This window comes from Halomonas sp. Cn5-12, assembly GCF_021532545.1.
In the GTDB taxonomy this organism is placed as follows: Bacteria; Pseudomonadota; Gammaproteobacteria; order Pseudomonadales; family Halomonadaceae; genus Vreelandella; species Vreelandella aquamarina.
This window is the reverse complement of the sequence record NZ_JAKGAY010000001.1, coordinates 170,313-275,548: the sequence shown is the minus strand read 5'-3', so window position 1 is coordinate 275,548 and position 105,236 is coordinate 170,313. Positions and strand designations below refer to the sequence as shown.

The following is a 105,236-nucleotide window of genomic DNA, read 5'->3' as shown; positions in this document are numbered from 1 at the left end:
GACAGCCCGGCGTGGCTGGTGAGGGTGCGGCGACTGGCGCGGAACTTTATGTTGGGCATGGCACTGTCTGGGTGAATGGCGATAATGGCTATATTGCCATGCAGGTCAGTGGGTTAGAAGTGCTTCCGGGGGCCGGTCTCACGGATTCAGGGCTACTATAAGGTCAATAGAGTAAAGAATCCGTTGGGGAGGAGGCTGATGCGCATTGGTCAGTTGGCGCAGTTGGTAGGGGTCGAAACACAGACGATCCGCTTCTATGAACAGCAGGGCTTGTTGCCGCCGCCTGATCGGCAGGACAACGGTTACCGTGTCTATACCGAGAAGCATGGTGAGGGGCTGGCCTTCATCCGTCGCTGCAGAATCCTGGGCCTGTCACTGGCTGAGATTCACGAACTACAGAGCTATCAGGACGACCCTCATCAGCCTTGTACCGCCGTCAACGCCTTGCTCGATGATCACATCTCTCATGTGCGGTCGCAGATAACCGCTCTGCAAGCGCTTGAGAAACAACTCGTTTCACTGAGAGCGAGTTGCAACGATGACCGGGAAGTTGAGGCGTGTGGGGTTCTTGCTGGAATTAGCGAAGGAAACATGCACCAGCAGTAGGTGAAGCATCAACCAGATAATCCGATGAGATGCCGGTCTGTCTCACTCTCATGCAAAGGTAAGATCAACCATTTAATCCGCTTACCCGATTTTTTATCACTCAGCGAGCCTGGCCCATGATGGAACTCAATCTTATTGATGCGCAGTTTATCCCTTTCGTTGTGGCAATTACGCTGCTATCGATAAGCCCAGGGGTAGACACGCTCTTGGTGATCCGTAATACAGCGCGAGGCGGGATTCGGGACGGGGTGGCCACTAGCGTAGCGATTTGCTGCGGCTTGTTTGTGCATGCCACCGTTTCTGCGTTAGGGATTTCATTCATTCTGCTGCAGTCGGCTTGGGCGTTTAATATGCTGAAGCTGGCAGGGGCGGCATATCTGATTTGGCTGGGTATCACTAGTCTGCTGGCAGCTCGCCAGGGAACACCGCTGCCGGTGAAAGGTGTTATGAAGGAGTCCATGCCAGTGCCGCTTTGGCAGCCGATCAAAGAGGGGCTTCTTTCGAATGTGCTGAATCCTAAAACCGTGATTTTCTATATGGCGTTTTTGCCGCAATTTATCGCACCCACCGACCCTGCGCTGCTGAAATCACTCTGGCTGGCAGGCGTACATTTTGTCATTGCTAATATCTGGCAGATCAGCGTGGTGCTGATGGTGGGAGGCGCCAGCAAATGGCTGGCCAGCGCGCGCTTTGCACAAACCCTGAATGCGGCCACGGGGGCGGTGCTGGTCATGTTCGGGCTGCGGCTGGCGCTGGAGCAGCGCCCGGTGTGACCGGGCGCGGGAGGGGAGCGGAGACAGGCTTAGCGTTGAACCAGCGCGCGGTCGTAGCGAACGCTCTGCTCGCTGTCGTTCAATAGCGAAACGCCTTCACTGCTACCGCCGTTGGCCAGGCTCTCGAAGATGACCCGATAGCTCAGTACGGCCTGCACGTAATCGCGGGTTTCGCGGAAGGGGATGCTCTCCACGAACAGGTCGAACGACTCCATGCTGTTGCTGCCCAGCCACTGGTCTACGCGACCAGGGCCAGCGTTATAAGCGGCAGTCGCCGCTAAGCGGTTGCCCTGATAGCGTTCTAACTTGTCGCGAAGGTAAGTGCTACCCAGGCGAATATTCAGCTCAGGCTCCAGTACGCCATAAGGCCCGGGGTCGTTAAGCCCCAACTGGCGGCTCACCTGCGCGGCAGTGCCCGGCATTAACTGCATTAAGCCACGTGCACCTGCAGGAGAGAGGGCAACCGGGTTATAGGCGCTTTCTCGGCGAGTGATTGCCATCAGCAGATAAGGGTCAACGCCGGTTTGATGACCCCAAGCCAAAAAGTCATCGCGGTAAGCGGGTGGAAAGCGCCACTCCAACGCATCCCACATCTCGCCAGCAATAGTGGTTTGTACTAGCCGGGCGTGCCACTGCTGATGGGCAGCGTAGTCGGCGAGGGCACGAGCCTGGTAAGGCGACGCTTCGCGCACGGCATGCAGCCACTCGCTGTTGGCCAGGCCCTCTTCGCCAATACGCAGCAGCGCTTGCGTGCGCTGTACGGCGGGCAGTCGCGCGATATCCTCGCGGGTGGCTTCGTCGAAGTGGTGGCGCTCGTGGTTGAGTCGGTACGGCTGGCCGATTTTCTCAGCGGCGGCAAAGCCATAGAAACTACGGTCCTGGGCAGCCTGCTGGTAGCGCGCCTGAGCAGCTTCCTGATTACCCAGCTGTTCGTTGGCACGCCCCAGCCAGTACTGCCAGCGGCTGCTCTCTTGCTGGCTGGAAGGCATTTCAGCAATCCAGTGCATCACCTCTGTCCACTGGCGGTCTGCCAAGGCGCGACGTACGCGCAGCTCCAGCACGCGTTCGCTCTCTAGAGAGGGCAGCACACTATCGACCCAGCCCAGAGTGCCAGGTACATTGCGTACAAGGGCATAGAACGCCAGTTCCTCATCGATCACTTGGCGCTCTAGCGACGTTAAGTTCAAGCGCGGCGAGAGCTGCTGCCAAGCGGCGAAAGCGGTAGGCGTGTCGTCTCGGGTCAGGCGCTGCATGGCGGCTTGGTAGAAAGCCGCCGTGGCTCTGCACTCCGGGCCTAGGCAGGTGGGGGCGCTGGTGATAGCCCTGGTGTTGTTGCTGACCGCGTCCACTGTGTCGAGGGCCGTTTGCCACTCGCTGCTCAGTAGTCCGCCTAGGTAGTTACTCAGGCGCGATTCGCCCGCTTGCCAAGCTAGCATCTTGCGTTCCCAGATGGCGGTCGCATCGATAGTGCCATCGGCCCGTAGGCGGTTGAAAAGGGGGTCACAGGCATCGGGCTGTGAGCTGCCTACTCGCCAAAGCGCCAAGCCCGCGCGGCGCGACTCTTCTGGGGCACGGTCGATGAGCGCCATGTAGTAGTAACACTGACGTGCCGTTCCAGCAGGCTCGCCATCGGCGACGGTGAGTAGATCGCCGTAACGTCCTGCATGACCATATTTGGCAATGGCTTGGCCGCGCATCCATTCCGATAGCGGAGAGTCGGCATGCTGTTCGATGAACTGCAGCACTTGACTGGCGGCCACGTTGGGCAACTGGTTGCGTAAGCGGTGATAGGTGACATAACCGCTGAGTATGTGTCCTTCGATGGCGCGCTCATCGATGTGTTGCCACTGCTGCTGGCGTGCGGCGTTGAGCGCATCACGCATAGCGTCATCAGTGGCTGCCCAACTCCCCGTCGGTAGGCCGATGATGGCTGCTGCGCATAGAGTGCGAAGGGTAGAACGTAATGGCGTAGCCGGCATGGCACTCCCTCTTGCTCGCTGGTAGGGTCAAAGGCGCAATAGTGAACTATACGGACAAGTGAACTATACGCACAGATAAGGTTCTGACAATCGTGACACTAAGAGGATTCGATAACGATGGCACGATTATCCGTTTGGGGATTGTTTCGTCGATTGAAAACACGCGTATGGGCCGTTAAACGTATCGCCCGTGCGCTCAAGCTATTTTTACCCATGACCCGCGATGTGCTGAAAGGAGATTTCAGGCCGATTCCCTGGTCTGCGTTTGGCACCATGGCGCTGGCGTTGGCCTACCTGGTCATGCCATTCGACCTGATCCCCGACTTTTTGGTGCTGCTAGGAGTGGTCGATGACGTATTGATCGTAGGCTGGTTACTAAACCGCGTCGATACGCAGTTGGCCGACTATCGCGCTTGGAAATCGGCTACTGAGGCAGCCACCGCTTCTTCACGCACACCTTCTTGAAATCCCTTCGCTTATCCCCATATTGAGTTCACTACCTTTTCCGCCTCTGCCTATGGGCAGAGGCGTCAAGCAACACGTGATCAATGAGGGCTAAGCGCATGACGACTGCGACCCATGAAGAAACTCTTGGCTTTCAGACGGAAGTCAAACAGCTCCTGAATCTAATGATCCACTCCCTGTACTCGAATCGGGAGATTTTTCTACGCGAGCTGATTTCCAACGCCGCTGATGCCTGTGACAAGTTACGCTATGCCGCACTCGATAACGACGCTCTATACGAAGGCGATAGCGAGCTGCGTATCGAGATCGAGCACGACCGCGACGCCAACACCATCACGCTGCGCGATAATGGTATCGGCATGAACCGCGAAGATGTGATTGCCAACTTGGGCACCATCGCGCGTTCCGGTACGGCAGAGTTTTTGAAGCAGCTCTCCGGCGAGCAGCAAAAAGACGCCAAGCTGATCGGTCAGTTCGGGGTTGGTTTCTATTCGGCCTTCATCGTGGCCGACGAAGTGGTCGTACGTACTCGTAAAGCGGGCACCGCCGCATCTGAAGGCGTCGAGTGGCGCTCCAAAGGCGAAGGCGAGTTTACTGTTGCCGACATCGATCGTGACGCTCACGGCACGGAAATCACCCTGCATTTAAAAGACGATGCAAAAGAGTTCGCCGACGACTACCGCCTGCAAAGCTTGGTGCGCAAGTACTCTGACCACATCGAAGTGCCGGTGCGTATGCCCAAGGTCGAAACCGCCAAGGATGACGACGGTAACGAGATCGAAGGTAGCGAAGTGACGACGTGGGAAACCGTCAACGAAGCTACCGCGCTGTGGGCGCGCCCGAAGAGCGAGATCAGCGACGACGAGTATAAGGCGTTCTACAAGCACGTTGCCCACGACTTCAGTGATCCGCTTACCTGGAGTCACAACAAAGTCGAGGGTAAGCTCGAGTACACCAGCCTGCTCTACGTGCCGGGCCGCGCACCGTTCGACATGTTCGACCGTGATGGCTCGCGCGGTGTGAAGCTTTACGTGCAACGTGTCTTCATCATGGATGATGCCGAGCAGTTCCTGCCCCTCTACCTGCGTTTCATCAAGGGTGTGCTGGATACGCGCGATTTGTCGCTGAACGTCTCTCGTGAGCTGCTGCAGCAGGACCCCAAGGTCGACAAGATCAAGGGTGCCTTGACCAAGCGTGCCCTGGACATGCTCAAGAAACTGTCCAAAGATAGCGAGCAGTATCAAACGTTCTGGAACACCTTTGGCAGTGTGCTGAAAGAGGGCCCAGGTGAAGACTTCGCTAACCGCGAAAAAATCGCCGGTCTGCTGCGCTTTGCTTCCACGCATACCGACACGTCCGCCCAGGAGCATTCTCTGGCCGAATACGTCGAGCGCATGAAGGAAGGTCAGAAGAAGATCTACTACGTGGTGGCGGATAGCTTCAATGCCGCGAAGAACAGCCCGCACCTGGAGATTTTCCGCAAGAAAGGTATCGAGGTGCTGCTGCTCTCCGATCGTATCGATGAGTGGCTGATGAGCCACCTGACCGAGTTCGATGGCAAGTCGTTTGCCGACGTGGCGAAAGGCGAGCTGGACCTGGGCGATGTCGAAGACGAAGCCGAGAAAAAAGCCCAGGAAGAGACTGCCAAGGCGAAAGAGGATCTCGTCAAGCGCGTCAAAGAGGCGCTGAGCGACGGTGTTCAAGAGGTGAAAATCACCCACCGCCTGACCGATTCACCCGCCTGTGTGGTACTGCCCGAGCACGAGATGGGCTACCAAATGCGCCGCATTATGGAAGCCGCAGGCCAGAAGCTGCCGGAGGTGAAGCCCATTCTGGAGCTCAACCCCAACCATGCCCTAGTGGCCCGTTTGGAAAATGCAGAGGGTGATCTATTTGGCCAGTTAGCCCACATCCTTCTGGATCAGGCGATCATTGCCGAGGGCGGCCATCTGGACGACCCGGCTGCCTACGTGAAGCGCCTCAATAGTGTGTTGACGGCTTAATGCCCTAAGCTCGCTAGTCGCGGCCCGCTTGGTCAACCAAGCGGGCCGCTTGTTTTGTTAAGATAGTGCTTATCAAAATGGGGGTTGAGGCCCACCGTTACGTAAAAGAACTCAGGACATGGCTATGGCAGAGCAGCAAAGTAACGTCGCGGTGCTGGGGGGCGGGAGTTTTGGTACCGCGCTGGCCAGTATCGCCGCCGACAATGGCGCTAACGTGCGTCAATGGTTGCGCGACGAGGCGCTGGTCGCGCAGATCAACCGAGAGCACCGCAACGGCCGCTATCTTCCCGACTATGCGATCAACCCTGCCGTCACCGCATCGACCGACTTGAAATCGGTGCTGACGGGTGCCGAACTGGTGCTGATTGCCATCCCGTCGAAAGCGTTTCGCAGCGTGGTGCAAGCGGCCAAGCCCTGGCTCTCGCCCGAACAAATCCTGGTCAGCACCACCAAAGGGATTGAGCAAGATGGCTTTTTACTGATGAGCCAAGTGCTGGAGCAGGAGACCGGCTTCCCCCATATTGGCGTCATTGCAGGGCCTAATTTGGCCTCCGAGATTGCTGACAAGCAGTTGACCGCTACGGTGATCGCCAGTGCGGATGCGCTAACGCGCACTCGAGTACAGCAAGTGCTGGGTTGTCGCTATTTCCGCGTATACGCCAGTAATGATCGTCACGGCGTGGAGCTGGGGGGCGCATTAAAGAATATTTACGCCATTGCAGCGGGCATGGCCGCGGCGCTGGGGATGGGGGAGAACACCCGCAGCATGCTGATGACCCGAGCGCTGGCCGAGATGAGCCGTTTCGCCGTTGCCCAGGGGGCCAACCCCATGACGTTTCTTGGTTTGGCAGGCGTGGGCGACCTGATCGTCACTTGCTCGTCTAACTTGTCGCGCAATTACCGCGTGGGCCATGCACTGGGTACGGGGCTGTCGTTAGAGGAAGCGGTGGCTGCGCTTGGCCAAGTGGCGGAAGGCGTCAATACCGTCAAGCTGGTCTGCGCAAAAGCGCGCGAGATGGGCGTTTATATGCCGTTGGCCGAAGGATTGAATCGTGTGCTCTTCGATGGGGTGCCGGCACAAGAAATGGCGAGTACGCTCATGATGGGAGAGCAGAGCAGCGATGTGGAATTTATCCTGCCCCGGGAAGCGGTTCAGCAGGCGCATCGCGAGCAGGCTCATCAGGATCAGCAAGGCAGCGGAGGTTCCCATGAATAGCCACCGACAGCAAGGTAGTTGCAGCGTATTGATTATGCGCCATGGCGAAGCCGCCCCAGGCTTTCCTGACCACGCCCGACCACTCACGCCCCGCGGCGAGCGCGAGGCCGAGACCATGGCTCGCTGGCTGGCATCGCGCGTTGAGCAGGGCGAGCTGACGCTGCCAATGCTCTACGCAAGCCCCTATGTGCGCGCTCAGCAAACCGCCCAGCGGATTAGCGATGCCTTGGGCGTGCCGCTTAACACGCTGTCGTTTATTACCCCGGAAGACCCGCCGAGCGATGTGAGCGAGTGGTTGCTCACTCATCGTGATGACGCGCCGATTATGCTGGTCAGCCACATGCCCTTGGTGGGCGACTTGGCTGGGTTATTGGTCGAAGGCGCGCCAAGCCAGGGCGTTGGCTTCCCCACGGCGGCCATTGCCGAGCTAGAGGCTGACGTCTGGGCGGCGGGCTGCGCGCAGCTTAAGCGCTTTACCCAGCCTAGCCAGCTGTCCTAATCATAAAACTGAGTCATAAAAATCAGCCATAAAAAAGCGGCTGCCGAAGCAGCCGCTTGTGGTCTATCACCGCACCTATGCGCGTTTTCTATAGCAGCGCATCCAGCTTCTCTTTCAGCAAGCCGTTGACCTGTTGCGGGTTAGCCGTGCCGCGTGATGCCTTCATCACCTGACCCACAAAGTAGCCAATCATCTTGCCACGCTTCTCGGGCTCGGAATCACGGTACTGCGCCACCTGGGCCGGACTTTCGGCAATGACTTGATCGATCATCGCTTCAATCGCGCCGGTGTCGGTCACCTGCTTTAAGCCTTTTGCCTCGATGACGGCATCCGCGCTCTCGCCCTGGCCATTCCATAGCGCTTGGAACACTTGCTTAGCGGCTTTACCGTTAATGGTGTCATCCAGCACACGTCTGATGAGTTCGCCAAGCTGTTGGGCTGACACTGGGCTATTTTGGATGCTCAGATTCTCGCGGTTCAGCGCGCCGGAAAGTTCGCCCTGTACCCAGTTGGCCGCCTGCTTGGCGTCGCCACATACCCGGTGTACTTCCTCGAAAAACTCCGCCATTTCACGACTGGCTGATAGCACGTTAGCGTCGTAAGCCGACAGGCCTAGCTCATTCTGGAAGCGGGCACGCTTATCGGCGGGCAGCTCCGGTAGTTGGCTGCGCAGGTGATCCAGGTAGGCTTGATCCAGCACCACCGGCAGCAGGTCGGGGCAGGGGAAGTAGCGGTAGTCGTTCGCCTCTTCCTTGGTGCGCATGCTGCGGGTTTCGTCGCGCTCTGGATCAAACAGGCGGGTCTCTTGCACTACTTTGCCGCCGTCTTCAATCAGTTCAATCTGACGTTCGACTTCAAACGCAATGGCGCGCTCCACAAAGCGGAACGAGTTAACGTTTTTAATTTCTGCGCGAGTGCCAAATGCCTCTTGTCCTTTAGGGCGCACCGACACGTTAACGTCGCAACGCATCGAGCCTTCGGCCATATTGCCGTCGGAAATGCCCAGATAGGTGACGATGGAGTGAATCGCTTTGAGATAGGCGGCCGCTTCTTTCGCACTGCGCATATCTGGCTCTGAAACGATCTCTAACAGCGGCGTGCCTGCCCGGTTCAAGTCGATGCCGGTCATACCGTGGAAGTCTTCGTGCAGCGACTTGCCGGCGTCCTCTTCCAGGTGGGCGTGGTGAATACGAATCCGTTTGGTGGTGTCGTCATCCAGCGTGATCTCGACTTCACCCGCGCCCACGATGGGGTGGTACATCTGACTGGTTTGGTAGCCCTTCGGCAAATCTGGATAGAAGTAATTCTTACGGTCGAACACCGAGACTTCAGGGATCTCGGCGTGGACGGCGAGGCCAAACTGCACGGCCATGGCGACGGCCTGCTCATTCAGTACTGGCAGGACGCCCGGCAGGCCCAAATCAACGGCGCAGGCCTGGGTGTTCGGCTCGGCACCAAACGCGGTGGAGGCACCGGAAAAAATCTTAGAGCGCGTTGCGAGCTGAACGTGAACTTCCAGCCCAATCACGGTTTCCCATTGCATTAGGCGTTCTCCTCGGCAAAGGCGGGCAGTTGAAGGTGCCAGTCGGTCGCTTGTTGGAACTGGTGGGCCACGTTGAGCAGCTGCGCTTCGGCAAAGTGGGTGCCCAATATCTGTAAGCCTACCGGGCGACCGCCCGCAAAGCCTGCGGGAACGCTGATGCCAGGAATACCCGCCAGGTTAACGGCGATGGTGTAGATATCTTGCAGGTACATGGAGACCGGGTCTTTCTTCGCGCCCAGGTCGAAGGCAGGCGTGGGGGAGGCTGGGCCCATCAGTACATCGACATCTTCAAAGGCGTCGAGGAAGTCCTGGCGAATCAGGCGGCGAACCTTCTGCGCTTTGGTGTAGTAGGCGTCGAAGAAGCCTTCCGATAGCGTGTGGGTGCCGATCAGAATGCGGCGCTTCACCTCTTCACCGAAGCCTTCCGCCCGCGAGCGGGTATAGAGATCAATCAGGTCCGTAGGAGCATCGCAGCGATGGCCAAAACGCACGCCGTCAAAGCGCGACAGGTTCGAGGAAGCCTCGGCGGGGGCGATGACGTAATAAGCGGGAATCGCGTAGTGGGTATGCGGCAGGCTCACCTCGCGTACCGTGGCACCTAGCGACTCATATACTTTCACCGCTTCACGAACGGCTTTCTCTACCTCGGGGTCCAAGCCGTCGCCAAAGTACTCTTTAGGTAGGCCGATTTTGAGGCCAGAGAGCGGAGCATTCAGGGTCTCGGTGTAGTCCGGTACGCCACGGGCGACGCTGGTGGAGTCGCGCACATCATGACCGGCAATCACGTTCAGCAGGTGCGCGCAGTCTTCAGCGGTGCGCGCCATGGGGCCTGCCTGGTCGAGACTGGAGGCGTAGGCGATCATGCCGTAACGGGAAACCCGCCCGTAGGTGGGCTTCAGGCCGGTAATGCCGCAGAACGCCGCTGGCTGGCGAATAGAGCCACCGGTATCGGTACCCATGGCTGCAGGCACAAGCCCTGCTGCCACTGCCGCTGCGCTGCCGCCGGAGCTGCCGCCGGGAACGGCAGCGAGGTCCCACGGGTTTTTGACCGCGCCGTAGTGGCTGTTTTCGTTGGAGGAGCCCATGGCGAACTCGTCCATATTGGTTTTACCCAGGCTAATGGTGCCCGCAGCGCTGAGTTTCTCTACCACGGTGGCGTCGTAAGGCGCGAGAAAGTTATCGAGCATTTTGGAGCCGCAGCTGGTTTTGACGCCTTGCGTACAAAAAATATCTTTTAGCGCTAGCGGAATGCCAGTGAGTTTGCCTGCTTTGCCGTCAGCACGCGCTTTATCGGCGGCTTCGGCCTGGCTTAGCGCCTGTTCGGCGGTCACGGTAATAAAGCTATTGAGCTGACCGTCGGCTTTCTCAATGCGCTGCAAAAAGTGGGAAGTCAGCTCTCGGCTGGAGAGTTCGCCGCTGGCTAGGGCGGCGGCGAGCTGCGTTACGGTTTTATCATGCATGACCCGGAAGCTCCGTTCAGGGGCGAATAGAATAAGCGGAAACGAGCGGTGGGCGTGGGTTACTCGACCACACGCGGCACCAGATAAAGACCGTTTTCCACTGCCGGGGCACAGCGCTGGAACGTGTCGCGCTGGTTGGTTTCCGTGACTTCATCGGCGCGCAGGCGCTGGGTAGCGTCTAGCGGATGCGACAGCGGCGCGACGCCTTCGGTATCCAGGCTCTGGAGCTGGTCGACCATGTCCAGAATGCGGCTGAGATCGTCGACAAAGCCACTGGCTTGGTCATCGCTAACGGCGAGTCGGGCCAAGTGTGCGGCCCGGCGCACATGAGATTCTTCAAGCGCCATGATCGAGGTTTCCTCGCAATCGTGATGGAACATATTTCGCTTTAAGCGGTATACATACGGTCATCTTAAATTCGTCTGACGGAGCAGACGTGGAAAATAGCCGCAAAAGGTACCACATAATGGCCCTGACGGGCAGTGTTCGGCACGACTCGTGCTTGCTGCCAAGGGGTTGCGGTGATACCGTTTGCATCCGCACAGGGTTCCCGGTCTGCACTAGGTAACAACATCCATGTTCAAACGTTTGAGGGGGCTGTTTTCCAGCGATCTATCGATCGACTTGGGTACGGCCAACACACTGATTTATGTACGCGGTCGTGGCATCGTGCTCGATGAACCGTCCGTAGTCGCCATCCGCCAGTCTGGCAATATGCGCAGCGTAGCCTCGGTAGGTGCTGACGCTAAACGCATGCTCGGCCGCACGCCTGGCAACATTACGGCTATTCGCCCGATGAAAGACGGCGTTATCGCCGATTTCACCGTTACCGAGCAGATGCTTCAGCACTTTATTCGTAAAGTGCACCAGAGCACTTTCCTCACGCCAAGCCCTAGGGTTCTGGTGTGCGTACCCTGTATGTCGACTCAGGTCGAGCGTCGGGCAATTCGCGAGTCAGCAGAAGGCGCGGGTGCCCGAGAAGTATTCCTGATCGAAGAGCCGATGGCAGCCGCGATTGGTGCTGGGCTACCGGTAGAAGAAGCGCAGGGCTCGATGGTCGTGGATATCGGTGGTGGTACTACTGAAATTGCGATTATTTCGCTGAATGGCGTAGTGTACTCAGAATCGATTCGCGTAGGCGGTGACCGTTTTGATGAGGCGATCACCGCGTACGTGCGCCGCCATTACGGTAGCCTGATCGGCGAAGCCACGGCCGAGCGCATCAAGGAAGAGATCGGGTGTGCCTACCCGGGTGGCGAGCTGCGCGAGATCGACGTGCGCGGCCGTAACCTGGCGGAGGGCATCCCGCGAAGCTTCACGCTCAACTCCCACGAGATTCTCGAGGCGCTCCAGGAAACGCTGGGCTCTATCGTATCTGCCGTCAAGAGCGCGCTGGAGCAGTCGCCCCCCGAGCTTGCGTCCGACATCGCCGAACGCGGCCTGGTGCTGACCGGCGGTGGCGCGCTGCTGCGTGACCTCGACAAGCTGATCGCCGAAGAAACTGGCCTGCCGGTCATCGTGGCCGAAGATCCGCTGACCTGCGTGGCGCGTGGCGGTGGCAAGGCGCTGGAGATGATTGACCAGCATACCTTTGAGTTGCTGTCGAGCGACTGATCGCAGCGGTTTAACGCGGGGGATTGCCTATTAAACCGCTGTTCTCACACGGGCCGCTACCCGGTTACCGGCTATTCTTCTGTGTGCTGGCGGCAAGCGCGTTGATGTTTGTCGACCATCGTTTTACTCGCATGGAAGATGTGCGCGCCCAAATGACCACGATTGTCGCTCCCATCCAGTGGGTAGTCAGTGTGCCTAGTGATCTGCTGAATTGGGGCGCGCTAGCACTCGCCGACCAGCAGGCGCTGGTGGATGAAAACCGCCACTTGCGTGAGCAAATCTTGACGCTCTCTCACCGCGGGCAGCGCTTGGCTAACCTGACGGCTGAGAACGCCGAGCTACGCAACTTGCTTGGCGCTGCCGAGCGGCGCGATATTCCCTATATCACGGCGGAGCTACTCTCGCTGGATAATGACCCGTTTAGCCATCAAATGGTGGTGGATCGTGGGCACCGCAACGGTGCCTATGTCGGTCAGCCGGTGATTGATGCATCGGGTTTGGTTGGTCAGGTGGCTGCTGTTTCAGCCTACTCTAGCCGTGTGTTGCTGTTAGCCGATGCAAGCCATGCTCTACCAGTGCAGGTTAACCGCAATGGGCTGCGTTTTATTGTTCAGGGTACTGGCCGTTACGGCAGTGTGAACGTTCTCCATGTGCCGGATACGGCGGATATTCGCGAAGGTGACTTACTGACCACCTCTGGTTTGGCAGGGCGTTTTCCGCCGGGCTACCCCGTTGCGCGAGTGACCGAGGTGTATCACGACCCTGGCCAGCCATTTGCCCGGGTTGTTGCTGAACCTTCGGCTCAGCTTCAGCGTTCACGCCACTTCCTGCTGCTCTTTCCACCACCCCGCGAAGAGTTGGATGCTTCTATTTGGGATGAGTCCATGGATATTTCAGCCGATGCGCTCCATGCCGCCCAGCGGCTTGGGCAGCCAGCTTCCCCGGCCATGCAGGAGGAACGCTAATGGCGCGTGCGCCGGTAGTGCCACTGGTGGTGGTCTGGCTGAGCCTTATTTTTGCGCTCTGCTTACAGGTAATGCCCCTGGCCGATGGTTGGCAGGTTTTTCGCCCGGAGTGGATTGGGCTAATGTTGATTTATTGGTGTATGCAAGCGCCGGATCGAGTTGGGGTTTTTCACGGCTTTGTATTTGGCCTCTTGATGGATCTTATTGAGGGGACAGCGCTTGGACAGCATGCACTGATTTTTTCGATTCTTACGTTTTTAGCCGCGCTAGTGTATCCCCGTTTTCGTGCTTATTCGCTGGTACAACAGTCGGTATTGGTGCTGGTGCTGTTAGGGTTGGCTCAGCTGATAGAGCAGTGGCTAAGAACGCTGACGGGTGTTTTTTCCATACATCTCTCTTTCTTGATCCCATCGCTGGTCAGCGCATTCCTCTGGCCGTGGCTCTCCACAATGTTTAAAGCGATTGAGCGGCGAATGGCCAATGCGTGACGATAACCACACCCCCGTGCTCTGTTTGGCCTCGGCATCACCACGCCGCCAGGCACTGTTGGCCTCTATCGGTGTGCCGGTCAGTGTCTTGCCAAGCGATATTGATGAAACGCCGCTTGAGGCAGAGTCTCCCACGGCCTATGTAGAACGGCTGGCGGTGGCAAAAGCGCAGGCGGCGGTGGGCAAAACCGCGCTGCCCGTGCTGGGGTCGGATACCGCGGTGGTTATTGATAGCACCATTTTAGGTAAGCCTAATAATCAACAGCACGCGGCTGAGATGTTGAGAATGCTCTCTGGGCGCACGCATCAGGTACTCACGGCAGTAGCGGTAAGCGGGCCGCTAGGTATACTCTCCTGTTGTGTGGCCACGGACGTCACCATGCGCGAGTTAACAGCAAAAGAGATCGCCTGCTACTGGCTGACGGGCGAACCCGCCGATAAAGCGGGTGGGTATGCTATTCAAGGCTTAGCCGCCATTTTTATTGAACAAATTCAGGGCAGTCACTCTGCTGTGGTGGGGCTGCCACTATTTGAAACAACGCGCTTGCTACGCCAGCAAGGGGTTCCCGTTTGGGCGGGCCGTTATCCCTCGTAACCACCGACTCATCGCCCGCTGCGCTGGCAAGGAATAGGACATCCAATAAGGAATTTTGCATGAGCGGTGAAGTCCTCATAAATTTAACGCCAATGGAGACCCGCGTTGCGCTGGTGGAAAACGGCGTATTGCAAGAGGCGCTAATAGAGCGCTCTCGCAGGCGCGGTATCGTAGGCAATATCTACAAAGGCAAAGTGGTGCGCGTACTGCCTGGCATGCAGGCTGCCTTTGTTGATATTGGCTTAGAGCGCGCAGCGTTTATTCATGCCCATGAGGTCATGCCACCCGGTACGCCCAATGACGAGCAGCAGACCATCGGGCAGCTTCTACACGAAGGTCAGGCGCTGGTGGTGCAAGTCACCAAAGATCCTATCGGTACCAAAGGGGCGCGGCTGACTACCCATCTTTCGATTCCCTCTCGCTATCTGGTCTATATGCCTGACTCGCCTCATCACGGGGTATCGCAGCGCATTGAAGATGAGCGCGAGCGGGAGCGCTTGAAAGCGCTGCTGGATAAAAGTATCGAAGAGCAAACCATTGAGGTCACGGGTGGCTTTATCGTGCGTACGGCGGCCGAAGGCGTAGGCGATGAAGAGCTGGCCAGCGACATGTACTTCTTGCTACGTATTTGGCGCAAGGTCAGCGAGCGCAAAATCACCGCCGCCCCTCCCAACGTCATCTACGATGACTTGCCGCTGTTTATGCGCACCCTGCGGGATGTGATGCGGGATGATATCGAGAAAGTACGCATTGATTCCCGGGAGAACTTCGTCAAGCTGGTCGAGTTTGCTGAAGAGTTTATGCCCGATGCTGTTGATCGCATCGAGTACTACCCCGGCGAACGCCCCATCTTCGACCTTTATAGTGTCGAAGACGAGATTCAAAAAGCGCTAGGTCGCAAGGTGCAGCTCAAGTCCGGAGGATACTTGGTAATTGACCCCACCGAGGCCATGACTACCATCGATGTGAATACCGGTGGGTATGTGGGGCATCGTAACCTTGAAGAGACTATTTTCAAGACGAATCTGGAAGCCGCCACTGCCATTGCCCGCCAGCTTAGGCTGCGTAATTTAGGTGGCATCATCATTATCGACTTTATCGATATGGTGGATGTAGAGCACCAGCGGCAAGTGCTGCGCGTGCTGGAAAAAGCGCTTGAGCGGGACCATGCTAAAACCAAATGTACCGGGGTCACCGAACTTGGTTTAGTGCAGCTTACCCGTAAACGCACGCGGGAAAGCCTTGAACAAACACTATGCGAAGCGTGTCCCACCTGTGGTGGTCGCGGCACGTTGAAAACCCCTGAAACGGTCTGCTACGAAATCTTCCGTGAGATCCTGCGTGAAGAGCGGGCTTATAGTGCGGAAACGTATATGGTGCTGGCATCCCAGCCAGTAGTGGACAGGCTGCTTGATGAGGAGTCTGCCGCGGTCGCTGACCTGGAAACGTTTATTAATAAAACGATCCGTTTTCAGGTTGAGCAGCACTACTCCCAAGAGCAGTACGACATCGTACTGATGTAATGATGGCACCACGCTCTTTTTTTCGTGGCTGTCTAGTAGGGGTGGCCGTTGTGCTGGGTACGCTGGCGGTACTGCTGTTAGCGCTGCGTCTCTTTGCTAGCCAAGTTGATGCATTGTCCCCCCGCTTGGAGGCGCTTTTAGAGGCACGTATTGGCGTGCCGGTGAGCATCGACCATCTAGCGCTCTCTCTGGAGCGCAACGTCCTGCACCTGGAGCTTGAAGACCTTCATGCGCAAACGCCGGATGGTCAGGCCCTGATAGGGCTTGATCGCTTGTCGCTGCGTTTGGATGCCTGGGCCACGTTGCGCCACTTAGCGCCTATCTTCAGCGATGCGCGTATGTCTGGGCTCGAATTCCATCTCTACCAGCAGCCTGACATCGCCTGGGGCTGGCCTTCACCGGCCAAGCTGCCGCTGGGGGTAGCACCACAACCAGAGGTGGACCTTGAATCCTTGGATGCCTGGGCTGGACTGCTGCTGCGCCAGCGCCTTTGGGTGGATAACAGCCGCATCATGCTGCATGGCCAGCAGCAGACTGTGATGCTTCATGCACCTTCGCTGCTTCTGAATGGCGATCATCGCCGCACACGATTAGAGGGCTCCCTGAATATTGTCGAGGCGCCTGATGTGCTGGCATCAGAGCTGCCCGCCATTACCATGCGTGCCGAAATGCAGCCCGGTCAGCAAGGCTTTAGGGACTTTTCTGCTGCGCTTCAGCTCGATATGCAGTTGGATCATCTGGTGGTGCTGGCGGCACTGTTTCGGCCAGATCGCATGCCTTTTCTCGAACAGGTGGGCGGTCATGTGCAGCTATGGGGGCGTTGGCAAGAAGGCGCGCTAGCTGATGCGCGGCTTGCACTAGATGTGCCCGAGCTGACGCTACGTAAAGATGTGGAGTACGCTGTGCTGCGAAACATTCAGGCCAGTGGGCAGTGGCTGCGCGACAGCGAAGGCGGTGAGGCGTGGCTAAGTGGCAATGCAGAAACCGTAGAGTGGGCCCAGCCTGAAGGCGTTGGTGATGGCCCCGCGCTGCCACACCACTGGTATCTGTCACACCAGCCGGGGCAGTGGGAGTTGCGAACCAGTGCGTTTGAGCTCGCCTCGCTAGCGGCTTGGCGGGAGTATGCGCTGTTGCCTGAGTCACTCACCCGGGTATTGCAAACGCTCTCGCCCCGAGGGCAGGTGCAGGGGCTGAGCCTGGGGCAGCGTGAGGGGCGATGGGGCGTGGATGCTGCACTTACTAATGTGGCTGTACTCCCCTGGCAGCAAGCGCCAGGAGGCGGTCCGCTGGACGCTTGGGTGCAGGCTCGCGACCTGCGTGGCCGCGTGACCTTTAACAGCGCAGGCGATAGTACGCTCTATTTTCCAGAACTCTTCGATGTACCTATGCAGCTAAGTCACGCCGAAGGGGTGGTGGAGTGGGTGTATGATGGTCCTAACACCATGATTAGCGGCCGTGACCTCAATGTGGACTGGGATGGCGCCCAGGTAAGTGGTGGGTTCGGCTTGATCGCGGGGCAGCAAAGCGGTCAATTTGGGTTGGATATTGCATTTGCCGATGTAGATGCGATCTCCCGCCCGCTCTCCCAGTGGCTGCCCATGAAAGCATTTGAGCCGAAGCTGAGGGAGTGGTTGGAGAACGATATTGGTGGCTTAGTGCCGCAAGGTTCGCTGAAGCTTAGTCAGCCCCTGGGACCTGCGGCTTCATCAGATCAACTCTCGGCAACGCTCGCGCTGGAGGTCACTCAAGGCCACTTGCCGATTGCGCCGGAGTGGCCGCGTTTGGAAGATGTCGAGGGGCGCTTGCTGTGGCAAGGAGGAGTGCTTCAAGCCCAGGTAGAGCACGCCCAAAGCCACGGCGTTGAAGTATCCCAAGGCACGATACGTATGGAGAAAGAGCAGCCGCTTCAGCTATCAGGCAGTCTTCAGAGTGATGGTGCATCCTTGCTGAACTTTGTTCAGGCCATGCCGGATATGGACACGCTACCACGTAGCGATATTACCGTTGATGGTATCATCGAAGGGGATATCGCCCTTGTACTGCCGCTGGATAACGAGGAGGCGCTCCAGCTAGAGATTAATGCACGGCCAGCGCTATCGGCTGTGCGCTACGCGTCACTACCAATAACCCTGCGTGATCTGGATGGTGGGCTCAGCTGGCAGCAGGTGGGTGAGGCGCATGCGCTGTTAGGAGAGCTAAGCAGCCAGTGGCAGGGCGGTGATATTCGCGCAGAGCTGATGGCTGATCAGCGTGTTGCCTTGCAGGGCAGCGTGGAGTCGTCTGCGCTGTGGTCGTTGGCAGGGCTGCCTGCCGAGCAGGCTCGCCAAATGATGAGTGGCCGCACCCAGTGGCAGGGTGAGGTCTCTCTTGCGGCTCGTCCAGTGTTAACCTTAGAGAGCCGCCTGCTTGGCATCACCAGCGCGCTACCCGAGCCGTTTGCCAAGACTAGCGATCAACCGTGGCCATGGCAGCTACGCGCGGAGTTTGAAAGCGGGCGAGTATCGACGCAATTGGCCGATAAGGCAGCTGCGAGATTCCAAACGTTGAATAGTGGTGCACTAGCGGCCGAAGTGGTGCTCGGCAATGCAGTGCAGCGACCGAATTGGCCCAGCCAGCCTGGCTGGCGCCTTGAAGCAGGGCTCGATACGTTAGACCCCATGGCATGGCACGCTGTTCTGTCGCCGATATTGTCGGGAGGCGCCTTGGCATCTGCTTCTAGTGGCGAGAGCACGCCGCTTGAAGTACTGCTACGTGCTGGCTGTTTACGCTTTCGTGACAAGTGCTTTGGCGCTTTTAACGCCTCAGGGACACTCACCGGCCAGCGCGCAGCACTTCAGCTTAGCGGCGATATGTTGTCTGGGCGCCTAGATTACCAACCCGCCAGCGAGCGGCCGCTTGATGTTGCAATTAGCATGCTAGTCCTAGATCGTTTACTGGACCTGCCCGCCAAAGAGCATGATGCCACTGTCGCAGCCCCCGACTCTTGGGTTGATGCAATTGAAACACAGCATGTAGCCCCCGTTGCTATTCCCGACTGGCTAGCTGAACTGCCCAACGGCAGGCTACGGCTAGCGGATATTAGCGTTGGTGGCACTCGCTTTGGCCCATTAACCGCCTACTGGCAAACCGATGATCGTCGTTTTTCGCTCTCACCAGTTGGTTTAACCCTCGGACAGCTTTCTGCACGCGGCGAGTTGGTTTGGGAAGGCAATGCGGTGAATAGCCGTACACGAGCGGATATCTCCATACAGGGTGGCGATGTGGGGACGGCGCTGGAGCAGCTTAACCAACCGGTAGCCATGCGTAGCCGCACCACCGACCTTGCTGCTGAGCTTACTTGGTCGGGAGCCCCCTGGCAGCTTGATTTAAGCCGGGCTGGTGGTGAAATGAGTGCTGATATACGCGACGGCCGTTTTGTGACGCTTGAATCGACGCCTGCCCGCTTAGTGGGGTTGCTCAACTTTGATAACATTCTGCGCCGTCTACGGTTCGATTTTTCTGACCTAACCGGTCAGGGAACGGCCTTTGACCGTGTGCATGGCACTGCCGATGTAGCTGAAGGGCAGCTGTTGCTTCGTGGCCCCCTGCAAATTGATGCACCCGCCACCACGCTGACGCTAACAGGAAGTGTTAACCTCTTACAGCGTGAACTTGACCAGCGCCTAGGCGTCACACTGCCGGTTAGCCAAAGTTTACCCATCGCCGCCATTGCTGTCGGAGCGCCCATTGTGGGCGGTGCACTGTTTCTTGCCGACCAAATTTTTGGCGATGCGCTGGATCAAGCAACCACTATTTATTATCGCGTGCGAGGCCCTTGGACCTCGCCGCAAGTGACTTTAGAAGGCCCCCAATGACCGCACATAAAAGCGATATAGAGTCCGCTGTTTCCATTTTGCTAACGCCAGGTGGCCTCGATTTGAACGCTCTGGATGCTGGCCTTGGCTACGCCATGGGAGCGGGGATTGATTACGCCGACCTCTATTTTCAGCGCACCTGGCAAGAGGGTTGGGTGCTGGAAGATGGCGAAGTTAAAGAGGCCAGCTATAACATTGATGGCGGCGTTGGCGTGCGCTCGTTGGCAGGTGAGAAAACCGGGTTTGCGTACTCCAACCAAATTACCGCTGATGCACTAATGGATACAGGCCGTACCGCCTCTGGCATTGTCCGCAGCGGCAAGCAGTTGCCAGGGCAGAAAGTAATGCCAGTCAGCGCGGCGTCGTACTATGCAGGTATCGACCCACTGGCGGGCCTTTCGGCAGAAGACAAAGTGGCCATGCTGAAAGAGGCAGACCGCGTGGCCAGAGCGGCCGACCCGAGCATTAGCCAGGTCAGTGCGTCGCTGTCGGGCACCTATGAGGTGGTTTTAGTACGCGCCAGTGACGGCACCCTAGCGGCGGATATTCGCCCACTGGTGCGTTTTAACGTCAGTGTTATTGCGGCGAAAGATGGCCGCCGTGAGCGCGGCAGCGCTGGCGGCGGTGGTCGTTACTCCATGTCGCGTCTGCGGGATGAGGGCGTTGCCGAACGCTATGCCAAAGAGGCGGTGCGCCAAGCGCTGGTCAATCTTGAAGCCATTGATGCGCCAGCGGGGCAGATGCCAGTGGTGTTAGGTGCCGGTTGGCCGGGCATTCTGCTGCACGAAGCGGTAGGCCATGGCTTGGAAGGTGACTTTAACCGTAAAGGCAGTTCTGCCTTTGCAGGGCGAATGGGGCAGCGGGTTGCCGCCAAGGGAGTCACAGTGGTTGACGATGCCACTGTTGCTGATAGTCGCGGCGCGTTGAGCGTGGATGACGAAGGCACACCCGGCCAATATACGCCGCTGATTGAAGATGGCATTTTAACTGGCTATATGCAGGATAAGTTAAACGCGCGATTGATGAAGATGGCGCCTACCGGCAACGCCCGCCGCGAGTCGTTCGCTCATCTGCCGATGCCTCGTATGACCAATACGGTGATGTTGGCTGGTCAAGATGACCCTGCCGATATCATTAAAAGCGTTAAGCGGGGAATCTACGCCGTGAGTTTTGGCGGAGGGCAGGTGGATATTACCTCGGGAAAATTCGTGTTTTCGGCGAGCGAAGCCTACATGATTGAAGACGGTAAAATTACCGCGCCGGTGAAAGGTGCAACGCTGATTGGTAACGGGCCTGAGGCCATGGGCCGGGTATCGATGATTGGCCACGACATGGCGATGGATACCGGGATTGGCGTTTGCGGTAAAGAGGGCCAGGGTGTGCCGGTGGGGGTTGGCCAACCCACCCTGAAACTGGATGAGCTGACCGTGGGCGGCACGCAGTCTTCTTGAGACTCTGGTTTACAGCGCTAGCGTATCGCGCAGGTGTTTGAAAAGCTTGCGTGAGCTGGTGGGGGGCTTGCCCTGTTCGCGCTCTTTGCGGGCGTTGCGCACTAGCTGGCGCAGCGCCTGACGATCGGCGTTAGGGTAGTCTGCCATAAACAGGTCAACGGCGTCGTCGCCCTCATCCACTAGCCGGTCACGCCATTTTTCCAGGCGATGAAACGCATGATCGCGCTGCTCTTTCTCTTGTTCGATGGCATCGAAAACGCCCTGAATGGCCGTTAGATCCTCTTTGCGGATAAGTTTGCCAACGTATTGCATATGGCGACGGCGGCCTTCATGAGAGCGAATGCGAGAAGTCTCTTCAATCGCTCTCAGCATATCGTCTGATAAAGGAAAGCGCGCCCGCTCGGCAGGCTTCATGGCAATTAATGTTTCGCCAAGCGCTTGCAGAGCATGCATTTCACGCTTTAGCTGAGATTTACTCGGGCGCTCTTCTTGTTCATCGATATCGATAGGCTCGGGGCGTTGCTTCGGCATATAAGAACTCACAGATTAGATTCGTTTGCAGCATTATATCAGGCTGCGACCACAACATTGATTCGCCAATGCGATTCAGGTGAAAAGGAGGCCATATGGCACAGGCATTTGATGCAACGGCGCAGCAGGCGCAGTTGACGGAGCGCGCCACAGAGGCGCTTGCCCTGGCAAAACAGCTAGGGGCGGATGCCGCCGAAGTCGGCGCGAGCGTTGACCAAGGGTTGGGCGTTAGTGTGCGACTTGGTGAAGTGGAGACCGTTGAGCTATCTCGTGATCAGGGTATTGCGGTCACGCTCTATGTGGGAAAACGTAAAGGTAGCGCTTCCTCAACGGATGCAAGTAGTGCCTCCATTCGTGCCACGGTTGAAAAGGCGCTGGCTATTGCACGTTATACCGGGGAGGATCCCGCTGCAGGCCTCGCTGAAGCAGAGCTGATGGCGACCTATTTGCCAGACTTGAAGGTGCACTATCCGTGGGCGCTCTCAACCGATGAAGCGATTGACCTTGCCCTGCGCTGCGAACAGGCTGGCCGCGAGGTGGCAGGTATTCACCAGTCAGAAGGTGCCTCGCTCTCAAGCGGTGAGGGCGTGCGAGTATACGCCAATAGCCACGGCTTTTTGGGGACTCAAAAGGGTAGCAGTCACTCACTCTCCTGCATGCTGATTGCCCAAGATGAGCAAGGCATGCAGCGGGATTATGACTATACGTCGGCGCGTAACCCGCAGCAGCTTCGCCACCCAGAGGAGGTGGGGCGTGAGGCAGCAGCGCGAACGTTGCGGCGTCTAGGAGCACGACGCCCCCCGACGGGAACGTTTCCTGTGCTGTTCGATCCCTCCCTTGCTAGCGGCCTTATCGGCCACCTTATGGGTGCTCTGGCGGGCGGCGCGCTTTATCGAGAAGCCTCGTTTTTATGTGATCGCTTGGGTAGCCCGCTATTCCCCGATTGGTTTGGGTTAGAAGAGCGCCCGATGGAAGTGGGAGCAACGGCTAGTTCACCGTTTGATGCGGAGGGTGTACAAACCCGTAGCAACCGGTTTATTGATCAGGGGAGGGTGGCGAGTTACATGCTCTCTGCCTACAGTGCGCGTCGTTTAGGGATGCAGTCCACGGGCAATGCAGGCGGCGCGCGCAACATGCGCTTGTTAGCGCCGTTAACGCCGCGGGAAGAGCTGTTAACACAGATGGGGCGTGGTATTTGGGTGACCGAGCTCATGGGGCAGGGCGTTAACGGCGTCACTGGCGACTATTCCCGGGGAGCAGCGGGTTTCTGGATTGAGAATGGCGAAGTACAGTACCCCATTGAGGAGTTCACTATTGCTAGTAACCTCAACAAGATGTTCGCGGGGCTAAGCGGTGTGGGAAGTGATACGGATACCCGTGGCAGTATTCACACGGGTAGCTGGCTGATTGATGCGATGACAGTGGCAGGAAGCTAGTCGACAAGTGCTGACTTGGTAAACTAGCTACTGGTCTTCGTCAAACCGTGCGTCGAACAGAGCTTCAATGGCATCTAGCGCCTGTTCGGCGTCGTTTCCTTCAGCGGCGACAGTGAGCTCGGTGCCGCAGGGGGCGGCCAGCATTAGCAGCGACATAATATTGGCGGCATCGGCTTTCTGCTGCTGCTTATAAACCACGATATTCGCGGAAAACTGCTGGCCACATTTCACCAGTTTGGTGGCCGCGCGGGCATGAAGACCACGCTGGTTGGTAAGTGTTAAGGTTCTTTTGGGCACTCTGGTTCCTTTTTGCCGAGTGGGTCTTGAAACTTAGGTCTTGAAAAACTTAGGTCTTGAAAAACTTAGGTCTTGAGAAGCTTAGGCCTTAAAAGTTAGGTCCTGAAACTCAGGGCGTGCTGGCAGCGGCGGGTGTGGTAACGCATGGCACCGCAGGCTCTTCGCTCAGCGTGTATTGTAACCCCAGCTCACGGTGTCTCAACTGTACTTCTCCGGTCTGTTTAACCAGCTTTTTAGCAAGCTGTTCGACCATATAAACAGAGCGGTGTTGCCCGCCGGTGCAGCCAATAGCCACGGTTATATAACTTCGCTGGCTATTTTGGTAAGCCGGAAGCCACTTTTCCAACCAAGCCTGAATATCATTGGTCATTGCCTCGACCATTGGGTAGCTACTTAAAAACGCCACTATATCAGCATCACGCCCTGTAAATTGGCGCAGGGTAGGGTCCCAATAAGGGTTGGGCAGGCAGCGAACATCGAAGACTAAGTCGGCATCCATGGGTACGCCGCGTTTGTAGCCAAACGACTCAAACGTCAGTGTTAGCTGATCTTTTCGCTGGTGGGCGACTTGATCAGTAATGCGGCGTCTCAGGTCATGCACGGATAAGCGCGACGTATCGATCAACAAGTCAGCGAGATCGCGAATTTCAAGCAGCGTCTCTTCTTCTTTATTGATGGCCTCTTCCAACGTCATTTCGCTATCCCGGGTAAGCGGGTGGCGACGGCGGGTGGCTGAGTAACGCTCCAAAAGAATGCGCGCATCCGTGGTCAGATAGATGACCTGAAAACGAATTTCTCGCTGGCGTAGTTCTTCCAGTAAAGCTGGGAGGCGTTCAAGCGCCGTAGGAAGGTTGCGCGCGTCAATGCTCACTGCTAAGTGAGTGCGCTCGCCTTGCTCACGTAGTTCATCAACTAATGAGCCCAGCAGCATGGCGGGTAAATTGTCGATAGCGTAGTAGCCAAGATCCTCTAGCGCTTGTAAGGCGATAGATTTACCGGACCCTGAACGGCCGCTAATGATCACCAGTTGCATAGCGTCTCTCTTGGCTTGCATGGGAGGAAATTATCGCTGCGTGCAGTGGCCACCGCCCATAAAGCCTAGGCGGCTTGTTCGCGAATCTTGGCGGTAATAAGTGCTAAGAGTTCGCGCTGACTATCGGCTTTACGTAACTGCTGACGCGTATGGGCGTCGTTCATAATAGTAGCCACTTGGCCAAGCAGTGCTAGGTGGGTGTCATCTGCCTCTTCTGGTACCAGCAGCACAAACACAAGATCCACCGGGTCGCCATCAATGGCGTCGAAGTCTACTGGCTCAGCAAGCTTTAAAAAGCCAGCAATGGGTGCGCTACAGTGAGGACTGCGAGCGTGGGGGATGGCAACCCCGTTGCCTATCCCCGTACTGCCTAGTCGCTCGCGGCCAATGAGTCGGCTAAACACCTCTTGGCTATCTAGGCTGGGTGTATTTTGGGCGATAAAGGTGCTGAAAAACTCCAGCACCCGTTTTTTGCTGCCCCCGGGAACGTCATAAAGCACGCGCTCCGGGGGGAGGATGGTTTCCAACGTCATTGAGTTAACGCACACCAGCGCCCTGGGCGCGAGCTTGTGCTTTTTCCTTATGTTTAACGAGTTGACGATCGATTTTGTCTGCTAGCGCATCAATAGCGGCATACATGTCGTTATCAAGCGCTTCGGCGTGAAGGTCTGCACCGGCAGCGTGCAGTGTGCAGGCTGCTTGCTGGCGCTCCTTCTCAACAGATAAGGTCACTTGCACCGTGGTAATGTTGTCGTAGTGGCGTTCAACGCGCTCTAGCTTTTCGTTAACGTAGTCGCGCAAGGCGTCAGTCAGTTCAACGTGATGACCAGTGATGTTTACTTGCATTGACGTGCTCCTTATCCATCGGACTGTACTTCGATTGTAACCCTTTTTACGCTATTGCAAAGCCCTTGCGTTGAGTTTGTTCATACGTACCGCTTAACTAGCGTAAACGGCGGCGCTCACTTGACGAGGGAATGCCCATTGACTCCCGATATTTTGCGACAGTACGCCGTGCAACGCTAATGCCCCCCTCTTCAAGCAGAGTCACCAAGCGGCTATCGGAGAGCGGTTTTCCTGAGGGCTCATCCTGAATCAGCTTTTTGATGCGGGCGCGAATGGCTGTGCTGGAGTGGCTGTCGCCGCCGTCTTGGCCGCTTACCTGGCTTGAGAAGAAGTACTTAAGCTCGAAAACGCCCCGTGGCGTGTGAATAAATTTCTGCGTGGTCACACGAGATATGGTGGATTCGTGCATCTCTACCGCTTCAGCAATATCCGCTAAAATCAGCGGTTTCATTGCTTCTTCGCCATGCTCCAGAAAGCCAATTTGGCGTGCAATAATTTCACGCCCAACTCGTAGCAGCGTGTCATTGCGACTCGATAAGCTTTTGATCAGCCAGCGGGCTTCTTGGAGGTGCTCTTTGAGGAACTGGTTGTCTTGGCTTTTGTCTGCGCGTTTGATCAAGCTGGCGTAGTCGGGCTGTATACGCAAGCGTGGTAGTGCTTCTGGATTGAGCTCTAAATGCCAACCTTCATTGTCGTGCCGAACGACTAGGTCGGGGGTGATGTAGCTGTCGTCGGTAACGCCATAGGTGCTCCCAGGGCGTGGGTCAAGGCTGCGAATTAAACGGATGACATCGTCAAGCTGCTCGTCATCAAGGCTTAAACGGCGCTTGAGAAGCCGCATATCGTCTTTGCCTAATGCTTCCAAAAACTGGCGAACCAGCCGTTTGGCGGGCATTAGCAGAGGGGTGTCCTCAGGTAGTGAGGCGAGTTGCAGCATCAGGCATTCACGCAGGTCTCGGGCAAAGACGCCGGTGGGCTCAAATTGCTGCAAGCGCAGCAGGGTATTTTCCACTTCCCGCTGGCTTAAGCTGTCATGGCCTTGGGCTTTTAATCCTTCCCGAATGTCATTAAGCGGCTGGGTGAGATAGCCGTTGGCATCCAGCGCATCAATCAGGCTTTCCGCGATGGCGTATTCTCGCGGGCTAAAGTCTGTCATGGCCAGTTGCCATAGCAGGTGGCCATGTAGGCTTTGTCCAGCGGCTTGGCGCTCGAAGTCGGGGCCTTCACTGCTGCCACCCAGGCTGCCTATGTCTTGATAGGTATCTGACCAGTCACTGTCGACGGAGAGTTCGTTGGGGATGCTCTCGGACCACTCAGCCTCTTGAGGCTCACTGACAGCCTGCTCGCCAAACTCATCTTCTTGCTCAAGCATGGGATTGGCATCTAGCGCTTGCTGAATTTCTTGACGAAGGTCCAGCGTCGATAGCTGAAGCAGGGCGATAGCCTGCTGCAGCTGAGGTGTCATGGTCAGCTGTGTGCCGATACGCAATTGGAGAGAAGCTTTCATGACCATCTGAGAACCACTCGTTAATCAGAAAGCTCCACCCTAGAGCGAGTTATGGCTTGGTGCAAGTGCAATAAGCATGCCACTAAAAGAAATGCTTCTGCAGGTCACTGTTTAAAGGCGGAAATCAGCGCCTAAATAGACATCTCGAACCTTCTGGTTGTTGAGGATTTCCTGGGCGTTTCCACTGGCAATGATGTGACCGTCGCCAACAATGTAGGCAATATCACAAATATCCAGCGTTTCACGAACGTTATGGTCGGTGATCAATACGCCAATGTGGCGTTTCTTTAACGCTCGAATGATAGCTTTAATTTCCCCAACGGAAATCGGGTCAACCCCGGCAAAAGGTTCATCCAGCAGGATAAAGGCCGGTTCGGTGGCCAATGAGCGGGCGATTTCAACACGGCGGCGTTCGCCCCCAGAAAGACTCATGCCTAAGTTGTCGCGTATATGAGTGATGTGAAAATCTTCAAGTAGTAACTCAAGTTGTGCTTCCCGGGCGCTTCGATCAAGCTCTTTGCGTGTCTCTAAAATGGCCATAATGTTGTCAGCCACGGAGAGCTTGCGGAAGATGGAAGCTTCCTGGGGTAGATAACCAATCCCTGCCATGGCGCGTTCATGCATAGGAGCATGAGTGAGGTCAAGGTCGTCAATGCCTACTTTGCCCGCATCCAATTTGACCAACCCCACAATCATATAAAACGAGGTGGTTTTACCTGCACCATTAGGGCCAAGTAGCCCAACCACGCTACCTTGAGTGATTTCCAGATTAATATCTTTAACCACACGGCGGCGCTTATAGCTCTTCGCTAAATGATGGGCGTAGAGCGTTTTTACTGGTGTGGGGACTGGGGATGTTGATGCTGCCACGTGGCCACTTCCTATTGTTCGGGCTGAAGGGTCATACGAATACGCTGATTTTCACTGCCGCTAACGTCAGAGCGTGCTTGTACTACTTCTTGATCGATAAAGTACTCTAAACGTCCACCTTGGAAGTGATCTCCTTGCTGGGTCAGCTCAGCTTGGTCAATCAGCTCAACCCGGCGTTCGGAAACGTGATAAATAATCCGACGCGCCCAGCCTTCTATAGGGGTTTCTTGGTCTTCAATTTGGTTACGCAAGTAAGCACGCTCGCCCGTAGCGATGGCGCGAGACAACTCGCCAGCATTGTTACGCTGAATTTCGACACGCTCTCCGCGTAGCTGCATATTGCCTTGGCGAATGTCAACGTTACCGGTGTACACGGCTGTCCCTGCTCGTTGGTCAAGGTCTAACCGGTCGGCCTCCACATGAATAGGCGCTTGGTTTTGTGCCGCTACAGGCAGTGCAATTGTGACAAGCGGCACGGCTAGGGCAAGAAGTGCAGTGCGGATTAGAGCATTCATCAGATTTTGCGCGAGAAACCCGGTGCTTTAGCGCCGGGAGGGATAGCGCGTCGCCCGCAGGGCGACTGGGTTACGCCACCGCCTGTCCCGCTCCTCCTGTTAGGTGGGTGAAGGGTGTAAAGTGATAGCCGTAGCCATCACCGCGTTGGATGAGGGTGCAGTATTTGTGCGAGATGCCTTGCACGGCCCCCTGTTCGGTCTGGATGTTAAAACTGCCGGTTTTGCGTACCGCGACACGCCCCGTATGGGTACCTGCTTTCTTGCCAGTCGGTACCATCGCACGCACCATGTCGCCGGTTTGAAAGCCGTGCACCTGCTTCTGCCGCATCAGATAGCCACGCGGAAACCCGTGTTTCGTTAAGCGGGTGCGCTGATAGCTACCACGCCCCATCGCCTTGATGGTTAATGTGGGCACCTGCCAAGCATGTAGTGCGTCGAACGCACCGACACAGGCCGCGTCTAGAGCATGGGTTTTAGGAATGCCCAGTCGCTGGCGGTTGTACTTGGTGCGACCGCCGGTGCCGACAGCCACCGGCAAGCTAGTCGCTTTGAGCGCATTAAACAGCGCCCAGCGCGTGGCATTGATCGCGCTGGCATCGCGCAGCGGTTGCTTGAGCTGGCGCTGCACACGCTCAAGCCGAGCGTTAGCGGTGTGGCCGTTGGCTTTCAGGCGCTTTTTCAGGCCTTTGTCAGTGGCGAAAAAATCCACCAGTGACAGCGCATCCTTGCTCTGGTTGCAGGGGTGGCAGCTTAGGGTCAAATTACTGACGCGGTTCGAGCCGCCCCGCGAGCGCGGTATCACATGCTCGATCTCCAGCGGCGTATCGGCGGTGCCGCAATAGGCACATTCACGGCCCCATTTTTCCAGCAGGTACTCGCGTACTTCGTAGCCCAGCAGCGTGCCTTGCTGGTACTCCACGCCGTTGATCTCGGGGTTATCCAGCTTCTGCGTATCAAAGCGCACCAACTCTTGGCTGATGGCGGTTACAGGCGCTAAACGATTCAACCGGTTCACCCAGGCCGTGACGGTATCGACGCGATGCTGCAGCGACGGTGCCAGCCAGCCCTTGGGTTTGGTGCGATTATTGAAGCGCGGGGCGCGGTAACGCAGGTTGGCACTGCGGCGGCGACGCCGAAAGGCGGCGCGTTGTTGTAATGCCTTTTTGATCTGATAACCGCGATGGATTAGTTCAAACAGGCACAGCACATGCCGCTGCTGACTGTCCGGTTCGCGTATCAGCGCCAGCCCGGTCGTTTTGCTGCCAGGGTCGATGCCCAGGCTTAGTGGCTGCGTGCTACCGCCCACTCGATCTTTCAGCCGGATCGTGAACGGATAGCGCTTATGCACCACGGCACGCCCGCGCTGTAGCAGCAACCGAGCCCGTTTTTCACTGCACGGCATCAGCGGCTGCTTCTTTTTGTCCAGTACGAAAATCGCCATGCGATTTCCTCCTAATCAATGCCCTTACGGACCTTGTGTCGCGGGGCTTGCGCCCCGTCTCCCCTCGGGAATGTCGATAACCGGCTCCTGCCTTGTGGCAGCGATCAAGATCTTCGGCGTTTTACCTTGCGCCAGCATGATCTTGACCTTTCAGAGCCACGGACTGAGGAAGCATCCGTGGGTGAGTCTTGGCGACCTGTTATCAACGTAGCGGGTTGGCTACCGCTCTCCCTGGTCAACCGGGCTTGTTGTCACAAGCTCCCGCCTTCAGGCGGGGGTAGTTGACCGCGACTCCTAAGGGGAACGGGTGGCCGGCGGATGAACGCCGCGCACGTTGTTGGTTAAACGGACTTGGCTGTCATCCAGCCATACATCCATTCGGGAGGCTTCCATACGCTGAGGGGGCTGCTGCAACACTACGTGGGTGTCGCTCCAGGCATGCCGGGTGGTCCCGTCGTAGTTTAATAGTTCGCTATCAAGCTGCCACCCCTCTTCAGGCGCTAGTAGCCGCGCGGAGCCTGCCAATGTTAATGCTTGGGTTTCAGTATTGAGGGTGCCAGTGTTCGCCGTGGCGAGCCACTCACGTTGTTCGCTATCAAACAGCGTGGCACGGGGTGACAACACGTCAGTCATTGCCGTTTGCGGAGTATGCACCAGCCGTGGGGTTACCAGAGATTGCTGAATAGTGCCTGTTTCGCCAAATAGGGTAATTTCGGCATTCTCTAATACGTGCCCAGGTTCCTGGGCACGAGCTTCAGAGTCAATCTCAGTCTCCTGGGGGCCGCGAGGGTCTAGCCAAACCAGCACGCCGCCTAGGGCGATGACCATTGCCGTGATCCAGACCCGTTTTCTTACCCTAAAGCGCATTATGGCTGTCCGTGCAGATACGTATCGAGTACGGCATCCCAGTGCCCTTGGGACGTTAGGAGCGTATCGCAAATTTCACGCACAGCCCCGTGTCCGCCAAGGCGTTCAGTGATCCAGTCGGCATGGGGGTGCATGTAGTCCGGAGCATTGGGGACCGTAATACCGACACCGGAGCGCTTGATCGGAGCAAGATCAGGTAGGTCATCTCCACAGTAGGCGACCTGTTCTAAGGTGATATCAAGCCGCTGACAAAGCGCTCTCAGGGTAGTGAGTTTGTCTTCACAGCCCTGGTATACGTGAGTGATTCCTAAGGCAGCAGCGCGCTGGCTCACCATAGGTGAATCACGGCCGGTAATCAGCGCCACATGGATGCCGACACGCTTGAGTAACTTCAGGCCATGACCGTCCTGGGTGTGAAACGCTTTGATTTCGATACCGTCAGCCTGAAAATAGAGACGGCCGTCAGTAAGTACACCGTCTACATCAATCGCAAGCAGTTTTACGCGGCGAAGTCGGTCGAGTAGTGCATCAGGTAGGGCCATAAAGCCTCCATCATCCATTGCCAAAAAAGCAGTATAAAGTCGTTAAATAACGCCGCTGGCAAGCAGGTCATGCATATGCAGCGCGCCGATGGGGCGCTGCTGTTCATCAACAACAGCCAGTGCAGTGATACGGTTATCTTCCATAATGCGCACCGCTTCGGCAGCTAGTATGTCTGGACCAATGCGCTTGCCGGGGCGCGTCATTACGTCATCTACCTGAACATCGCGCAGGTCGTGGTGTTGGTCTAGCGTGCGACGCAAGTCGCCGTCGGTATAGACCCCGGCAAGACGGCCTTCGCTATCCACCACGCAGGTAAAGCCCAGCCCTTGGCGTGTTATCTCAAGTAGTGCATCGCGCAGCGGGCTGCCCAGCGCTACTTGAGGGAGCCGTGAGCCATCGTGCATTAAGTCGCTAACACGCAGTAGTAAGCGCTTACCGAGGCTGCCGCCAGGGTGAGAGAGGGCAAAGTCTTCAGCGGTAAAGCCCCGTGCTTCCAATAGAGCAACAGCAAGGGCGTCGCCTAGGGCAAGGGCGGCGGTGGTGGAGCTGGTGGGTGCTAGGTCAAGCGGGCAGGCTTCTCGTTCTACACCGCTATCCAGGTGGGCGTCTGAGTGCTGTGCAAGAGTGGAGCCTGGGCGGCCAGTCATACTGACCAGCGGTGTGCCAAGGCGCTTGAGTAGCGGGAGTAGGGCCGTTACTTCAGCGGTTTCACCGGAGTTAGAGAGTGCCAAAACCACATCGGCGCGGGTAATCATGCCCAAGTCGCCATGGCTGGCTTCACCTGGGTGAACAAAAAAGGCTGGAGTGCCTGTGCTGGCTAGGGTAGCTGCGATTTTGCCGGCGATATGACCTGACTTTCCCATGCCGGTGACTACCACGCGTCCCTGACAGGCAAGCATAAGCTGACAGGCGTGGTCAAAGCTTTCATCTAGCTTGGCTTGCAAGCCGCCAATAGCCGCTTGCTCGATTTGCAAGGTGCGCAGTGCACTTTCACGCAGTTGGCTGGGTGTGGAGAGTGGCTGACGCATGGCGTGTCTCGTTTCATCGATGTGAATAGGTGCCTAGTAAGAATAACATCTTGCAGCAGTGTTTAGCTAAAGCATGCAGCAAGTACCCGCGGTATTAGTGAGTTCTATTGACGAATGGTTTGTGCGGCAATGATTTGCGCGACTGTTGCTAAGAGTAGCGTTAGGTTACGATGTTCGATAATATTTCGAAAACACTGTTTTCTAAACTGCCCCGCGCCCAGTAGGTTTATACTGACGCGTTCTGGCATCAACGATGAAGGTCAATCAGCATATGACGGATGTTCCCTTCATACAGGTCGAAGACGTCTACTTTTCTCGTGGTGAGAGCGAGATTTTTCGCGGCGTAAGCATGACCATTCCGCGCGGTAAAGTGACTGCGATCATGGGGCCAAGCGGCACGGGTAAAACAACGCTATTGAAGCTCATCGGTGGCCAGCTAACGCCCGACCGAGGGCGTATTCTCATTGATGGGCAGGATGTGCATCGTCTTTCTCGTAAGGCTTTGTTCTCACTGCGTAAGCGCATGGGCATGCTGTTTCAGAGTGGCGCGCTGTTTTCGGACTTAGATGTTTTCGAGAATGTGGCCTTCCCGCTGCGGGTGCATACTGACTTGCCCGACACCATGATTCGCGACTTAGTGTTGCTAAAGTTGCAGGCAGTAGGGTTGCGGGGGGCAAGGCATTTAACTCCCGCTGAGCTATCAGGGGGTATGGCGCGGCGGGTGGCATTAGCGCGGGCAGTCGCACTTGACCCTGAGTTAATCCTTTATGATGAGCCATTTGTAGGCCAGGATCCTATCTCTATGGGTGTGCTGGTGCAATTGATTAAGCGGCTCAATCAGGCGCTGTCGCTGACCTCGGTAGTGGTCTCCCATGATATCAAGGAAACGCTGAGTATTGCCGACTATCTCTACCTGATTGCGGATGGGCAGGTGGTGGCGCACGGCACTCCGAGCTCGCTAGAGGTGAATCAAGACCCTCGTGTCAGCCAATTTATGCACGGCGAGCCAGATGGTCCGGTGCCGTTTCACTATCCCGCAGAGACGCTCTACCGGGATATTCTCGGTCACGATTTAGCACTTAAGGCAGGGTAGATGCAGTCTAAATTTTCTCACTACACGGCGCGGGTTACCCGCCTAGGGCGTAAAGGGTGCGACGTGGTCGAGGCTTTAGGGCGCGCCACGGTGTTTCTTGCTCAGTCGGCCGTGGGAGTGCCGTCACGAGAGGGGTGGTCGCTTTGGCTGCGCCAAATGCACTTCGTGGGTGTGCTGTCTCTGGCCATCGTGCTGGTGTCGGGGCTTTTTATCGGCATGGTGCTGGCGCTACAGGGATATACCATTTTAGTAGATTTTGGTGCCGAGCAGGCATTAGGCCAAATGGTCGCGCTTTCTCTGTTGCGAGAGCTGGCACCGGTAGTTGCCGCGCTGCTGTTTGCCGGGCGGGCGGGGTCTGCTTTGACTGCTGAAATTGGCCTGATGAAAGCCACCGAACAGCTCACTAGCATGGAAATGATAGGTGTGGATCCGCTGCGTCGCGTGGTGGCTCCTAGACTTTGGGCGGGCTTCGTAGCGCTGCCTATTCTTACCGTTGGCTTTAGCGTGGTGGGTATCTGGGGCGGCTACTTAGTTGGCGTCGAGTGGCTGGGCGTGTTTGAGGGCTCTTATTGGAGCAATATGCAGGCCAGCGTGTCGTTCATCGATGATATCGGCAATGGCATGATCAAAAGCGTGGTGTTCGCGCTGGTGGTGACCTGGATTGCTGTGTTTCAGGGTTATGACCTAGTGCCAACCTCTGAGGGGATTTCGCGAGCTACCACCCGTACGGTGGTCTACTCCTCGTTAGCGGTGCTAGGGCTGGATTTCGTTTTAACCGCCGTTATGTTCGGCGGCCTTTAAGGGTGGAGTAATGTCATGAAGCGCAGCAAAACCATGGAGTTTGGCGTTGGCCTGTTTATGTTGGCTGGCATCATAGGGCTGGTATTCCTCGGCCTGAGAGTCAGCGGTTTAACGCTCTCAGCACCTTCAGATACGTTCCGCTTGGAGGCCAACTTCGCCAATATCGGTGGGTTGAAGCCGCGTGCCCGCGTCACTATGGCAGGGGTTACCGTGGGCCGGGTGGAGTCAATCGAGCTGGATACGGAGTGGTACGACGCTCGTGTCACTTTAAGCTTGGATAGTGAGCTTGAAGGCCAGCTTTCCCAGGATACCACCGCAGCCATATTAACGGCTGGCCTATTGGGCGAGCAGTACATTGGGCTAAGTGTTGGTGGGGCACCAGATGTGCTTGAGGAGGGTGACGTGATTCGTGATACGCAGTCCGCTCTGGTGCTTGAAGAACTTATTCAGCAATTTGTATCCAATATGGTCAGCAACTAGCTGCCTTTAGCTATCTTCATTTGAGAGGTTGATATGATGCATAAGGTTTTTCCTGTTTTCGTTCAGCGGCTCGCGTTGGCTGCCATGCTGTTGCTGGCACCGCTGCTGGCCCAAGCACAAACACAGTCTCCAGAAGAGATGATTCGCGACAACATCGAAGGGTTCATGGCGCAAATCGAAGGGCGTGAAGACTACTATGCCAACAATCTCGATGAGCTGAAGGCGCTGGTCAACGATAGCCTGGATGACATTGCCGATTTCCGTTATATCGGTGCCAGCGTCATGGGCAGCTATTTCCGTAATGCCACGCCAGAGCAGCGCAGCCGTTTTGCGGATGTCTTCCGCCAGACGCTGATCGATACCTACACGCGTGGTCTGGTGACCTTCGACTACGACGAGCTGCGTGTGTTGGGCCAACAGCGTGCCCAGCGTCACGAAGATCAAGCCAGCGTCGATATGGAAGTCGTGGCGAGCAATGGTCAAGTCTACCCGGTGAGCTATAGTCTGCGTCTTTCTGACGGCCAATGGCGTGTCGTGAACGTAATTGTCAACGGCATTAACCTGGGCTTGACCTTCCGTAATCAGTTCGACCAAGCCATGCGTGACAATAACCGCGATTATGATGCGGTCATCCGTGGTTGGGCGCCAGAAATAGGTGTGGACGAGCTAGAGCAGGGAGGCGACGCGTGACATCGCTGTTGTCTCGTTCAGAGGTGTCCCTAACGATTCAGGGTGATGCGCTCATGGTTGCTGGCGACCTGACAATGAATGTAGCGACTGAGGTGGCCGCTGCAGGTGTGAAATGGTTACGCAGTGCCAAGTGTTTAGAGGTCTGCTTTGACTTTGAGCAAGTCAGTAAGGCCAGCAGCGTTGCTATTAGTGTCTTATTTGAATGGCTGCGTGCTTGCCAAGCGCTGCAGATCACGGTTCGTTCGATTGTCTTGTCGGCCCCGCTCAAGCGGCTGGCCTCTTTGGCGGAGTTGGATGCGCTTACTTCCTCATCCGTTTCAGCTTGAACTGAGCGATCTTTAGAGCAGCCCACGGGCTGCTCTATTTATTGGTGGCTTGCACGGCATCGCCAAGCGTGTCGCTTTTCTTTATCATGTTCGCCTATTGGTTACTATTTCAACGACCCCAAAGGAGTTTCCTGTCTCATGCAACCCAACGAGGTAAAAGCACTGCTTGAATCCCGCATCGATGGGTGTGAGTTTCACATCCAGGGTGAAGGCTGCAATTTTCAGGTGATTGCAGTTGGTGAAGCCTTTGAAGGTCTTTCTCCAGTGAAGCGTCAACAGCTTGTATACGCAGCGCTTAGCGAGGAAATCGCTTCGGGTGCACTGCACGCTATCAGCATTAAAACGTTTACTCCGACGCAGTGGCAAACTGCGGCGGAAAACGCTCAGTAACGGCCGCTCCATGGATAAACTCATTATTACGGGCAATGGCTCGGTGGATGGCGAAGTATGGGCAAGCGGTGCGAAAAATGCCGCGCTGCCTATTCTATGCGCGAGCCTATTGGCAGATGGCCCAGTGGTTATCGGTAACCTGCCGCATTTGCAGGATATTACCACCACGCTTGAGCTGTTGGGACGAATGGGCGTTGAGCCTGTGATGGGTGAAAAACTGAGTATTCAACTGGATGGCTCTCAGGTCACTCAATGCCATGCGCCTTACGAGCTGGTGAAAAAGATGCGCGCCTCTATTCTGGTGCTGGGGCCGCTGCTGGCGCACTTTGGTAAGGCGGATGTCTCACTGCCTGGTGGTTGCGCCATTGGCTCACGCCCGGTGGATTTGCACCTGCGTGGTCTGGAAGCCATGGGGGCGGAGATCCACGTTGAAGCGGGCTATATTCGTGCCCGTGTCGACGGTCGTTTAAAAGGTGCAACGATCTTTTTTGATACCGTGACGGTGACAGGCACAGAAAATCTGCTCATGGCGGCTACGCTCGCCGACGGCAGAACGGTTCTTGAAAACGCCGCCCGTGAGCCTGAGGTGGTGGATCTGGCCGAGTGCTTGATCAAAATGGGCGCGAAGATTCATGGTCACGGCACGGACACCATCATCATCGATGGCGTTGCCTCGCTGCACGGCTGCGAGCACGATGTCATGCCCGACCGTATCGAGACGGGCACCTTCCTGGTCGCGGCGGCAATGACCGGCGGGCGGGTAAAAGTGAAGCGTACCCGGGCCGATATTCTTGAAGCGGTACTCGCTAAGTTGGAAGAGGCGGGTGCGGAGGTCGACAGCGGTGAAGATTGGATTTCGCTGGATATGCATGGCAAGCGCCCGAAGGCGGTTAATATCCGAACGGCGCCTTATCCCGCATTCCCCACCGATATGCAGGCTCAGTTCGTCGCTATGAATGCCGTTGCAGACGGGCATTCACGGGTAGTAGAGACAATCTTCGAAAACCGCTTTATGCACGTTCAAGAGCTTAACCGGATGGGCGCGAATATCGTACTGGAGGGTAACGCCGCGTTAATTAAGGGCGTTGATAAGCTTTCTGGAGCCCCGGTGATGGCAACAGACCTTCGTGCTTCGGCATCTCTGGTTATTGCGGCCATGATGGCCGAAGGAGAGACCCTGGTCGATCGCATCTACCATATTGATCGTGGCTACGAGTGTATCGAGGAAAAATTACAGCTGCTGGGGGCGAAAATTCGCCGTATCCCCGGCTAAGCCACGCGGACAACACTGGCCTTAGACCATGAGTAAGCAACTGATTTTAGCCCTTTCAAAAGGGCGTATTTTGGATGAAACGCTGCCTCTGCTGGCAGATGCGGGCATTACGCCCGCTGAAGACTTAAGTAAAAGCCGCAAGCTGCTGTTTGATACTAACTTGCCGGACGTCAAGCTGGTGATCATCCGCGCCACCGATGTGCCCACCTACGTACAATTAGGTGCCGCCGATGTGGGCATTGCAGGTAAAGACGTGCTGCTTGAGCATGGCGCGGAAGGCCTTTATGAGCCGCTAGATCTAGAGATTGCTCGCTGCAAGCTGATGACTGCGGGTGTTACCGGGCAGCCCCCTGCCAAAGCACGCCGCCGCGTGGCGACCAAGTTCGTCAACGTAGCGCGTCGCTACTACGCCGAGCAGGGGATCCAGGCAGAGGTCATCAAGCTCTACGGGGCGATGGAGCTGGCTCCGCTCATGAACTTGGCCGATGAGATCGTCGATATCGTCGACACTGGCAATACGCTTCGCGCTAACGGTATGGAACCCCGTGAGCTCATTGCCCATATCAGCACGCGTTTGGTGGTCAACAAAGCGGCCATGACCATGAAGCACGACCGTATTAAGCCGCTGCTAGCGCGCCTGGAAAGTGCCGTAAAAAAGCGTCAGACGCAGCCTATCGAATGACACGAGGTTCATCATGAGCGATACAACCACAGCCACTATTGCCCGCCTCTCGACCAGTGAAACGGCTTTCCATCAGCGCCTCGATGCGCTGTTGGATTGGGAGGGCGTGTCTGATAAAGCGGTCCAGGCTCGTGTTGAGGAAATCTTGGCAGACGTTAAGCAACGCGGTGATCAGGCGGTCATTGAGGCAACCAACCGCTTTGACCGTTTATCGGTCGAATCGATGGCGCAATTGCGCCTAATGCCAGAGCAATTAAAGAAGGCGTATGATGGTTTGCCTGCCGAGCAGCGTGATGCCCTGGCAATGGCTGCCGAGCGTATTAAGCGCTACCACGAGCGGCAAAAACCGACCTCTTGGCAGTATGAAGAAGCCGATGGCACGGTGTTAGGCCAAAAAGTGACACCGCTTGATCGTGCAGGCATCTATGTTCCAGGCGGTAAGGCGGCTTATCCGTCGTCCGTACTGATGAATGCCATTCCTGCCCACGTGGCAGGTGTGCGTGAAATCGTCATGGTGGTACCTACCCCTGATGGTGTGTTGAATGATCTGGTATTGGCGGCGGCGCACCTAGCGGGCGTGGACTACGTCTTCACTATTGGTGGCGCCCAGGCCGTTGCCGCGCTTGCCTACGGTACGCAAAGCGTTCCTCGGGTCGATAAAATTGTGGGACCCGGCAACATCTACGTGGCCACTGCCAAGCGGGCCGTGTTCGGCCAGGTCGGCATCGATATGATTGCCGGGCCCTCCGAGATTATGGTGGTGTCGGATGGGCAAACCGACCCGGATTGGATCGCCATGGACCTCTTCTCTCAGGCGGAGCATGACGAAGATGCCCAGGCGATTTTGGTGAGCTGGGATGCCGCGCATTTGGACGCCGTGGCGGCTTCCATCGAGCGGTTGCTGCCAACGCTAGAGCGCGAAAAGATTGCCCGCGCATCCCTGAACCGTCGCGGCGCACTGATTCTGTGTACAGATCAGGCCGAAGCGGTTGAGATGATTAACCGTATCGCTCCTGAGCATCTTGAATTGTCGGTTGCTGAGCCTGAGGCATGGCTAGACGATATCCGCCATGCGGGCGCTATCTTTATGGGGCGCCACACGTCGGAAGCGCTGGGGGATTACTGCGCGGGGCCGAACCATGTGCTGCCGACATCCGGCACGGCGCGATTCTCATCACCGCTCGGGGTGTACGACTTCCAGAAACGTTCTTCCATTATCCACTGTTCCCCTGAAGGGGCGTCTGAGCTGGGTAAAGTCGCTTCGGTGTTGGCCCGTGGGGAGTACCTCACTGCCCATGCTCGCTCTGCCGAGTACCGGATTCGCGATTAACGGGCAGTGTGTTTAGTGCAGCAGGGCGGCTTTAAGAGCCGCTCTGCCTGTCGGCTGATGTTGCGTTGGTCGGCACCGGGCGCTCGCCTACCTCCAGCGTCATCTCCATGCGCTCACCGCCGCGGACAATCGTCAGAGGCAGTGACGTGCCGGGAGGAATAGATGCAATGTCACTCATAGTAGCGCGTGCATCTAAAATGACCTGGCCATCAATAGAGAGCAGTACATCCCCCGGTTGTAAGCCTGCCTGTGCGGCAGGTCCGCCGCTTACCACGCCTGCTACGATCACGCCTTGTGGGGTGCGTAGCCCAAACGAGGCTGCGAGCTCTCGCGAAAGCGCCTGAGCCTCAATGCCCAGCCAGCCGCGAATTACGCGACCGCGAGTCACCAGCTCATTGAGTATGCTGTGGGCAAGGTTGGCGGGAATTGCGAAGCCGATACCTTGAGAGCCGCCTGAACGTGAGAAAATTGCCGTATTAATTCCCACTAGAGCGCCATCAGGATTAACGAGTGCGCCGCCTGAGTTGCCGGGGTTAATGGCCGCATCGGTCTGAATAAAATCCTCATATGCATTAAGCCCTAAATGGCTGCGCCCTGTGGCGCTAATAATGCCCATAGTGACGGTTTGGCCAACGCCGAAGGGGTTGCCAATTGCCAGTGCCACATCGCCGACGGCGACCTGTTCTGAGTCGGCAAGCTCAATCACCGGTAGATTTTCAAGATCAATGCGCAGCACTGCTAAGTCGCTTTCTGGGTCTGTACCAATCACTTCGGCCAGCGTTTCACGCCCATCGCGCAGGGCAACCTGGATTTGATCCGCGCCATTAATCACATGATGGTTAGTCAGTACATAGCCATCCTTGCTGACAATGACGCCAGATCCCAAGCTGGAGAGCATCCGTTGATGGGTTGTGGCATCGTCGCCGCTGAAGAACTGCCGGAAGAAGGGGTCTGACATCAGTGGGTGCTGGTCGCGCTCTACAATCCGGGATGAATAGATGTTCACCACCGCAGGCGCTGCTTGGTTAACTGCATCGGAGTAGCTAGCCGGGCCCTGGTTGCGGGCAAGAGGTTCTGCTTGGCGAATGTCGGGCGTAGGTCGGTTAGTGCTCTGCTCGTTGCTGGTAGTGGGTACCAGTGCCGGGGGTGTTTCCACCGCTGCGGGCGGAGTCTGTCGAAACGGGTTTGGCAACTGCTCTGGGAACGCGAGCAGTAGCACGGCAGCTAGCAAGAGCCCCGTGGTAATGGGCCATAAATAGGGCAGCACAGAACGGTGCATGCGAGGATTCCTCAGCGGGTGGCAGTCTAAATAGTCGCGAGGTTCGCGATAATGCGGAGCGAGTTTTACAATGGCGTTATGGTAACACTGAATGCCGCTGTGCCTCACGGTGGCTGTTTAAACTGTTAAGGAGTGAGTGTGAATCATCGCGATCAACTTGTCGCCGCTTGTGACCATCAGCTGCGAGCCGAGCAATTTAAGGACTTTACGGTTAATGGGTTGCAAGTTGAAGGGCGTGATACCGTCAAGCGAGTGATGTCAGGAGTGACGGCGTGCCAGGCGCTGTTAGATGAGGCGGTAGCATGGCAGGCTGACATGGTGTTGGTGCATCACGGTTATTTTTGGAAAAACGAGCCAGTGCCTATTACAGGAATGAAACAGCGCCGCATTAAAACGTTGCTCGCCAATGATATAAGCCTTCTTGCCTATCATTTGCCATTAGATGCCCATGCGGAGATAGGCAACAATGCTCAGTTAGCTAAGCGGCTCGGTTGGAAAGTAGAAGGCTGTTTGGATGGGGAGCTGGGGGAAGGGTTGCTCTGGTCGGGGCGTTTGGTTGCGCCCCAAAGTATTGGTGAGCTTGCTGAGCAAATAAGCACCACGCTTCAGCGGTCTCCTCTTGTTGTGGAAGCGCCGTTTGCTGAGCAGTCTATAGAGCGAATCGCATGGTGTACGGGCGGAGCGCAGGATATGATCACCACTGCCTACGAAGCAGGGGCGCAGGTGTTTGTGTCTGGAGAAATATCTGAGCGTACCACGCATTTGGCGCGTGAAATGGGGATTCACTATATTGCGGCGGGCCACCACGCCACTGAGCGTTATGGGGTCCAAGCGCTTGGTGAGTGGCTAGGCAGTGAGTTCGGTGTGGAGCATCGTTTTGTGGATATTGATAATCCTGCCTAACTCAAGGGCGCAGGGCACCTGTCGCTCATTGATCGGGTGCCCTGCTGGCGATACGCGGCAGTAATGGCGGCGTTTGCCTTAGTAGCGGGGAGGTTGTGCTGCTGTACCTTCAGTAGGTTGGTGGCTCTCTTTTAAGCCAAAATCTTCTGACAGCGTACCGTTTTTGCCCGCTGCGTAGTCTCTAGGCATTGCCACGTTGCTGTCGTTTTCAGTGTCGCTTGTGGTGGTGCTGGATGACGGCTTAACGCTGGATAGTTTCCACTGAGTTGCTTCGTTCTCTACCTGTTGCTCAAGCTGATCAGCTTCGTGGCGAATGTTTTCTAAGCGCTGCTGAATGCTCGTTAAGTGGCTGCTCATGCCCTTCTTTAGTTCAGCGATTTGGTGTTCACGTTCAAGCAGTGTCTGCTTGAGTGAAGCGGCATCCCGCGCACCTTTGCTGAAAAGTCGATAGCACACTAAGCCGATGATAAAGCCGACGATTAATCCAATGATTGCAAAAGTGAATGGCGAGCTTGCTTCCACAGTCTTCTCCCTAAGTAATGCGCGCCACTGAACACAGGGCGTGGCTTTTAAAAACAGCCCCATTATAGGCGCGTCTAAGTCGGTTGGGTCAATCCGCTCATGCGCTTAGCGTTTAAGCGGCGTATAATTAGCCCCATTTTATTGAGCAAGCTTTATCTGGCGGGCGGTGGCACGTCGAGGATACAGCTTGGACAATGCGTTGCGGGAGCACATTAATGGCATCAGTATCTGCACGTCAGGCGTCTGATCAAACGCGTCGGCCAACGCCGCTTGAGCGTTATCAAGAAGACCTCAAGCGTAGCGATTTCCAATATGACTCTGCCCAAGAACAAGCAGTGAAGCATCTGCAGCGCCTCTATGATGAGTTGGTGTCAGCGCCGACCACGGTGCCCAAAGCGATAGTCGCCAGTAAAGGCATCAAGGCCAAAATGGCAGGCTTGCTGGGTAAGAAAAATGAACCGGCCAAACCCCCAGTGCCGCAGGTGAAAGGGCTCTATTTTTGGGGTGGCGTGGGGCGTGGAAAAACTTACTTAGTCGATACCTTTTATGAAGCACTGCCGTTTCCCGAGAAGATGCGCACGCATTTCCACCGCTTTATGCAGCGGGTGCACAACGAGCTGACTCGCTATAAGGGCGAGAAAAATCCTCTTACGCTCATCGCCGGTAAATTTGCGGCAGAGGCGAGGGTAATCTGCTTTGATGAGTTTTTTGTTAAAGACATTACCGACGCGATGATTCTGGCCAATTTGCTGGAAGCACTGTTTGAGCGTGGTGTTGTGCTGGTGGCGACGTCGAATATTGTACCCAATGACCTCTATAAAGACGGCTTGCAGCGTGCACGATTTGTGCCTGCTATTGAGTTGCTGAACCGTCACTGTGAGGTGGTCAACGTTGATTCAGGGGTCGACTACCGCTTGCGTGCTCTTGAGCGTGCAGAAATTTTCCATGCGCCTTTAGATGATGCTGCCGAGCAGGAATTGGCACGCAGCTTCAGAGAGATTGCCGGACAGCCGGGTGAGGAGGGGGCGCCGCTGGAGGTGAATCACCGAGTGCTGAAAACTCGCCGCTTGCATGATGATGTGGTGTGGTTTGAGTTTGCCGAGCTGTGCGATGGCCCTCGTAGCCAAAATGACTATATCGAGCTTGCTCGGGAGTTTCACACAGTGTTGGTAGCCAACGTCCCGCGAATGGATGGTAAAACGGATGATCAGGCGCGGCGCTTTATCAACATGGTGGATGAGTTTTATGACCGTGGCGTAAAGCTGTTGATGTCCGCTGAAGTGCCGGTGGAGTCGCTGTATAACGACGGTAAGCTCACATTTGAGTTTCAGCGTACTCTGTCGCGGCTCCAGGAGATGCAGTCTCGCGAGTACTTGGCGCTGGCTCATAAACCCTAGTGCCTGCGCATGCATCAAAAAAATAGCTACGGCACTTAACTTGGGCACATGCTTACTGTAGAATGCCGCCTCGCTACACGTTGCTGGCTAAAATCAGCAACCAAAAAAAATAGGGATGGTGCTTCACCGCTTGGCGGTGTGAGTCACCCAACACACTTAATCTGGTGATTTCATCCATGAAGACGTTCAGTGCTAAGCCGCAGTCCGTCCAGCGCGACTGGTACATTGTCGACGCTACGGACAAAACGCTCGGTCGTCTGGCAACCGAGATTGCTCGCCGCCTGCGTGGTAAGCATAAGCCCGAATTTACCCCTCACGTTGATACCGGCGACTACATCGTCGTGATCAATGCAGAGAAAGTCCAAGTAACCGGTAACAAGGCGAAGGCTAAAACCTACTACCGCCACACAGGTTACCCGGGCGGTCTGCGCTCCATGACATTCGACAAAATGCTCGACCACGCTCCCGAGCGTATCATCGAGTCTGCCGTTAAAGGCATGCTGCCGAAAGGTCCGTTGGGTCGCGCCATGTACTCCAAGTTAAAAGTGTACGCCGGTGCCGAGCATCCGCATGCTGCCCAGCAGCCGCTTGAACTGAACATCTGAGGAAATCTTCGCCATGACACAGCAGTATTACGGTACCGGGCGCCGCAAGACTTCCACCGCTCGTGTGTTCCTGAAGCCGGGTTCCGGCAAAATTACCGTCAACAACCGTGAGCTTGACCAGTACTTCGGTCGTGTTACCGGTCGCATGGTTGTTCGTCAGCCGTTAGAGTTGACTGAAACCCTAAACCAGTTCGACGTCTACGTTACCGTTGAAGGCGGCGGCGGCTCTTCACAGGCTGGCGCTATTCGTCACGGCATCACGCGTGCCCTGATGAATTACAACGAAGACCTGCGTCCTACGCTGCGTGCCGCTGGTTACGTTACCCGCGATGCTCGTCAGGTTGAGCGTAAGAAAGTCGGTCTGCGTAAAGCACGTCGTCGTCCGCAGTTCTCCAAGCGTTAATTTTACGCTATGTGGCAAAAACGCCCAGGTCAAAGACCTGGGCGTTTTTTATTGGAATATCAAAAAATTATAACGCTCGTACCACCATGGTCCGGGGCGGTTGTTCTTGTGCAGAGCGCTTTGTTTTTTTAACATAGACTGTATTTGATATTCGTCGTCGCAAGACGCCTTTGCGACGGAACGGGTAAGCTGATGGGAGAAACCAGAAATGGCAGATAACGGCGTAAACAAAGGCCGGCGCCGTTTCCTCGTAGGCGCCACCTCCGTTGTGGGGGCGGTGGGCGCTGTCGGGGTTGCGGTCCCCTTTGTGGCATCTTGGCAGCCTAGTGCCAAGGCAAGAGCGGCAGGCGCGCCGGTTCAAGCGGATATTTCCAAGCTTGAGCCAGGTCAGCGTATGACCGTCGAGTGGCGTGGTCGCCCGATTTGGATCATTAATCGTACGCCTGAGATGATCGAACGGACCGAAGCGCTAGGGGCTGACAGCTTGGCGGATCCAGAGTCCGAAGTGCCACAGCAGCCTGCCTATATCCAGGGTGGTCTGCGCTCGATCAAGCCTGAGATTGGTGTCTTGATCGGCATCTGTACCCATTTGGGCTGTTCTCCCTTGTATCGGCCCGAGCCGGATGCGGAAGGGGTGGGTGTCGATAACTGGCCGGGTGGTTTCTTCTGCCCATGCCACGGCTCTCGTTTTGACTTGGCCGGTCGCGTCTTTAGCAACGTTCCTGCGCCGACGAACCTTGAAGTGCCGCCCTACCGCTTTGAAAGCGATGACATCATCGTGATCGGCGAAGATGAGGAGAGTGCCTAATGGCTAATCCAAATAAGGCGAAGGCCGAGAGTGGCATCATGCGTTGGGTGGATGATCGTTTCCCTGCCACTCAAATGATGCAGGACCACTTGACCAAGTACTACGCGCCGAAGAACTTTAACTTCTTCTACATTTTTGGTGTGCTGGCACTACTGGTGCTGGTCAACCAAATCCTGACCGGCGTTTGGTTGACCATGAGTTTCAATCCCTCTGCCGAAGGTGCGTTTGCCTCCGTCGAGTACATCATGCGTGATGTCGAGTGGGGCTGGTTGATTCGCTACATGCATACGACGGGGGCATCCGCCTTCTTCGTGGTCATCTATCTGCATATGTTCCGCGGGTTGCTTTATGGTTCCTACAAAGCGCCACGTGAGCTGGTGTGGATTTTTGGTATGGCCATCTATCTTCTGCTGATGGCCGAAGCCTTCATGGGCTATCTGCTTCCATGGGGTCAGATGTCTTACTGGGGGGCGCAGGTCATTATCTCGCTGTTCTCGGCCATCCCGGGTATTGGCCCTGATCTAGCGCAGTGGGTGCGCGGTGATTTCCTAATTTCAGGCATCACGTTGAACCGTTTCTTTGCGCTTCACGTCGTTGCGTTGCCCATCGTGATTTTGGCATTAGTCGTGCTTCACATCATTGCTCTGCATGAAGTGGGTTCTAACAACCCTGATGGTATCGAAATCAAGCAGAAGAAAGACGAGACCGGTAAGCCGCTCGACGGCATCGCTTTCCACCCGTACTACACCGTGAAGGACTTGGTGGGTATTGCGGTGTTCTTGTTTGTCTTCAGTGTCGTGGTGTTCTACTTCCCGGAAGGGGGGGGCTACTTCATCGAGCGGCCGAACTTTGAACCGGCTAACCCGCTGAAAACGCCTGACCACATTGCACCGGTTTGGTACTTCACGCCGTTCTACGCCATTCTGCGTGCGATTACCTTCTCGCTGTTTGGTCTTGACGCTAAGTTCCTGGGTGTTGTCTGCATGGGCGCGGCGATTGCTGTGCTGTTCGTGCTACCGTGGCTTGACCGTAGCCCTGTGCGCTCTATGCGTTACAAAGGCTGGATGTCCAAAGTTATGCTGCTGCTGTTCTGCATCAGCTTTGTAATTCTTGGTATTCTAGGTGTGCTGCCGTCCACAACAGGTCGCACCATCTTGGCGCAAGTGTGTACAGCCATTTACTTCGCCTTCTTCCTGCTGATGCCGCTCTACACCAAGCTGGAGAAGACTAAACCCGTTCCGGAAAGGGTGACTGGCTAATGAAAAAGCAACTATTAGCACTGCTCTTCGCAATCGTGCCGGTAACCGCGATGGCGGCTGGTGGCGCAAGTGTGCCTCACAGCATGGAGCCTGACCTACAGGATCAGGCGTCTCTGCAAAATGGCATGAAGCTCTATGTTAATTACTGCATGGGCTGTCACTCGCTTGAGCACCAGCGCTTTGCGCGCGCGGCTGATGATCTGGGTATCCCCCAGGATCTGGTAGAAGAGAACTTAATCTTCTCCTCAGACTTAGCGTTCAACGACCAGATGCACATTGCGATGGATCGTGGCGATGCAGAGTCTTGGTTTGGCGCTCCGCCGCCCGACCTGACGCTGGAAGCGCGCCTACGTGGCACTGACTGGATCTACTCCTACCTGTTGGGCTTTTACAAAGACCCGAGTCGTCCCACTGGTGTGAATAACACCGTGTTCGATTTGGTGGCGATGCCTAACGTGCTGGAGCCTCTCCAAGGCGTTCAGGAGTTGGTGTGTGCCGAAACCGATCAGCCGGTGGCGGGACAGTCTCCCGACCCGCTATCAGGTAAGTATCAGTCTTGTGATGTGCTGCAAGTGACTCAGCCAGGGGCGATGGAGCCAGCCGAGTTCGAGGAAGCGGTATATGACCTGACCAACTTCCTGGCCTACGTGGGTGAGCCTTCCAAGCTGCAGGCGCAAGCCCTGGCACCTAAAGTACTTATCTTTATCTTTATTTTTGGTGTGATTGCTTACCTACTCAAGCGTGAGTACTGGCGAGACGTCCACTAATCAGTAAAGTAGGATAGGCGGTTCAGGCGCACGGCGAAAGCCGTGCGCCTTTTGTTTGCGGCGTGATTATGTATCGTTGGCTACCTTCCCATAAGAGGGTGCTGGCATGTTATTATCGAGAATTGTTTTGATGCGAGGATGCTTTCATGGGTGTTGTGGCCAAGCGGTCGTCAATGATCTTTTACTCGGGTAGTGATGATCATTTCAGTCATCGAGTGCGCATTGTTCTGGCTGAAAAAGGAGTAGCGGTCGACATCGTCGATGTCGCTGAGGAGCAGCCGCCTGAAGAGTTAGCAGACCTCAATCCGTACAACAGCGTTCCGACGCTGCTGGATCGTGACTTGGTGCTTTATGAATCCAAGGTAATGATGGAATATCTGGATGAGCGTTTTCCTCATCCGCCCTTGCTGCCGGTCTATCCTGTAGCGCGTGCTCAAAGCCGTCTGTGGATGCATCGCATTGAGCGCGAATGGTGCCCGATGTTAGAGCAGATTCGCACCGGTGGTAAGAAAGAGGCCGATAAGGCACGTAAAGAGCTGCGTGAAAGTCTCATTGGCATTTCGCCCATCTTTGAAGATATGCCTTACTTCATGAGTGAAGAGTTTACGCTGGTAGATTGCTGTTTGGCACCGATCCTGTGGCGTTTACCTGAGCTGAATATTGAGTTGCCCGAGAAGCAAGTGAAGCCGCTGTTAGGTTACATGTCGCGGGTATTTGAGCGCGAAGCGTTTAAAGAATCTTTGAATGAGCGTGAAAAAGAGATGCGCGCTTGAGTTCATTCGGCCTCTTAGCTCTGTGGGCAAGAGGCCATATTTGTTAGGAGGAGGGAGTCTTATGAAATCGAGCCGTCCCTATCTCGCCCGAGCCCTCTATGAGTGGCTGTTAGACAATGAATTAACGCCCTACCTCGTGGTTGACGCCACGCAGCCTGGGGTGGAAGTACCAAGGCAATTTGTTCAGAATGGGCAAATTGTGCTCAATGTAGCGCCGACGGCGGTGCGTGACCTGTTTATGGAAAATCAGGCGATTGGTTTTAATGCTCGATTTGGTGGCCAGCCTATGCAGGTGATGATCCCAACGCCTGCGCTTATCGCTATCTACGCCCGTGAGAATGGTGCGGGTATGGTGTTCGGTCACGAGCCTGAGCTTGATGCTGCTGGGTTTGAAGAGCAGGATGATGAAGCTGGAGAAGCAGGCACTGACACAGAATCGGCAAAGCCTGAGCTGACGCTCACTGAGCCAGCCTCTGAGCAAGCGTCCAGCCAGTCGTCTGATAAGGCGTCTGGCGATGACAAGCCCAAGAAAAAACCGACGCTGCGCGTTGTGAAGTAATCAGTCAGATAGCAGTCTCGGTAGCCAAATACAAAACAGCCTCGCCAACTATTTGGCGAGGCTGTTTTCTAGCATCTAGGTGTTAGTCAAGGTAGTCAAAAACCTTAACAATGCGTTGCACGCCACCTACGGAGGAGGCTGCATTCACAATGCGGTCTGCCTCTTCCCGAGTCACCATGCCCATTAAATAGACACTGGCGTTTTCCGTGGTGACCTTCAGTTTGGAAGAGTCAATGCGGTCATTCGTTGCCAGGTAGCTTATGACATTGGTGGTCAGCCACGTATCTGTTAGCCGCTGGGTGGCGGGCAGGTTGGCGGCGACGGTAAGCTCATTATGAACTTTGTCCACGCCGCGTAAGTTCGATGCAACGTTACCCGCCATGTTTTTCAGCTCTTCGCTTGGTACCTGTCCAACTAGCAGCAGCGTTCCGTTATAGCTGTGGGCGCGAATGCGTGCATCGCCTAGGCGGGCATCGGCACGAGCTAGCGCGCGCTCTACTTCGCGTTCAATCGTGGCGTCGACAGCTTCTACGTCATTGCTACGCTGGCCGTAGTTAGAGGGGTTTGAGGCGCTATTGTTGGCGCAACCGCTTAGTGCTATCACGCCGCAGAGCGTGGCAGCCAATAGTGTTTTGGATGAAAAGTGCAGGGCCATGAGGATGACTCCTTGATCAGTAATTATTCGCAAGGCGTGCGCTATTACTCAGCGCCACCAAACAGCTGTTCGTCAATTAAATCACAAAGGCAGTGAATAACGAGTAAATGAACTTCTTGGATGCGTGCGGTAGAGGTGGCGGGAACACGGATCTCGCAGTCGTCTTGCCCCAGTAAAGAGGCCATATTACCGCCGTCACGCCCGGTTAGTGCTACTACGGTCATGTCGCGGTCGTGAGCCGCTTGGATCGCTTGTACAACGTTAGCGGAGTTGCCGCTAGTTGAAATAGCCAGCAGTACGTCGCCTGGCTGGCCCAGTGCGCGAATTTGCTTGGAGAACACCTCATTATAGCTATAGTCATTAGCAATAGATGTCAGGGTCGAGGTGTCGGTAGTTAGTGCTAAAGCAGGCAGGCTAGGGCGCTCACGCTCAAAACGGTTCAGTAACTCAGAAGAAAAATGCTGACTGTCACCGGCGCTGCCGCCGTTACCACACGCAAGAATTTTCCCTTCATTAACCAGACACTGCACCATCATTTGGCTGGCGACTTCAATAAAAGGAGGCAGTACTTCGCTGGCATAGGTTTTGGTATCAATGCTGGCATTGAAATGGCTGAGTATACGGGATTGAAAGTCCATCAGGGCTTCCTAGTTAAGAGTATTAATAAGCGTCAAAAGCCGCTTGCTCCCAATGAAACTCGAGAGTGGGCGGTGTGCCTGTAATGGCTAGGATATCAAAGCGGCAGGGGCAAGAGAGGTTATGTCGCGCAATATAGAGCGATGCCGCACGAATTAAACGACGCCGCTTCTGCGCGTTCACCATTTCCAAGGGGTGCCCATGGCGCGTTGTGGCGCGATGTTTGACCTCGACAAAGACCAAAATATCCTGGTCATACATCACAAGATCAAGCTCTCCGCCTTTTACATGGTGATTGTTGGTGACCAGGCGAAGGCCGTGCTGCTGCAGCCATTGAGCGGCTAACCGCTCAATGGCTGCACCTCGATAACGGGCAGTTTGGGGATTATTGCTCATTACCCAGTAGGCCAGGAATTAAAATGGGTGACGGTGTGCCATTTTGAAACTTGGCCCAGGGCAGTTCGCGGTGGATGCGGCCATCATTTGATAGCGATAACGTCCCAGTGCTGCCGTTTAAACCGTTTAGGCTGGACAGGTCCGACATCCGTTTAGCAAGTTCATAAGCATCAACACCCATAGCCATCAAGCGGAACATCGAGGCATCTGCCTCATCGCGCAACTGCTGGTAGGTAGGGTAAAAAGGTAGTACCTCTTCTCCGCCTACTGCAGCATCTGGAATTTGCCAGGGAATGTCCATGAACATCACATCGTTCAGATCCTGATCCAAGCGCGTTTGCAGCCGGCCTTCATGTAGGTGCGAGGTGGCGTAGATGGGCAGGTCAGGAGCGTAGTAATAATCCAGCGTGGGCGGCACCTGGCGTGCGTAATCGGGAAGCGCTAGTAGGAAGAGGGCGTCAATGTTGCCAAGGCGGGCGCGCTCGCCGCTAACATTCAGCGCGGTTTGCACAGCGTTGGAAACTGGGCTGCTCGGATTGTAGCGCACTGCATTCGTCACCTCGCCACCCAGGCGCTGAAACTCGTTCCAGAAGGCTTCACCAACTCGGCGGCCCCAGTCATTATCCGGCACCATCACCGACATTTGGCGCTGGCCATCCTGATAAGCACGGCGCGCTGCCTGCCGGGCTTCACCTTCTGCAGATAAGCCGTACTGCAGTAGACGTTGTGCTTGGTTGTTGGCACCGCTGCCATAGTTCAGCGCTAGTGTAGGCAGGGGTACGCTGTCACGCTGCTCAAGCTGAGACACCTGATCCTTATCGAGCGGGCCAATCATTAGCTGGGCATTCATTTGCTGAGCGCGGCTATACAGTTCGTCGAGCGAGTACTGGGCAGCATCGATAAAACTTAACTGAACGCCGTCAGCACTAATCTCGTTATGGCGGCGTATGGCGGTGGCAAGTGTATTGGCAACGCTGCTTAGCGGGCCAGATTCCGGTAGTGCAACCACAATACGGCGAATTTCGGTGCCCTCAAGTTCAGGTAAGGTGACTTGAACTTGCCCCGGCTGCTGATCAAGCGTTTGCTGTGCCCACTGTTGGCGCTCAGCAAGGGTTTGCTGCTGATTTGCCTGCATAGGTAGCTCATCGTCCAAGACTTGTGTTGCGCGCAACACGGCGCGTGGGTCGTTTAACCCGCGAGCAAGCTCTGAAAATAGCATGGCCCAGCGCACGCGATCGGCGTCGTTAAGCAGCGTTTCATCAATGCTGCTGGCGGTATCAAAGGCGTTTTCACGCTGGCCCTGGCGGGCCAAAATATTGGCGGCTTCCAGACGTGTGCGAGCGGCCTGCTCTGGGGCTTGCTGTTCGGCTTGACTGAGCAAGCGGCCGGCATCCTGGTCGGGTACTCGGTCAACCACGCTCGGCGGTTGCATGGCGCACCCGGTGATGAGAAGTGCCATGAAGGCAGTGGCCAACAGGCCACGAAGTGACTGTTTCATGTATCCTTCCTTAGTTTCCATTTGCGCTGTCGCGGTCTATCAGCAGGTTAGCGTGGTTTTCCATAAGCATAGCGCACCGTCAGGGCAAGCCATTAACAAATCGGGAGTCACGATGACACACCAACATCCGGGTACATTGTACGTGGTTGCCACGCCAATTGGGAATTTGGACGACTTAACGCCGCGTGCTGCTCGGGTATTAGCCGATGTATCGCGTATTGCGGCGGAAGATACGCGACATAGCGCGCGGCTGCTTGCCCACTTAGGGGTGAATACGCCGATGATATCGCTACACGAGCACAACGAAGCCCAGCGGGTGGATACGCTGGATGGCTACTTAGCGGCTGGCGAGAGTATCGCGCTGATCAGTGACGCCGGTACGCCACTGATTTGTGACCCTGGGTTTGTGCTAGTGCGTGAGCTGCGCGCTAGAGGGCGGCCCATTGTTCCGCTGCCTGGGGCGTGTGCGCTGGTCACCGCGCTTTCTGGAGCGGGGCTGCCCACCGACCGCTTTACGTTTGGGGGCTTTCTGCCCGCTAAACCCAGCGCTCGCCGCCAAGCGTTGGAGAAGTGGCAGAGCCGTGAAGAAACGTTGGTATTTTACGAGTCGCCCCACCGCATTGTGCATACGCTTGAGGCGCTATGTGAGCAAATGCCTGAGCGCACGGTGGTGCTGGCACGAGAGTTGACCAAAACCTTTGAAACATTTCTTCAGGGATCGCCGGCAGTGCTTCGTGATCAGCTCGCTGAAGATCCTAACCAGAGCCGGGGTGAGTTTGTAGTAATTATTTCTGGTGCCCCTCCGGCGGTGCAGGGGGATGAACAGTCGATAAATGCCAATGAGCTGTTAGCCGCTCTGCTGGCAGAGGGCGTGGGTGTCAAGCAGGGGGCCTCGATTGCTGCCAAAATGCTAGGCGGGCGTAAGCAGGGGTGGTACGCCCGATTGCAGGCAATGAAAGGTCAGCATTGAGGCGAACGCAGGGCGCTGGTATGCTTGCCGCCGGAGTTGGCCAGACAGTCGCCGCTAGTGTGCTCGCAAAGGCCGCTAGGGGAGGAAAGTCCGGGCTCCATAGGGCAGAGTGCCAGGTAACGCCTGGGCGGCGTAAGCCGACGGAAAGTGCAGCAGAGAGTAGACCGCCTAAGCCTTTCGGGGCCGGTAAGGGTGAAAGGGTGCGGTAAGAGCGCACCGCGCGCCTGGCAACAGTGCGTGGCATGGTAAACCCCACTCGGAGCAAGACCAAATAGGGACCCAACGGCGTGGCCCGCGCTGGGTCCGGGTAGGTTGCTTGAGCGCTGCGGTGACGCAGCGCCTAGAGGAATGACTGTCCACGACAGAACCCGGCTTATCGGCCGACTCCCCATTTCCATGAAAGGCGTGCCAAGCACGCCTTCCCAAATTATGTGTGAGAGTAACATGCCTTCTGCTGACGCTGATCAGGTCACCCGTTTTCGTCATACCAGCGTTTTATTGGAAGGAGCGGTAGATGCACTGGTCCATGATTCTGAAGGTATCTACCTAGATGGTACCTTTGGCCGTGGCGGTCACTCCCGGTTAATTCTTTCGCGTTTAAGCGAGCAGGGTCGCTTATTGGCCATGGATCGCGACCCGCAGGCCATTGCCGCCGCTGCTGAGATAGAAGACTCCCGTTTCCACATTACTCAGCGTGAATTTGCTCACTTGGCTGAATTTGCCAAAGAGCAGGGGGTCTACGGCAAACTCTCTGGTGTTTTGCTGGATGTGGGCGTCTCATCCCCGCAGCTTGATGATCCTGAGCGCGGTTTTAGCTTTATGCGCAACGGCCCGTTAGATATGCGCATGGACCCCACGCAAGGGGAAAGTGCCGCCGAGTTTTTGGCGCGAGCCAGTGAAGCCGATATTGCCAACGTCTTTAAAACCTACGGTGAGGAGCGCTACGCCAAGCGCCTAGCTAACGCCGTGGTGAAACGACGCGTGGAGAAGCCTTTTACCCACACGGTGGATTTGGCGGAGGTGCTGAAAGCCGCCCACCCAGCATGGGAAAAAGGTCGGCACCCGGCGACCAAAGCGTTTCAGGGGCTGCGTATTTATCTTAATGGGGAACTTGACCAGCTAGATGCCGCCTTAGAGGCAGCGCTTGAAGCGCTAGCGCCGGGCGGTCATCTAGTGGTCATCAGCTTTCACTCCTTGGAAGATCGCCGTGTGAAGCGGTTTATCCGCCATCATGTGCGCGGTGACACCCACTTGCCACGGGGTGTGCCCATTCGTGATGATCAGTTGAATCGTCGCCTTGAAGCATTGGGCAAAGGCAGTCGCCCGAGCGACGAGGAAGTGGATGCTAACCCCCGCGCGCGTAGTGCCGTTATGCGGGCGGCCCGTAAGCGAGGCTAACAATGAGCATTGAACGGCTAGTGCATTGGGTTTCCACGCTGAGGGCGGAGTGGCCGTTTAAACTGCGCCTTCGCCTGTGGCCCATCACCATGATTGTGCTGTTTTTTGCCTGTTTATTGACTGGCTTAGCAGTAGTGACCACCACCCATATGACGCGGGTACAGTTTGCTGAGCTTCAGCGGTTAGAGCAGGAAGAAAACCAGCTCCAGACCGAGTGGGGCCAACTGCTGTTGGAAGAGGGGGCTTGGGCAACGCCAGCCCGCATTGAACAAATTGCCACGGAACGGCTAGAGATGCGTATTCCTGACGTAAATGATGTCGAGGTGATTCGGCCATGAAGCGTGAAGGTCGGGGAGGGAAGTCCCGCCAATATCCTATCGCGCCGCCGCTTGCTGGTGGACGCTTTTTCTTTATTTTGTTAGCAGTTGGTCTCGCCTCTGCCATTTTGATTGGGCGAATTACACTGCTACAGGTGATTGATCGCCCATTTTTGCAGAGCCAGGGTGATGCCCGCACGCTGCGCCATGAAGCTATTCCTGCTCACCGCGGAATGATCACTGACCGTAACGGCGAGCCACTGGCAATATCCACGCCGGTCGTGACGCTTTGGGCGAACCCTCAAGAGTTACCTACAGACGCCATCCAGCGTGTCATGCTGGCGCAGGCGCTGGGGATGTCACTGGATGACTTCGAGTCCCGGGTGGCGCGCTACAGTAGCCGCGAATTCATGTATTTGCGCCGACAGATGACCCCAGACGCTGCGCAGCGCATCCTCGATCTGCGCACGCCGGGTGTCTATCCACAGCGTGAATACAAGCGCTACTACCCGGCTGGAGAGGTGGCGGCCCAAATACTCGGCGTCACCAACGTAGACGACGTCGGTCAGGAGGGCTTAGAGCTCGCTTATCAGCCCTATCTAGCGGGTCACCCGGGGCAGCGTCGTGTCATCAAAGACCGGCGCGGTCGGCTGGTGCGAGAGCTGGGCGTGATTCGTGAAGCGCAGCCAGGCGGAGAGCTGACCCTGGCGATTGATCAGCGTATCCAGTACATGGCATATCGCGAATTGCGCGCTGCAGTGGCTGAACATCAAGCAGATGGTGGTGTTTTGGTCATGATGGATGCCCGTACAGGTGAAGTCCTGGCAATGGCCAATCTGCCGTCTTACAACCCCAATAACCGAGCGGGCTTAGATCCTCGTGGTTTGCGTAATCAAGCGCTGGTGGATGTATTCGAGCCTGGTTCGGTCATGAAGCCGTTAGCCATGGCAGCGGTGCTTGAAAGCGGTATTGTTGGCCGCGATGCTGTGGTAGATACATCGCCTGGATGGATGAGGCTTGATCAATTTACGATCCGAGACTTCCGTAACTACGGTGAACTGGATCTCGCGGGTATTCTTGAAAAATCTTCTAACATTGGGATGTCTCGCTTGGCTCTGCAGCTAAGCGATACGGCTATTTGGGAGAAGTATAATCAGCTCGGTCTGGGGCAAAGCCCCGGAACAGGCTTTCCAGGCGAGTCTACGGGCAATCTACCGGCTCGGATTCGGTGGTCTAGAAGTGAGCGAGCAGCCCTCTCTTATGGGTATGGTTTATCGGTAACAGCCGTTCAGCTAGCCAGTGCTTATACTGCGTTGGCTAATAATGGTGAACGCTTACCCCCTTCGCTGTTAAGGTTGTCAGAGCCGCCCCAAGGTATCCCGGCCATTGAGCCGAGTGTTGCCAACGACTTACTAGAAATATTAGAAACCTCGGTTGGCGCCTATACAGGTGGGCGACGTGCCCGTGTAGAAGGGTATCGCGTTGGCGGAAAAACCGGCACCGTGCGTAAAACGGGCCAGCAAGGCTACGCCAATGATGCCTATCGCAGCGTCTTTGCGGGTATTGCGCCCATTTCGGACCCGCGTATCGTGACGGTGGTGATGATTGACCATCCCAAAGCAGGCGAATTTTATGGTGGAGCGGTAGCAGCGCCGGTGTTCTCTAGTGTCACCGGTAATGCGTTGCGGCTACTGGATGTGCCGCCTGACTACGAGGTCGAATAGTGTTTAAGGAGATGGCATGACCATATGCCCAGAACAGTTACGGAAAGCGTTGCACCACGTATGGCCAAGCGCCAGTTTGCCAGCCTTACCTGACCTTCCTCAGCAGCTCAACTTGATCACTGATTCTCGCAAGCTGACGGAAGGTGATGTGTTTGTCGCCGTCCCCGGTAGCCAGCGTGATGGGCGAGAGTATATCGAGCAGGCATTAGCGAGCGATGCCTCGTTAGTACTGGCCCACACCAAAGAGAGTGACGTGCGATTAGAAGGACAGGTGCTGTTCCTGCCGCATCTTTCGCTACGCCTAGGTGAGCTAGGCCGCACGCTATTTGATGTACCAAGCGGCCTGGAAATTATCGCGGTCACGGGCACCAACGGAAAGAGCTCTGTGACTCACTACATTGCGGAGCTAAGTGAGCAGTTGGGTACCGCTGCCGGCGTGATTGGCACCTTAGGCGTCGGCCGTCCGGGTAAACTTTTGGAAAGCGGTTTAACGACGCCAGGCCCGCTGGCGCTGCAGGCGACACTTGGCGAGCTGGCTCGCCAAGGTGTAAAGCGCGTCGCGCTTGAAGCCTCGTCCCATGCACTAGATCAGCAGCGCTTAGATGCTGTGAATGTGAATGTGGGCGTCTTTACCAACCTCACCCGAGATCATCTGGACTATCACGGCAGCATGGCGGCCTACGCTGCGGCAAAGGCCAAGCTATTTCGCCGTACAGAGTTAGCCCTTGCGGTCGTTAATGGTGATGACCCCTTGGCGCGTTTAATGTTGGCAGGGTGCGACGAGAACGTACGTGTATTGGCCACTGGGAGTGATGAAGCCGTGACGCTGCGCGTTCTGGATTGGCAGCCCCATGCCCTTGGGCAGCAGGCGCTGATAGCCACCCCAGAAGGCGAAAAAGTCCTGCGGCTAGGGCTCGTGGGGCGTTTCAACCTGGATAATGTACTACTTGCCATGGCCGTACTTTACGGATTAGGTGAGCCGCTGGATGCGATCTTTGAAGCAGCAGCAGTGCTTTCTCCTGTGCCGGGGCGCATGGCCTGCTACGGTGGTGATAACGCCCCTAGCGTGGTGGTAGATTATGCCCACACGCCAGATGCACTGCAGAGTGCGTTGGGTGCTTTGCGTGCCCATTTGGGCAGTCAAGGCAAGCTATGGTGCCTGTTTGGCTGCGGCGGTGAGCGGGATACAGGGAAGCGCGCTGAAATGGCGAAAGTAGCAGAGCAACTGGCTGATCACGTGGTCGTCACCGATGACAACCCACGCAGTGAGTCTGCCGAGCAGATTCGTCAGCAAATCCACGCAGGCTTTGCCGGTAGTGTGCCAGTAGATGATAGAGGTGACCGCCGACAAGCCATTCTTTACGCGGTTCATCAAGCCGCTCCTGACGATGTGATTCTCGTTGCAGGAAAAGGTCATGAAACCTATCAAGAGATAGACGGAGTTCGCCACCCTTATCAAGATGTCGAGCAGGTGCTCCACGCCCTTGCCACACGGGGAACCCCCTAATGTGGGCGTTGGTAGAAGTAGCCGCCGCCCTTGGCTGCGATATCTCGGCTGAGAGCGCCAACTTGCCCATTTCAGCGGTAGTGACTGACACGCGTAAAATTGTGCCGGGCTGTCTATTTATCGCGCTAAAAGGGCCGCGCTTTGATGGCCATGAGTTTGTAGAGCATGCCAAAGAGCAAGGGGCCGCAGCAGCCCTGGTAGAGCGTGAGGTGGATAGCGCTCTACCTCAGTTGGTGTGCGCCGATACGCGGTTAGGACTTGGGCTGGTCGCGCGGGCTTGGCGTCAGCGCTTTATCCTGCCGCTGGTGGCGGTGACGGGTAATAGCGGTAAAACCACGGTAAAAGAGATGACTGCTGCGCTGTTAGCACCGCTAGGTTGCGTGCTGGCGACAGCAGACAACTTGAATAACGATATTGGTGCGCCGTTAACCCTGCTGCGCTTATCGAGCGAACATCAAGCGGGCGTTATTGAGCTAGGCGCTAATCATTTAGGCGAGATCGCCTGGACTAGCCAGCTCACTGCACCGCAGGTCGCTATTATCACTAACGTGACTGGCGCTCATGTGGGCGAGTTTGGCGGCATGGGCCAAATTGCTCAGGCGAAGAGTGAAATTTTCTCGGGTCTTAGCGGTCATGGTACTGCCGTCATTAATAGGGATGACCGCTACTACGCTTTTTGGGCAGCCTGTGCTGCCCCTCGGCAAATTGTAAGCTATGGCTTACATGACGATGCGGACGTTCACGCGAGGGCACTTTCCTGCGACCCCCAGGGGCGGTATGCTTTCACGCTTGTTGCGCACGGCCAAATCATGGGTGAAGTGCAGTTGCCGCTTATCGGCAAACATAATGTCAGTAATGCCCTGGCCGCATCGGCAGCAGCGCTAGCGCTAGGAGTAACGCCAGAGCACGTCGTGACAGGATTAAGCTGTTTAACCTCGCTTTCGGGGCGGCTAAGCGTAGTGCCGGGGTTACGCAATGCAACGTTGTTGGATGACACTTACAATGCAAATCCAGGGGCGGTTAAAGCTGCCTTGGACGCGCTCGCTAGCTTCCCTGCGCCACGCTGGTGTGCACTCGGGGCAATGGGTGAGTTGGGCAGTGAGTCCCAAGCTTTACATGCAGAGATTGGCCGCTACGCCGCGTCGTTAGGCATCGATACGCTATTAACGTTTGGCGAGGCGGCGCGCGCGGCCTCAAGTGCCTTTGGTCGCGGGCAACACTTTGACGATCACGAGACGCTTGTGCGTCATGTTATTAATACTCTTCCGCCTAACACCACTCTGCTGGTGAAAGGGTCGCGTAGTGCAGGCATGGAAACGGTCATTGCTGCGCTGCGTGCGGATGAAACAAGGTAAACGCCGTTCATGTTACTTCACTTGGCGAATTTTTTAGCTCAATTCCAAACTGCGTTTCAGGTGTTCAATTATTTGACGCTGCGCGTCATTCTCGCCGCGCTCACCGCGCTGATGCTGTGCCTTTGGCTGGGGCCCTGGGTGATACGTCGCCTGGTCGAAGGGCAGATTGGCCAGGCCGTTCGCGACGACGGCCCACAGTCGCATCTTTCCAAAGCAGGTACGCCGACCATGGGCGGCGCCATGATCCTGCTGGCGATTGCGATCAGCACCTTGCTGTGGGGTGACCTGACCAACTATTACGTCTGGATCGTGCTGCTGGTGACGCTGGGCTTTGGCGCCATCGGGTGGGTCGACGATTATCGTAAAGTGGTTGAAAAGAACCCGCGCGGCCTGCCTGCCCGTTGGAAGTATTTCTGGCAGTCGGTGGTTGGTATTGGTGCCGCAGTAGTGCTTTATGCCACGGCGACCACGCCTGCGGAAACCAGCTTGCTAATTCCGATGTTTAAAGATGTCGCTCTGCCGCTGGGCGTTTTCTACATCGTACTGAGCTATTTCGTTATTGTTGGCAGCTCCAACGCCGTCAACCTTACCGACGGTTTGGATGGCTTGGCGATTATGCCCACTGTGCTGGTGGCGATGGGGCTCTCTGTATTTGCTTATGCCAGCGGTAATGCGGTGTTTGCCAACTACCTACATATCCCTTTTATCCACGGCACCGGCGAGTTGGCAGTATTTTGTGCCACCATCGCGGGTGCAGGTCTTGGCTTTTTATGGTTTAACACCTATCCCGCCCAGGTATTTATGGGCGACGTAGGTGCCCTTGCCCTTGGGGCTGCGTTAGGGGTAGTCGCGGTCATTGTCCGTCAAGAGATCGTGCTCTTTATCATGGGCGGTATTTTTGTACTGGAAACCGTCTCGGTGATCCTCCAGGTAGGCTCCTACAAACTAACTGGACGCCGCATCTTCCGCATGGCACCGCTACATCACCACTACGAGCTGAAAGGGTGGCCAGAGCCGCGGGTTATCGTGCGGTTCTGGATAATTACCGTGGTACTTGTGCTGCTAGGCTTGGCCACGCTCAAAGTTCGTTAATCAAAGAAGATAGTAGGCGGCGCACAGGCCGCCTTTGGCGTATGGCAGAAGGAGCCACATGGTGCAGGTACCGAACGGATTTACGGTAGTCGTTGGGCTAGGGCTCTCTGGTCAGGCGATTTGCCGCCATCTTACCCAGCTGGGTAGGCCGTTTATGGTGGCTGATACCCGTGAAGCGCCTCCAGGGGTGGAGGCTTTTCGCCAAACGTACCCGGATGTTCAGGTGCATTGTGGCTCTCTGGCTGCTTTGGATTTTTGTCAGGCCTACGAGGTCGTGATTAGCCCAGGTGTAGATCCTCGCACGGCTGGTTTGGAGGGGCTGCTTGAGCGCCATAACCCTGCCACTGGCGAGCCCATGCTGGTAGGCGAAATCGCGCTGTTCAAACGTGCCGTGAAAGCACCCATTGCGGCCATTACGGGCTCCAATGCTAAGTCCACAGTGACGACGCTACTTGGCGAGATGGCTGCTGCATCTGGCATTAATGCCGCTGTGGGCGGCAATCTAGGTACGCCCGCGCTTGATCTTCTGGCGCAACAGCCAGACGCCGACCTATACATCCTAGAGCTATCCAGCTTTCAGTTGGAAACCACGCCCTCTTTAGGCGCGGCCTCGGCGGCCTTCTTAAATCTCTGCGATGACCATCTTGATCGCCACGGCGATCTAGAGGGCTACCGACAGGCCAAGCAGCGTATTTTTATCGGCGCAGAGCACGCCGTGGTGAATGCTGACGATCCGCAAACATGGCCGGATCAGCCGCTAGAGCATATCGAGCACTTTGGGGTACATACTCCCCGTGATGCTGCGTGGGGACTGGTCGAGCAACAGGGCCATTGGTGGCTAATGCAGGGCAAAACGCCATGGCTGTTAGCCGATGAGCTGCGTATAACTGGGCAGCATAATTACGCCAATGCGTTAGCGGCGCTGGCGATGGGGCGCGCATTAGGCTTTGATAAAGCCAGTATGTGCGGTGCCCTAAAAGCGTTTGTAGGTTTGCCGCACCGCAGTGAAACCATTGCCGAGCTAAACGGCGTTCGCTGGGTCAATGATTCCAAAGGAACCAATGTGGGCGCGACGCTGGCTGCCATCAACGGGATTGGCACCACCCTGCAAGGAAAGCTGCTTCTTTTGGCAGGCGGCGTTGGCAAGGGGGCGGATTTTTCTCCGTTGGCTGCACCGCTAGCGAATAGCGCTCGCACTGCTATTGTGTTTGGGGCCGATGCGCCGCGCCTTGCCGAAGCGCTTAATGAGGCGATTCCGGTTGAGCGTGTGGAAAACTTAACGCAAGCCATGGAGGTTGCTTTCGCCATGGCCAAGCCCGGTGATTGCGTGCTGCTGTCACCCGCCTGTGCGAGTTTGGATCAATTCGCCAACTATCAGGCACGAGGTGACGCTTTTCGTCACTGGGTTGAGCACAAACGCAGCGAGTTGACGCCATGAGCGATGAATCTCTCAGTAGAGTACAGCGGCTGCGCGCTGCCTTAACGACCCAGCACCTGCCTTGTGATATCTGGCTGATTGTTGCGGTGGTGGCGTTGGCGGGGCTTGGCTGGATTATGGTCAGCTCTGCGTCGGTGGGGCTGCTGGAAAACAGCTACCACTACTCCCGTCAGCACGGCATCTTTCTATTATTAGCCATTGTTGCCTGCCTCTTTATGTTATGCGTGCCTTTGGAGCTGTGGCGGCAGAACGCAGCGCTTATTCTACTCGTCAGCATTTTTATGCTGGTGGTGGTGCTAGTTATTGGCCAAGAGGTGAACGGCAGTAAGCGTTGGATTTCACTGCCTGGGCCGCTGCCGAGTTTGCAGGTGTCGGAACTGGCGAAAGTGGGCCTTATTTTTTACATGGCGGCATTTATGTCGCGCTTTACCTACGAGCTGCGGCAGCGGGCGTTTACCATGTGGCGGCCATTGGCCGTGCTTGCCGTACCCGCGAGCCTGCTGTTCTTAGCTCCAGATTTCGGTGGCATGGTGGTTTACGCCGTGTGTGTTATTGGCATGTTAATGATGAGTGGCGCCTCGCTGACCTTACTGCTCGGCAGTGGAAGCGTGCTGGGGGTTGGGGCGGTGATGATGGTAGTAATGGAGCCCTACCGCTTGGCCCGCTGGACAAGCTTTCTTGACCCCTGGGCCGATCAATTTGCCACCGGCTATCAGTTAACCCAGGCGTTGATTGCGTTTGGTCGTGGGCATGTAACAGGTACCGGTCTTGGCAATAGCGTTCAAAAGCTTCACTACCTGCCGGAAGCCCACACCGACTTTATTTTTGCTGTAGTGGCCGAAGAGCTAGGGATGATTGGTGCCATTTTAGTGGTGCTACTGTTTACTCTATTTATTGTACGCGCCATGTGGGTCGGCCGCCGCGCGGAGCTGGCAGGGCATCTGTTTGGCGCCTACGTTAGCTACGGCATTGGGTTTATTGTGGCGGCTCAGGCGTTCATTAACATGGCCGTAAGCTCTGGGTTGCTGCCCACAAAAGGGCTTACTCTGCCGCTAATCAGCTATGGCGGCTCAAGTCTGTTGGTGACGGGCATGATGATTGGGCTACTGCTGCGTGTGGATGCTGAGACTCGGCACCGCCCCCGGCGTACGCCCACCCCCTACCGAGCACGCCGAGAACCGCGTTTATCGTAATTATTCAAGGAGTCGTTTGTGGCGACGAACTCGCGTCGACGGATATTGATTATGGCCGGGGGAACCGGTGGGCACGTTATTCCTGCGCTCTCTTTGGCGCATGCTTTACAGGCCAAGGGTGTCGACGTTGAATGGCTGGGAAGCCCGCGTGGTATCGAAAATCGGCTAGTGCCTAATGCTGGTATTATGCTACACACGATTGCCATTGAAGGGCTGAGGGGCAAAGGGCTGGCAGGCTGGTGCAAAGCGCCCATCAATCTTTCCCGAGCGGTGATGCAGGCGCGACGCATCATTAAACGCTTTAAACCTGATGTTGTGGTCGGCCTGGGGGGCTTTGCCAGTGGCCCGGGTGGGCTGGCGGCGCGGCTGTCGGGTGTGCCGCTGGTCATTCATGAACAGAATGCCGTCGCAGGCCTCACTAATAAAGTGCTTTCGCGCTTGGCGACGCGTACTTACGCCGCCTTTGAGGATGCGTTTGGCAGTCGTGCAGTAGTTATTGGTAACCCCGTGCGTGAAGAGATTGCGGCGCTAGGCGAGAGCCCTAAGCAGGTGGCTGAGATGTCTAATAGGCCGCTTAGGCTGCTGGTTGTGGGTGGCTCGCTCGGTGCTGTAGCACTAAATGAGCGCCTGCCGCCAGCGCTTGCCGCGCTACCACCAGAGCGGCGCCCGGATGTGCGCCATCAAGCCGGTAAAGAGCGCGACGTAGCCACCGCCCAGGCATATACAGAACTTGGCATTGTGGCCGATGTTAGCCCCTTTATCGATGATATGGCGGCCGCCTACTCATGGGCGGATCTTGTGGTTTGCCGCGCTGGTGCGTTAACGGTTGCCGAGTTGGCTGCAGCGGCAAAGCCTGCGCTGTTAGTGCCATTTCCATTTGCAGTAGATGACCATCAGCGAGTCAATGCTGATGTGCTGGTGAAGGCGGGAGCGGCTCAGTGTGTCATCCAATCAGCCCTCACGCCTGAGCGCTTAACTCAATTATTAGACGAATTACTTCATCCCGACAGGCTGGCGGAAATGGCGTCTAAAGCGCGCCAAGCCGCTTATTTAGATGCCACCGAGCGTCTTGCAGCAGGCTGTTTGGGATTAGTGAAGCAAGGAGAAACTGCGTGACCGATTCAGTGACTAACATGTCGCCGCAGGGGGCTCGCCCAACTGGCCCCGGTATGCGTCGTATTAAGCGGCTGCATTTTGTAGGTATCGGTGGTGCAGGCATGTGCGGTATTGCCGAAGTATTAGCCAACCAGGGCTACCAAGTTAGCGGTAGCGACATGAAAGCCTCCGCCGTGGTTGAACGGCTGCGCCATTGCGGAGTAAGCGTGGCCATTGGTCATGCTGAAGAGCATGTGCAGGGGGCCGATGTGGTTGTTGTCTCCAGCGCAATTGATGAAACCAACCCTGAAATACGCTGGGCACATGAGCACCGCGTGCCGGTAGTGCGCCGTGCCGAAATGCTGGCAGAACTGATGCGCTTCCGTCACGGTATTGCCGTCGCGGGGACTCACGGTAAAACAACCACCACTAGCTTGACAGCAACACTATTGGCCGAGGGTGGCCTGGACCCTACTTTTGTGATTGGCGGAAAACTGACGAGTGCAGGCGCCAATGCTCGTTTAGGTGAAGGTGATTACTTAGTCGCTGAAGCTGATGAATCCGATGCCTCGTTCCTTCACCTTCAGCCCATGGTATCGATTGTTACCAATATCGATGCTGACCACATGGCGACTTATGGCGGCGATTTTGAGCGCCTGAAAAGCACTTTCATCGAATTTTTGCACAATCTACCGTTTTATGGCCTTGCGGTGTTGTGTATTGACGATCCTCATGTGCGTGGGCTGTGTGACCAAGTTAAACGCCAGTTTGTCACTTACGGCTTTGATGAAGATGCCGACTACCGCATCGTTGATTTTTCTCAACAGGCGGGAGAAGTCTCGTTTACCGCTCTGCGCCCTGGTGATGCGGCACCGCTGGCCATTCGGCTCGCTATGCCGGGCCGCCATAACGCCCTCAATGCGATGGCGGCTATCGTTGTGGCCACTGACGCAGGCGTAAGTGATGATGCGATCCAGCGTGGGCTAACTGGGTTCGCCGGGGTAGGGCGACGCTTTCAAGTGCATGGACACTTTCCAGCACCTTCCGGCGGTGGCGATATTATGCTAGTGGATGACTACGGTCACCATCCTCGTGAAGTCGATATGGTAATCCAGGCAGTGCGAGCAGGTTGGCCTGATCGACGCCTTGTGATGCTTTACCAACCCCACCGTTACAGCCGTACGCGGGATCTTTTTGAGGATTTTGTGCGTGTGCTTTCTCAGGTGGATACCCTGGTGCTACTGGATGTATACAGCGCAGGTGAGGCCGTGCTGCCGGGAGCCGAAGGGAAAACGCTGGCGGGCTCTATTCGACAGCGTGGTGAAGTCGATCCGCTGTTTGTCGAGCACAAGCAGGAGCTGCCTGCCTTGTTGAATAATGTGCTACGGCCTGGAGATATTTTGATTACTCAAGGGGCCGGCGACATTGGCGGTATTTCGCTGCGCCTTGCTCAGGCAAAACTTGAGATGGATGAGGTGGCGCTATGAACAGCGGGCAAACTGGTTCTCTAGACCGCGTCGTAGTGGTTTACGGCGGCACATCGGCTGAGCGGGATGTTTCCCTGAAAAGCGGCGCCGCTATTCTTGCCGCTTTAAAACGTCAAGGTGTGGATGCGCTCGGCTACGACCCTAAAGAGGGTGGTCTAGCAGGGCTTGAGCGTCTGGCGCCTAGCGCCGTGTTTGTGGCGCTACATGGGCGTGGTGGAGAAGACGGCACGTTTCAGGGCGCGTTAGAGCTGCTCGGCGTGCCCTATACCGGCAGCGGCGTACTGGCATCTGCATTGGGCATGGATAAACAGCGCACTAAGCAAGTGTGGCAGGCCGTTGGCTTGCCTACCCCTGAATGCATCATGCTAAGTGAAAACGCTGATTGGACGGCCGTAGTAAACCAGCTTGGGCTGCCTATGGTGGTCAAGCCAGTCCATGAAGGCTCCACCTTGGGCATCAGTATTGTCAAAAGCCGGGATGAATTAAAAGCTGCCTACACGGCTGCCGCAAAATTTGATGCGCGGGTAATGGCTGAGCGGTTTATTGTCGGGGATGAATACACGGTCGCGCTCCTGGGTGATGATGTGTTGCCCGCTATTCGCGTTGAAGTGCCGGGTGGATTCTATGACTACGAAGCCAAGTACATTGCTAACACCACGCAGTACCATCTGCCCTGTGGTTTGTCTGAGCAAGATGAGCAAGCGCTGGCAGCACTATGTAAAAAGGCCTTTTTAGCGGTAGGTGGCGAAGGGTGGGGGCGTATTGATGTAATGCGTGACGCAGCTGGTAAGTGTTGGCTGATAGAGGTTAACACCGTGCCCGGCATGACTGACCACAGCCTGGTGCCGCAGGCAGCCGCCTACGCCGGGATTGACTTTGATCAGTTGGTCATGCGTATTTTACAGACCGCCGTTCAGCCGAGCATGCCGTAATGAGTAGCTGGGCAATAGGAGCGTTATGAAAAAACGCAACGCATGGCTGGGCGTTGTGCTGCTGGCGCTGCTACTAGGTGCGGGTGGCCGTGCACTGTGGCTATGGCTTGATCGTCCCATTGAGCGCGTGTCGATTCGTGGCGAATGGGAGTACGTTAGTGCTGATTACCTGCGTACGCAGTTAGCGCCGCTTGTGCAGGATGCAACGTGGCTATCGGTAGATCTAGGCGAGCTACGCCAGCGTTCGCTACGTATTGGCTGGCTGAATGAAGTGCGAATTTCCCGCGAGTGGCCTAACGCTTTGGTGTTTGAGCTAGTGGAGCAGGTGCCTGTAGCGCGCTGGAACGATGATTTCCTGCTTAATCCTGAAGGAGAGCCGTTTGCATTTGCGCCGTTAGGTGCACCTGAAGGGTTGCCCGACCTCTCAGGGCCAGCGGGCAACAGTGAAGAGGTGTTGGCGTATTATCAGCGGTTGACTCCCCATTTTGCCAGTTTGTCGCTATCGCTTTCTCAGCTACGCTTAGAGCCTCGCGGTGCTTGGCGCTTACAGTTGGGAGACGGGGCCTGGGTCATGTTAGGTAGACGTCAGCATGGAGAGCGTTTGGCAAGGTTATCTGCTTCTTGGCAGCGCGAGCTTGCAAGCTTTAGTGAGCATATCCGCTATATTGATTTACGCTATCCTAATGGTGTTGCGGTGGCTTGGCATGGTGAAACGGATTTTCAAGAGCGTGAACAGCAAGAGGTCAATGAGTAACCGCTCGTGGCAATGTGCAAAAAGTAGGTAATGTGAGTGGTTGCCAACGCCGAAAAACCCATGAATGGGGTTTAAATTGCGATCCAGTCCAATTATCGTGGCTGTGCGCTAGTCGTATTGCGACTATTGTTTCTATACTATGTCCCTAGCGGTGATGTGGATGAGTTTTATTATCCTGTCAGCGGTTAGCTTGGTTAGATAGTATTCTAGTTAAAGCTATTAAACGCAAATTGGTTATTGCGTTGGCGTTTTAATGCCGATTGGCAATACCTACCCTATTAAAATGACGGCAAGGAGATTTACCGACTCATGGCAGGCTCACCCAACGCATCCAATATGGTTGTCGGGCTGGACATCGGAACGTCCAAGGTCGTCGCGATAGTCGGTCAACCCACCGATGATGGGGGGATTGAGATTGCCGGTATCGGTTCCCACCCCTCGCGCGGTATGAAGCGCGGCGTTGTGATTAATATTGAGTCAACGGTTCTGTCTATTCAGCGTGCGGTGGAAGAAGCCGAGCTGATGGCAGGATGCGACATCCACTCGGTTTATGTGGGCGTGGCGGGTAGCCATATTAGCTCCATGAATTCCGACGGTGTTGTCGCGATTAAGGAGCGTGAAGTAACACCTTCAGACATTGAACGGGTGATCGACTCGGCTCGCGCACGAGCGATTTCAGAAGGCCAGCGAGTGTTACATGTATTACCTCAAGAGTTTTCCATTGATACCCAAGGCGGCATCCGGGAGCCGCTGGGGATGTCAGGGGTAAGACTTGAAGCACAAGTGCACTTAGTAACGGCGGCCCAGAATGCTGTGCAAAACATTGAAAAGTGTGTACGGCGCTGCGGTTTAGATGTGGATGCCATTATTTTGGAACAGTTGGCCTCTAGTATGGCTGTGCTGACGGAGGATGAGCGTGAGCTCGGGGTATGTATGGTGGATATCGGTGGTGGTACCACCGATATGGCGATTTTCACAGAAGGTGCCATTCGCCATACAGCGGTGATCCCCATTGCAGGTGACCAAGTCACCAATGACATCGCGATGGCACTGCGAACGCCGACCCAGCACGCTGAAGAAATCAAGGTGAAATACGCTTGCGCATTAACCCAGCTTGCTGCAAGCGATGAGATGATTAAAGTGCCTAGCGTGGGTGATCGCCCAGCCAGAGATCTATCGCGTCAGGCGCTAGCGGAAGTGGTCGAACCTCGTTACGAGGAACTCTTTACGTTAGTAAGAGACGAATTACGTCGCAGCGGCTATGAAGATATGGTGGCTGCGGGTGTGGTGCTCACCGGCGGCACCTCGCGCATGGAAGGTGTAAGCGAACTGGCGGAAGAAATTTTCCATATGCCGGTTCGTATTGCCTGCCCGCAAAATGTCAGAGGCTTGGCAGATGTGGTTCGCAATCCTATCTATGCGACGGGCGTTGGTTTACTGCATTATGCACTGCAGGAAACTCGTCATGGGCAAGGCCTAGAAAGCCACGGGGGAGTCGTTTCGGCCCATAAAGGACGTAATGAGTTAGCCCGGCGTGATATCAAGGATGGCCATTCGGCGCTGGCAAGAATCAAAGGCTGGTTCAAAGGAAATTTCTGATAGGGCCGCAAGCGCGGTTCAGGAGACGGGGCTTATGTTCGAATTGGTAGATAACGCACCCTCGAGCAGTGCGGTCATCAAAGTAGTCGGTGTTGGCGGCGGCGGCGGTAATGCTGTCAACCACATGGTCGAGAGCAATATCGAAGGCGTTGAATTTATCTGCGCCAATACGGATGCTCAGGCACTTAAACGTGTATCCGCAAAAACGGTGCTGCAGCTAGGTGGCGAAATCACCAAGGGTCTTGGTGCTGGCGCTAACCCAGAGGTGGGTCGTCAAGCCGCGTTGGAAGATCGCGAGCGCATTGCTGAGCTGTTAAACGGCGCCGATATGGTCTTTATTACTGCCGGTATGGGTGGTGGTACAGGCACGGGCGGCGCCCCGGTGGTAGCTCAGGTGGCTAAGGAGTTGGGTATTCTGACTGTTGCGGTCGTTACGCGTCCGTTCCCGTTTGAAGGGCCCAAGCGTATGCGCGCTGCGGAAGAGGGCATGAAAGAGCTCTCTGAGCACGTTGATTCCTTGATCACTATTCCCAATGAAAAGCTGCTATCGGTGCTGGGCAAGAATGCCACGCTATTGACGGCTTTTAGCGCAGCTAACGATGTGCTTCTAGGTGCGGTACAGGGCATCGCAGAGCTGATCACCAGCCCAGGTATCATCAACGTCGACTTTGCTGATGTACGCACCGTGATGTCTGAAATGGGCATGGCGATGATGGGTACAGGCGGCGCGACGGGTGAGAACCGTGCCCGTGAGGCGGCAGAAAAAGCCATCCGCAGCCCGCTGCTGGAAGATATCGATCTACATGGCGCTCGCGGTATCCTGGTCAATATCACGGCTGGGCCGGATCTCTCCATTGGTGAATTCAACGATGTGGGGGCGACGGTACAAGAGTTCGCCTCTCAAGAAGCGACGATTGTGGTCGGTACTTCAATCGATATGGAAATGTCCGACGAGCTGCGTGTGACGGTAGTGGCAGCAGGGCTAGATGGCAGCAAGTCAAAAGCAGCAGCTCGCGAACCTGCGCGTCGCTCTGCGGCAGATACCTCCTCTTCCGACTACCGCAAGCTGCAGCAGCCGACGGTCATGCGTCAGCAGGCCGCTGCACGCGCAGAAGCGCCGGAAGCAGCGCCAAAGCCGCGTCCAGAAAAACGTCGTTCAGCGGATGCTGATGACTATCTCGATATCCCCGCATTTTTGCGCCGCCAGGCGGATTAAACCGCGCTATCAGGCTCATTGAGGCAGCAAACGAGAGTTTTATTGGTTAAAACGCTCGTTTGCTGTTAAAGTGAACACTGTTTGATAACTTTCTTTCCCCCTGCGGACTGTGTAGCGTTAGGCTACGAGCCGCCGTCATCAGAGCTTGACCACTACCCATGATCAGACAACGCACATTACAAAACGTCATCCGCGCCACTGGAGTGGGTCTGCACTCTGGCAAAAAAGTCCACATGGCTTTGCGCCCGGCGCCGGCCAACACCGGCATTGTGTTTGTCAGAACCGATCTGGACCCAGTGGTACACGTGCCTGCCCGTGCCGAATTGGTGGAAGACACCATGCTATGCACAGCGCTCTGCCATGAAGGCGTCAAAGTCGCGACCGTTGAGCACTTGATGTCAGCCTTTGCCGGTTTGGGGATTGATAACGCCTACGTCGATATCAGTGCGCCCGAAGTGCCAATTATGGACGGCAGTGCCAGCCCCTTTGTGTTTCTGATTCAATCAGCGGGCATTTTAGAGCAGGAGGCAGCGAAGAAATTTATCCGCATTAAGCGTCGGGTTAGCGTTACCGATGGTGATAAAGAGGCTACCTTTTTGCCTCACCAAGGCTTCAAGGTGTCATTTGCTATCGACTTCGACCACCCGGTCTTTGAACAGCAGAAGCAAACGGCGCTGATCGATTTCTCAACCACATCGTTCGTGAAAGAAGTCTCTCGTGCACGAACCTTCGGTTTTATGCGCGATTTAGAGTACCTTCGCTCGAACAATCTGGCGCTGGGCGGTAGCTTAGAAAACGCCATTGTGGTGGATGACTACCGTATTGTGAACGAAGGCGGCCTGCGCTACGAAGACGAATTCGTCAAACATAAAGTGCTAGACGCCATTGGTGACCTTTATCAGCTTGGTTACAGCCTGATTGGCGAGTTCCGAGGTGTTAAATCCGGCCATGCGCTGAATAACCAGCTTTGCCGGGAGCTGATGGCACAGCCCGATTCGTATGAAATCGTTACGTTTGAAGAAGAGAAAGCAGTGGCGCCTATTTCCTATGCCGCTCCTGTCATGGCGTAATGAGGCATAAGGCAAAATGTTGGGGGGAGTTGAGTTGGCATAACGAAACGGCCCCCCACTTTATAAAGCATCGCTAAGGCGGTGCTTTATGCGTTTAAGGGGTCGCGTTGCTAAGGTTTTGGTTCTGTAGAGCGCGCGTGAGAAGCAAGCCGCTCCAGGGCGTTTTTTAACGCGGGGTTGTCGGTGTCTTTGGCGCATTCGGCCAGGGTCTTGCCAGCATCATCTGACAGTGTGCGCGTGTAACGCTTAGGTGACTCGATCGGGCGCACTGGACGAACTTTGAGCGTAAACCCTGTCACGCCTTCAAAGCCCGGTAATTGGTGAAGCAGTGACAGTAGCTGCGACTGCTCGTAGCGTAGCCACGTTAACCAGCTGGCTTGTCCGCTGATCAGCGTAAGGCGTCCGTTGCTGAAGCCGCCGACGAAAATGTGCTCGCGCATCTCTTCAGGCAAATGGGCGCGAAGGTGGCGTTGCGCTTGATCAATTAAGCGTGATTGGCGCATTAGCTGTCCAACGCCGCCAGACTTGGTCAGCAGTTGGGCAATGGGCTGTGCGCGAGAACGCTTAACCTTTATACTCATCAACTTAATTCCTAGGGTGTTGCTAGTGACGTCGTACTGGCGAATACAAACAGCGCCTGTGATTGACCGCCAATGAAAAGAGCCTAACACGCTCGGGAGCCAGTCCACAGCATGTCATCAACGTCAGAGATAGTATCTGCTTCGCCAAGGCGTCAACGACGCTATGGCTTAGCGCGTTGGTGGCTGGCTGGCCTGTTGGTGAGCTGCTTATTGCCCGCTAGTTTACACCCTTCAGATGCATTGAGAAGCAGTGGCCGCAATGTCTGCATCTGCTTTTGGATGCCTGCGATGCTACGGGCTCAATCGCACTGGATTGCCAAGAAGCGCCGTGCGCTTCGTCGCTGGGCTAGTCGCCAAACGCGCCGATTGCCCAGCGTTTGCAGCCGTCCTCTATTACTACCGCTGATCACGCTTCGACTTGTTGCTGCCAGCGATGTAGTGACCCCTCGTGGCCCGCCCGCCGAACAACGCATTGGTTAACATTACGCCTATTTGCCTTATATAAGGGCGCACCTGGATGGGGCGCTCACGATGATCTGGAAATTTCATGATTAATAACTTGCTACGTAAAGTGGTCGGCTCTAAAAACGACCGTGAAGTAAAGCGCATGTATAAAAGCGTGCAGAGCGTTAATGCGTTAGAAGAGACCCTGGCGGGCCTAAGCGATGCGGAACTTCAAGCGAAAACCACTGAGCTGCGTCAGCGGTTAGACGATGGGGCGACGCTGGATAGCCTGCTTCCAGAAGCCTTTGCTGTCGTTCGTGAGTCCAGTAAGCGAGTAATGGGCATGCGCCACTTTGATGTGCAGATGATCGGTGGTATGACCCTGCACCGTGGCCGTATCGCGGAAATGAAAACCGGTGAAGGTAAAACCCTAGTCGCCACGCTGTCAGTCTACTTGAACGCATTGACCCGTAAAGGCGTTCACGTGGTAACGGTGAATGACTACCTCGCCCGCCGTGATGCGGAATGGATGCGCCCGCTTTATGAATTCTTAGGGCTAACGGTAGGCGTTATCTTTGCAGGGCAGACCGGCGAAGAGAAGCGCTATGCTTATCAGTGCGACATTACCTACGGCACCAACAACGAGTTTGGCTTTGACTATCTTCGCGACAACATGGCGTTCTCGCTGGAAGATAAAGTCCAACGCGGCCTGCACTACGCGATTGTGGACGAAGTCGACTCCATCCTAATTGATGAAGCACGTACGCCGTTGATTATCTCTGGCGCGGTAGACGAGAACACCGACCTCTACGGCATCGTGAACCGCCTCGCCCAACAGCTCGAGCAGGGTGAAGTCTCCGAAGATGACGAAGCACCGGTGAGCGGCGATTTCGTGCTCGACGAAAAGCAGAAGCAGGTGGAGCTGACCGAACAGGGTCACAATAAAGTCGAAGAGCTCATGCGGGCCGAAGGGCTGCTGGGTGAGGGCGAATCGCTCTACGCAGCGCAAAACCTCAACCTGCTACAGCATATGCACTCGGCGCTGCGCGCTCTCCATCTCTATCATCCGGACGTTGATTACATCGTTGCCGAAGGGCAGGTGGTGATTGTCGACGAGCACACCGGCCGTACCATGCCGGGGCGCCGTTGGTCTGAAGGTCTGCACCAGGCCGTGGAAGCTAAAGAGGGCGTTACGGTTCAGCGTGAAAGCCAAACGCTGGCGTCTACCACCTTCCAGAACTACTTCCGCCTGTATGAAAAGCTATCGGGCATGACGGGCACGGCGGATACCGAAGCCTTCGAATTCCGTCAGATTTACGGTCTTGATGTGATCGTCATTCCCACCAACCGCCCGCTGGCGCGTAAAGATCTCAACGACCTTGTGTACCTGAGCGCGGAAGAGAAGTACGAAGCCATCATCAAAGACGTGAAAACAGAGACCGAAGCGGGCCGCCCAGTGCTGGTGGGTACCGCCTCTATCGAAACGTCTGAGTATCTGGCGCGCCTAATGCGTGAGGCAGGGCTTAAATTCAACGTCCTAAACGCCAAGCAGCACCAAAGTGAGGCAGAAATTATTGCTCAAGCTGGCCGGCCCGGTGCGATTACCATCGCTACCAACATGGCGGGTCGCGGTACTGACATTATGTTGGGCGGTAACTGGGAAGCCGAAGCCGCGAAGCTGCAAAACCCTAGCCAAGCACAAATTGATGCGCTAAAAGCCGAATGGCAAAAGCGCCACGACGCGGTGCTGGAAGCTGGTGGCTTGCACGTGGTGGGCTCTGAGCGCCACGAATCCCGCCGCATCGATAACCAGCTTCGTGGCCGTGCAGGCCGCCAGGGCGATCCGGGTTCCACACGCTTCTTCCTCTCTTTGGAAGATAGCCTGATGCGCTTATTTGGCTCCGACCGAGTGAAGCGCTTAATGCAGGCGCTGGGCCTTGAGCGTGGTGAAGCCATTGAACACAAAATGGTTTCTAATGCGGTAGAGCGCGCTCAAAAGAAAGTGGAAGGGCGTAACTTCGATATTCGCAAGCAGCTGCTTGAGTACGACGACGTAGCCAACGACCAGCGCCGCGTGATTTACGAGCAGCGTAACGAAATTCTAGCGTCTGACGATGTCTCCGCCGCGGTGGTGGGTATTCGTGAAGAGGTGATGGAAGACGCGATTAGCGAGTACGTGCCGCCCCAGAGCCTGGCTGAGCAGTGGGACCTGCCCGGCTTGGAAGCCCACTTGAAAACCGAGTTCAATCTCGACGCGCCAGTGACGCAGTGGGCCGAGGAAGACGAGCGCTTTAGCGAAGAGAAGCTGCGTGAACGTCTGCAAACCATGCACCGCGAGGCCTATGAGGCTAAAATCGAGTCCGCAGGTGCGGCATTGATTCGCCGCTTCGAGAAGCAGGTGATGCTCCAAGTGCTGGATACCCGCTGGAAAGAGCACCTGCAGTCCATGGACCACTTGCGTCGCGGTATCCACCTGCGTGGTTATGCACAGAAGAACCCCAAGCAGGAGTACAAGCGCGAATCCTTCGAGCTGTTCCAACATCTGCTGACCAATATCAAAGCCGATGTCACGCGTATTCTCAGCCACGTTCAGGTGCGTCAGCCAGAAGAAGTGGATGCCCTAGAGCAGAAACGCCGTGAAGAGCTTGCTCGTGAAAAAGCGACAGCCGCCAGCCGCCACGATGCGCCTGATGCCGGTACTAGCGAGACAGCGCCCGGGGTTGATGGCCGTCCGCTGCGCCGGGAAAACCCGAAAGTTGGCCGCAACGACCCCTGTGTGTGTGGCTCGGGTAAAAAATATAAGCAGTGCTGCGGCAAATTAAGCTAATCACGTATGGCGTAAGCGAACGTAGAGGAGAGAAACATGGCGGTGGGAAACCTTCCCTTTCCGGAATTGCCACCCCTCAGCGGGGTGCGCCTGGGCACTGCAATGGCGGGCATTAAGAAGCCGGGTCGCCGTGATATGGTGCTGATTGAGCTACCTGAGACTGCCACTGTGGCGGGTGTTTTCACCCGCAATGCGTTCTGTGCTGCTCCGGTAGTGGTTGCCAAGCAGCATCTTGAGCAGTGCGCCAGTAGCGGCCTTGCGCCTCGTTATTGGTTAATTAATACCGGTAATGCCAATGCGGGGACGGGTGAGGCTGGCTTGCAAGATGCTTATGCCAGCTGTGCTGCTGTCGCTGAGCAGGCAGGTGTTGAGCAGGCTCAGGCGCTGCCGTTCTCTACGGGCGTGATTGGCGAGCCGCTGCCAATGGCTCGTCTGCTGGCGGGCTTGCCGGGCGCGTTTGATACGCTGGCCGGCTCAAGTCAAGCGTGGCAGCAGGCAGGTGAAGGTATTCTAACCACCGACACCCGCGCAAAGGGAGCCACGGTGACCGTTGATATTGGCGATCAGCAGGTCACCATCAACGGGATTACCAAAGGTTCGGGCATGATTAAACCCAACATGGCCACCATGTTGGGGTTTGTAGTCACCGATGCGGCGATTGAGCAGTCCTTGCTCGCCACGCTGCTGCGAGAAACGGTGGATCGCTCGTTCAACTGCATCACTGTGGATAGCGATACCTCTACTAACGATGCCTGCATGTTAGCGGCGACCGGCACGGGCGCGCGTATCGAAAGCGACGAGCACATTACCGTTTTCCGTAACGCTCTGCAGCGGGTGATGACCGAACTCGCCCAGGCGATTATTCGCGATGGCGAAGGGGCGACCAAATTCGTCACACTACAGGTGAATGAGGCCAGCACTCGCCAAGAGGCGCTGGATGTGGCGTTTACCGTAGCTCACTCGCCTCTAGTAAAAACCGCGCTCTACGCCTCGGATGCCAACTGGGGGCGTATTTTGGCGGCGGTGGGTCGAGCGCCGGTTGAGGCGTTTGATGTTAGCCGGGTCGTGATTGACTTAGGCGATGTGCGCCTAGTGGAGAACGGTGGCCGCGCCGGTAGCTATACCGAAGCGGCTGGCAGTGCCGTCATGGCCGAGGAAGAGATCACAATTCGCATTAATTTGGGGCGTGGTGACGAGTCCGCTACCGTGTGGACCTCGGATCTCTCCCATGACTATGTGTCCATCAACGCGGATTACCGCAGCTAAGGCTGCGGCAACGTGCTAACGCAGCGAGATAGCGCCGTGCAATATAAAGGCGGCGCGCACAAAGTGGATAAGACGTAATGAGTGTAATGGTAAAACGACGGGTTCATGTCGCGGCAGCTGCGATGATCAGCGCCGATCAAAAGCACGTGCTGATCGCGCGCCGGCCTTCCAACGTCGATCACGGCGGTCTTTGGGAGTTTCCCGGTGGCAAGCTAGCCCCTTATGAAACTGGGCTGGAAGGCCTTAAACGTGAGTTGCATGAAGAGTTAGGCGTTGAGATTGTTCGTGCCCAACCGCTCATTCGCGTTCACCATGAGTATCCTGATAAGCACATTCTGCTCGATGTGTGGCAGGTGCATGAGTTTGCTGGCGAACCGTTTGGTCGTGAAGGACAGGCGGTGCGCTGGGTGCCGATGAATGAGTTGGTGAACTACCCATTCCCAGCGGCGAATCTGCCCATTCTGCGTGCGGTGATGCTACCCACCGAGTACTTGATTACCGGTGAAGAGTCTGACGATGAGCGCTTCGCGTCGCTGCTGGAGCGCGCTCTGCGCGAAGACAGCATTCGCCTTGTGCAACTGCGTGCCAAAAGCTTAGACGACACGGCCTACGTTGCCCGTGCTGAGCGAGCGCTCAAGCTTTGCCGTGAGTACGGCGCTAAGCTGCTGCTCAACGGTGAGCCAACGCTGCTGGACCAGGTCGATGCGGATGGTATTCATCTGACCAGTGCGCGTTTAATGCAGCTGGACCGACGCCCGATTGCGGAAAACAAGTGGCTGTCCGCCTCCACGCATGATCAAAAGCAGCTCTCCCAAGCGGCAGTGCTGGGCTGTGATTTTGTCACGCTTTCTCCGCTGCGCACCACGCCATCACACCCGGAAGTGGCTCCGATGGGCTGGCACGACTTCCAACAGCTGGTGGAACGTGCCGGTATGCCGGTATTCGCGCTGGGCGGTATGACCCGCTTTGACGCCAACCACGCTCGCGCGGTGGGTGCTCAGGGTATTGCGTCGATTCGCGACTTCTGGAAATAAATTTCTGGATATAAGCGATGTCGGCTTGGTACTTATAGAAAAGCGCTGATAGCAAAACGCCTGCTCTGGTAACAGAGCAGGCGTTTTTGATTTTCAGATGCTCGAATAAGCTTAATCGCGGTAGCGGCGGGTTAGGTCGCCATAAGCGTCGACACGGCGATCGCGCAGGTAGGGCCAAATACGGCGGGTGTTTTCGCTACGCGCCATATCCAGGCTCACGACCAACTGCTCAGTCTCTTCACCGGCATGGGCTAGTAGCTCACCTTGTGGGCCGCAAATAAAGCTACCGCCCCAAAACGCGATACCATCACCCACGCCGGAGTGGTCGGCCTCAAAGCCTACGCGGTTTGCCACCAAGACGGGCAGGCCATTCGCGACGCCGTGGGCGCGCTGAATCAGCGTCCAGGCATCTTTCTGGCGGGTTTTTTCCGCGTCGTCGTCATTAGGATCCCAGCCAATAGCGGTGGGGTAGAGCAGTAGCTCAGCACCCGCCAGCGCCATTAAGCGGGCGGCTTCCGGGTACCACTGGTCCCAGCACACCAGAATGCCTAACCGACCCACTGAGGTGTCAATCGGCGTAAAGCCCTCTTTGCGTGCGTCGTCGGCGTCGCCAGGGGTGAAGTAAAACTTCTCATAGAACCCTGGGTCATCTGGAATATGCATCTTGCGGTACTGGCCAACCCGCCCTTTGGCGCGGTCGTACACCACGGCGGTGTTGTGGTAGAGCCCCGCCGCGCGCTTTTCAAACAGCGAGCCCACCAGCACGATATCCAGCTCTTTTGCCAGTGCCGCCAATCGCTGTCCCGTCGGGCCATCCAGCGGTTCGGCGAGATCAAACAGTGCCGGGTCTTCATATTGACAGAAGTAGTGGGTGGCGTGCAGCTCTTGTAATAGTACGAGCTGTGCCCCTTGGCTGGCTGCTCTGCGAATGCCCGCCTCGCTTTCGGCCAGGCTGAGCGCTTTATCGGGCCATGCGGCTTGTTGAATCACCGCCACGTTAAGTGTCTGGGACATGCTGCCCTCTTTAAGAGTGAGTGGTCGCAGGCACAAGCGTACCTTTGGGTAGCTGCATGGTTAAACAGTGCAGGCTGCCGTGCTGACGAATCACGCTGATGCACTCAATGGGGATCAGCGTATGTTCTGGAAAAGCGACGGCCAGCGCCTGCAGTGCGGTAACATCCGCTGGGTCGCCATAGGTAGGCACCAGCACCGCATCGTTGATAATCAAAAAGTTCGCATAGGTGGCCGGTAGGCGATGCCCATCTTCCGGGTCAAAACAGGCCTGGGGCCAGGGTAGCGGAATAAGCTGGTAGGGCTCTCCGTTACGCTGACGGAAGGCTTTTAACTCCTGCTCCATTGCCTGCAGGGCCGTGTAGTGCGGGTCAGTGGGGTCGTCACAACGCACATAGGCAATGGTCGAGGGGTTACAAAAGCGTGCCAACGTATCCACATGGCTATCCGTGTCGTCGCCTTCTAAATGCCCATTGGCTAGCCACAGCACGCGGTCTACGCCAAAGTCATCTGCCAAAAGCGCTTCAACGTCTTCTCGAGAGAGCGACGGATTGCGGTTTGGGTTGAGCAGGCACGCTTCCGTGGTGAGCAGCGTGCCTTCGCCGTCAGTCTCGATAGCCCCACCTTCTAACACCATCTCCCGAGAAGAGACTGGGCAGGCCCATAAGCCCGCATCGGCTAGCCACTGGGTTAGCTGATTGTCCCGCTCAGCAGGGAATTTACCGCCCCAGCCGGTAAAGGTGTAATCCAGCAGCAGCGGCTGGTTATCTTCGTCCAATACCGTGATCGGTCCATGATCTCGCGCCCAGGTATCGTCGGTGGGTGCGACAATCAGCAGCAGCTGATGTTTGGGGATGCCGTAGGCATCGAACGTGGCGGTCAGGCGCTGATGGGTCGCCTCGTCTGGCACGCTGATGATCACGCGCTGATAGCGCGCCGTGGCAAGCACAATGTGCTCAAGCGTTGCTTCGATACGCGACAGCATATAAGCCCAGTCGCCGTCTGGACGGGGCCAGGTGAGCTGTAGGCCATCTTGAGGGTGCCATTCGGGCAATAAGCGGTGAGTCTTGGTAGCCAACGTAAAAGGTGCTCTCACTAGTCAGAATAAGCTTACCCGGTGGGCAAGAGGGTCGGGCGCAATTTAGGGGGTTGCTCCTCAACTTGCAAGCGATACCGTTATAAAGGGAACGGCCTTGGAGAGGGCGATTCTAAGGCTGCGTTTGCACATGCAGCCATGTTAAAAAAACCGTACCATGGACGCCCATTATTAAGGAATGTAGCCATGCTTGATCGTTTGCCTTTTCTGGTGGGGCTGCGCTATGTGCGCGCTAAACGCCGGAACCACTTTATTTCGTTTATCTCCTTAACGTCGATGCTGGGGCTGATGCTAGGGGTGGCGGTACTGATTCTTGTACTGTCGGTTATGAACGGATTTGATCACGAGCTGCGCACGCGCATTTTAGGCATGGTGCCCCACACCAAAATTGAGTCCCAGGAAGGACTGGTAGAGTGGGAGGCGTTGGCAGAGCAATTAGTACAGCGCGATCGAGTGATTGGTGTGGCCCCTTACGTTGAGCAGCAGGGTATGTTCTCCGCTGGCGGCCGCAACCAAGGCGCGATGGTCAACGGCATTCATCCGGATTGGGAAGACCAGGTCTCTATTATTGGCGAGCACATGCGCCAGGGTGAGTTGGCCGACCTTGTGCCCGGTGAGTGGAATGTTGTGCTGGGTTCGATGCTCGCCCGCAGGCTAGGCGTTGGCGTGGGTGACCGCGTGACGCTGCTGGTGCCCGAGGCATCGATTACTCCGGCAGGCGTTTTCCCCCGACTGAAGCGGTTTACCGTCAGCGGTATTTTCAGCGTAGGTGCCGATCTAGACGCCAATTTGGCCTACGCCAATATTGAAGATATGCAAACGCTGGCACGTATGGGCGATGCGGTTGGTGGTTTGCGCCTAGAGCTAGACGACCTGTTTATCGCCGGTAGCGAAACTCAGGCCATTGTGAACGAGTTGGGCCCAGGCTACAGCGGCTCCGACTGGACGTTCTCCCATGGCAATCTCTTCCAAGCTATTCAGATGGAAAAACGCATGATCGCGCTGCTGTTGACCGTGATTATTGCGGTTGCCGCGTTCAATATTGTGTCGACGCTAGTGATGGTGGTGACGGATAAGCGTGCGGACATTGCCATTTTACGCACCATTGGTGCCACGCCGGGCTCCATTATGGGTATTTTCATTGTGCAGGGACTAGCGATTGGCCTGATCGGCATTGCGGTAGGGGTTACCGTGGGCATTCTGCTGGCGCTCACCATTTCCGATTTGATTGGCTGGTTTGAAACGGCGTTTGGTATTCAATTCCTGGATGCGGGGGTTTACTTCATCAGCGACCTGCCGTCGCGTCTGGAATGGAGCGATGTGCGTGACATCGTGCTGGCCGCGTTTGGCCTGACGTTCCTCTCCACGCTCTATCCCGCCTGGCGAGCTGCTCGCGTTCAGCCTGCTGATGTACTGCGCTATGAATAAGGATGCCCCGATGACGTCAACACCCTCTAACGCCGTCATGCTGGAGTGCCGTGGGCTCACCCGCATTTACAGCGAAGGCCCTCAGGATCTCACCGTACTGGATCAGCTTGAACTGACCGTCCGTGCCGGTGAACGCGTTGCGATTGTAGGAAGTTCGGGTTCAGGCAAGACCACGCTGTTAAACCTGTTGGGCGGCCTAGACCGCCCGAGCAATGGCAGCGTCGTGATTGGCGGTGAGGCACTTTCGGGCCTGAATGAAGCCGCGCTGGGCCGCTTCCGCAATCAATATATTGGTTTTGTTTATCAGTTCCACCATTTGCTGGCGGAATTTACGGCGGTGGAGAATGCTGCGCTGCCGCTGATTATTCGCGGCCAGTCTAAAAAAGTGGCTGAACAGCGCGCTATGCAGATCCTAGAGCGGGTGGGGATGAAAGCGCGTGCCGACCATAAGCCGGGTGAGCTATCGGGCGGTGAGCGCCAGCGAGTGGCGATTGCCCGGGCGCTAGTGACCGACCCCAGCCTCGTATTAATGGATGAGCCGACCGGTAACCTGGATCAAACTACCGCAGCGTCTATTCTGGCGCTGATGGATGAGCTGGCCAAAGAGAGCGCCTGTGCATTTGTGATTGTGACTCACGATGTGGGCTTGGCTGCCCATCAAGACCGTGTCATGAAGCTGGATGGGGGGCGCTTGGTCGCTCAGGCATAGCGATGCACTAGTTTAGTCGTCAAACTCTGATTCGATGCGAGCCCTGCGCCGCCGTCTTTTAAGGCGGCGGCGCTTCCAGTTATGGGAGACGTGCCAGCGCCAGATAAGGCGAATGCCAATGTTAGCGACGACCGCAAGCACAATCGCAGTCATCAGAGAACCCAGTAGCAGCGGTGGCAAGATGTCGTGCATCTGCTCAGCTATCCAGCGGGTTGAGATGCGGGAAGGGGCCTCCCGCGCGGGCGCCCCAAGCAAAAAAGTGCCTATTCGATAATTCACATAAAAAATCAGCGGCATGGTAAGTGGGTTGGTGACCCACACAAGCCCTACCGAAAGTGCCAAATTGCAACGACTTAGCCGCGCACCCAGAGCCGCCACCACCATCTGAAAGGGGATGGGTAGCATCGCGCAAAACAGCCCGACGCTAAACGCGTTCGCAACGCTGCGTCGAGTTAGTAGCCATAAGCCCGGATCCGCAATCAGCGGTGCCATAAAGCGCAACGAACGCTGGCGCCTTAGCGTATCGGGTTTTGGCATGTAGCGCTGCAGGAAACGGCGCGGCATGTCAGGTACTCTTACTTTAGATCGTTTCTATTATCCATATAGCGTAGGGCTTCGGCTACGGCGTGCGCAGTAATGGTTGAGCACCAGGGAGGGGCGGATGGGGCAGGGCATTGCAATGCCCGCGGCATTAGCAGCGCTTGGCGGTAGCCTGTTGGCTTGGTGGGCCGGTGGGCAGGGCGGTACATGGCTGCTGCCACTGGTCCTCATGATGGCGGGGCTAAGCGTTGGCGTATGGCGGCCACGGGCCCTAGTATGGTTGCTCTTAGGCGGGTCCGTTGCCTTTAGTATTCAGCAGGAGTGGGTGCGTCGGCTGCCCGTTGGGCTGAGCGGGCAGGATATAGCGGTGCATGCCAAAGTGACCGCTGTACAGCAGCAGTCAGGGGTTCAGCGGTTGCGATTGAGTATCGAGCGCTGCACAGCCCCTGCCCATCTTCCCCGTTGTGATCAATTAAACAGCGTTCGGGTGAGCGCTTACGACCATGAGCATGAGTATGTGGTTGGCGAGCGCTGGCAAATGACGCTGCGCTTACGGCCGCCCTATGGCTTTATCAACCCCAATACTTTTGATTATGAGCAGTGGTTATGGCGTGAAGGCATCCACGCTACTGGATATATTCGCCCCGATCCTGCGCCGCAGCGGCTTACGCACGCTTCTCCTCGGCTGCGCCAATTGGCATCCGACTTTCTAGCACAGCTGCCTTTAGAGGCACGTACCCAACGCTGGCTGGCCGCATTGACGCTTGGCGATAGCGAACAGCTTAACCAAGATGACTGGGCGCTGTTAAACGCTACGGGTACCACGCACCTCGTGGTGATCTCGGGCCTGCATGTGGGGCTGGTGGCGTCATTCGTGCTGCTGCTAGGGCGTTATGCTGCGCGTGTCGTTTCGCCTACCAACTGGCGGCTGCGCACTTGGCCCTGGTGGCTTGCTGGCGCGGCCGCCGTTGGCTACGCCGTGTTGGCCGGGTTGGCGCCACCGGCAATGCGCGCGATGATTATGACGTTGCTGGGGTTGTGGGTTCTAAGTGGCCGCCATGCACCGGGGCCCTGGCAAGCTTGGTGGCTTGCACTGGCACTGGTGCTGATAGTTGACCCGCTAGCACTTTGGCGGCCTGGGTTGTGGCTCTCGTTTATGGCGGTAGGGTGGCTGATTATTATCTGGCAGGGTCGGTCCAGGCCGCGCGGTGTAAAAGGCTGGTGCTGGGCACTGCTGCGTTCTCAACTGTTATTGGCCCCTTTAATGGCCGCAGCGGTGTTGTTTGCCTTTGGGCGTGTAGCCCCTACGGCCCCTTTGATCAACTTAGTGGCGGTGCCATGGGTCAGCTCGGTCATGGTGCCTACCGCGCTACTCGGCTGGCTGCTGTCACCCCTTCCGTTTGTTGGTCTAGTGCCCTGGTGGGTGTTTGAGCAAGCCTTAGCGGTATTTCATCAGCTGTTGGTTGTCGCTGTGGAAGCCGCACCGCTCTGGCAGCCTCCCGCGCATTTGGCCTATCCATTGGCGGGGAGCTTGGTGCTGCTGTCGCTGTGCTGGGGCTTGCCCGCCGTGCCGCGTTGGTTACGCGTGGGTGCGGCGGTACTCTTGGTGACAATTCCCTGGTGGCCGAGAGAGCAGGCGATTCCGCCGGGGCAGCTTCACGTGACGGTTTACGATGTGGGCCAAGGGCAGTTAATAGAGCTGCGCAGTGCCAATTTTCGGCTGCTCTATGATACGGGGCCACGTTTTCGCAGTGGCTTTATGCCCCTGCAAAGCCTATGGCCCCCAGGTCAAGATTTTGACCAAGTAATGGTCAGTCACGCGGATACTGACCACGCCGGAGGCGTAGATGCGCTACTAGCGGATCACCAAGTAGCGCAGTGGTGGGCGCCAGCAGGGGAGTCGCTATCTATCCCAAGCCAGCGCTGCGAGCAGGGGCAACGCTGGCAGCGTGACGGTATTACGTATCGAATACTCTGGCCACCGAGCGGTGAGAACACTCTATCCTCTAATGATCGCTCTTGTGTGTTAGCAGTGTATGCGGGTGAACATAGCCTGCTGATCACCGGTGACGTAGGGAACCAAGTGGAGCGACAGCTTCTACCGCAGCTGAATGGCAACGTGAGTGTATTGGTGGCGGGCCACCACGGCAGCGGCACCAGCTCGGGTGTTCAGTTTGTGCGCGAGACGCAGCCACATCACGTGGTTTTCAGCGCTGGGCGAGACAATGCGTTCCGCCACCCTGCCGACGACGTTGTGCGGCGCTTTCGGCAGCAGCATAGCTGCCTATGGAACACCGCCCAGGACGGCGCGCTTAAATTTACGCTGATACCACAGCAGCCAGTCACCTTTCAGCCACTGCGGGCCTTGGCAGGTGGCCATAAGCGGTGTTGAAGCGCGCCACCATCAGGTAGAATCGCCCACACTGCACACTACTGCTGGGAGCGCGTGTGACTGATTCAGGTTGGATGCTATATAAACGGTTATTGGGTTACGTTAAGCCACACTGGCGTGCGTTTGCGCTGGCGGTGGTGGGTTTTGTGATTTACGCAGCTTCAAGTACCGCGCTGGCGGAAATGATGAAGCGGCTGATTGATGGGATTCAAAACCCAGACGCCGATTTTCGGTTTTTCCTGCCGCTGTTTGTAGTACTCATGTTTGCCTCTCGCGGGCTGGGCACTTTTCTGAGCACCTACTTTATGGCCTACGTGGGGCGCTATGTGATTCATACGCTGCGCTGCGATGTGTTTGCCCACTTACTTCACCTGCCGGGTCGTTTTTTCGATCAGCACTCCAGCGGCCACTTGGTATCAAGGGTCACTTACCACGTTGAGCAGGTAGCGGGTGCAGCGACCAATGCGGTGACGATCATCCTGCGTGAGGGGTTGTTTGTCGTGGGGCTGGTAGGCTATCTATTCTGGACCAACTGGATGCTAACGCTGCTGTTTTTGGGTGTTACTCCGATTATTGCCGGTGTGGTGAGCTATGTGAGCAAGCGCTTTCGGCGTATCTCCAAGCGTATTCAACACTCCATGGGCGATGTGACTCATGTGGCTTCTGAGGCGCTTTCGGGCTATCGCGTGGTACGTACCCACGGCGCAGAAGCGTACGAGAAACAGCGTTTTGAGCGCGTGAGTGAAGAGAACCGTCGCCAGAGTATGAAAGAGGCCATGACCCGAGCGGTTAGTTCGCCTGTCGTGCTGATGCTGGTGGCGATCTCTATGGCGCTGCTAGTGTGGCTGGCCATGGCGCCCTCGCTGATGGAAAACATGACGCCGGGGGAGTTTGTCGCCTTTATCACCGCCGCTGCCCTGATGATTAAGCCGGTGCGCCAGCTCACCGAGATTAACAGCGAGATTCAGAAGGGCATCGCAGCGGCCTCTGAGCTGTTTGGCCTGTTAGACCTCACCCCTGAACAGGATGAAGGCTCTCTCATTCCCAGCAAGCTAACGGGCAATGTGGTGATTGAGAACGTCAGTTTCCGCTATGGTGACGACCAGCCCAGCGTACTGCACAACGTGAATCTTAACGTTGCTCCCGGCGAGCTGGTGGCTATTGTGGGCCGCTCGGGCAGCGGTAAATCAACGCTCGTCAGCCTGCTGCCGCGCTTCTATTGCCCCAGTGAAGGGCAGATTTTGATTGATGGCGTGAATGCCGATGAGTACGCCTTAGGGCCGCTGCGCCAGAATATTGCCCTGGTGTCCCAGCAGGTCACCCTGTTTAACGCCTCCATTGCTGACAATATTGCTTACGGAGTGGCTGACCCAGACCCGGCCGCCATTAAGGCGGCTGCCGAGGCAGCCTACGCCAGCGAGTTTATTGAAAAGCTGCCAGAAAGTTACGCCACGGTCGTCGGCGAGAATGGGGTGATGCTCTCGGGTGGGCAGCGCCAGCGGCTCGCCATCGCCCGGGCCATTTTTAAAGATGCGCCCATTTTGATTCTGGATGAAGCGACCTCCGCACTGGATACCGAGTCAGAGCGCTATATCCAAAAAGCGTTGGAGCACGTGTGTAAAGGGCGCACCACCCTGGTCATTGCTCACCGACTCTCCACCATTGAGCGTGCCGACCGCATTCTAGTGATGGATCAAGGGCGGATTATTGAGCAGGGGACCCATCAGGCGCTGCTTGAAAAAGGTGGGGCCTACGCCGCGCTGCACCAGCTTCAGTTTCAGGAGAGTGAATGAGCCTTGCTCAGCGCTGGATAAAGGCTGCCTATGGCGGCAGTAACTGGCTAGCACCGCTCTATCCGTTGGGTGGTTTATACCGTTATTTTATGGAGCGGCGAGCACAGTGTTACCGCGAGGGAAATAAACCAGTTTGGCAAGCACCGGTGCCGGTGATCGTGGTGGGCAATATTACGTTAGGCGGTACGGGTAAGTCACCGCTTGTGGCCTGGCTTAGCCGTTGGCTGGTACAGCAGGGATTTTCACCCGGTATCGTCACCCGCGGCTATGGCGGTAAAGCGCCGCACTATCCTCTGTTAGTAACGCCTTCTACAGACCCAGCGCATAGCGGTGATGAACCACTGATGCTGGCACAGCAAACCGGAGTGCCGGTGGTGGCGGACCCGCAGCGAGCGCGGGGTGCTGAAAGGTTGGTGCAACAGGGCTGCGATGTACTGATTAGCGATGACGGCTTGCAGCACTTGGCCTTAGGGCGCGATATTGAGCTGGTGGTTATCGATGGTGCTCGCGGGCTAGGCAATCAGCGCTGCCTGCCCGCTGGGCCTTTAAGAGAAGCGCCCGGGCGACTTGCAAGTGTGGACGCTGTGATTGTCAACGGAGCGCTACAACGCCCGCTGGAAATATCTAGTGTGGCTATGCAGCTGGTACCTCAGCGCTGGCGCCAGCTGCCTACTGGGCAGCACTATCCGTTGCAGCCGCTGCCATTTGCGCTGCCGGTGCATGGGCTGGCAGGTATTGGCAACCCTCAGCGTTTTTTCAATACGCTGCGGGAGTTAGGCGTGGAAGGGGAGATGCATCCCCTGGCAGATCACCAGCCATTTGATGAACACACGTTTCAATTTATGCCGCCACGACCAATCATTATGACGGCGAAAGACGCCGTAAAGTGTCAGGCGTTTGCACCGTCTGATAGCTGGGTATTAGAGGTGGAGGCACAGCTTCCACAAGCATTTGAGGACTGGCTGGCAAACAAGCTGTCCGTACTGACACAAAGGGGATGCACCGATGGATAAGGAACTATTGGCAATGCTGGTTTGCCCGCTCTGCAACGGCAAACTGAAGTATGATCGTGACGCCCAAGAGCTTTGCTGCCATTACGACGGTTTAGCCTATCCCATACAGGATGGCATTCCTGTCATGCTGCCTGAAGAGGCACGGCAAATGGATGCTGATGAAAAGTTACCTACCTCGCCTGGCCGCACCGGAGAGGCGTGATGTCTGATGTTACGCCGCAATTTATTGCCGTTGTACCCGCTCGTTTTGGCTCCTCTCGCTTGCCGGGCAAACCGCTATTAGAGATCGCCGGTGAGCCCATGGTGGCCCATGTGTGGCGGCGAGCCTGTCAAAGCCAGGCCAACCGCGTAGTGGTGGCGACAGACGATACGCGGATTCGCGATGCCATGCTGCCCTATGGGGCTGACGTAGTGATGACTCGCGATGACCACCCCTCGGGCACTGACCGGCTCGCCGAGGTCTCCGACCATCTAGGCCTAAGTGATGACACGCTGGTCGTGAATGTGCAGGGGGATGAGCCGCTGATTCCTCCGGCACTTATTGATCAGGTCGCACTGCGCCTGGCGGATGACCCCGAGGCGGCGATTGCCACCCTAGCCGAGCCGATTGCGGATGTTGATACGCTGTTTAACCCTAACGTGGTGAAGGTCGTGCGGTCGCTACAGGGGCGGGCGCTCTACTTCTCGCGAGCGCCGATTCCCTGGGACCGCGAGCACTTTAAAGCGCAGCCAAGCCTACTAGAAACCGATGCTTGGCTGCGCCATATTGGGATCTACGCCTACCGAGCGAGTTTCTTAGCCGCCTATCGGGATCTAGCGCCCTCCAGCCTGGAGCAGTTGGAGCAGTTGGAGCAGCTTCGGGCACTACAGCATGGCTACGCTATTCAAGTGGCGCTGGCGAGCGCGATAAACCCCGCCGGAGTCGATACGGAAGAGGATTTGGCGCGGGTAAGGTCGCTGTTGTCTGCCGAGCGTGAAGGAGGCATTTCATGACGCGTGTTCTCTTTGTTTGCCTGGGCAATATTTGCCGTTCACCAACCGCGGAGGGCGTTTTTCAGCAGGCGCTCGACCGTGCAGGGTTAAGCAAACGCGTGGAAATCGACTCCTGCGGTGTTGGCAGTTGGCATGTTGGCAAAGCGCCCGATCCCCGTGCCCAGGCAGCTGCGCTGCGTCGTGGTATCGATATTAGCCATCTGCGCGCCCGTCAGTTAAAAGCGAGTGACTTCCTGGAATTCGACTACGTGCTGGGCATGGACAGCGATAACCTGGCGGCGATGCAGGCGCTAAAACCGGCCGACAGCCAGGCTAAGGTAGGGCTGTTGTTGGAGTATGCAGGACTCGCGAATACTGATGTTCCTGATCCTTATTACGGCGGAGAAGCGGGCTTTGAGCAGGTATTGGATATGATTGAGCAAGCCAGTACCGGACTAATTGCAGAGCTGACCTGTGGGCGCTAATAGCTTGGGTGGGGCATCCGTCTGGGTGGACCTCACTACAGCCAATACGTTTCGCCTACCTTGCCAAGCGGCGCGCTACATTGCACCGACAACGCTCTCTAGCCTGCAGGCCGCCTTGTATAGCGCGCGTATTCATCAGTGGCCAATTACCCTGCTAGGCGGTGGCAGTAATGTGCTGCTGCCACCAACGCTTCACGGTATGGCGCTTCGCCCGGCACTTCGCCATTGGTGGCTGGAGCGCAGTGGTGATGACGTCACCGCCTATGTGGGTGCCGGTGTGAGCTGGCATGCCTTGGTAATGGCATTGGCGACGCATGGCTTGTGGGGGGTTGAAAATTTAGCGTTGATCCCTGGCGATTGCGGCGCTGCACCGGTACAAAATATTGGTGCTTATGGTGTCGAGCTCAGCGATGTGTTGAAAGCAGTCCAGGTTGTCGAGTTGGCCACTGGCGAGATGTACTGGTTGAACGCTGATGCGTGCCAGTTTGGCTATCGCGACAGTATTTTCAAGCGAGCACTAGCGGGTAAGGTAGTGATCATCCAACTTGCGCTGCAGCTGTCCGCCACGCCGAGGCCCGTGCTGGGTTATGGCGATTTGGCGGCTCGCGTGTCGGAGTCACCGACCCCTTTGTCCGTGGCTCAAGCGGTCTGTGCGATTCGCCAGGAAAAATTGCCTGACCCAGCTGTGCTAGCGAATGCGGGCAGTTTCTTCAAGAATCCGCTAGTGAGCAATGAGCATACGCATCGGCTGTTGAAGGAGTATCCAGACATGCCGCATTTTCCTCAGCCCAATAACCAAACTAAGCTGGCAGCAGGCTGGCTGATTGACCAGTGCGGCTTAAAGGGGCAGCGCCTGGGAGCATTTGGCGTCCATGAGCGCCAAGCGTTAGTGCTGGTGCACTTTGGGGGAGGAGATCGCCCAGGACTGCTGAGTTTTGCAGACACTATTGCTCAGACCGTGTTTGATCGGTTTGGTGTATTGCTAGAGCCAGAACCGCGGGTGATCTAACGTCTGCTTATTTTTACCACCCATAAAAAACCCCGCCGAAGCGGGGTTTTTTGTTGCGAGCACTTACTCTTGCGAGTTTTGCTGTGCCTGCTGCTTGCGTAGTTCGCGCGGGTCGTTATGGGCACGACGGCGACGACGCGGTTTTGGCGCCTCCTCATCAGCTGTCGGGGCCTCGCTAACGGGCTCTGCCGCTGGTGCATTGTCGGCGGGTTGCGCTGAAACGTTCTCTTGCTCTTCTGGAGCAGGGGCCGCTTCCATCTTGGTAGCCGTCTCGTCGTGAGCTTCAGCAGCTGGCTGCTCGCTCGCTTCTGTTGAAGGCTCTTGATCCGCCGCCGGTGAAGGCGCTTTCGCGGTTGAGGACTCTTCACTGACTGTTGGTGCTGAAGCTTCTTCATCCGTAGAAGCCGCTGCTTGGGCGTTGGCAACCGGAGTGTCTTTAACGCTGTCCTGCTCAGCAGTCTCAGCAGTCTCATTCGCTACTGTCTGAGTCTGAGGCTCTTCCGTGGGCACTGTGCTTTCAGCAGCAGCTTCTGCCGTACTTGCTTCTGCAGCTGCGTCATTCGCTTTCGGCTCGCGCTCTGCGACGTGCTCGGCAGCGGTTTGCGGCGCTTCCGTGGCGTCTTGGGCTGCGGTTTCTTGAGCCACCGGCGGCTGTTCCGCTTTGAGGTCGTCAGTTTGAGCATCGGCGGCCTTGGTCTCGTCAGCGTTTGGCGCGCTCAAGGCTGCTGCATCGCTGCTGTCAGCCGCTGGTGTGCTGGTGGCTTCGTGCTGCACTGACTCAGGATGAGCCTGACGGCGCTGGCGTGTCGACTTGCGCGCTTTGGCGGCGCTGTTGGCCGGGCGCTCAGCAGTTGTGCTGTCATCCGCTGCCGCTTGAGCCTGCTCGGCGCTATCGTCTTTTTCGCTGCTTACTTGCTCAGTTGCTGGCTTGTCAGCCGGTGTTGGCGATGCTTCCGTGTTGTTGTCAGGCGCGCTAGCGGCTTCAGATGTCGCTGTGGCTGCCGGGGCTTCTTGGGGCTGAGGTGCCTGCTCCGCTTCTGCCTGCAGCTTCAGCTGTTCTGCTTCCGCTTGAGGGTTTAGCGCCTGCTTGCGCGAACGATGACGCGGGTTGTTACGCGTACGCTTCGGCTTGCCGTCGTCTTGCTTGCTGTTGTCAGCCTGGGCCGTAGGCGTGCGTTCATCGCTTTTGGGCTTGGCATCACGTGGCTTGTCACGACGGTTATCCGGCTGGGTGGCAGGCTTGGCTGCCTCCTCTTTAGGAGCGTCCTTGTTTACGGGCTCTTTCTGATGCGTGTTTTTCGCGCTCTCTTGGGCCTTGGCATCGTCCTGCTGCGGATGACGACGACGGTTGCGGGTGCGGCTGGGGCCGCTGCGCTTATCGCTTGCATCGTCACTGCGAGGAGTGGCATTACCGGATGGCGTGCTGCTGCGCTGCTCGTTTTTGGCCCTGGTGTCGCTGCGCTCCTGAACAGGTTTGGAGCGGCGTTCACTGCGTTGCGGGCGGCTACTCTTCGGCTGTTCAGTCTGCTTACTTGGTGCCTGGGCTTCCTGAGCTGGCTGCTGGCTGCCGTCATCGCCGCCCAGCAGTTTAGCAAAGCCGCGGATAAAGCGGCCAAGCACGCTGGGCTGTTCAGCAGTAGCGGCGGGTGCAGGGGTGGCTGCAGCCGCTTTAGCAGGCGTTTCTTCTGTTTGTAGCGATGCCGGTGCTGGGGCGTTGTGTACTACGCTCTTAACGGCCGCTTCGGCCCGCTGTGCAGGCGGTGCAAAGCTAGGGTCAGGTTCTTTGCCAACATCGGTGTCGGTAGACAGCTCGAAGCTGGAGAGCGTATGGCTCTCGTCTTCGTCCAAATGGTCATCCCGCAGGCGCTGAACATCGTAGTGCGGAGTATCCATTTCTGGGCTGGGTAGCAGCACCACGCGAACGCCTTGGCGAGACTCGATATCTGCCAGTACGCTGCGCTTTTCATTTAGCAGGTAAGTGGCCACCGGTACCGGCAAGATGGCGCGAATCTGCGCGCTGCGCTCTTTCATTGCCTCTTCTTCAATCAGGCGCATTATCGAGAGCGATAGTGAACGCACGTCGCGGATGGTGCCTTGGCCGTTACAGCGTGGGCACACTACGCCGCTTGTTTCGCCCAGGGAGGGGCGTAGGCGCTGGCGCGACATTTCCATTAAGCCAAAGCGTGAAATGCGCCCAATTTGTACCCGAGCACGATCTAGCTTCAGAGCATCGCGCATGCGGTTTTCGACTTCACGCTGGTTGCGCGCAGGGCCCATGTCAATGAAGTCGATCACGACCAAGCCGCCAATATCTCGCAAGCGAAGCTGACGGGCAATTTCGTCGGCCGCTTCGGAATTGGTTTGCAGCGCTGTTTCTTCGATATCGCTGCCCCGCGTAGCACGCGCGGAGTTGATGTCGATGGACACCAGAGCTTCAGTGTGGTCGATTACAATCGAGCCACCAGAGGGCAGTTTTACTTCCCGCTGGTAAGCGGTTTCAATTTGCGACTCAATCTGGAAGCGAGAGAAGAGGGGGACCTCATCTGCGTACAGCTTAATTTTCTGCTGGTAAGAGGGCATCACCTGGCGGATAAATGCCAGCGCCTCGGCGTGAATCTCGGGGCTGTCGATCAGCACCTCGCCGATATCCTGACGAAGGTAGTCGCGCATGGCGCGAATGATGACGTTGGATTCACGGTAGATTAAGAACGGTGCAGAACGCTTACCGGCTTCTGTGGTGATGGACTCCCATACCTGAACGAGATAATCCAAGTCCCACTGAAGCTCTTCTGGGCTACGGCCAATGCCTGCGGTGCGAACAATGAGGCCCATTTTGTCGGGCACAGTAAGTTGGCCCATGGCGTCTTTTAACTGGCTGCGATCATCCCCTTCAATACGGCGCGAAATACCGCCCGCACGAGGATTGTTGGGCATCAAGACGAGGAAGCGACCTGCCAAGCTAATAAAGGTGGTCAGCGCTGCCCCTTTGTTGCCGCGCTCCTCTTTATCGACCTGAACAATGACTTCTTGGCCTTCTTTGAGCACTTCTTTAATGCTCGGACGGCCAGAGACATCTTTGACAAAATATTCGCGGGAGATTTCTTTCAGCGGAAGGAAGCCGTGGCGCTCAGCGCCAAAGTCAACAAAAGCAGCTTCGAGCGAGGGTTCTACACGGGTGATTTTACCCCGATAAATATTGGCTTTTTTCTGTTCCCGAGCGCCAGATTCAATATCTAAATCATACAGGCGCTGTCCATCTACCAGTGCGACCCGCAGCTCTTCCGGCTGGGTCGCGTTAATTAGCATCCGTTTCATGTTGTCTCACGTAGCATGGCGTGCCGAAGCGCTTTTAAAGGCTAGCGTCGGCGAATCGCTGGGTGCTGCGTGCTTGTGCTCGGCGCATGGTTATGCTGACGCATTAAGCCGGGAAGGCAGTTTTGCCGACCCGGCCGAAAGGGCGTTGAGTACGTGGCGGCGGCAGAACATGTTTCGGTGGCTGTCACGTCCATCCGGCTCTGCTGACACCGCCCACACCTGGCATTCATCGATTCACCAACGCCGGTATCGGCACAGCGTTGATCTTTGCGCCCCAGAATTGGCAGTGCCTTGTGACGAAAAGGGGCTGCCACTCTGAAGCGTAACGTTTATTTAGTGACGGGCCTGCCGTTGCTGGCATGACCTGACGCTCTCTGTCGTTACCCATTTACTTAACGGCAGAGTTACTACATTTCAATACGTGATAAGCAGGTAGTGCGTACACTGATCCATGCTTTTTCGCTCTGACCTGCGTGTTTGTCGGGCAGGTGCGAAGGCAAAACGTGGGCAATCATTCGCCATACAAGGATTATATAAGCGGGCCACGTTCGGCCCGGCCACGTTGGCCGATGAGCGCTTTGGAATATAACAGTAAAGACAACCACCAGCAATTGACGCAATGCCGGTGGGTCTACGTTAGAATGCCGTTTTTAGCCTGACGTTAAAGAATGTCACCAGGAGTGCGCGGCAATGTCCGAAGGGCGTGAAGTACAGTGGGTGGATATCGCCCCGGAACAAGCGGGTCAGCGAATCGATAATTTTTTAATGACCCGGCTAAAAGGTGCACCTCGTGCATTGATCTACCGCATCGTGCGTAAAGGTGAGGTTCGGGTCAATAAGAAACGGGTAAAAGTGGATTATCGCCTGCAAGCGGGCGATTTAGTACGTGTTCCGCCACTGCGCCTAGCGCCTAAAGAGGCGGTGAAAGAGGTGAGCGATAATCTGCGCGACCTGCTTGTCGGCAGCGTCATTATGGAAGGGCCCGACTGGATGGTGCTGAATAAGCCGTCAGGCTTAGCAGTCCATGGTGGCAGTGGCGTTAAGATTGGTCTCATCGAGGCGTTGCGCCAAGTGCGGGACGACCTAACGTTCCTGGAGTTAGTGCACCGCCTGGATCGTGATACCTCAGGTTGTTTGCTGCTCGCCAAGTCTCGCGATGCGCTGGTAACCCTTAATGAGGCGTTGAAAAAGCACGGCATGGATAAGCGCTACTTGGCGCTGGTGGCCGGGCGCTGGCCGGCCCGTAAAACTTATGAAAGTGCTCGGTTGGACCGTTTTGATGCAGGTAACGGCGAACGGCGCGTGCGGGTAGATCCCAACGGTAAAGTGTCGCGCACCCACTTCTCTGTAGTGGAAACCTTTGAAAAGGTCACGTTAATTGAGGCTGAGCCCGTTACGGGGCGCACACACCAGATTCGTGTGCACGCAGCCCATGCTGGCCATGCGCTGCTGGGGGATGATAAGTACGCTACTCGTGAGAGCGGCTTGTTAACCAAGCAGCTGGGGTTGGGGCGACTTTTCCTCCATGCACGCTCGTTAACATTCCCCGAGCCTGGCAATGGCAGGCCGGTGACGGTAAAAGCGCCGCTTCCGGAGGCGCTTGAAGAGACGCTCAAGCGCGCACGTCAATAAAAGAGAACTGTTATGCGCTATGAGCTAATTATTTTCGATTGGGACGGCACACTCATGGATTCTGTGCCGAAGATTGTTTCCTGTATGCAAGCAGCAGCGGCAGACGCTGAATGGGGTGAGCTTGAAGTCAGCGCCATTGAAGACATTATTGGGCTGGGTCTTCCTGAGGCGATTGCCAAACTCTGCCCAGGCATTGAGCCAGAGCAGGCGGAGCGCTTGCGCCAGCGCTATTCCCATCACTTTGTTCATGGTGACACTACGCCTATGCCCTTTTTTGATGGGGTTGAAGCGCAGTTGGCAAGGCTGAGAGAGCGGCCCCAGCAGCGGCTTGCGGTGGCGACGGGTAAGAGCCGTCGTGGGCTTGATCGGGTTTTTAATGAAACAGGTAGCGGGGGGCTGTTCCACACTAGCCGGACTGCTGACGAAACGCGCTCTAAGCCCCACCCGCAAATGCTGCTAGAGATTTTGGCTGAGCTTCAGGTTCCAGCAGAGCGAGCGGTAATGGTGGGCGATACTGAGTATGATCTTGAAATGGCGCGTGCTATCGGTATGGATCGGGTGGGCGTAACTTACGGAGTGCATACTCCCGCTCGGCTAGCCGCTAGCCAGCCGGTGTGGGTCGCTGAAGACGTGCCGTCGCTATTTGACTGGCTGCGTCATGCATAAGGGCGTCCTTAAACGAAGAGTAGGAGCTGACGATGAGTGATGAGCAGCAGCGCGGTGGTGACAGTGAAGAGGCTTCTCAAGGTGAAGATCAGCGTGGTGTTCATGATCGCTGGACCCAGGGGCCGGATGTCTCCACCAAGGCACAAGAGTCTCCGTTGCCAGGTGGGCAGGATGACGATGCGGAAATACTCAGAGAGCGTCAGCGCCTAGCGCAGCTTGAAATGATGGATCGCTGGATTGGTGGCGTCTTGACCGAGCAGCGTAGAACACGCCGTTGGAAGCTGTTTTTTCGGCTGATGCTGCTGGCGCTAGTGCTGGTATCACTCACGGTTACGTTATATCGCGTGTTTTTAGCCGAGCCGTCAGCCGCGGTGCCTGCGCAGCAACATCTTGCATTGGTGGAAGTGCATGGCGTGATCGCCAACGATTCGCCCGCTAATGCTGAGCGTATTATTCAAGGGTTAAACCGGGCTTGGGAGAGTCAAAGCGCGTCGGCAGTGGTGCTGCATATTGATAGCCCTGGTGGAAGCCCAGTGCAGTCGCAGCGTATTTACTCGGAGGTTATGCGGCTGCGTGAGCAGGGAGATAAGCCGATTATTGCCGTGATCGAGGATATCGGTGCCAGCGGGGCGTACTATATTGCCGCTGCGGCGGATGAGATAGTGGCATCTCCCGCCAGCTTGGTGGGCTCCATTGGGGTGATCTATGCCGGTTTTGGCTTTCAAGAAGCTATTGATGAGCTGGGCGTCGAGCGGCGGGTGATGACTGCAGGCGAGAACAAGGCGTTTTTAGATCCATTCCAGCCCTTGGATGAGGAGGTGGCTCGTTTCTGGCAGAGCGTGCTCACTCAAACTCATGAGCAGTTCATCAATGATGTACAGGCTGGGCGTGGTGATCGTTTGAGTGATAGCCCGGAGATCTTTTCCGGGCTGATCTGGAGCGGTGAGCAGGCGCTTGGCTTGGGGCTGGTCGATGAGTTGGCAAGCCTTGAACAGGTGGCGCGTGCTCAGGTGGGTGAGGCATCATGGGAGAACTATACGCCCCGCCTGGATCCCTTTGAGCGTCTAACGCGGCGTTTTACCCAGGCCGCAGCGGAAGTGCTTGGCTTGCACAGTAGTCATGCGCCTATAAAGTTTCAGGCGCAGTAGCATTAGGCATCGCCAAGCGGGTTCATGCCTGCTTGGCGAAGCATGTCGCACAAGGCAATCAGCGGCAGACCGATCAGCGCATTGGGGTCACGCCCCTCTAAGCGCTCAAACAGAGCAATGCCTAAGCCTTCCATGCGAAAACTGCCGGCGCTATCCACTGGCTGCTCTATTGCTACGTAGCGCTCAATCTCCCGCTCGCTCAGCGTGCGGAACACCACGTCAAACGGTTCGATATGGACCTGATGGCGCTGGTGGCGCGTGTCTAATAAGGCCAGGCCAGTTAAAAAAGTGACTCGTTGGCCTGAGAAGCGGGCTAAGTTAGCGCGGGCCCGCTCCGTAGTATGGGGTTTGCCGAGAATATCCCCTTCAAACAGAGCAATCTGATCAGAACCAATAATGCAGTGATTGGGGAAACGTTCCGCGACGGCATTAGCCTTGCTCAATGCTAGGCGGTGAACGAGTGCCTTTGGTGACTCGTCTGGAAGTGGCGTTTCGTCAATATCGGGCGAGTAGCATTGGTAGGGCAGGTGTAGCCTGTCCAGCAGCGCTTGGCGGAAGCGCGAGCTGGAGGCGAGCACAAGAGGGGCGTTTTGCGTTTGCGGCACTATCGTCTCCTTGTGGCCTGAATGGCGCAATATGTACTGGCAATGAGTGTAGCGAAAGCCCAGCGGCATGCCTATTGACGCTGTTTTCATCGATAAACCGATAAGAATTATGCCATGAGCTTTGACACCAGGAGGGCGAGTGCCTATCATTGCGCGCCTATGTTGACCTCACAACTCCCCAGCCGGGTTGAGCCTTATAAGCTTGCAGCCCGCCGCGAACGACTTGAAGGCTTAGTGGCGCTGAATAAGCTGCCCCGCCTCGCTGAAGAAGCGGGTGACCAAACCGGCGACTGTCACGTCGTGCTTGGGTTTGGTGTAGATGCCCAAGGCCGTCGCGAAATTCGTGGCCATTTGCAAGCGACCCTGGCGCTGCCTTGTCGCCGCTGTATGGTGCCGCTTAGCCAAGACGTTTCCAGTGACTTCCTGCTTGGAATGATTACCGACGAAGCCTTGGCGGCCGAGCTGCCTGCCAGTCATGAGCCGGTGCTGGTGGAAAATGAACAGCTGGACTTGCTGACGGTAGTTGAGGATGAATTAATCCTCAGCCTACCGCAGGTGGTCTATCACGATGAGACCGAATGCCATGTCTCGGCGGAGCAGCTGGTCAGCAAGACCGAAGGCGCGGCGGATGAATCCGCTTCAGCCAAGAATCCTTTCGCGGTGCTCAATGCTTTGAAAAGCAGTGGCGCTTTGAAAGGCAAAAAGTAAGCATCACTTACCCTACATACCTTGGAGTAAACACCCATGGCAGTTCAACAGAACCGTAAAACTCGTTCCAAGCGCGGCATGCGTCGTAGCCACGATGCGCTGAGCGCACCGACTCTTTCCCAGGATAAAGAAACCGGTACCACTCACCTGCGTCACCACGTTTCTCCGGATGGTTTCTACCGTGGTCGTAAGGTAGTTGAGGTTTAATCCTTAACTCTCTAACGAGTGGCGAAACAGAGTGGGTGCATTGCGCCTAGCGATTGATGTCATGGGGGGTGACCAAGGCCCTCGTGTCATCATAGAAGGCTCTGCAAGGGCAGTGATTGAACGTCCTGACCTAGAGCTCGCTCTGTTTGGCCCGCGTCAGCGTGTTGTCGCTGAGCTTTCGCGCTTGCCGCAGCCCTTGGCTGCGGCAGCGTCACGTTTAGTCGTCTGCGATGCGCCTGATACTGTGTCACAAGATGCTTCTGCTGCCTGGGCGTTACGCTCTGGGGGTAAGACCAGCATGGTGCATATGTTGCGTTATGTGGCACAAGGTTATGCCGCAGCGGGTGTTTGTGCAGGAAACACAGGTGCGCTAGTTGCGCTTGCAAGGCGTGAGCTTGGGATGCTGCCAGACTTTTCCAGACCTGCTATCAGTACGGCGATTCCTGCACGGGGTGGTCGTCGCTGCTATTTGCTGGATTTAGGTGCAAATGTGGATTCGCCCGCATCACGGCTAGTGGATTTTGCCATGATGGGTGCGGCAATGGCGCAATGTATGGATGGTATTAATTGCCCTCGGGTCGCGCTATTGAATGTTGGCGCGGAAGCGACCAAGGGCAGTGCGACGGTGCGAGAGGCTGACCGGCTGCTGCGTGAGCGCGCTACCACATTAAGTTTTGCTTATCAGGGGTATGCCGAAGGTGGTGACATCTTCCAGGGCGATATTGATGTCATGGTCTGCGATGGCTTTGTTGGTAACGTGGTGCTCAAGGCGAGCGAAGGTTTGACCCGTATGCTGGTGGAGCGTGTGCAGATGGCGTTTGAGTCACGCCTATGCGGGCGCTTAGCAAGTTTACTGGCCAAACCTGTGCTGAAGCGGCTAAAGCAGGAGCTTGACCCCGTTCGTTATAATGGCGCAAGCCTACTTGGGTTAAAACGTATTGTGGTGAAAAGCCATGGTGGCGCCCGTGCAGATGGGTTCTACTATGCTATTCAGCGAGCGCTGCAGGAAGTAGAGCATGACTTGCCTACTCAGCTTGCCAAACACTGGGCTTAGCTCAGTGGGCAGATGAGTGGGTTACAGCAATGCGTTGCACGACTTTTGCGGGTTATCGGCGGCAGTAGGATGTGCCAACAGCCGTTTTATAACGGGGCCGATAGCCACGCCTATCGCTCAACTGAGCAAATGCCTACAAGAGCAAAGGTGAACGACATGTCTCAACCCCTTGCCCTCATTTTTCCCGGGCAAGGCTCTCAGCAGCTTGGAATGCTGCGAGAGCTAGCCGAGCGCTACAGTGTGGTGGGAACGACATTTGAGGAAGCGTCTGACGCGCTGGGCTACGATTTATGGAAAGTAGTCCAAGAAGGGCCGGAAGAAGCGTTGAATTCCACGGCTTGCACGCAGCCTGCGCTGCTGACATCAAGCGTTGCCATCTGGCGCGTCTGGCAGGAGCTGGAAGGCCCTCGCCCCAGCGTGATGGCGGGCCATAGCCTGGGTGAGTATAGCGCTATGGTCTGTGCGGGCGTGATGGGCTTTGCAGAGGGTGTCCAACTGGTGCGCCTGCGCGGAGAGGCAATGCAAGAAGCTGTACCTGCTGGTGAAGGCGGAATGGCCGCCATTCTTGGGCTTGATGACAGCGCGGTGGAAGCCGCTTGCACAAGCGCTGCCCAGGGCGATGTCGTTTCTGCAGTTAACTATAACTCCCCGGGTCAGGTCGTCATTGCTGGTAGCAAAGCAGCCGTTGAGCGTGCCATTGTTGCTTGCCAAGAAGCGGGCGCTAAGCGTGCACTTGCCCTCCCTGTGTCTGTTCCTTCTCACTGCGCGCTGATGCGACCTGCTGCTGAGCGTCTTGCCGAAGCGATGCAGGCGATTGAGCTACGTGCCCCTCGCTATACTGTTATTCAGAACGTCGATGCCCAGGCACATGCAGATGTTGATACGCTGCGCACTCGTTTAATTGAGCAGCTCTACCAGCCGGTGCGTTGGTCCTCCTGCGTAGAAGCAATGTCTGAGCAAGGTGCTAATGTCTTCATTGAGTGTGGCCCAGGCAAAGTGCTGACAGGTCTTAATAAACGTATTGTGCGCGGTGCCAAGGGGCTAGCGGTGAATGACCCCGATAGCTTGGATGCAGCGCTTGAGCTTGCGCGAGAAACATTAGCAGGTAGTGCGTGATAAACGGCTATTTTCAGCTACCCTTGCTTAGTTCAGTGGAAGGAAACGTGTTATGACGCAAGAAAAACGAGTTGCCTTGGTGACCGGTGCGAGCCGCGGCATTGGTCGCGCTATCGCCCATGAACTGGGCCGCCAAGGGCGTATTGTCATCGGCACAGCGACCAGCAAATCTGGCGCAGAAAAAATCGATGCCGACCTGAAAGCTAACGGGGTTGAAGGCGCTGGTATGTGCCTGAACGTGACGGACCAAGCGAGCATTGATGAGGTCCTGAAAACCATTGGCGAGCGTTTTGGCGCCCCGACTATTTTGGTTAACAATGCGGGTATCACTCGTGATAACCTCCTGATGCGGATGAAAGAGGAGGAGTGGGATTCCGTCATGGATACCAACCTCAAATCTGTATATCGCGTCAGCAAAGCGTGTCTTCGTGGCATGACCAAGGCGCGTTTCGGGCGGATTGTATCGATCAGCTCTGTAGTGGCAACCATGGGCAACCTGGGCCAAACTAACTACGCTGCTGCTAAGGCAGGTATGGAAGGCTTTAGCCGGGCGTTGGCGCGAGAGGTTGCTTCCCGTGCCATTACCGTAAACGCCGTTGCGCCTGGTTTTATCGCCACCGACATGACCGAAGCGCTGCCTGAAGCCCAGCATGAAATGCTGCTAAAGCAGATTCCGCTGGCACGCTTAGGTGGGCCGGAAGAGATCGCCGCAGCGGTTGGCTTTTTAACCAGCGATGCCGCAGGCTATATCACTGGTGAAACGCTGCACGTGAACGGCGGTATGAATATGCGTTGATGGCCTTAGGCTTGGCGGTTGCGTCAACTTAAGGGCGTCTATAAACTACCCCGCAGCTTTTGGCTTGCGGTTTCCAAATAGCTGGTTATCTCTAACAGCTAATGTGAACGACTGGAGTACGTTGATGAGTACTATTGAAGAGCGCGTTAAGAAAGTTGTGGCAGAGCGCCTGAACGTTAAAGAAGAAGACATCCAGAATAGCTCTTCTTTCACTGAAGACTTGGGTGCCGACTCTCTGGACACCGTTGAACTGGTGATGGCTTTGGAAGAGGAGTTCGATACTGAAATTCCTGACGAAGAAGCTGAAAAAATCACCACGGTTCAAGAAGCCATCGACTACGTAAACGCCCACCAGTAAGGGCGCGGTCGACGCTGTGAACCAGGGTGGGGTGCTCACCCATCCGTCTTAAAAAAGCCGTCCTGATATGGGGCGGCTTTTTTGCTTTACGCTCACAATGAATATAACGTTCAATCTCCGTTATACTAGTCACCAAATTTCTGCAGCAAATGACCCAGATGGGTCGTGTCACCATGGATGCCTGGAGGAAACTGATGGCGCGAAGAAGGGTAGTGGTAACTGGGTTAGGCCTGGTGACCCCAGTGGGCAATAGTGTCAATGAGTCGTGGGCGAACATTGTCGCCGGTAAAAGCGGCATAGCGTCTATTGAGCACTTTGATACCAGTGGCTTCAATACGCGGTTTGGCGGTTCGGTAAAGAATTTTGATATCAGCCCTTACCTGAACCCCAAAGACGCTCGCAAAATGGATCTGTTCATTCAGTACGGTATGGCTGCCGGTGCTCAGGCGGTACAGGATTCAGGGATAGAGTGCACAGAGGAGAATGCTGAGCGAATCGGCGTGGCGATTGGCTCTGGAATTGGCGGGCTGCCAATGATTGAGCATAACCATAATGCGCTCAATAAAGGCGGTGCACGTCGGGTATCACCGTTTTTTGTGCCTGGTTCTATTATCAATATGATTTCCGGCAACATGGCGATCCAGCACGGCTTTAAAGGGCCGAATATTGCGATTACCACGGCTTGCACCACCGGTACCCATAATATTGGCTACAGCGCGCGCACCATCGCCTACGGCGATGCGGATGTCATGATTTGTGGCGGCGCAGAAATGGCCACCACACCATTAGGTTTGGGTGGCTTCTCTGCCGCGCGCGCGCTCTCAACGCGCAACGAAGACCCGCAAGCAGCGAGCCGTCCTTGGGATGCCGACCGCGATGGCTTTGTGTTGTCTGATGGTGCAGGGGTGCTAGTGCTAGAAGAGTACGAGCATGCGAAAGCCCGTGGCGCCACTATCTACGCGGAGCTGGCTGGCTTTGGTATGAGTGATGACGCCTACCATATGACCGCTCCGCCCGAGGATGGTCGCGGTGCCGCACTCTCCATGCGCAATGCGATTAAAGATGCCGCTATTGATCCGGCAGACGTGCAGTATATCAACGCCCATGGCACATCAACTGCTGCCGGCGATTTGGCTGAAAGTCGCGCTATTGAAAAAGTGTTGGGCAGTGCGGCCCAGCAGGTGGCCGTTAGCTCAACCAAGTCGATGATTGGCCACCTATTGGGTGCCGCCGGTGCGGTAGAGGCGGTATTCAGCATTCTAGCAATCCGTGACCAGGTCGCCCCGCCCACCATCAACCTGGATAACCCCCAGGAGGGCTGCAACCTCGACTACGTACCCCATACCGCGCGGGATATGCGTATTGATATCGCGCTCTCCAACTCGTTCGGGTTTGGTGGCACTAACGGCTCCCTGCTGTTCAAAAAGGTATAACTTTTTATGCCCATGCCCCAGGTGCCATTTGATGACCGCGGGCTAGCGTATGGCGACGGTGTATTTGAAACAGTGCTGCTGCGCGATGGGGTACCCGTACTTTGGGATTATCACCTCGCGCGCTTGGAACAGGGCTGTCGGCGCTTGAATATCCCGTTGCCTACCTCTCAACAGCTGGCGCAGGTGTGGCAGTCACCTCCTGCGGCAGCGCTGGAAGTACTTAAACTAATATTGACACGCGGAAGCGGTGGCCGAGGCTACGCGCTGCCTGATCCTCCTGAGCCCAGGCTGATCTTTCGGCGAACGCCTTTTGTTACCAACGGGCAGCGGTGGCAACACGGTGTCTGCGTACGTTTGTGCCATCTTCGTTTAGGGCATCAACCGCTGCTTGCGGGCATCAAACACCTTAACCGTTTGGAGAATGTGCTAGCTCGCCAGGAGTGGCAAGAGAGCCATATTGCCGAAGGCCTGTTAGCGGACCAATCAGGCGAAATGGTGGAAGCAACCAGTATGAACCTCTTCTGGTCAACGGAAGGGCGTCTTTTGACCCCTCGGGTAAACCGCTGCGGCGTGGCAGGTACTCTGCGCGCTGCGCTATTGGCTAACGGCGTTATTGAAGAAGAGGGGCTGACAGTCTCGGAACTACCACTGGTTGAGCGCCTTTGGGTGGGTAATTCGGTACAGGGCGTGTGGCCTGTGTGTGAATTGCTTGATACGCAGGGCGGCCTGATCGCGACTTGGCCTGTGTTAGCAGGGCCAGACCCACTGCAGCGTGAGGCTCACCGCCTGCTGGGCTATCCCAGTATGTTTCCCGCATCAGAATCCAAATAAATAGATTGAGGTGTCAACGTGAAACGGTTACTTACCGTCTTTGGAATATTGGTTGTGCTGGCCGTTGCCGCTGCGCTCGGCGGTTATGCTTATTGGCAGCAGCGTCTAGCGGCGCCAATTGCGGTAGAGGAACCCACCCTATATCAAGTGCCTGCCGGAGCTGGTTTTAATCAAGTCATTCGCGATTTAGAGGCGCAAGGAGTGCTTGAGGATGCCTGGGCATTTAAGCTACTGGCGCGGATAGACCCAGAGCAGATGCCAAGTCTACGGGTTGGCGAGTACCGCCTCACACCGGGGATGAGTGGGCGAGAGGTGATGGCCCTGCTGGGCAGTAATAACGTGGTGACTTATTCGCTGACCGTGCCTGAAGGATGGACCTTTCGCCAAATGCGTGCGCTGCTAAATAGTGCGCCGAAGCTTGAACACCGTACGGCAGACATGAGTGACGAAGAAGTCATGACGCTGCTGGACCGTGAGGGCACCTTTCCTGAAGGTTGGTTCTTCCCCGATACCTACCGCTATCATCTGGGCATGAGCGATGTCGATATTTTGAGCCAAGCGTTAAATCGGATGGAGCGCATTTTGGAGCAAGTGTGGGCGGAACGGGATGACGATTTAACCATTGAAACGCCCTATGAAGCGCTAATTATGGCATCGCTGATTGAGCGGGAAACCGGGGCGCCTGAAGAGCGCAGAGAGATTGCTGGGGTATTTAAGCGCCGGATGGAGCGTGGCATGCGTCTGCAAACAGACCCCACGGTAATATACGGCATGGGCGAGCGCTATGATGGCCGCATCACACGGGCAGACCTGCGTGAAGCCACCCCTTACAATACTTATGTGATTGACGGCATGCCGCCGACGCCGATTGCCATGCCAGGGCGAGCCTCATTGGAGGCGGCGGTGAAGCCGCTACCCGGCGAAACGCTCTATTTTGTGTCCCGAGGTGACGGCACGCATCACTTCTCGCGCACATTACGCGAGCATAACAATGCCGTGAATCGCTATATTCGAAACCGTTAATAAATAGCTAAACACTGAACATGTCGATGGCGTATCTATTGAGTAAGGGGCAGCAATGAGCAAACGCGGACGCTTCATCACCCTAGAAGGCGGTGAGGGAGTCGGTAAGTCTACCAATATGGCGTTTGTCGAAGCATGGCTAACGGCCCAGGGAATGGAAGTGGTACGAACCCGTGAACCGGGTGGTACCCCCCGCGCAGAAGCAATTCGTGAGCTGTTGCTTGACCCTGCCCCCCAAGAGCCGCTGAGCGTTGATGCCGAGCTGTTACTGGTCTTTGCGGCCCGTGCACAGCATCTAGCGGAAAAAATCCTGCCAGCGTTGGCACGAGGTGCCTGGGTAGTATGTGACCGTTTTACCGATGCCACCTTTGCCTATCAGGGCGGCGGGCGCGGGATCAACCCCGCACGCATTGCGCAGTTAGAGCAATTTGTACAGCAAGGCCTTGCCCCCGATCTCACTCTGCTGCTGGATATGCCGCCCGAAGCTGCCAAAGAGCGGTTAGAAGGCCGCCTACGCGAGCTAAATACCCAGCGTGACCGGTTTGAGCAAGAGCAGGCGGGTTTCTTTATGGCGGTACGCCGAGCTTATTTGGATCGCGCGGCCGCTTCGCCTGAGCGCTATGCGGTGATTGATGCAGCTCAGCCGCTAGAGATGGTTCAAGCGGCGCTAAGCCACGTATTGGAAGAACGGGTTGCCCAATGGCAATAACTGGCGTATTGCCCTGGCATCAGGCCACTTGGCAGCAGCTGGTGCGCCTTGCCAACAGCGGGCGCATGCCCCATGCCTTGCTGATTAGCGGTGCCCACGGGGTTGGCAAGCAGCAGTTGGCAGAAGCGTTGATCGCTAGAACGCTATGTGCCCAGCCCGGCGAGCAGGCTTGCGGGCAGTGTCACAGCTGCGCCATGTTGGCCTCTGGCTATCACCCTGATCTACTGCGGGTGTCTCCAGAAGAGGGCAAGCGCCAAATCCGCATTGACCCCGTTCGCGAAGTGAATCGGTTTGTCTCGCAAACGGCGCAGCAGGGTGGCTACCGAGTGATTGTGATCTCACCTGCTGAAGCCATGAATATTGCCGCCGCCAACGCGCTGTTAAAAAGCCTGGAAGAACCCGGCGATAAAACGTT

At 56.3% G+C, this 105,236-nt stretch carries 103 protein-coding genes and 1 other RNA gene (1 of these 104 only partly in view); 76 read left to right on the top strand and 28 right to left on the bottom strand.

What is annotated here, in order from left to right:
• Window positions 1–198 precede the first annotated feature (198 nt).
• Window positions 199–606 carry a Cd(II)/Pb(II)-responsive transcriptional regulator gene (gene cadR / locus L1249_RS01315; RefSeq protein WP_004364961.1) on the top strand — a complete coding sequence of 136 codons (408 nt, stop codon included), beginning with the start codon at window positions 199–201 and terminating at the stop codon, window positions 604–606.
• Between the two features lie 116 nt (window positions 607–722).
• Window positions 723–1,379: a LysE family translocator gene (locus L1249_RS01310; protein WP_044629929.1), complete on the top strand. Its 657-nt coding sequence runs from the start codon at window positions 723–725 to the stop codon at window positions 1,377–1,379.
• Between the two features lie 29 nt (window positions 1,380–1,408).
• Here L1249_RS01310 and L1249_RS01305 read toward each other — a convergent pair whose 3' ends face one another.
• Window positions 1,409–3,358 carry a transglycosylase SLT domain-containing protein gene (locus L1249_RS01305; protein ID WP_137093097.1) on the bottom strand — a complete coding sequence of 650 codons (1,950 nt, stop codon included), beginning with the start codon at window positions 3,356–3,358 and terminating at the stop codon, window positions 1,409–1,411.
• A 117-nt stretch (window positions 3,359–3,475) separates the two neighbouring features.
• Between L1249_RS01305 and L1249_RS01300 the strand changes: the two genes are divergently transcribed.
• From L1249_RS01300 to sixA, 4 genes are all read left to right on the top strand, one after another.
• Window positions 3,476–3,823: a YkvA family protein gene (locus tag L1249_RS01300; RefSeq protein ID WP_044629931.1), complete on the top strand. Its 348-nt coding sequence runs from the start codon at window positions 3,476–3,478 to the stop codon at window positions 3,821–3,823.
• Between the two features lie 98 nt (window positions 3,824–3,921).
• A complete protein-coding gene (gene htpG / locus L1249_RS01295) occupies window positions 3,922–5,826 on the top strand; it encodes a molecular chaperone HtpG (protein ID WP_235252990.1) in 1,905 nt (634 codons plus the stop codon).
• A 124-nt stretch (window positions 5,827–5,950) separates the two neighbouring features.
• On the top strand, window positions 5,951–7,042 hold the full coding sequence (locus tag L1249_RS01290; protein ID WP_058577972.1) for an NAD(P)H-dependent glycerol-3-phosphate dehydrogenase: 1,092 nt from the start codon (window positions 5,951–5,953) through the stop codon (window positions 7,040–7,042).
• Window positions 7,035–7,541: a phosphohistidine phosphatase SixA gene (gene sixA, locus L1249_RS01285; RefSeq protein ID WP_228168426.1), complete on the top strand. Its 507-nt coding sequence runs from the start codon at window positions 7,035–7,037 to the stop codon at window positions 7,539–7,541. The genes L1249_RS01290 and sixA overlap by 8 nt, the downstream gene beginning before the upstream one ends.
• A gap of 88 nt (window positions 7,542–7,629) precedes the next feature.
• Here sixA and gatB read toward each other — a convergent pair whose 3' ends face one another.
• Genes gatB through gatC form a run of 3 tightly spaced genes read right to left on the bottom strand, consistent with a single transcriptional unit; the run spans window position 7,630 to window position 10,891 of the window.
• Window positions 7,630–9,084 (bottom strand): Asp-tRNA(Asn)/Glu-tRNA(Gln) amidotransferase subunit GatB, encoded by a 1,455-nt coding sequence (gatB, locus tag L1249_RS01280; RefSeq protein WP_058577869.1) that lies wholly within the window; start codon window positions 9,082–9,084, stop codon window positions 7,630–7,632.
• Window positions 9,084–10,544 carry an Asp-tRNA(Asn)/Glu-tRNA(Gln) amidotransferase subunit GatA gene (gene gatA, locus L1249_RS01275; RefSeq protein ID WP_044629934.1) on the bottom strand — a complete coding sequence of 487 codons (1,461 nt, stop codon included), beginning with the start codon at window positions 10,542–10,544 and terminating at the stop codon, window positions 9,084–9,086. Before gatA ends, gatB begins: the two co-directional genes overlap by 1 nt.
• 59 nt (window positions 10,545–10,603) lie before the next feature.
• Complete coding sequence (gene gatC / locus L1249_RS01270) at window positions 10,604–10,891, bottom strand: Asp-tRNA(Asn)/Glu-tRNA(Gln) amidotransferase subunit GatC (protein WP_054641298.1); 288 nt, start codon at window positions 10,889–10,891, stop codon at window positions 10,604–10,606.
• Window positions 10,892–11,120: 229 nt separating this feature from the next.
• On the opposite strand from gatC, the gene L1249_RS01265 reads away from it, so the two are divergent.
• From L1249_RS01265 to tldD, 7 genes are read left to right on the top strand one after another with little or no spacing between them, the layout of a single operon-like run.
• Window positions 11,121–12,158: a rod shape-determining protein gene (locus tag L1249_RS01265; protein ID WP_016913467.1), complete on the top strand. Its 1,038-nt coding sequence runs from the start codon at window positions 11,121–11,123 to the stop codon at window positions 12,156–12,158.
• Window positions 12,159–12,181: 23 nt separating this feature from the next.
• Window positions 12,182–13,123, top strand: a complete 942-nt coding sequence (gene mreC / locus L1249_RS01260) for a rod shape-determining protein MreC (protein ID WP_044629935.1) — start codon at window positions 12,182–12,184, stop codon at window positions 13,121–13,123.
• Complete coding sequence (gene mreD, locus L1249_RS01255; protein WP_044629936.1) at window positions 13,123–13,611, top strand: rod shape-determining protein MreD; 489 nt, start codon at window positions 13,123–13,125, stop codon at window positions 13,609–13,611. The genes mreC and mreD overlap by 1 nt, the downstream gene beginning before the upstream one ends.
• A complete protein-coding gene (locus tag L1249_RS01250) occupies window positions 13,604–14,206 on the top strand; it encodes a Maf family protein (RefSeq protein WP_044629937.1) in 603 nt (200 codons plus the stop codon). The genes mreD and L1249_RS01250 overlap by 8 nt, the downstream gene beginning before the upstream one ends.
• 59 nt (window positions 14,207–14,265) lie before the next feature.
• The gene (gene rng / locus L1249_RS01245) at window positions 14,266–15,729 is read left to right on the top strand and encodes a ribonuclease G (protein WP_044629938.1); all 1,464 of its coding nucleotides are present in this window, start codon (window positions 14,266–14,268) and stop codon (window positions 15,727–15,729) included.
• A gap of 2 nt (window positions 15,730–15,731) precedes the next feature.
• Entirely contained in the window at window positions 15,732–19,583 is a 3,852-nt protein-coding gene (locus L1249_RS01240; protein WP_323133900.1) for a YhdP family phospholipid transporter, read from the top strand.
• Window positions 19,580–21,034, top strand: coding sequence for a metalloprotease TldD (gene tldD / locus L1249_RS01235; RefSeq protein ID WP_062373372.1), 1,455 nt, complete (start codon window positions 19,580–19,582; stop codon window positions 21,032–21,034). The genes L1249_RS01240 and tldD overlap by 4 nt, the downstream gene beginning before the upstream one ends.
• 9 nt (window positions 21,035–21,043) lie before the next feature.
• On the opposite strand, the gene yjgA is transcribed toward tldD, so the two are convergent.
• The gene (gene yjgA, locus L1249_RS01230; protein WP_044629941.1) at window positions 21,044–21,565 is read right to left on the bottom strand and encodes a ribosome biogenesis factor YjgA; all 522 of its coding nucleotides are present in this window, start codon (window positions 21,563–21,565) and stop codon (window positions 21,044–21,046) included.
• Between the two features lie 95 nt (window positions 21,566–21,660).
• On the opposite strand from yjgA, the gene pmbA reads away from it, so the two are divergent.
• Window positions 21,661–23,001: a metalloprotease PmbA gene (pmbA, locus tag L1249_RS01225; RefSeq protein WP_058577873.1), complete on the top strand. Its 1,341-nt coding sequence runs from the start codon at window positions 21,661–21,663 to the stop codon at window positions 22,999–23,001.
• A 27-nt stretch (window positions 23,002–23,028) separates the two neighbouring features.
• Here pmbA and L1249_RS01220 read toward each other — a convergent pair whose 3' ends face one another.
• From L1249_RS01220 to L1249_RS01170, 11 genes are all read right to left on the bottom strand, one after another.
• Window positions 23,029–23,298 carry an HPr family phosphocarrier protein gene (locus L1249_RS01220; protein ID WP_054641294.1) on the bottom strand — a complete coding sequence of 90 codons (270 nt, stop codon included), beginning with the start codon at window positions 23,296–23,298 and terminating at the stop codon, window positions 23,029–23,031.
• A 109-nt stretch (window positions 23,299–23,407) separates the two neighbouring features.
• Window positions 23,408–24,331 carry an RNase adapter RapZ gene (gene rapZ, locus L1249_RS01215; RefSeq protein WP_058577874.1) on the bottom strand — a complete coding sequence of 308 codons (924 nt, stop codon included), beginning with the start codon at window positions 24,329–24,331 and terminating at the stop codon, window positions 23,408–23,410.
• Window positions 24,332–24,396: 65 nt separating this feature from the next.
• The gene (gene ptsN, locus L1249_RS01210; RefSeq protein WP_044629945.1) at window positions 24,397–24,864 is read right to left on the bottom strand and encodes a PTS IIA-like nitrogen regulatory protein PtsN; all 468 of its coding nucleotides are present in this window, start codon (window positions 24,862–24,864) and stop codon (window positions 24,397–24,399) included.
• A 4-nt stretch (window positions 24,865–24,868) separates the two neighbouring features.
• Window positions 24,869–25,177 carry a ribosome hibernation-promoting factor, HPF/YfiA family gene (gene hpf, locus L1249_RS01205; RefSeq protein WP_027335376.1) on the bottom strand — a complete coding sequence of 103 codons (309 nt, stop codon included), beginning with the start codon at window positions 25,175–25,177 and terminating at the stop codon, window positions 24,869–24,871.
• 97 nt (window positions 25,178–25,274) lie between these two features.
• Complete coding sequence (locus L1249_RS01200; RefSeq protein ID WP_044629947.1) at window positions 25,275–26,690, bottom strand: RNA polymerase factor sigma-54; 1,416 nt, start codon at window positions 26,688–26,690, stop codon at window positions 25,275–25,277.
• A gap of 105 nt (window positions 26,691–26,795) precedes the next feature.
• Window positions 26,796–27,554, bottom strand: a complete 759-nt coding sequence (gene lptB, locus L1249_RS01195) for an LPS export ABC transporter ATP-binding protein (RefSeq protein WP_054641295.1) — start codon at window positions 27,552–27,554, stop codon at window positions 26,796–26,798.
• Window positions 27,555–27,565: 11 nt separating this feature from the next.
• Window positions 27,566–28,069, bottom strand: coding sequence for a lipopolysaccharide transport periplasmic protein LptA (gene lptA / locus L1249_RS01190; protein ID WP_044629949.1), 504 nt, complete (start codon window positions 28,067–28,069; stop codon window positions 27,566–27,568).
• A gap of 70 nt (window positions 28,070–28,139) precedes the next feature.
• Window positions 28,140–29,510 carry an RNA-guided endonuclease IscB gene (gene iscB / locus L1249_RS01185; protein WP_089675510.1) on the bottom strand — a complete coding sequence of 457 codons (1,371 nt, stop codon included), beginning with the start codon at window positions 29,508–29,510 and terminating at the stop codon, window positions 28,140–28,142.
• 294 nt (window positions 29,511–29,804) lie between these two features.
• The gene (lptC, locus tag L1249_RS01180) at window positions 29,805–30,377 is read right to left on the bottom strand and encodes an LPS export ABC transporter periplasmic protein LptC (protein ID WP_044629950.1); all 573 of its coding nucleotides are present in this window, start codon (window positions 30,375–30,377) and stop codon (window positions 29,805–29,807) included.
• Window positions 30,377–30,919 (bottom strand): KdsC family phosphatase, encoded by a 543-nt coding sequence (locus L1249_RS01175; protein WP_044629951.1) that lies wholly within the window; start codon window positions 30,917–30,919, stop codon window positions 30,377–30,379. The genes lptC and L1249_RS01175 overlap by 1 nt, the downstream gene beginning before the upstream one ends.
• Window positions 30,920–30,961: 42 nt before the next feature.
• Window positions 30,962–31,948: a KpsF/GutQ family sugar-phosphate isomerase gene (locus L1249_RS01170; RefSeq protein WP_044629952.1), complete on the bottom strand. Its 987-nt coding sequence runs from the start codon at window positions 31,946–31,948 to the stop codon at window positions 30,962–30,964.
• Between the two features lie 271 nt (window positions 31,949–32,219).
• Between L1249_RS01170 and L1249_RS01165 the strand changes: the two genes are divergently transcribed.
• From L1249_RS01165 to hisD, 9 genes are all read left to right on the top strand, one after another.
• A complete protein-coding gene (locus L1249_RS01165) occupies window positions 32,220–33,041 on the top strand; it encodes an ATP-binding cassette domain-containing protein (protein ID WP_137093112.1) in 822 nt (273 codons plus the stop codon).
• A complete protein-coding gene (mlaE, locus tag L1249_RS01160; RefSeq protein ID WP_044629953.1) occupies window positions 33,042–33,842 on the top strand; it encodes a lipid asymmetry maintenance ABC transporter permease subunit MlaE in 801 nt (266 codons plus the stop codon). It abuts the gene before it with no gap.
• Window positions 33,843–33,857: 15 nt separating this feature from the next.
• Window positions 33,858–34,322 carry an outer membrane lipid asymmetry maintenance protein MlaD gene (gene mlaD, locus L1249_RS01155; RefSeq protein ID WP_062373384.1) on the top strand — a complete coding sequence of 155 codons (465 nt, stop codon included), beginning with the start codon at window positions 33,858–33,860 and terminating at the stop codon, window positions 34,320–34,322.
• Window positions 34,323–34,355: 33 nt separating this feature from the next.
• Entirely contained in the window at window positions 34,356–35,012 is a 657-nt protein-coding gene (locus L1249_RS01150) for an MlaC/ttg2D family ABC transporter substrate-binding protein (protein WP_427774516.1), read from the top strand.
• Window positions 35,009–35,338, top strand: coding sequence for an STAS domain-containing protein (locus L1249_RS01145; protein WP_044629956.1), 330 nt, complete (start codon window positions 35,009–35,011; stop codon window positions 35,336–35,338). The genes L1249_RS01150 and L1249_RS01145 overlap by 4 nt, the downstream gene beginning before the upstream one ends.
• Before the next feature lie 138 nt (window positions 35,339–35,476).
• Window positions 35,477–35,728 (top strand): BolA family protein, encoded by a 252-nt coding sequence (locus L1249_RS01140; protein ID WP_044629957.1) that lies wholly within the window; start codon window positions 35,477–35,479, stop codon window positions 35,726–35,728.
• A 10-nt stretch (window positions 35,729–35,738) separates the two neighbouring features.
• Window positions 35,739–37,001 carry a UDP-N-acetylglucosamine 1-carboxyvinyltransferase gene (gene murA, locus L1249_RS01135; protein ID WP_062373387.1) on the top strand — a complete coding sequence of 421 codons (1,263 nt, stop codon included), beginning with the start codon at window positions 35,739–35,741 and terminating at the stop codon, window positions 36,999–37,001.
• Between the two features lie 28 nt (window positions 37,002–37,029).
• A complete protein-coding gene (gene hisG / locus L1249_RS01130) occupies window positions 37,030–37,683 on the top strand; it encodes an ATP phosphoribosyltransferase (protein WP_054641296.1) in 654 nt (217 codons plus the stop codon).
• Between the two features lie 13 nt (window positions 37,684–37,696).
• Complete coding sequence (gene hisD / locus L1249_RS01125) at window positions 37,697–39,013, top strand: histidinol dehydrogenase (protein ID WP_074210463.1); 1,317 nt, start codon at window positions 37,697–37,699, stop codon at window positions 39,011–39,013.
• A gap of 31 nt (window positions 39,014–39,044) precedes the next feature.
• Here the strand turns inward: hisD and L1249_RS01120 are convergent, their stop codons facing one another.
• Window positions 39,045–40,292, bottom strand: coding sequence for a Do family serine endopeptidase (locus tag L1249_RS01120; protein ID WP_235252989.1), 1,248 nt, complete (start codon window positions 40,290–40,292; stop codon window positions 39,045–39,047).
• Between the two features lie 138 nt (window positions 40,293–40,430).
• On the opposite strand from L1249_RS01120, the gene L1249_RS01115 reads away from it, so the two are divergent.
• Window positions 40,431–41,195: a Nif3-like dinuclear metal center hexameric protein gene (locus tag L1249_RS01115; RefSeq protein ID WP_044629962.1), complete on the top strand. Its 765-nt coding sequence runs from the start codon at window positions 40,431–40,433 to the stop codon at window positions 41,193–41,195.
• Window positions 41,196–41,273: 78 nt separating this feature from the next.
• Here the strand turns inward: L1249_RS01115 and L1249_RS01110 are convergent, their stop codons facing one another.
• Window positions 41,274–41,717, bottom strand: coding sequence for a ZapG family protein (locus L1249_RS01110; RefSeq protein ID WP_054641297.1), 444 nt, complete (start codon window positions 41,715–41,717; stop codon window positions 41,274–41,276).
• 215 nt (window positions 41,718–41,932) lie between these two features.
• Between L1249_RS01110 and zapE the strand changes: the two genes are divergently transcribed.
• From zapE to L1249_RS01070, 8 genes are all read left to right on the top strand, one after another.
• On the top strand, window positions 41,933–43,114 hold the full coding sequence (zapE, locus tag L1249_RS01105; RefSeq protein ID WP_044629964.1) for a cell division protein ZapE: 1,182 nt from the start codon (window positions 41,933–41,935) through the stop codon (window positions 43,112–43,114).
• A gap of 176 nt (window positions 43,115–43,290) precedes the next feature.
• On the top strand, window positions 43,291–43,719 hold the full coding sequence (rplM, locus tag L1249_RS01100; protein WP_044629965.1) for a 50S ribosomal protein L13: 429 nt from the start codon (window positions 43,291–43,293) through the stop codon (window positions 43,717–43,719).
• A gap of 13 nt (window positions 43,720–43,732) precedes the next feature.
• The gene (rpsI, locus tag L1249_RS01095; protein ID WP_044629966.1) at window positions 43,733–44,122 is read left to right on the top strand and encodes a 30S ribosomal protein S9; all 390 of its coding nucleotides are present in this window, start codon (window positions 43,733–43,735) and stop codon (window positions 44,120–44,122) included.
• A 208-nt stretch (window positions 44,123–44,330) separates the two neighbouring features.
• Window positions 44,331–44,930 carry a ubiquinol-cytochrome c reductase iron-sulfur subunit gene (gene petA, locus L1249_RS01090; RefSeq protein ID WP_054645140.1) on the top strand — a complete coding sequence of 200 codons (600 nt, stop codon included), beginning with the start codon at window positions 44,331–44,333 and terminating at the stop codon, window positions 44,928–44,930.
• Window positions 44,930–46,189: a cytochrome b gene (locus L1249_RS01085; RefSeq protein ID WP_044629968.1), complete on the top strand. Its 1,260-nt coding sequence runs from the start codon at window positions 44,930–44,932 to the stop codon at window positions 46,187–46,189. The genes petA and L1249_RS01085 overlap by 1 nt, the downstream gene beginning before the upstream one ends.
• Window positions 46,189–46,956, top strand: coding sequence for a cytochrome c1 (locus L1249_RS01080; RefSeq protein WP_044629969.1), 768 nt, complete (start codon window positions 46,189–46,191; stop codon window positions 46,954–46,956). Before L1249_RS01085 ends, L1249_RS01080 begins: the two co-directional genes overlap by 1 nt.
• Window positions 46,957–47,102: 146 nt before the next feature.
• Window positions 47,103–47,729 (top strand): stringent starvation protein SspA, encoded by a 627-nt coding sequence (gene sspA / locus L1249_RS01075; protein WP_044629174.1) that lies wholly within the window; start codon window positions 47,103–47,105, stop codon window positions 47,727–47,729.
• A 61-nt stretch (window positions 47,730–47,790) separates the two neighbouring features.
• Complete coding sequence (locus tag L1249_RS01070; RefSeq protein ID WP_044629175.1) at window positions 47,791–48,288, top strand: ClpXP protease specificity-enhancing factor; 498 nt, start codon at window positions 47,791–47,793, stop codon at window positions 48,286–48,288.
• 82 nt (window positions 48,289–48,370) lie between these two features.
• On the opposite strand, the gene L1249_RS01065 is transcribed toward L1249_RS01070, so the two are convergent.
• Genes L1249_RS01065 through L1249_RS01050 form a run of 4 tightly spaced genes read right to left on the bottom strand, consistent with a single transcriptional unit; the run spans window position 48,371 to window position 51,473 of the window.
• Window positions 48,371–48,943 carry a BON domain-containing protein gene (locus tag L1249_RS01065; RefSeq protein WP_044629176.1) on the bottom strand — a complete coding sequence of 191 codons (573 nt, stop codon included), beginning with the start codon at window positions 48,941–48,943 and terminating at the stop codon, window positions 48,371–48,373.
• A 44-nt stretch (window positions 48,944–48,987) separates the two neighbouring features.
• Window positions 48,988–49,581, bottom strand: a complete 594-nt coding sequence (locus L1249_RS01060) for a phosphoheptose isomerase (protein ID WP_054641051.1) — start codon at window positions 49,579–49,581, stop codon at window positions 48,988–48,990.
• A gap of 22 nt (window positions 49,582–49,603) precedes the next feature.
• Entirely contained in the window at window positions 49,604–49,975 is a 372-nt protein-coding gene (locus L1249_RS01055) for a YraN family protein (protein ID WP_044629178.1), read from the bottom strand.
• A complete protein-coding gene (locus L1249_RS01050) occupies window positions 49,965–51,473 on the bottom strand; it encodes a penicillin-binding protein activator (protein ID WP_044629179.1) in 1,509 nt (502 codons plus the stop codon). The genes L1249_RS01055 and L1249_RS01050 overlap by 11 nt, the downstream gene beginning before the upstream one ends.
• Window positions 51,474–51,585: 112 nt before the next feature.
• On the opposite strand from L1249_RS01050, the gene rsmI reads away from it, so the two are divergent.
• The 17 genes from rsmI (at window position 51,586) to lpxC (ending at window position 70,620) form a co-directional block, all read left to right on the top strand.
• The gene (gene rsmI, locus L1249_RS01045; protein WP_054641052.1) at window positions 51,586–52,443 is read left to right on the top strand and encodes a 16S rRNA (cytidine(1402)-2'-O)-methyltransferase; all 858 of its coding nucleotides are present in this window, start codon (window positions 51,586–51,588) and stop codon (window positions 52,441–52,443) included.
• 32 nt (window positions 52,444–52,475) lie between these two features.
• Window positions 52,476–52,835, top strand: an RNA gene (rnpB, locus tag L1249_RS01040) — RNase P RNA component class A.
• A gap of 52 nt (window positions 52,836–52,887) precedes the next feature.
• A complete protein-coding gene (rsmH, locus tag L1249_RS01035; protein WP_054641060.1) occupies window positions 52,888–53,841 on the top strand; it encodes a 16S rRNA (cytosine(1402)-N(4))-methyltransferase RsmH in 954 nt (317 codons plus the stop codon).
• 2 nt (window positions 53,842–53,843) lie between these two features.
• Complete coding sequence (gene ftsL / locus L1249_RS01030) at window positions 53,844–54,179, top strand: cell division protein FtsL (RefSeq protein WP_235252988.1); 336 nt, start codon at window positions 53,844–53,846, stop codon at window positions 54,177–54,179.
• Window positions 54,176–55,882: a peptidoglycan D,D-transpeptidase FtsI family protein gene (locus tag L1249_RS01025; RefSeq protein WP_062373406.1), complete on the top strand. Its 1,707-nt coding sequence runs from the start codon at window positions 54,176–54,178 to the stop codon at window positions 55,880–55,882. Before ftsL ends, L1249_RS01025 begins: the two co-directional genes overlap by 4 nt.
• A gap of 16 nt (window positions 55,883–55,898) precedes the next feature.
• A complete protein-coding gene (locus tag L1249_RS01020; RefSeq protein ID WP_235252987.1) occupies window positions 55,899–57,389 on the top strand; it encodes a UDP-N-acetylmuramoyl-L-alanyl-D-glutamate--2,6-diaminopimelate ligase in 1,491 nt (496 codons plus the stop codon).
• Window positions 57,389–58,744: a UDP-N-acetylmuramoyl-tripeptide--D-alanyl-D-alanine ligase gene (locus tag L1249_RS01015; RefSeq protein ID WP_235252986.1), complete on the top strand. Its 1,356-nt coding sequence runs from the start codon at window positions 57,389–57,391 to the stop codon at window positions 58,742–58,744. The genes L1249_RS01020 and L1249_RS01015 overlap by 1 nt, the downstream gene beginning before the upstream one ends.
• Before the next feature lie 9 nt (window positions 58,745–58,753).
• Window positions 58,754–59,836, top strand: coding sequence for a phospho-N-acetylmuramoyl-pentapeptide-transferase (mraY, locus tag L1249_RS01010; protein ID WP_235252985.1), 1,083 nt, complete (start codon window positions 58,754–58,756; stop codon window positions 59,834–59,836).
• A 58-nt stretch (window positions 59,837–59,894) separates the two neighbouring features.
• The gene (gene murD, locus L1249_RS01005) at window positions 59,895–61,274 is read left to right on the top strand and encodes a UDP-N-acetylmuramoyl-L-alanine--D-glutamate ligase (protein ID WP_058577881.1); all 1,380 of its coding nucleotides are present in this window, start codon (window positions 59,895–59,897) and stop codon (window positions 61,272–61,274) included.
• Window positions 61,271–62,467, top strand: coding sequence for a putative lipid II flippase FtsW (ftsW, locus tag L1249_RS01000; RefSeq protein WP_058577882.1), 1,197 nt, complete (start codon window positions 61,271–61,273; stop codon window positions 62,465–62,467). Before murD ends, ftsW begins: the two co-directional genes overlap by 4 nt.
• Window positions 62,468–62,485: 18 nt before the next feature.
• Window positions 62,486–63,583 carry an undecaprenyldiphospho-muramoylpentapeptide beta-N-acetylglucosaminyltransferase gene (gene murG, locus L1249_RS00995; RefSeq protein ID WP_089674974.1) on the top strand — a complete coding sequence of 366 codons (1,098 nt, stop codon included), beginning with the start codon at window positions 62,486–62,488 and terminating at the stop codon, window positions 63,581–63,583.
• Between the two features lie 17 nt (window positions 63,584–63,600).
• On the top strand, window positions 63,601–65,049 hold the full coding sequence (gene murC / locus L1249_RS00990) for a UDP-N-acetylmuramate--L-alanine ligase (protein WP_089674985.1): 1,449 nt from the start codon (window positions 63,601–63,603) through the stop codon (window positions 65,047–65,049).
• Entirely contained in the window at window positions 65,046–65,981 is a 936-nt protein-coding gene (locus L1249_RS00985; RefSeq protein ID WP_044629190.1) for a D-alanine--D-alanine ligase, read from the top strand. The genes murC and L1249_RS00985 overlap by 4 nt, the downstream gene beginning before the upstream one ends.
• A 25-nt stretch (window positions 65,982–66,006) precedes the next feature.
• Window positions 66,007–66,735 carry a cell division protein FtsQ/DivIB gene (locus L1249_RS00980; protein ID WP_044629191.1) on the top strand — a complete coding sequence of 243 codons (729 nt, stop codon included), beginning with the start codon at window positions 66,007–66,009 and terminating at the stop codon, window positions 66,733–66,735.
• 309 nt (window positions 66,736–67,044) lie between these two features.
• Window positions 67,045–68,334, top strand: coding sequence for a cell division protein FtsA (gene ftsA / locus L1249_RS00975; protein WP_044629192.1), 1,290 nt, complete (start codon window positions 67,045–67,047; stop codon window positions 68,332–68,334).
• A 34-nt stretch (window positions 68,335–68,368) separates the two neighbouring features.
• Window positions 68,369–69,550, top strand: a complete 1,182-nt coding sequence (gene ftsZ, locus L1249_RS00970; RefSeq protein WP_044629193.1) for a cell division protein FtsZ — start codon at window positions 68,369–68,371, stop codon at window positions 69,548–69,550.
• 158 nt (window positions 69,551–69,708) lie between these two features.
• Window positions 69,709–70,620, top strand: a complete 912-nt coding sequence (gene lpxC / locus L1249_RS00965; RefSeq protein ID WP_054641053.1) for a UDP-3-O-acyl-N-acetylglucosamine deacetylase — start codon at window positions 69,709–69,711, stop codon at window positions 70,618–70,620.
• 110 nt (window positions 70,621–70,730) lie between these two features.
• Here lpxC and L1249_RS00960 read toward each other — a convergent pair whose 3' ends face one another.
• The gene (locus tag L1249_RS00960; RefSeq protein WP_058577884.1) at window positions 70,731–71,201 is read right to left on the bottom strand and encodes a DUF721 domain-containing protein; all 471 of its coding nucleotides are present in this window, start codon (window positions 71,199–71,201) and stop codon (window positions 70,731–70,733) included.
• A gap of 288 nt (window positions 71,202–71,489) precedes the next feature.
• Between L1249_RS00960 and L1249_RS00955 the strand changes: the two genes are divergently transcribed.
• The 4 genes from L1249_RS00955 to L1249_RS00940 all read left to right on the top strand — a co-directional run bounded on the left by L1249_RS00955 (window position 71,490) and on the right by L1249_RS00940 (window position 76,772).
• Window positions 71,490–71,681: a hypothetical protein gene (locus L1249_RS00955; RefSeq protein WP_232068247.1), complete on the top strand. Its 192-nt coding sequence runs from the start codon at window positions 71,490–71,492 to the stop codon at window positions 71,679–71,681.
• A 67-nt stretch (window positions 71,682–71,748) separates the two neighbouring features.
• Entirely contained in the window at window positions 71,749–74,472 is a 2,724-nt protein-coding gene (secA, locus tag L1249_RS00950) for a preprotein translocase subunit SecA (protein WP_058577885.1), read from the top strand.
• A 36-nt stretch (window positions 74,473–74,508) separates the two neighbouring features.
• Window positions 74,509–75,738 carry a bifunctional glutamate N-acetyltransferase/amino-acid acetyltransferase ArgJ gene (argJ, locus tag L1249_RS00945; protein ID WP_137093131.1) on the top strand — a complete coding sequence of 410 codons (1,230 nt, stop codon included), beginning with the start codon at window positions 74,509–74,511 and terminating at the stop codon, window positions 75,736–75,738.
• A gap of 77 nt (window positions 75,739–75,815) precedes the next feature.
• Window positions 75,816–76,772: a Nudix family hydrolase gene (locus L1249_RS00940; RefSeq protein WP_174787638.1), complete on the top strand. Its 957-nt coding sequence runs from the start codon at window positions 75,816–75,818 to the stop codon at window positions 76,770–76,772.
• A 111-nt stretch (window positions 76,773–76,883) separates the two neighbouring features.
• On the opposite strand, the gene L1249_RS00935 is transcribed toward L1249_RS00940, so the two are convergent.
• Window positions 76,884–77,786 carry a carbon-nitrogen hydrolase gene (locus tag L1249_RS00935; RefSeq protein ID WP_044629199.1) on the bottom strand — a complete coding sequence of 301 codons (903 nt, stop codon included), beginning with the start codon at window positions 77,784–77,786 and terminating at the stop codon, window positions 76,884–76,886.
• A 10-nt stretch (window positions 77,787–77,796) separates the two neighbouring features.
• On the bottom strand, window positions 77,797–78,861 hold the full coding sequence (locus tag L1249_RS00930) for an agmatine deiminase family protein (RefSeq protein WP_074210473.1): 1,065 nt from the start codon (window positions 78,859–78,861) through the stop codon (window positions 77,797–77,799).
• A gap of 204 nt (window positions 78,862–79,065) precedes the next feature.
• Between L1249_RS00930 and L1249_RS00925 the strand changes: the two genes are divergently transcribed.
• A complete protein-coding gene (locus L1249_RS00925) occupies window positions 79,066–80,307 on the top strand; it encodes a lipoprotein-releasing ABC transporter permease subunit (RefSeq protein ID WP_044629201.1) in 1,242 nt (413 codons plus the stop codon).
• A 10-nt stretch (window positions 80,308–80,317) separates the two neighbouring features.
• On the top strand, window positions 80,318–81,016 hold the full coding sequence (locus L1249_RS00920; RefSeq protein ID WP_044629202.1) for an ABC transporter ATP-binding protein: 699 nt from the start codon (window positions 80,318–80,320) through the stop codon (window positions 81,014–81,016).
• Between the two features lie 12 nt (window positions 81,017–81,028).
• Here the strand turns inward: L1249_RS00920 and L1249_RS00915 are convergent, their stop codons facing one another.
• Window positions 81,029–81,580, bottom strand: a complete 552-nt coding sequence (locus L1249_RS00915) for a DUF2062 domain-containing protein (protein WP_044629203.1) — start codon at window positions 81,578–81,580, stop codon at window positions 81,029–81,031.
• A gap of 97 nt (window positions 81,581–81,677) precedes the next feature.
• On the opposite strand from L1249_RS00915, the gene L1249_RS00910 reads away from it, so the two are divergent.
• The 7 genes from L1249_RS00910 to murB are packed head-to-tail and all read left to right on the top strand — an operon-like array spanning window position 81,678 to window position 89,220.
• Window positions 81,678–83,948, top strand: a complete 2,271-nt coding sequence (locus tag L1249_RS00910; RefSeq protein ID WP_058577889.1) for a DNA internalization-related competence protein ComEC/Rec2 — start codon at window positions 81,678–81,680, stop codon at window positions 83,946–83,948.
• 56 nt (window positions 83,949–84,004) lie between these two features.
• Window positions 84,005–85,741 carry a lipid A export permease/ATP-binding protein MsbA gene (gene msbA / locus L1249_RS00905; RefSeq protein WP_044629205.1) on the top strand — a complete coding sequence of 579 codons (1,737 nt, stop codon included), beginning with the start codon at window positions 84,005–84,007 and terminating at the stop codon, window positions 85,739–85,741.
• Window positions 85,738–86,754, top strand: a complete 1,017-nt coding sequence (gene lpxK, locus L1249_RS00900; RefSeq protein WP_044629206.1) for a tetraacyldisaccharide 4'-kinase — start codon at window positions 85,738–85,740, stop codon at window positions 86,752–86,754. The genes msbA and lpxK overlap by 4 nt, the downstream gene beginning before the upstream one ends.
• A complete protein-coding gene (locus tag L1249_RS00895; protein ID WP_044629207.1) occupies window positions 86,747–86,956 on the top strand; it encodes a Trm112 family protein in 210 nt (69 codons plus the stop codon). The genes lpxK and L1249_RS00895 overlap by 8 nt, the downstream gene beginning before the upstream one ends.
• Entirely contained in the window at window positions 86,956–87,747 is a 792-nt protein-coding gene (gene kdsB / locus L1249_RS00890) for a 3-deoxy-manno-octulosonate cytidylyltransferase (RefSeq protein WP_044629208.1), read from the top strand. Before L1249_RS00895 ends, kdsB begins: the two co-directional genes overlap by 1 nt.
• Entirely contained in the window at window positions 87,744–88,211 is a 468-nt protein-coding gene (locus L1249_RS00885; RefSeq protein WP_044629209.1) for a low molecular weight protein-tyrosine-phosphatase, read from the top strand. The genes kdsB and L1249_RS00885 overlap by 4 nt, the downstream gene beginning before the upstream one ends.
• Window positions 88,212–88,236: 25 nt before the next feature.
• Window positions 88,237–89,220 (top strand): UDP-N-acetylmuramate dehydrogenase, encoded by a 984-nt coding sequence (gene murB, locus L1249_RS00880; RefSeq protein WP_228168418.1) that lies wholly within the window; start codon window positions 88,237–88,239, stop codon window positions 89,218–89,220.
• Between the two features lie 63 nt (window positions 89,221–89,283).
• Here murB and rne read toward each other — a convergent pair whose 3' ends face one another.
• Window positions 89,284–92,535, bottom strand: coding sequence for a ribonuclease E (gene rne / locus L1249_RS00875; protein WP_228168417.1), 3,252 nt, complete (start codon window positions 92,533–92,535; stop codon window positions 89,284–89,286).
• A 690-nt stretch (window positions 92,536–93,225) separates the two neighbouring features.
• Here rne and L1249_RS00870 point away from each other — a divergent pair.
• The 3 genes from L1249_RS00870 to sppA are packed head-to-tail and all read left to right on the top strand — an operon-like array spanning window position 93,226 to window position 95,981.
• Complete coding sequence (locus L1249_RS00870) at window positions 93,226–94,167, top strand: RluA family pseudouridine synthase (RefSeq protein WP_054645061.1); 942 nt, start codon at window positions 93,226–93,228, stop codon at window positions 94,165–94,167.
• Window positions 94,168–94,179: 12 nt separating this feature from the next.
• On the top strand, window positions 94,180–94,833 hold the full coding sequence (locus L1249_RS00865) for an HAD family hydrolase (RefSeq protein ID WP_054641056.1): 654 nt from the start codon (window positions 94,180–94,182) through the stop codon (window positions 94,831–94,833).
• 32 nt (window positions 94,834–94,865) lie between these two features.
• Complete coding sequence (gene sppA / locus L1249_RS00860; RefSeq protein ID WP_058577891.1) at window positions 94,866–95,981, top strand: signal peptide peptidase SppA; 1,116 nt, start codon at window positions 94,866–94,868, stop codon at window positions 95,979–95,981.
• A gap of 2 nt (window positions 95,982–95,983) precedes the next feature.
• On the opposite strand, the gene L1249_RS00855 is transcribed toward sppA, so the two are convergent.
• Window positions 95,984–96,586, bottom strand: coding sequence for a Maf family protein (locus L1249_RS00855; RefSeq protein WP_044629214.1), 603 nt, complete (start codon window positions 96,584–96,586; stop codon window positions 95,984–95,986).
• A gap of 159 nt (window positions 96,587–96,745) precedes the next feature.
• On the opposite strand from L1249_RS00855, the gene L1249_RS00850 reads away from it, so the two are divergent.
• From L1249_RS00850 to L1249_RS00800, 11 genes are all read left to right on the top strand, one after another.
• Window positions 96,746–97,294 carry a YceD family protein gene (locus tag L1249_RS00850; protein ID WP_044629215.1) on the top strand — a complete coding sequence of 183 codons (549 nt, stop codon included), beginning with the start codon at window positions 96,746–96,748 and terminating at the stop codon, window positions 97,292–97,294.
• Between the two features lie 36 nt (window positions 97,295–97,330).
• Window positions 97,331–97,501, top strand: coding sequence for a 50S ribosomal protein L32 (gene rpmF / locus L1249_RS00845; RefSeq protein WP_009099300.1), 171 nt, complete (start codon window positions 97,331–97,333; stop codon window positions 97,499–97,501).
• A gap of 40 nt (window positions 97,502–97,541) precedes the next feature.
• Window positions 97,542–98,555 carry a phosphate acyltransferase PlsX gene (gene plsX, locus L1249_RS00840; RefSeq protein ID WP_058577974.1) on the top strand — a complete coding sequence of 338 codons (1,014 nt, stop codon included), beginning with the start codon at window positions 97,542–97,544 and terminating at the stop codon, window positions 98,553–98,555.
• A gap of 156 nt (window positions 98,556–98,711) precedes the next feature.
• Window positions 98,712–99,671, top strand: a complete 960-nt coding sequence (fabD, locus tag L1249_RS00835; RefSeq protein WP_054645062.1) for an ACP S-malonyltransferase — start codon at window positions 98,712–98,714, stop codon at window positions 99,669–99,671.
• A 52-nt stretch (window positions 99,672–99,723) separates the two neighbouring features.
• On the top strand, window positions 99,724–100,467 hold the full coding sequence (gene fabG, locus L1249_RS00830; protein WP_058577892.1) for a 3-oxoacyl-ACP reductase FabG: 744 nt from the start codon (window positions 99,724–99,726) through the stop codon (window positions 100,465–100,467).
• A 124-nt stretch (window positions 100,468–100,591) separates the two neighbouring features.
• Complete coding sequence (gene acpP, locus L1249_RS00825) at window positions 100,592–100,825, top strand: acyl carrier protein (RefSeq protein ID WP_008956801.1); 234 nt, start codon at window positions 100,592–100,594, stop codon at window positions 100,823–100,825.
• Between the two features lie 194 nt (window positions 100,826–101,019).
• Window positions 101,020–102,258, top strand: a complete 1,239-nt coding sequence (gene fabF / locus L1249_RS00820) for a beta-ketoacyl-ACP synthase II (protein ID WP_228168415.1) — start codon at window positions 101,020–101,022, stop codon at window positions 102,256–102,258.
• Window positions 102,259–102,264: 6 nt separating this feature from the next.
• The gene (gene pabC, locus L1249_RS00815) at window positions 102,265–103,089 is read left to right on the top strand and encodes an aminodeoxychorismate lyase (RefSeq protein ID WP_228168414.1); all 825 of its coding nucleotides are present in this window, start codon (window positions 102,265–102,267) and stop codon (window positions 103,087–103,089) included.
• An 18-nt stretch (window positions 103,090–103,107) separates the two neighbouring features.
• The gene (gene mltG / locus L1249_RS00810) at window positions 103,108–104,112 is read left to right on the top strand and encodes an endolytic transglycosylase MltG (RefSeq protein ID WP_062360071.1); all 1,005 of its coding nucleotides are present in this window, start codon (window positions 103,108–103,110) and stop codon (window positions 104,110–104,112) included.
• 55 nt (window positions 104,113–104,167) lie between these two features.
• Complete coding sequence (tmk, locus tag L1249_RS00805) at window positions 104,168–104,821, top strand: dTMP kinase (RefSeq protein WP_228168412.1); 654 nt, start codon at window positions 104,168–104,170, stop codon at window positions 104,819–104,821.
• A protein-coding gene (locus tag L1249_RS00800; protein WP_044629222.1) for a DNA polymerase III subunit delta' crosses the window boundary here: on the top strand, window positions 104,812–105,236 show its 5' end (the start). The gene runs 559 nt beyond the window's last position; the window shows 425 of its 984 coding nt (coding positions 1–425); it begins with the start codon at window positions 104,812–104,814; its stop codon lies beyond the right edge, outside the window. The genes tmk and L1249_RS00800 overlap by 10 nt, the downstream gene beginning before the upstream one ends.

Excerpts from the sequence above, each read along its gene's own strand:
- tldD (WP_062373372.1), top strand. The coding sequence starts at position 19,580 with ATGACCGCACATAAAAGCGATATAGAGTCCGCTGTTTCCATTTTGCTA.
- L1249_RS01265 (WP_016913467.1), top strand. The coding sequence starts at position 11,121 with ATGTTCAAACGTTTGAGGGGGCTGTTTTCCAGCGATCTATCGATCGAC.
- L1249_RS01140 (WP_044629957.1), top strand. The coding sequence starts at position 35,477 with ATGCAACCCAACGAGGTAAAAGCACTGCTTGAATCCCGCATCGATGGG.
- rplM (WP_044629965.1), top strand. The coding sequence starts at position 43,291 with ATGAAGACGTTCAGTGCTAAGCCGCAGTCCGTCCAGCGCGACTGGTAC.
- L1249_RS01050 (WP_044629179.1), bottom strand. The coding sequence starts at position 51,473 with ATGAAACAGTCACTTCGTGGCCTGTTGGCCACTGCCTTCATGGCACTT.
- ftsA (WP_044629192.1), top strand. The coding sequence starts at position 67,045 with ATGGCAGGCTCACCCAACGCATCCAATATGGTTGTCGGGCTGGACATC.
- murC (WP_089674985.1), top strand. The coding sequence starts at position 63,601 with ATGTCGCCGCAGGGGGCTCGCCCAACTGGCCCCGGTATGCGTCGTATT.
- L1249_RS00915 (WP_044629203.1), bottom strand. The coding sequence starts at position 81,580 with ATGCCGCGCCGTTTCCTGCAGCGCTACATGCCAAAACCCGATACGCTA.
- hisD (WP_074210463.1), top strand. The coding sequence starts at position 37,697 with ATGAGCGATACAACCACAGCCACTATTGCCCGCCTCTCGACCAGTGAA.
- L1249_RS01065 (WP_044629176.1), bottom strand. The coding sequence starts at position 48,943 with ATGGCCCTGCACTTTTCATCCAAAACACTATTGGCTGCCACGCTCTGC.
- L1249_RS01015 (WP_235252986.1), top strand. The coding sequence starts at position 57,389 with ATGTGGGCGTTGGTAGAAGTAGCCGCCGCCCTTGGCTGCGATATCTCG.
- cadR (WP_004364961.1), top strand. The coding sequence starts at position 199 with ATGCGCATTGGTCAGTTGGCGCAGTTGGTAGGGGTCGAAACACAGACG.
- L1249_RS01175 (WP_044629951.1), bottom strand. The coding sequence starts at position 30,919 with ATGGCCCTACCTGATGCACTACTCGACCGACTTCGCCGCGTAAAACTG.
- fabF (WP_228168415.1), top strand. The coding sequence starts at position 101,020 with ATGGCGCGAAGAAGGGTAGTGGTAACTGGGTTAGGCCTGGTGACCCCA.
- zapE (WP_044629964.1), top strand. The coding sequence starts at position 41,933 with ATGGCATCAGTATCTGCACGTCAGGCGTCTGATCAAACGCGTCGGCCA.
- L1249_RS00920 (WP_044629202.1), top strand. The coding sequence starts at position 80,318 with ATGACGTCAACACCCTCTAACGCCGTCATGCTGGAGTGCCGTGGGCTC.
- hpf (WP_027335376.1), bottom strand. The coding sequence starts at position 25,177 with ATGCAAGTAAACATCACTGGTCATCACGTTGAACTGACTGACGCCTTG.
- L1249_RS00885 (WP_044629209.1), top strand. The coding sequence starts at position 87,744 with ATGACGCGTGTTCTCTTTGTTTGCCTGGGCAATATTTGCCGTTCACCA.
- L1249_RS00980 (WP_044629191.1), top strand. The coding sequence starts at position 66,007 with ATGAAAAAACGCAACGCATGGCTGGGCGTTGTGCTGCTGGCGCTGCTA.
- L1249_RS00925 (WP_044629201.1), top strand. The coding sequence starts at position 79,066 with ATGCTTGATCGTTTGCCTTTTCTGGTGGGGCTGCGCTATGTGCGCGCT.
- L1249_RS00895 (WP_044629207.1), top strand. The coding sequence starts at position 86,747 with ATGGATAAGGAACTATTGGCAATGCTGGTTTGCCCGCTCTGCAACGGC.
- L1249_RS00910 (WP_058577889.1), top strand. The coding sequence starts at position 81,678 with ATGGGGCAGGGCATTGCAATGCCCGCGGCATTAGCAGCGCTTGGCGGT.
- ftsL (WP_235252988.1), top strand. The coding sequence starts at position 53,844 with ATGAGCATTGAACGGCTAGTGCATTGGGTTTCCACGCTGAGGGCGGAG.
- lpxC (WP_054641053.1), top strand. The coding sequence starts at position 69,709 with ATGATCAGACAACGCACATTACAAAACGTCATCCGCGCCACTGGAGTG.
- L1249_RS01020 (WP_235252987.1), top strand. The coding sequence starts at position 55,899 with ATGACCATATGCCCAGAACAGTTACGGAAAGCGTTGCACCACGTATGG.
- L1249_RS01165 (WP_137093112.1), top strand. The coding sequence starts at position 32,220 with ATGACGGATGTTCCCTTCATACAGGTCGAAGACGTCTACTTTTCTCGT.
- tmk (WP_228168412.1), top strand. The coding sequence starts at position 104,168 with ATGAGCAAACGCGGACGCTTCATCACCCTAGAAGGCGGTGAGGGAGTC.
- yjgA (WP_044629941.1), bottom strand. The coding sequence starts at position 21,565 with ATGCCGAAGCAACGCCCCGAGCCTATCGATATCGATGAACAAGAAGAG.
- L1249_RS01150 (WP_427774516.1), top strand. The coding sequence starts at position 34,356 with ATGATGCATAAGGTTTTTCCTGTTTTCGTTCAGCGGCTCGCGTTGGCT.
- L1249_RS00850 (WP_044629215.1), top strand. The coding sequence starts at position 96,746 with ATGTTGACCTCACAACTCCCCAGCCGGGTTGAGCCTTATAAGCTTGCA.
- ptsN (WP_044629945.1), bottom strand. The coding sequence starts at position 24,864 with ATGACGTTGGAAACCATCCTCCCCCCGGAGCGCGTGCTTTATGACGTT.
- acpP (WP_008956801.1), top strand. The coding sequence starts at position 100,592 with ATGAGTACTATTGAAGAGCGCGTTAAGAAAGTTGTGGCAGAGCGCCTG.
- fabG (WP_058577892.1), top strand. The coding sequence starts at position 99,724 with ATGACGCAAGAAAAACGAGTTGCCTTGGTGACCGGTGCGAGCCGCGGC.
- L1249_RS00870 (WP_054645061.1), top strand. The coding sequence starts at position 93,226 with ATGTCCGAAGGGCGTGAAGTACAGTGGGTGGATATCGCCCCGGAACAA.
- gatA (WP_044629934.1), bottom strand. The coding sequence starts at position 10,544 with ATGCATGATAAAACCGTAACGCAGCTCGCCGCCGCCCTAGCCAGCGGC.
- gatC (WP_054641298.1), bottom strand. The coding sequence starts at position 10,891 with ATGGCGCTTGAAGAATCTCATGTGCGCCGGGCCGCACACTTGGCCCGA.
- L1249_RS01250 (WP_044629937.1), top strand. The coding sequence starts at position 13,604 with ATGCGTGACGATAACCACACCCCCGTGCTCTGTTTGGCCTCGGCATCA.
- hisG (WP_054641296.1), top strand. The coding sequence starts at position 37,030 with ATGAGTAAGCAACTGATTTTAGCCCTTTCAAAAGGGCGTATTTTGGAT.
- pabC (WP_228168414.1), top strand. The coding sequence starts at position 102,265 with ATGCCCATGCCCCAGGTGCCATTTGATGACCGCGGGCTAGCGTATGGC.
- L1249_RS01080 (WP_044629969.1), top strand. The coding sequence starts at position 46,189 with ATGAAAAAGCAACTATTAGCACTGCTCTTCGCAATCGTGCCGGTAACC.
- L1249_RS01170 (WP_044629952.1), bottom strand. The coding sequence starts at position 31,948 with ATGCGTCAGCCACTCTCCACACCCAGCCAACTGCGTGAAAGTGCACTG.
- rne (WP_228168417.1), bottom strand. The coding sequence starts at position 92,535 with ATGAAACGGATGCTAATTAACGCGACCCAGCCGGAAGAGCTGCGGGTC.
- rapZ (WP_058577874.1), bottom strand. The coding sequence starts at position 24,331 with ATGCAACTGGTGATCATTAGCGGCCGTTCAGGGTCCGGTAAATCTATC.
- argJ (WP_137093131.1), top strand. The coding sequence starts at position 74,509 with ATGGCGGTGGGAAACCTTCCCTTTCCGGAATTGCCACCCCTCAGCGGG.
- L1249_RS00955 (WP_232068247.1), top strand. The coding sequence starts at position 71,490 with ATGCTACGGGCTCAATCGCACTGGATTGCCAAGAAGCGCCGTGCGCTT.
- gatB (WP_058577869.1), bottom strand. The coding sequence starts at position 9,084 with ATGCAATGGGAAACCGTGATTGGGCTGGAAGTTCACGTTCAGCTCGCA.
- mraY (WP_235252985.1), top strand. The coding sequence starts at position 58,754 with ATGTTACTTCACTTGGCGAATTTTTTAGCTCAATTCCAAACTGCGTTT.
- L1249_RS01305 (WP_137093097.1), bottom strand. The coding sequence starts at position 3,358 with ATGCCGGCTACGCCATTACGTTCTACCCTTCGCACTCTATGCGCAGCA.
- L1249_RS00960 (WP_058577884.1), bottom strand. The coding sequence starts at position 71,201 with ATGAGTATAAAGGTTAAGCGTTCTCGCGCACAGCCCATTGCCCAACTG.
- L1249_RS01085 (WP_044629968.1), top strand. The coding sequence starts at position 44,930 with ATGGCTAATCCAAATAAGGCGAAGGCCGAGAGTGGCATCATGCGTTGG.
- rsmI (WP_054641052.1), top strand. The coding sequence starts at position 51,586 with ATGACACACCAACATCCGGGTACATTGTACGTGGTTGCCACGCCAATT.
- sspA (WP_044629174.1), top strand. The coding sequence starts at position 47,103 with ATGGGTGTTGTGGCCAAGCGGTCGTCAATGATCTTTTACTCGGGTAGT.
- lptC (WP_044629950.1), bottom strand. The coding sequence starts at position 30,377 with ATGCGCTTTAGGGTAAGAAAACGGGTCTGGATCACGGCAATGGTCATC.
- L1249_RS00940 (WP_174787638.1), top strand. The coding sequence starts at position 75,816 with ATGAGTGTAATGGTAAAACGACGGGTTCATGTCGCGGCAGCTGCGATG.
- mreD (WP_044629936.1), top strand. The coding sequence starts at position 13,123 with ATGGCGCGTGCGCCGGTAGTGCCACTGGTGGTGGTCTGGCTGAGCCTT.
- ftsW (WP_058577882.1), top strand. The coding sequence starts at position 61,271 with ATGAGCGATGAATCTCTCAGTAGAGTACAGCGGCTGCGCGCTGCCTTA.
- L1249_RS01300 (WP_044629931.1), top strand. The coding sequence starts at position 3,476 with ATGGCACGATTATCCGTTTGGGGATTGTTTCGTCGATTGAAAACACGC.
- kdsB (WP_044629208.1), top strand. The coding sequence starts at position 86,956 with ATGTCTGATGTTACGCCGCAATTTATTGCCGTTGTACCCGCTCGTTTT.
- ftsZ (WP_044629193.1), top strand. The coding sequence starts at position 68,369 with ATGTTCGAATTGGTAGATAACGCACCCTCGAGCAGTGCGGTCATCAAA.
- L1249_RS00985 (WP_044629190.1), top strand. The coding sequence starts at position 65,046 with ATGAACAGCGGGCAAACTGGTTCTCTAGACCGCGTCGTAGTGGTTTAC.
- L1249_RS01070 (WP_044629175.1), top strand. The coding sequence starts at position 47,791 with ATGAAATCGAGCCGTCCCTATCTCGCCCGAGCCCTCTATGAGTGGCTG.
- lpxK (WP_044629206.1), top strand. The coding sequence starts at position 85,738 with ATGAGCCTTGCTCAGCGCTGGATAAAGGCTGCCTATGGCGGCAGTAAC.
- fabD (WP_054645062.1), top strand. The coding sequence starts at position 98,712 with ATGTCTCAACCCCTTGCCCTCATTTTTCCCGGGCAAGGCTCTCAGCAG.
- L1249_RS01055 (WP_044629178.1), bottom strand. The coding sequence starts at position 49,975 with ATGAGCAATAATCCCCAAACTGCCCGTTATCGAGGTGCAGCCATTGAG.
- L1249_RS00865 (WP_054641056.1), top strand. The coding sequence starts at position 94,180 with ATGCGCTATGAGCTAATTATTTTCGATTGGGACGGCACACTCATGGAT.
- lptA (WP_044629949.1), bottom strand. The coding sequence starts at position 28,069 with ATGAATGCTCTAATCCGCACTGCACTTCTTGCCCTAGCCGTGCCGCTT.
- petA (WP_054645140.1), top strand. The coding sequence starts at position 44,331 with ATGGCAGATAACGGCGTAAACAAAGGCCGGCGCCGTTTCCTCGTAGGC.
- htpG (WP_235252990.1), top strand. The coding sequence starts at position 3,922 with ATGACGACTGCGACCCATGAAGAAACTCTTGGCTTTCAGACGGAAGTC.
- rng (WP_044629938.1), top strand. The coding sequence starts at position 14,266 with ATGAGCGGTGAAGTCCTCATAAATTTAACGCCAATGGAGACCCGCGTT.
- L1249_RS01290 (WP_058577972.1), top strand. The coding sequence starts at position 5,951 with ATGGCAGAGCAGCAAAGTAACGTCGCGGTGCTGGGGGGCGGGAGTTTT.
- rpmF (WP_009099300.1), top strand. The coding sequence starts at position 97,331 with ATGGCAGTTCAACAGAACCGTAAAACTCGTTCCAAGCGCGGCATGCGT.
- mlaD (WP_062373384.1), top strand. The coding sequence starts at position 33,858 with ATGAAGCGCAGCAAAACCATGGAGTTTGGCGTTGGCCTGTTTATGTTG.
- murA (WP_062373387.1), top strand. The coding sequence starts at position 35,739 with ATGGATAAACTCATTATTACGGGCAATGGCTCGGTGGATGGCGAAGTA.
- rsmH (WP_054641060.1), top strand. The coding sequence starts at position 52,888 with ATGCCTTCTGCTGACGCTGATCAGGTCACCCGTTTTCGTCATACCAGC.
- murD (WP_058577881.1), top strand. The coding sequence starts at position 59,895 with ATGGTGCAGGTACCGAACGGATTTACGGTAGTCGTTGGGCTAGGGCTC.
- pmbA (WP_058577873.1), top strand. The coding sequence starts at position 21,661 with ATGGCACAGGCATTTGATGCAACGGCGCAGCAGGCGCAGTTGACGGAG.
- L1249_RS00935 (WP_044629199.1), bottom strand. The coding sequence starts at position 77,786 with ATGTCCCAGACACTTAACGTGGCGGTGATTCAACAAGCCGCATGGCCC.
- L1249_RS01310 (WP_044629929.1), top strand. The coding sequence starts at position 723 with ATGATGGAACTCAATCTTATTGATGCGCAGTTTATCCCTTTCGTTGTG.
- L1249_RS01025 (WP_062373406.1), top strand. The coding sequence starts at position 54,176 with ATGAAGCGTGAAGGTCGGGGAGGGAAGTCCCGCCAATATCCTATCGCG.
- sppA (WP_058577891.1), top strand. The coding sequence starts at position 94,866 with ATGAGTGATGAGCAGCAGCGCGGTGGTGACAGTGAAGAGGCTTCTCAA.
- L1249_RS01200 (WP_044629947.1), bottom strand. The coding sequence starts at position 26,690 with ATGGTCATGAAAGCTTCTCTCCAATTGCGTATCGGCACACAGCTGACC.
- mlaE (WP_044629953.1), top strand. The coding sequence starts at position 33,042 with ATGCAGTCTAAATTTTCTCACTACACGGCGCGGGTTACCCGCCTAGGG.
- L1249_RS01120 (WP_235252989.1), bottom strand. The coding sequence starts at position 40,292 with ATGCACCGTTCTGTGCTGCCCTATTTATGGCCCATTACCACGGGGCTC.
- L1249_RS01240 (WP_323133900.1), top strand. The coding sequence starts at position 15,732 with ATGGCACCACGCTCTTTTTTTCGTGGCTGTCTAGTAGGGGTGGCCGTT.
- L1249_RS01060 (WP_054641051.1), bottom strand. The coding sequence starts at position 49,581 with ATGGACTTTCAATCCCGTATACTCAGCCATTTCAATGCCAGCATTGAT.
- sixA (WP_228168426.1), top strand. The coding sequence starts at position 7,035 with ATGAATAGCCACCGACAGCAAGGTAGTTGCAGCGTATTGATTATGCGC.
- iscB (WP_089675510.1), bottom strand. The coding sequence starts at position 29,510 with ATGGCGATTTTCGTACTGGACAAAAAGAAGCAGCCGCTGATGCCGTGC.
- rpsI (WP_044629966.1), top strand. The coding sequence starts at position 43,733 with ATGACACAGCAGTATTACGGTACCGGGCGCCGCAAGACTTCCACCGCT.
- secA (WP_058577885.1), top strand. The coding sequence starts at position 71,749 with ATGATTAATAACTTGCTACGTAAAGTGGTCGGCTCTAAAAACGACCGT.